Genomic DNA, 113,796 nt, shown 5'->3' on the forward strand with positions numbered 1-113,796 from the left:
TGTGGAGCCTCCCTTGAGATACCACCCTTGCTCTGCTTGATGTCTAACCGCGGCCCGTTATCCGGGTCCGGGACCCTGCGTGGTGGGTAGTTTGACTGGGGCGGTCGCCTCCTAAACAGTAACGGAGGCGCGCGAAGGTTGGCTCAGAGCGGTCGGAAATCGCTCGTTGAGTGCAATGGCAGAAGCCAGCCTGACTGCAAGACTGACAAGTCGAGCAGAGACGAAAGTCGGCCATAGTGATCCGGTGGTCCCGAGTGGAAGGGCCATCGCTCAACGGATAAAAGGTACGCTGGGGATAACAGGCTGATGATGCCCAAGAGTCCATATCGACGGCATCGTTTGGCACCTCGATGTCGGCTCATCTCATCCTGGGGCTGGAGCAGGTCCCAAGGGTATGGCTGTTCGCCATTTAAAGAGGTACGTGAGCTGGGTTTAGAACGTCGTGAGACAGTTCGGTCCCTATCTTCCGTGGGTGTAGGATACTTGAGAGGAGTTGCCCCTAGTACGAGAGGACCGGGGTGAACGATCCACTGGTGGACCAGTTGTCGTGCCAACGGCAGTGCTGGGTAGCTATGATCGGACAGGATAACCGCTGAAGGCATCTAAGCGGGAAGCCCCCCTCAAAACAAGGTATCCCTGAGGACCGTGGTAGACCACCACGTCGATAGGCCGGAGATGTAAGCGCAGTAATGCGTTCAGTTGACCGGTACTAATGGTCCGATAGGCTTGATTTGATCCAGTAAAAGCAACGCTGCAAATCAAAAGCCATACACCAACAATGTGTACATGACTTGGAATTCTTGGTTCTTTCTCGGTCTGGTGGCTATAGCACGAGCAAAACACCCGATCCCTTTCCGAACTCGGCCGTTAAGTGCCGTCGCGCTGATGGTACTGCGTCTTAAGACGTGGGAGAGTAAGTCACCGCCAGACCTAGTAAGAACCAAAATTCTCTCTAAACGATAGCAAATCCCATCACATAACCCAGATGGGAAACAACTTAGCGCCAAGCTAAAAATGGCGCGGGATGGAGCAGCCCGGTAGCTCGTCAGGCTCATAACCTGAAGGTCGTAGGTTCAAATCCTACTCCCGCAACCAAGTCTTAAAAAGCATAAAAAACTCAGGTCGTACGCAGTAAGCGCCCGTGGAATGTTTGCTTCCCTATTCGGAGAGGGCGTTTGAGTTCTTGCTGGCTCCGACTTAGTGACGTGCGGCGTCGCCTAATGATTGCTGTTTGCATAAACGGCGCAAGCGCGGGCGAGGGCGTAGGAGGCTCTGACCCCGTCGAGAAGGAGGCCTTGGGTTCTTCTTTGCAGATCATCGCGTAGATGCGCCATACCTGCACAGCCCAAGACGATCGTGTCGACCCCATCGGTGGCCATGGTCTTCTGAATCGCCGTTGCGAGTGTTTCGCGCGTCTCTGCGCTGCCTTCGTCGATCGTCAGAACGGGCAGATGGCTTGCCTGCACGCTTTGGCAAGACGCAGCGAAGTTCTGCTGAACAATGTTCTTTTCGATAACAGGGATCGAGACGGCGAGGGACGTTACGACCGAAAACCGTTTGCCGAGCAGGGTGGCCATGGTGAAAGCGGCTTGACCGATTCCGAGCACGGGCACGGTTGATTTCGCGCGGGCGGCTTCGAGCCCTGTGTCGTCGAAGCAGGCGATGACGATGGCATCCGCGCCTTCGGCTATCGCGGTCCCGACAAGCGCGAGGACGCCCTTGATCGCGGTTTCTCCGTCTTCGGGTCCTTGAATCGCGGCGGGGCCGTCGACATTCGTGTAGCCGATCACCTCATCGGTGCCGCTCAGGGTCTTGACCACCTCTGTCACCCGTTCGGTCATGGCCTCTGTGGCGTTCGGGTTGATATAGGCGATGCGCATCACACGCCCTTTCCTGCATCCGAGCCCGCGCGTGCGCGGCGGATGTTCATAGCGCAGACCAGCAAGAGGAAGGCGAGGATGATCAGCAAAGAGAAGCTCGTCGTCAAAGTGCCCAAGGCATAAATCACGGGGGTCGTGACGTTGGTCGTCATCCCGAACACCTCGAGCGGGAGGGTGTTGTAACTCCCTGCGGTCAGAAGCGTGCGGGCGAATTCGTCATAGGAGAGGGTAAAGCCGAAGAGGGCAACGCCGATGAGCGAAGGCGCGATGATGGGCAGCACCACAAAACGGATCGTTTGCCATGCCGTCGCGCCCTGATCGCGGGCGGCTTCTTCGAAGCTTTTGTCGAAGCGGTTGAAGACCGCAAACATGATCAGAAGACCGAAGGGTAGGGTCCATGTGAGCTGAGAGCCGAAGCCCGAGGTTGCCCAATGCACCTTGAATCCGAGTTGGTTGAAGATAAGCCCCACACCGAGCGAGATGAGGATCGACGGGATCACCAGCGAGGTGATCGCCGCATAAAAGAGGATCGCCGAGCCTTTGAAGTTTTTGCGAAAGGCCAATCCCGCCGACACAGAGACGACGACCGTCGTAACCATGACCATAAGACCGAGAACGAACGAGCGGCGGAATGCGCCCCAGATGTCGCCGACCGCCTGTTCGCGGAAGAGGTCGTGGAACCAAAAGGTAGAGACCCCGTTCATTGGAAAGGTTAGCCCGCCCTCGGGTCCCTGAAAGCTCAGGATGCCGATTGTGATGGTCGGCCCGTAGAGAAAGAGCACGAAGAGCGCGAAGAAGGCGGCGAGGACATAGAAGCTGAGCGGTCTTTGTTCCATGTCAGAGTTCCTTTCGGATGTTCACAAAGCGAAGCAGGATGCCGATCACCAGAAGGACGGTGCAGAGCAGAACGACGGCTGTTGCGGCGGCCGAGGGATATTGCAAAAGCCCGATGTCGTTCGAAATCAGCCGCCCCACATTCGCGCGCTGGCTTCCCGACATGAAACGGACGGTGATGAAGTCGCCCATGACAAGCGTCACGACAAAGATCGTTCCGATCATGATCCCCGGTTTGGTCAGGGGAATGATGACATTGACAAGCGTTTGGAAACCCGTCGCCCCTGCGTCCCGTGCGGCTTCGAGCAGCGAATGGTCGATGCGCATCATGGTGTTGAAGATCGGCACGACCATGAAGAGCGTATAGAGATGCACAAAGGCAAGAATGACCGAGAAGTCTGAATAGAGGAGCCATTCGAGCGGTTCGTCGATGACGCCCCAGCTGATGAGTGTCTGGTTGGCGATGCCGTTGCGTCCCAAAAAGGGAATCCATGAAATCATGCGGATGATGTTCGAGGTCCAGAACGGGATCGTGCAGAGCAGAAAGAGTGCGATCTGCCATGTGAGGCTCTTCACATGGAAGGCGAGGAAATAGGCGACGGTAAATCCGATGCCGAGCGTCAGAACCCAGACGATTGCCGCGTATTTGAACGTCGCGCCAAAGACCCGCCAAACCACGCTTGATCCGAAAAGATAGCTATAGTTGTCGAACTGGAAGGCAGGATAGATCGAATATTCGGTCGAGCCCCAGAAGCTCACGATCACGATCATGATGATCGGCGCGACGAGAAAGCCCGAGAGGACGAGCGCGAGGGGCGCGGCCTGTAGCCATCCGATCAGATTGCGGGTCATGGGGTGCTCCGGAACGTGAGGGGAGAGGGGCGCGCCGCGTGGCGCACCCCTTTGTGTTCGATCAAGCGGCGATGAATTCGTTCCACTTGCGAACCATATACTGGTTCTCGTCCATGACGGCGTTCCAGCAGGCCACTGCGCCCATGCGATCCTCGAAGGAGCCGCCGTCGCGGGTTTCGCCTGCTTGGGCCAGAACATCGCCGGTGGGCGAAGTGATGACGTCGGTTGCGGGTTTGCCTTCGAACCAATAGCCCCACTCGTTTTCGGACATGAAGGCCTTGGAGGTTTCGGGAACGGCCGAGTAATACCCCTGACGCATCAGATAGCCGCCGACCCAGCCCGACAGATACCAGTTGATGTATTCATAGGCCGCATCGAGCGCCATGCCCGAGAGGTTGGCCGACAGACCAAGGCCGCCGCCCCACGAACGATAGCCTTCTTTGAGCGGCTGATAGACACAAGGAATGCCGCGCGATTTCACCGCCGTGATGGCGGGCGACCACATGGATTGGATAACGACTTCGCCCGAGGCCATAAGGTTCACGGATTCATCAAAGGTTTTCCAGAAGGCGCGGAACTGGCCTGCGCGTTTTGCTTCGGTAAAGATCGCAAAGGTCGCGTCGATCTCTTCCTTGGTCATGTTGCCTTTGTCGCCATACTGGATTTCGCCCATGGATTCGCAGACCATCGCCATATCCATGATGCCGATCGACGAGATATCGAGGATCGAGGCTTTGCCCTTGAATTCTGGGTTCAAAAGCTCGGTCCAGCTTTCGATCGGACGACCGATCAGATCGGGGCGGATGCCGAGCGTGTCGGCGTTGTAGATGGTCGGAATGAGGGTCATCCAGCCCGTCTCTTCCGACGCGAAAGAGGTGCCGCCCGGACCTTCTACAAAGCCGACGGAATGCGGCGCGGTGCCTTGGGCGATTGTGCTTTCGGGGGTGAGTTTGCCGTTGCGGAAAATACCCACGATCTTGTCGTAGTTGGCGATTTTCGAGGTATCCATCGCCTGAAGGTTGCCCGTCGGCCAGACTTTTTTGCAGATCCAGTATTCGATATCGGCGATGTCGAAGCTGTCGGGCTGGGTGGCGGCGCGCTGGGTCACGCTGTCGGAATCAAGCGCCGTCATTTCAAGGGTGAAACCGAGGTCCTCTTTGACCTTGGCGGCGACATCGTTGAGGTTGGACACGCCTGTGCCGAACTGGCGCAGGGTGATGTCCTTGATCTCTTGGGCCCAGATCATCGGGGCGGGAAGAGCGGCACTTGCGGCGGCGGCGACACCGCCCTTGAGAATGGCACGACGGCTATAACGCATTTTGGACATTTCGTATTTCCCTATCGGTTGGAGGTGGGGGTCAGGATTGGAGGCGGTGCAGCCGCCCCTCGTTCCAGGCGAGCATCACGCTGTCGCCCGGATTTTTGGGAGATTGGAAAAAGAGGGACTCGGGCACGAGCGAGAGAACCTCTTCGCCGTTTTCGGTAAGCGCGGTCAGAGCGACATGGCCGCCTTGATATTCAACCGCAGTCACAACAGCCGAGAGGCCGCTATCCGAGAGAAGAACATCATCGGCCCGCAGGGCGAACTTTGTGCCATTGACCGCAATGACGTTGTGGCCGCCCATGAATTTTGCGACAAATTCGGTTTTCGGCGCCGACCAGACATCGCGGGCAGGGCCTGCCTGTTCGATGACCGAATTGTTCATCACCACCAGTTCGTCGCCGAGGGCGAGCGCTTCGTCCTGTCCGTGGGTCACATGGATAAAGGTGATGCCGAGTTCGCGTTGGAGCCGCTTGAGTTCGGATCGCATGCGGATGCGCAGGAACGGATCAAGCGCGGACAAGGGTTCATCTAGCAAAAGAACCTTGGGCTGGGTGACAAGGGCGCGGGCCAGCGCCACGCGCTGTTGCTGACCGCCCGAAAGCTGGGCAGGGAAGCGATCCGCATAGGCCGTCATATCGACCAGTTCGAGAAGCTCGCGGGCTTTGGCGTGGCGGGTGGCCTTGTCGATGCCTTTCATCCGCAAGGAAAAGGCGACGTTGTCGAGCACCGACAGATGCGGAAAGAGCGCATAGTTCTGGAACATCATCGCGGTGCCGCGTTTGGCGGGCGCGAGATAAGAGACGTCGAACCCGTCGAGAACGACCGAGCCATCGGACACGCTCTCGTGACCTGCAATCATGCGAAGGGTAGAGGATTTACCGCAGCCCGAAGGCCCTAGGATGCAGACGTAAGAGCCTGGTTTGAAATGGTAATTGATGCGGTCCACGGCCAGTGTCTCGCCGTATTTCTTCGTCAGATTGACGAGTTCGAGATCGTATCCAGCACCCATTTCCACCCCATCCAGACGTTTGCAGGTCTTGTGTCGATGAGGTCAGCACAAACGATTCCGCGGGGCGGTAGCCATCGAAACCAAGTGCCGCGACGTCCGAAAATCACCGTTGCCCAGAATTTGGGCGCTTTGGGTCGGGGATGTTTCAAATTGTGCGCACAAAATTGTATACAATTGCGAAAACAATCTCGAATCAGATTTGTCGATTGCCCTTTGGTGCGTGTCGTTCCAATTTGATCCCAGAGGAATGACCATGACCGATTTGCAAGACGCCCCCCTGACCACCGACCGCTTGTCCGAGCTTCTGGAGCTTGCCATCCATGAGCACAGGTTGGCGCCGGGCACCAAATTGGGTGAAGACGAGCTTGGCGAGATTTATGGCGTCAGCAGAACCATCGTTCGCGCCGCGCTCCAGTCTCTCGCGCATCAGCGTTTGGTGGAGTTGCGCCGCAACAAAGGTGCCTTTGTCGCCCAGCCCAAGATCAAGGAAGCGCGCGAGGTTTTTGAGGCGCGCGCCCTTCTTGAGCCGCGCACCGCGCATTCGGCGGCGCTTCGGATTACCGACGCCCAGATCGCCGCGCTTCAGGCCCATATCGATGCAGAGCATGAGGCGATCCACAAAGGCGACCACGGGCGTGCGCTCTATCTTTCGGGGCAATTCCACATCGAGATTGCGAAAATCGCCGATCAGGAAACCATCGCGGCCTTTATCCAACAACTGATTTCACGATCATCGCTGATCATTGCGCTCTATTGGCAGAGACGGTCGGCGCTTTGTGAAAGCAACGCGCATCACGCCTTGATGAAAGCGTTCATCGCACGCGACGGGGATCGGGCGCAGGAATTGATGAACAGTCATCTTGTAGACCTGATGACCTCGCTTGATCTGCGCAACATTACGGCCACGCCGACGACGTTGCGCGACGCGCTTGTGGGGTCATAGGGTCTTGGTCCCTGTTGCGCCAGTCTGATCAGGACCGGATTCCGTTCGCTTGTTGCGCTGTCGAAAGAAGCCACTCCACAAAGCCATCTGCTTCGGGATGGGTCGTGCCGCCTGCAGGAATGATGACGTGGAAGGCTTCGTCGATGGGAACCTCGATGTCGAAGGGGGCGACGAGACGCCCTGACTCCAAACTTTGCGCGGCCAGCGATTTGCGGCCCAAAGCCACGCCCGCCCCTTGGGCGGCCAGTTCCAACGCGGCCAGCGATGTATCGAGATGCAGACCCGAGCCCGCGTCGACGCCTGTGACCCCTGCGGACTTGAGCCAGATCCCCCAGCCTTCGTGATAGCCGAGCACATGGAGCAAGCGCTGCTCCGCGAGATCGGCAGGCGTATCGAGGCGGGTCTGCGGCGCACAGAGCGGCGTGATCGTCTCCCACGTCAGGCGGTGACTGTTGAAGCCGGGCCAATGCCCCGTGCCGTATTGGATGTCGAGATCGAAGTCCTGATCCTCGGAGGGTTCGTTCCAGACCGAGGAGAGAAGACGGATTGACCGCCCCGGATGCCGGTCAAGGTAATCGGGCAATCGCGGTGCCAGCCAGCTCACTGCAAAGGAAACGGCACAGCGCAGAGTGAGCGCGTTGTTGCGGCGCTGGCCGAACACCTCGCGCGTGCCGATGGCAAGACGCTGGAGCGCGTCCTGCACCTTTGGCAGATAGGCTGCACCCGATTTGGTAAGCTCCAATCCGCGCGGGTGGCGCAGAAACAGCGGTGCGCGAAGATGGTGCTCCAGTGACTTTACATGCTTCGAGACGGCCGCTTGCGTGATGTGCAATTCGGCGGCCGCATGGGTGAAACTGAGCGTGCGCGCCGAGGCCTCGAACGCGCGCAGCCAAGTCAGAGGGGGCAGATCGAGGTTCATCGGAAACTCCAAAACAGAGCCATAACTTTTCGTATGGGTGATGCCCATGAATACGTCGTTTGACCGCGCCCCGCCAGAGTGATCATTCAGGTGATAACCAAGGGAGGTCACATGTTCCAAGTATTCCCCACGGCGCGTCTGCGCCCTTCGCCGTTCTATGCCTCTGCCGTGGCAGAGGGTATGACTGCAGCCAGCATCTATAACCGTATGATTATGCCGACGTCCTATGGCGATCCCGAGGGCGAATATTGGCGGCTGATCAACGGCGTCTCGCAATGGGATGTCGGGGTCGAGCGTCAGGTGCAATTGAAAGGTCCCGACGCGGGCCGTCTTGCCCAGATTCTGAGCCCGCGCGATCTCTCCACCTGCAAGGTGGGGCAGGGCAAATATGTGCCCCTGTGCAACCATCGCGGCACCATCATCAACGATCCGATCCTGCTCAAGCTGGCCGACGATCTCTATTGGCTTTCGATCGCCGACAGCGACATCTGGTTCTGGGCGAGTGCGATCGCCGCCGAACGCGGTCTTGATGTCGAAGTGTCCGAGCCTGATGTCTCGCCCATGGCGCTTCAGGGCCCCAAGGCAGAAGACGTGGTCGCGCATGTGCTGGGCGATTGGGTGCGCGATCTCAAATACTTCTGGTTCAAGGAAACCGAGATCAACGGGATTCCTGTCGCGGTTCAGCGGTCGGGCTGGTCCAAACAGGGCGGCTTCGAGATTTATCTCAAGGACGGGACGCGCGGCACCGAGCTTTGGAACATCTTCAAGGAAGCAGGTCAGCCTTGGGGGATCGGGCCGGGTGCACCGGCAACGGCAGAGCGGACCGAAAGCGGTCTCGTTTCGGTGGGCGGTGATACCGATGATATGACCAACCCCTTCGAAGTGCGCTTGGGCAAATATGTCGATCTCGATGTCGATGATGATGTGGTGGGCATCGCCGCTCTGCGCCGGATCAAGGCTGAGGGCGTCAAGCGTCACCAACTGGGGCTGGTGCTCGAGGGCGATGTGCCCGCGCCTTTGGGGTTCCGCCGCGAGGACATCACCCGCAACGGCGTGCGCGTCGGTATGATGACCAACTGTGTCTGGTCGCCAAGGATGAAGGCCAACATCGGCTATGCTCTGATCGATGCGGGCGTTCCCGAAGGCGAAACGGTCCAAGTGCAACGCGACAAGGGCGCCGTCGATGCGCGGCTTGTCCCCTTGCCCTTCCTCTGAGGTCGTCATGCGGGCCCATTTCGAAAGTCCCTCGTGGCAGGATGCCAACCATGTGGCTCTTTCGCCGCTGTCCTTTCTCAAGCGGGCCGAGAGGGTTTACGCCGCTCGCCCCGCCACCACCTGCGGCGAGACCACGCGCAGTTGGAGCGAGGTCGGGCGTCGTTGCCGTGCGGTAGCGGCAGGGCTTGCGGCGCGCGGTGTCGGGATCGGGGATACGGTCGCGGTTCTTGCGCCCAATGGGCCCGAGCTCTTTGAATTGCACTACGCAGTGCCCTTGGCGGGCGCAGTGCTCAATGCCATCAACACGCGCCTCGACCCCGAGACCGTGGCCTATATCCTCGGGCATTCGGACGCGGTGATGGTCATCGTCGATCCGACGCTCCGCGCGTTGCTGAACGATGCTTTGGCGCATCTGGGGCGCGATTTGCCCGTTCTGGGGTTCGATGATTACGAGACGCTGGCCGCGCTTGAGCCGATGGACTGGACCCTTCCCAAGGACGAGGGACAGGCGCTTGCGCTCAATTATACCTCGGGCACATCGGGCAAGCCCAAGGGCGTGATTTATCATCACCGCGGGGCCTATCTTATGGCGATGGGATCGGTCGCGGGCTGGGCATTGCCGCCGCATCCGACCTATCTGTCGGTCGTGCCAATGTTCCATTGCAACGGCTGGAACCATCCTTGGGCGATGGCCATCGTCGGCGCGCATATGATCTTTGTGCGAGAGGCGACACCCGCGAACCTTCTGGCCGCCATAGCAATGCACAAGGTCACGCATTTCGGCGCCGCGCCGATCGTGTTGCAAATGCTGTGCGAGCAGGCGCAAGAGCGGTTCTCTCCTGTCGTCAAGGTTCTGACCGCAGGGGCTCCGCCGCCGCCTTCCGTTCTTGAAAAAGCGGCGCTCCTCGGCATGGAGGTGATGCAGGTCTATGGTCTGACCGAAACCTATGGGCATATCGCACAGTGTCTTTGGCAGGAGGAATGGGAGACGCTTTCCCCCGAGGCCCGCGCCGAGCGTCAGGCCCAGCAGGGCGTTGCCTTCCCGATGGTCGAGGATATCCGCGTGGTCGATCGCAGCAGCGGGCAGGATGTGCCGCAAGACGGGCTGACCCAAGGCGAGATCGCCATTCGCGGCAACACCGTCATGAAAGGCTATTACAAGGACGAGGCCGCCACGGCCCAAGCCTTTGACGGAGGCTGGTTCTGGTCGGGGGATGCGGCGGTCGTGCATCCCGACGGTTACATCCAGATCCGCGACCGTCTCAAGGACGTGATCATCTCGGGCGGCGAGAATATCTCGTCCGTCGAAGTGGAAGCGGTGCTTTATCGCCACCCCGCGGTTCAGGCCGCTGCGGTTGTCGCGCGCCCCCATGCGAGATGGGGCGAAAGCCCCTGCGCCTTTGTCGAACTGCGCGAGGGCGCTGCACCGACCGAGGCGGAAATCATCGGGTTCTGCCGCGAGCGGATCGCCCATTTCAAGGCGCCCAAGACCGTGGTCTTTGGTCCCCTGCCCAAAACCGCCACTGGCAAGATCCAGAAATTTGTGCTTCGTCAGGCGGCACGAGACATGGGAGAGCAAACGTGACCTTTGAAGCCCCTCTGGACGATCTTTTGTTCAACATCGCCGCCATCGCCGGCAGCGACGAAGATCCTGATGTCACCGCAGCCGTTCTTGGCGAATTCGGGCGTTTTTGCGCCGAAGAGATCGCCCCGCTCAACGCGTCCGGAGACCGCGAGAGTTCGCACTGCGAAGCGGGGCAGGTGAAGACGCCCAAAGGGTTCCGCGAGGCCTATGCCAAATTCATCGAGATGGAATGGCAGGGGCTGGTCCATCCGTCCGAATTCGGCGGACAGGGTTTGCCCAGAGCGGTCGGTGCGGCGGCGGGCGAAATTCTGAACGCCGCCAATATGAGCTTTGCGCTTTGTCCTTTGCTCACCGACGGGGCTATCGAGGCGTTGAACCACTTCGGCTCGGACGAGATCAAGGCGCGCTATCTTCCCGATCTGGTTTCGGGTCGCTGGACGGGGACGATGAACCTGACCGAACCGCAGGCGGGCAGCGATCTTGCGCTCTTGCGTGCCCGCGCCGAGGCACAGGCGGATGGGACCTATCGCATCACGGGCACCAAGATTTTCATCACCTATGGTGAGCATGATCTGTCCGACAACATCATTCATCTCGTTCTTGCGCGCACGCCCGATGCGCCCGAGGGCATCAAGGGGATCAGTCTTTTCGTGGTGCCCAAGGTTCTCTTGGACGGCACCCGTAACGCCATTCGCTGCCAAAGCATCGAGCACAAGCTCGGCGTCCGCGCGAGCCCGACCTGTGTTCTTGAATACGAGGGCGCGACGGGGTTTCTCATCGGCCGCGAAAACGCGGGTCTTGAGTATATGTTCACCATGATGAACGCCGCCCGTTTTGCGGTCGGTGTGCAAGGCAACGCGATTTCCGAACGCGCCTATCAACAGGCGCTTGCCTATGCCGAGACCCGTGTTCAAGGACGCCCCGTCGACGGGAGCGCCAATACCGCCGTCACCATCGCCCATCACCCCGATGTGCGCCGCATGCTGATGCAGATGCGGGCCTTGACCCAAGGCGGACGGTCCCTTGCGGCCTATACCGCTGGTCTTCAGGACAGGGGCGAAACCACGCTGGCCGAGTTTATGGTCCCGCTGGTCAAAGGCTTTTGCACCGAAAAGTCGCTCGAGGTCACATCGCTCGGGGTGCAGATCCATGGCGGCATGGGCTTTATCGAGGAAACGGGCGCCGCCCAGCATTATCGCGATGCGCGGATTTTGCCGATCTATGAAGGCACGACCGCTATTCAGGCCAACGATCTTCTGGGCCGCAAAACGCTCCGTGATCAAGGCGCCACTGCGACCCGTCTTGCGGGGATGATCGCCGCGACCGAAGCCGAGCTGCGCAATGGCGGGGCAGAGGCGCAAGCGATGGCCGACCGTCTGGCCGAAGCACGCGAGGATTTCCAAAGCACTGTTGCGCATCTTTTGCAGGCGGGACCCAATGAGGCCTTTGGCGCGGCTGTTCCCTATCTCATGCTGGCGGGCAATCTGGTTGCGGGCTGGCAGATGGCCCGCGCCTACCTTGCGGCCGGAGAGGCAAACAGCCCCTTCCTTATCGACAAGATCGCCACGGCGCGGTTTTACATCCATCACATTCTGCCGGAGACCGGATTGCTGCGCGCGCGTGCAACAGCCGGACTTTGACACTCTGACGAAAGGACCGATCCAATGACCGTTCAAATCGACCCCGCCCGCTTCCGGAACCTTGATCTCGTGGCGCATGACGACGGCGTCTGGGTGGTCACTCTGAACCGCCCCAACAAGCGCAACGCGCTCGATGCCCAATCGATCGAAGAGCTGGTCGAGTTTTTCTCGACCGCCCCGCGCGCGGGAATCCGTGCGGTCGTGCTTGCGGGGGCAGGGGATCATTTCTGTGCGGGTCTCGATCTTGTCGAGCATCATGATGCCGACCGCAGCCCCGCCGAGTTCATGCATCTGTGCCTGCGCTGGCATGAGGCTTTCAACAAGATGGAATACGGCGGCGTTCCCGTGATTGCCGCTCTCAAAGGGGCGGTCGTCGGCGGCGGGCTGGAGCTTGCCAGTGCGGCCCATGTCCGCGTGATGGACGAAAGCACCTATTTCGCGCTCCCCGAAGGACAGCGCGGTCTCTTTACAGGGGGCGGGGCCACGATCCGCGTTGCCGATCTCGTCGGTAAAGCACGGATGATCGACATGATGCTCACGGGGCGGGTCTATCAGGGGCAGGAGGCCGTCGATCTCGGCCTTGCGCAATACCGCGTCGAAGGGTCGAGCCTTGATAAGGCGATGGAGCTGGCGCGCAAGGCGGCGCAGAACCTACCGCTGACCAACTTTGCCATCTGCTCGGGTATCAGCCATATGCAGAACATGTCCGCTCTGGACGCCGCCTATGCCGAGGCAGTCCTTGCGGGTGTCGTCAACACCCAGCCCGATGCGCGTTCGCGTCTTGCGGCCTTTGCCGACAAATCCGCTGCGCGGGTGAGACCCAACAGCTAGGTCAGCACCAAAGGCGGCCCAAAGGCCGCCTTTGCCCTAGTCGGCGCATTTGACGGCATAGTCCTTGGTGTCAAAGCGGCCTTCTTTGTCCTGAAAATAGCCTTTGCTGCGCAAACAAGCCTTGAGCATTCCGCAGGAAGGAAGCGATTCCTCGCGATAGTTCACGCCCATGCGCGAGAGGCCCCCAACGGTGACGGGGCTGCTTGTGTCTTGGGCGCAGCTATAGAACACCTTGGCGAATTGCTGCTCGGTGGCCGTTGCAGGGCCGTCATATTTGTATTTATCGCCAAAGCCCATGCAGCTTGCCAAGACCGTCAAGCCGACGAATGCTATTGCAGATTTACGCATTTTGACCTCGTGAGATTCAGCGCTTTGCAGGAGTTGCGAATGTCATTTCATTCCTTGGGAAAGACGTCAATCGGTCAAGCGCTTTCCCTGTCAGGCCGATTTCGGAACGGCCCAGACCTCGGCGGGTTCAAGCGCACGAAAGCGCTCTTGCGCGATGTTTTCCGCATCGAGCGCGAGCCCCAGCGCGATTTTCGGATCATCGCGTCCTTCGTTGGTGAGTTGGATCGTGCCCCAATGGTGGCCGATGGCAAAGTCCGCCCCCATAAGCTTGAACCCCTCGACCGCTTCGGCGGGGTTCTGGTGCTGGTCGGCCATGAACCACTGCGGATCATAAGCCCCGATGGGGAGAAGCGCCATGCGGATGCGTCCGAAGTCGGAGGCCAGCGTTCGATAGGGGCGGCCCTTGTCGAAGCCCGTATCGCCGATGAAAAGCAAAGCGCCGTCAGGTCCCGTCAGAACGAAAGAGGCCCAGAGCGCCATCGAACGATCCGTCACGCCGCGCGCGCCCCAGTGGTGGCACGGCACGCAATGCACCTCGAACGGGCCGTTTCGGGTTTTCTGTCCCCAATCAAGGACTTCGGTCCTGAGCCCTGTGCTCTTGATGATCGTGTCGTTGCCGAGGGGGGTGATCACCAGAGGATCATGAACGGCCTTCAAGCGCTTGAGCGTGGCAAGGTCCATGTGATCATAATGGCAATGGGACAAGAGGATCACGTCGATCGGCGGCAGGTCTTCAAACGCGATGCCCGGTTTGATCACCCGCTTGGGGCCCGCAAAGGAAACGGGCGAAGCGCGCTCCGACCAGAAGGGATCGGTGAGGATGTTCATCCCTTGGCTCTGGATCAGCATCGTCGCGTGGCCCACCATCGTGATGGTAAGATCCGAAACCCGCGCCGCAGGCTTTGCGGTCTGGGCGAGGGGGATGGTCTCGGGCCAAACCTGCGGCTTGGGACCGTTGCGCCATTTCCAGAGGTCCGCCATGCCCTTGGGCGGTGCACCATCGGGATTGAAAAACCTCACGCCATCAAAGTGATCGGAAACGGGGCCGTTGTAATAGCGGTTATTGGTCATGCGCACGGTATATGTGGTGCCTCCTGCGAGGGTCGAAACGCCGCACAGAGCGGCAGCGGAACGTAAGAAAGCGCGGCGGTTCATGGGGAAAGGAATGCTTTTGGTTGGACTATCCCAAACAGATAGGGCCGATCGCAGCGATTGGAACAGAGCCGCGCCGAGAAAACGAAAAAGCCCGACCGAAGTCGGGCCTTTCCCTGAACTTTGCCTTTGGCCTTAGGCCTTGACGTATTCGCGGCGCCACGCAGCAGGACCCGTTTTGTGGATCGAGTTGCCTTGGGTATCGACGGCCACGGTGACGGGCATGTCTTCTACGCGAAGCTTGTAGATCGCTTCCATCCCGAGATCCTGGAAGGCAATCGGAGCCGCTTCCTTGATCGCTTTGGACACGAGATAGGCCGCGCCGCCCACCGCGATGAGATAGGCAGCCTTGTGCTTGGCAATGGCTTCAAGGCCCACTGCACCGCGCTCGGCTTTGCCGATCATCACCTTGAGACCCGTCTGGGCAAGGATCTGGTCGGTGAATTTGTCCATACGGGTCGAGGTGGTCGGACCTGCAGGCCCGATGACTTCGTCGCCGACGGCATCAACGGGACCGACGTAATAGATCGCCTTGCCCTTGAGATCGACAGGGAGCTCTTCGCCGCGGTTGAGCATATCGGTCATCCGCTTGTGCGCCGCGTCACGGCCCGTATAGAGCGTGCCCGACACAAGAAGCGTATCGCCCGGCTTGAGGCTGTCGAGCACGTCTTGGTTCAGATCGTCGAGGTCGAGCTTTTTCGCATGTGCGCTGGCCTGATCGAGAAGGATCTCGGGCCAATCGCTGAGGTCGGGCGGGGTAAAGGTCGCAGGACCCGAGCCGTCGAGCACGAAATGCGTGTGACGCGTGGCGGCACAGTTCGGGATAAGACCAACGGGGAGCGATGCCGCGTGGGTCGGGTAGGAGTGGATTTTCACGTCGAGAACGGTAGTGATACCGCCAAGACCCTGTGCCCCGATGCCAAGCGCGTTGACGCGATCCGCAATCTCGATCCGAAGCTCTTCGGTGCGGTTTTGCGGTCCACGGCGGCGGATTTCAGGAAGGTCGATGTCGTCGTTCAGCGACATCTTGGCCATCTTCATCGCCTTGTCCGCGCCGCCGCCGATGCCGATCCCGAGGATACCGGGCGGACACCAGCCGGCGCCCATCTTCTCGACTTCGGAGACAACCCAATCGGCAACCGAAGCCGAGGGGTTCAGAACGGTAAAGCGCGACTTGTTTTCCGAGCCGCCACCCTTGGCCGAGACGTGAACCTTGATCTTGTCGCCAGCGACCATATCGACGGTGAGCATGGCGGGGGTGTTGTCGCCCGAGTTCTTGCGGCTGTCGAAGGGATCGCGCACGACCGAGGCCCGAAGCGGGTTGGTGTCGAGCTTATAGGCCTTGCGGACCGCATCATCGACGATGTCCTGAAGCGGGCGGGTGCTGTCGATGCGGGCTTCCGCGCCGATCTCGATCGCCACATTCGCGGTGCCCGTATCCTGACAGATCGGACGGCGACCAAGCGCACACATGCGCGAGTTCACAAGGATCTGGGCCATGGCTGCTTTTGCACCGGGGTTTTCTTCGACTTCCCAAGCGGCCGCCATCGCGCGGATGAAATCCGGCGGATGATAATACGAGATATACTGGAAAGCTTCGGCGATCGAGTTGATCAGATCGTCTTCGCGGATGATGTTCATCGTTGGCTCTCTTCCTTGGTTCGGGGTCGCTGACGATAGTAACGACAACAAACCCCAGACGTAACAGCAATGTGGTCACAATCGTGGCACAAGATGTCGCGTAGAAAGCATGTTTCGACAGAGCCGACAATCTTTTACGGCATGCAAATGCATACCGAATGCAACTGTTAGGGCTAACTACTGTTTCTTCGAACCAGACAAGGCGTAATCAGGCGGTGTTCTGCCGTGGTGCGCCCGTCGATACGGCCCAGAAGCGTGCTCACCGCCGCCCGCGCAAGCGACTCGGTGTTCTGGTCGATACTGCTCAGGTTGATCATCTCGAGAGCGGCAAGCGTGTTGTTGTCATAACCGACCACCGCAATGTCTTCGGGCACCCTTAGCCCCAGCAACCGAACGTGTCCCTGTAACGGACGGACAACGCCTCATTGCCTATGCGTCCGAGTGGAAGGCAATGCTAAGGCAATAAAAGCAACGCTTTACTCGGCAAAGCTGCTGGCCCTAGTATCCACCCGTAACGGACAACGAGGATCATCGTGCTTATACGGGTGGGCCACGAGCGGTCGCTTCAGATGGATCTCATGCTTGCGGGATGGATGTCGTTCATCGCGGGCGCTCTCAACGCGGTCGGGTTCCTCATCGCGGGATCGTTCACGGCGAATATGACGGGCAATATCTCGATGTTCGTCGAGCATCTGGCCGACCGTGACACCATCCTTGCGCTGTCCTTTGCAGGGTTGGTGCTGACCTTTATCATCGGGGCGACCTTTGCCGCTTTGGTCATTCAAACGGGCGAAGCGCGCGGTGTGCGGAGCATCTACGGCTGGGTCACTGCGATGGAAGCTGCTATCCTGATCGCGCTCGGCGCGGCCTTTCTCATCGGTCCCGCTTGGGCAGAGGAAACCCATCTCGTCATCGTGCTCAGCTTTGTCATGGGGCTTCAGAACGCAATGACCACCATGATTTCCAAAGCCCGCGTGCGCACCACCCATGCCTCTGGCATGGCGACGGATCTGGGGATCGAGATTGCCGCGCTGATGGGGCGGGGACAGGATCGGTCCGACACGATGGCGAAATTCAAGCTCCACAGCCTTACGCTTTTCAGCTTTGCCCTCGGTGGCCTCGGCGGGGTGTTCGGCTATCTGTGGGTCTCGAACTGGCTCTTCGTGATTTCGGGGGCGATGCTCGTCTTCATCGCCCTTCCGACGCTACTTCTGCGGGATTAGAGCCGCATACGGTGTTTGCCCACCAGCATAGCGTGCGTCTTGGAAAGCTCTTCCTGCGTGCGGTCGGCAGACCATCCCAGCACCCGCGCCGCGATCTGCGCAATCTCGGTGAGCGCGGCATTGGTCAACTCACCCCGCACCGCAACAAGCGTGCGGCGGATGACGATGTCGGCCAGATGCACGACCCGCTCGTTGTCGCAAATCCACTCGATCTCGGCCCGCGAGGTCGAGGCAAGATCGGTGATCCTCTCGCCGCCCTCCGCTTCGACCTTGGCAATCTCGAGCCCCGTGGCGCCATAGCGCTCGACGAGTTCGCGGGCGCGGCCGGACGTTTGGGTGACCGCCTCTGAAAACCCGCGTCCGCCCCCGATGGGCAGCTCGGATGTCGAAACGCGGCGCGTCCGTTCAAGCCGCCCGAGCACATCATCGGCCACTTCTTCGGCAAACCCGCGAAAGGTCGTCCATTTCCCCCCGACAAGCGAAAGGATGTCAAAGGGCCGCTCGGCTGTGGCCGCGATCACGGGCACCGAGTGGTCGCGACTGATCAACCCGACGGCAAGCCCGTCCGAGGCGGGCAGGGGCCGTATCCCCGAATAGGCATAGACGATCTGGCTGCGATCCAAGGGAAGTTCGGGGAAAACATTGCGCAGCACATCGAAGAAATACTCGATCTCGTCGTCCTGACAGGCCACTTCGTCGGGGTTGTCCGCCCGAATGTCCGAGGTCCCGAGCATCACGCGCCCCTCGTATTCATAGGCCAGACAGATGCGCCCCTCGTTGGTTTCGAAATAGATCATGCGCCCATTCAGCATCTCGCGAAGCTGTGGATGATCGAGCACCACATGCGATCCTTTGGTGCCGCCGATGAACTTGCTTTCAGAGCCAAGAACGCCGTTCACGCGGTCGATCCAAGGGCCGGCGGCATTCACCACGATCTTGGGACGGAAGGATTGCACGCCCGCCGCGCTCTCGACCGTGACCACGCCGCCTTCCTGACCCGTGACGTTCGCATAATTGAGCGCAATGGCGTCCGAATGCGCCGCGCAGCCGTCCTTGACGAGTTCGAGCACAAGCCGCTCGGGGGCTGTGACCCGCGCGTCGAAATAGGACCCCATCGCAACGATCCGGTCGGTGATCAGCGGCAATTCCCGCTTGGCCCGCGCCTTAGTCCAAAAGCTGTGACGCGGCATGACCCGCGCGCGCGATCCGAAAAAGTCATAGATGAAGAGCCCCACCTCGATGAGCAGCGCCCCACGGCTCCGCGCCGCCGTTTTCGACCCGAAGAGGGTGCGCAGCGCGGCGGGTATCCCCTTGAGCCACGAAAACATCGGGATCATCGTTTCCAGCGGTTTGATCAGATGCGGCGCGTTCTTGAGCAACAGGTTCCGCTCATAGGTCGATTGCGCGACCAGCCCGAATTCCCCCGTTTCAAGGTATTTAAGCCCGCCGTGGATCATCCGCGATGGGGCGGCCGAAGTGCCCGAGCCGAAATCGCCCTTGTCCACGATGGCGGAGGACACACCTTGTTCGGCCAGATCACGGAACAGCCCCGCCCCGTTGATCCCCGCGCCGATGATCAGAACGTCGATATCTTTGGTCATGTCAAAGTCACTCTTTCCAACGTCACGCCCGAAGCGATCAGGAACTCTGCGGTCGCAGGATCAAGGGCGTCGTCCGTTATCACATGGTCAAAGGCGCTAAGCTCCGCAAAAGCGTGCAGCGCCCGTTTGTTGAATTTGTCCGAATGCACGAGCAGGATGCGCTTTTCGGCAGCGCGGAACATCGCCTGTTTGATCCGCGTCAGTCCTGCATCATGGATAAGTGCGACCCCGTCCTGAACCGCCGAGGCCGAACAGACAAAGCTATACACCCGAAGTGCATCGAGCGCCCGTTCACAGACATGGCCGATAAAGGCGTTATAGGTCGGATGATAATCCCCGCCCGTCGAGAGAAACGAAACGCCCTCGACCCCTGCAAGCATATTGGCAAGCCCGAGGCTGTTGCTCACCACGTGAATGGGTGCGCGTTCGGCCAGCATCGCTCCCAGCGGCTGACAGGTGGTGCTGTCGTCGATCATCAACGACTGCCCCGCCTCGATATGGGCAAGTGCGGCGCGGGTGAGGGCGGCCTTGGCCTCTGTCCCCTGTGCCTCTCGAAAGGCAAAGAGCGCCTCATAGACCGCAGAGGGCTGTGCGCTTACCGATCCGTGTAGCTTGCGGATCACCCCCTGCCGCGACAACTCGTCGATCACGCGGTGGATGGTCATCCGCGAGACGCCGAATTCCTCGGTCAGCGTGTCGATCCGCACCTCGCCATGGGCAAGGACGTAATCGGCAATGGCTTTGCGGCGCTCAAAGGGTGTCACGGTCGAATCCGATAAGTTATCACTCCAATATGTGATAACTTAACATCCAACTGTGTTACAAGTGGCGAAAGTGCCCTAGACGGTTACGGTGCCGCCTTTGTGAAAGCTTCAAGCATCACATGGGCCGACGCTGCACCGGGGTCCATATGCCCGATGGACCGCTGACCGAGCTTGGCCGACCGCCCCCGCTTGCTCTCGATGGTGGCGGTGTAATCACGGCCCTCTTTCGCGCCCGTCGTTGCGGCCTCAAGGCAGCCTTTGACGTCCGCGCCCTTGGCCAAGGCCTCTTTGGCCGCATTCACTGCAGGCACCCAAGCATCGATCATAGTCTTGTCCCCGACCGATGCGCCGCCGCGCGACAAAATCCCGTCACAGAGCCCCTCGACCCAAGCGACCATTGCGGCAGCATCAAGGTTGAGCCGATCCGAAACCGCTTTGCCTGCCGCGCGGAAGGCCGAGGCATAGAGCGGCCCCGAAGATGCGCCGACCGCATCAAGAAAGGCCTTGGCCATGCGCTCGCTGATCTCTGCAATCGTTGCATCCCCAAGGGCTGCAAGTTCTTTGCGCACAGCGGTCCAGCCGATATCCATCGTCACCCCGTGGTCGCCATCCCCGATGACCCCATCCAGCTCCGACAGCCAGTCACGGTTGGCGCGGATCGCATCGGCAGCGGCCAGCATCATCGCGGTAAAGCCCGCGGGCGTGACGCTGCCTTCGGTTTTCAGCGTTGCGCGATCCACGGCCGCGCTGGCGGCCTCGCCCGCATGATGCCGCGCGGAACGCGTGCCCTTGGGTTCCAGCGCCCCCGCAACGGTGAGCGCGGGCGTGCGGCACGGCGTATCGAGAAGCAGCTTGAGATCGTCATCAAGTCGTAGCAGCGTTACCGAAGCCCCCGCCATTTCAAGCGAGGTACAATATTCCCCGACCCACGAATGGTGGATTTTGACGCCGCGCTCCCCAAGGATCTGCGCCACACGGCGATGGATGATATAAAGCTCGAGCGGTCCCGTGGCCCCAAGCCCGTTGACCAGCACCGCAACCTCGTCCCCCGCGCCCAAGGGCATATCGGCCAGCATCGCGCCCATCAGCTCGTCTGTCACATTGTCGGCGGTTTCGAGCTTGCCGCGCCGCATCCCCGGCTCGCCATGCACACCCATGCCGATTTCCATTTCGTCATGGCCGATCTCGAAATTGAGCTTGCCCGTCTGCGGCATCGAACAGGCGGTCAACGCAACCCCCATCGAGCGGCAATTGTCGTTGGCATGGAGCGCAGCGGCATAACAGTCCTCAAGCGAACGACCATGTTCGGCCGCAGCCCCCGCGATCTTGAAAACGAAAAAGTCGCCCGCAATCCCGCGCCTCTCGTCCTCTCGCCCCTTGGGGGCCGAGGCGACATCGTCCGTCACTTGCACCGAGCGGGTGGGGATACCCATCCCCTCGCATTCCTCGGCGGCCATGTCGAAATTCATCACATCGCCCGTGTAATTCCCATAAAGGAACATGACGCCCGCGCCCCCATCCGCCGCGCGCGCCGCATCCATGATCTGCTCGGGAGAGGGCGAGGCAAAGACGTTCCCGACCGCTGCCGCATCCGCAAGACCGCGCCCGACATAACCCGCAAAGGCCGGCTCATGCCCCGAGCCGCCGCCGATGATGATCCCGACCTTGCCGTCGCGCGGGCCATCCTTGGCCACCACAGCGCGGCCCGTCGCCCCTTCGATGGTCAGCAAATCGGGGTGCGCCGAAATCATCCCCTCAAGCGCATGGGTGATGATGTCTTCGGGCGCGTTGATCAGCTTCTTGGTGCGGATATCTTCGGTCATTCAGCGTCCCTCCACAAAGCGTTTGGCGGCGGCGACAGTCTGGTCGAGCCACGGTTGTTCCTTGGCAATCGTGGCCGCCAGACCCTCCTGATCCAGCATAAGCCAATGCTCCAAAATCACGCTCATATCCTTGGGGCGGTGCTTGAGCTGATCCAGAATCCACGCAATCGGCGCGCGGCCCTGACCCAAGGGCACCCCGTGGATGCGGAACCCCACACCGTAAACATCTGGCGTGATCTCATAGTCCTTGAGATGCAGGTTGATCGTATAGGGCGCGAGCATGGTGATTGTTTCCTCGGGCCATTCATTCGCACAGATCGAATTCGCCACATCGAGACAAACGCCGAGATGATCGTCGTTCACGGCATCCAAAAGCTCGACCATACGCGGGCTGGGATAGTTGAAGTGGTTTTCGATGGCGATCTTCATCCCCGCTTCGCGCGCCCGCTCCACACGGGGGCGAAGCTGCTCCGCAAGCTCGGGCACAGGCACATGGCTGTCCGCCTCGTCCAATGCCACCCGCAGGATCTTGGAATGCAGCCGCTTGCCGATCTCGATATAATTGTCGACCTCTTCGGCATTGAAACACTGGGTCCCGAGTTCAAGGTAAAGCCCTTTGTCCTGCGCCACCTCATAGAGCCGATGATGATCCGCCTCGGAATACTTATGCAGCGGCATGTTATCCGCATATTGCACCATCGAAAGACCCATCGCCTCGGCACGATCCAAAAGGTCAAAGGCGGTCAACGGCTGTGCGGGCACCTGATCCTTGATCCCGATCGACCACCGATAGGCATAGCTTCCAAGTCCAAGCTGCATTTGACCTCCCTCGCGCTTTGCGCCTCTGAATTACCGAGCCTAAGTCCTAGTCAAACTGACTGTGCGGGAAAACCGAAACAAAGTGATCTTCACATTAGCTTGGCTTAATCCAGCTTTAAGCCAAGCCACCAGCGGTTAACTGATATACTAGCTTGAATTTTTCGATTTCCGACCTTGACGATAGCGCCAACATGACGCTCACTGCCGCCCGAGGAGAGGCGCTTTTCAGGCGCTCAAAGATTTCAGGGAGCATTGTGATGAAGTTGACGGGCGAATGGCGGCTGAGTTCTGCCGCGATCGAAGGAGAAGTGACCTTTGCGGTTCCGGGGGACGTGCATTCGGCGCTTCTCGCGGCGGGCAAGATCACCGATCCCTATTGGCGCGATACCGAGGTTTCGCTTGATTGGGTGCACGAGGCCGAGTGGGTCGCCACCCGTTCTTTTGCGCTCGAAAGCCTCGGGAACGGTCGCTATTTCATGACCTTCCAAAGCGTCGACACCATCGCAGAACTGCGCGTCAACGGCATCTATATCGGCAAATTCGAGAACCAGTTCATCCGCTATAGCTTTGACGTGACCGAAGCGTTGAGGGCGGGCGAAAACACCGTCTCGATCCATTTCGCATCGAACAGCCGCGAAGCCGTTGCGCGGGCCAATGCCTCTGAAATCGAAGTGCCCTATATCGCGCACAACTGCCGCATTCCCTACACCAACTTCCTGCGCAAGACCCAGTGTCATGCAGGCTGGGACTGGAACATCGCGATCCTCCCGCTCGGGATCTACGGCGATGTGACCTTGTCCGAGGTCGAGACCTTCCGCCTTGATGACGTCTCGGTCCGCCAGACCCACGAGCCGAACGCCGTAACGGTCGAAGTCACCGCCCATTTCGACGCCTTCGATCCGATGGAGGACACCCTCACGCTCGAGATCAACGGCCAGACCGAAACGGCCAAGGTCAAGGCCTGGCCTGGCACAGGCGCCGCAACGGTGGCCGTTACCATCGAGAACCCCGACCTCTGGTGGCCCGCAGGGCACGGGGCCCAGACCCTTTATGACGTCAAAGTCTCGCTTGGCTCCCAAAGCCGGAGCTTCAAACTCGGTCTGCGTCAGGTCGAACTGATCACCGACAAGGACGAGGTCGGCGCGCGCTTTGCTTTCCGCGTCAACGGCCGCGAGATTTTCATGCGCGGGGCCAACTGGATTCCGACCGACGCGCTCCCTTCGCGCGATACCATTGAGACGACCCGTGATCTTCTGACGTCGGCCCGCGAAGCCAATATGAACATGCTCCGCATCTGGGGCGGCGGCGAATACGAGGCCGATTGGTTCTATGCCATGTGCGACGAGATGGGCCTCATGGTCTGGCAGGACTTCATGTTCGCCTGCAACGCCTATCCCGGCCACGACCGCGACTGGCTCCGCCTTGTGAAAACCGAAGCCGAGCAACAGGTGCGCCGCCTGTCGAAATTCGCCTCCCTCGCGGTCTGGTGCGGCGACAACGAACTTGTCGGTGCGCTGAGCTGGTTCAAGGAAACCAAGGCCGACCGCGACCGCTATCTCGCCATGTATGACCGTCTCAATCACACGCTTGAAATGGTGGTCGATGACGAACGCCCCGATGTGCCCTTCTGGCCTTCTTCGCCCTCGATCGGGCGGCTCAACTTCGGCGACGGCTGGCACCTCGATACCTCGGGCGACATGCACTTCTGGTCGGTCTGGCACGAAGCCAAGGACTTCGAGCATTACCGCACCGTCCGTCCGCGCTTCTGCTCGGAATTCGGGTTCCAGTCCTTCCCTTCGAACCGCTTGATCGAGACCTTTACCCTCCCCGAGGATCGCAACGTCTCGTCCAAGGTGATGGACGTCCACCAGCGCAACATCGGTGGTAACGCCCGTATCGTGGAAACCATCACCCGCTATTTCCGCTTCCCCGACGGGTTCGAGGATATGGTCTATCTGAGCCAGCTGAGCCACGGCCTTGCGATGAAAACGGCCATCGAATTCTGGCGCGCAAACAAGCCGCACACCATGGGCACACTCTATTGGCAGATCAACGACACATGGCCTGTGGCAAGCTGGGCGAGCCTTGAATACGGCGGCGGCTGGAAAACCGTCCACTATATGGCCAAGGGTTATTTCGCCGATGTCCTCGTCACCGCGCAGCCCGATGCCGAAACGGGCGACACCGTGCTTTGGGCCATCAACGACACGCCGTCGGCCCAAGACATCTCGCTGCGCATTCGTGCCGTAACCGCAGGCAAAACCGCAATGCGCGACCTTGCCCCGATCACGGCGACGATCCCCACGGACCGCGCCATCGAAATCGGCCGCATCCCCCAAGGCACCCTCGGTGCTGAGGAATTCATCGTCTTCGAGTGGAAAGGGAACGGCCACGCGGGCGAGAATTACTATCTCCCGCTTCGTCCCAAGGCCTATGACTTCGGTATCCCCAAAGTGACCGCAACCGAAAACGCCGATGGCTCGGTGACGCTGACCTCCGATCTTCCTGCGCTCTATGTCACGTGGGATCATGGCGGCGACACCGTCTATAGCGACAACTGCGTCACCCTCCTTCCGGGCGAGCCGAAAACCCTCCTGCCGACGCGCCAGCGCACCTCGCATCTTCCAAAAAACGTCAAAGAGGTGAAATTCCTTGGCGCAAAATGACGCTAAATGAGTGAAACCCTCATTTAGGCGTTGCGGCTTTTCGGGCGGTGATCAAAACTGCGGTATGAGCAACAGACCGACAGTCAAAGACGTCGCCCGCGAAGCGGGGGTGAGCGTGACCACAGTGGACCGTGCCCTCAACGGCCGATCCACCGTGCGCGAGGATACGATGCGCCGCATTGCCGAGGCGGCGCATAAGGTCGGCTATCATGCGCGCGGCCTCATCAACCATCGTCTCAACACCGTCGCGCCCGAGATGAAATTCGGCTTTATCCTCCTCAAGGAAAAGCACGAGTTCTATCAGCAATTCGCCCGCGAGCTTGAAGCCGCCGTTGCTGCCCGCACCGATTTGCGGGGCCGCGTGATCATCCGCTATGCCACCTCGCAAACCCCTGAACATTTTGCCGAGCTTATCGAAACCCTCGGGGAAAAGGTGGACGCCATCGCAAGCGTTGCGGTGAACCACCAGAAACTGAGCAACGTGGTCGAGGACCTTCGCGGAAAAGGTGTGCTAACCTATTCTCTGCTCAACGATTTTGCCCAAGGCGTGCGCCGTAATTATCTGGGTCTCAACAATATGAAAGTGGGCCGTGTCGCGGCTTGGACCCTCACACGAGGGGTGTGCGAACCCGGTCCTCTGGCCATTTTCGTCGGTGGCAACCGCTGGCACGGCCACGACCTGAGAGAGGTCGGCTTCCGCAGCTTCGTGCGCGAGAATGCGCCCGAATTTCGCGTGCTCGACACCATCGTCAACCTCGAAGCGCGACAGATCACCTACGAGGCTGTGCGCGATCTCATTGATCGTTATCCCAAGCTGCGCGGCATCTATATGGCGGGTGGCGGGATGGAGGGCGCGATTGCCGCCGTTCGCGAAGCTTGTGCGCCGGGACAGCTCCAACTCGTGGTCAACGAATTGACGAGCGAGAGCCGCGCCGCGCTTCAGGACGGCTATGTCACCACCGTCATTTCGACACCGCTTCAACAGCTCTGCCACGATTTGGTGAATATGATGGTAAACGACCGTGGCAACCCGTCCGATCCCACCTTCGGCCAGCATTTCCTCGATCCGCGCCTGATCGTCCCCGACATGCTTTGATGAAGGTTTAACGTCATCTAAACGCACCGAACGTTTTCCCCGCGGGGAAGGTTAGACAGACTCGGGAAGGAAAATGCGCGGCTCCAGAATGCGCCGCCCCGTAGGAAGGGTCGTGTCCCCCTGACGCACACGGATCATTGCGTCGATCAGATCGCGGCAGAGTTCGCGCAGCGGCGTCGAAATCACCATCGTGACATAGCCATCAACCAGCGCCGCGCGCCGATCATCGGTCAATTCGTTGGCAATCAGAGTGACCTTGCCTGCGGGTCGCTTTTCCCTGAGCGCGGCAATCGCACCTTCGATCCCGCCGCCCGCGACATAAATCGCGCGAAGATCCCCGTGCCGTTCCAAAAGATCGAGCGTCGCCTCATAGGTCACTTGGCGCGTATCGAGGTTCACATAGGTATCAAGGAGCGTGAACTCGGGCGCATTCTCGCGCAGGAAGCTGACGAATCCCGTCTCGCGAAGCACATGCCCATGCCAGCGGCTCCCCCCGACAAAAACCGCGACCTTGCCCGCTTCGCGCACTTTGGTGGCGATCATCCACGCCGCAAGCCGTCCGACTTTGATATTATCCATCCCGAAATAGCTGTGCCGCGCGGGCTCGGCCACATCATTGAGAAGCGAGAAGAACGGGATACCCTTGGCGGCAAGTTCGGTGACGGTTTGCGTGACCAAAGGATGGTTCACAGCGGCACTGGCCAGCGCCGAACAACTCCCCCCCAAAGCGCGAAGCTCCTCGCTGAAATCCTCGGGGGTGGTGGATTTGACGAAACGGATCTTGGCGGTGCCTCTGATGTCATGCCGCTCCTCGACAGCCCTTTGAATTTCTTGGGAAAAGTTCTGGTAGAAGGGTTGCTTTACCTTGCTCAGGACAAAGCCGAAGGTCATCGCTGGAAGGCTTGCCTGCGCCCGCGTCCGCAACAGTCCCTGTGCATGGAAACCGAGCCGTTCGGCAGCCTCGGCCACGCGGAGCGCCGTCGCCTCTTTGACCTTGGCGCGCCCGTTGAGAACGCGGTCCACGGTGGCCACGCCGACCCCTGCTTCGCGGGCGATATCGGAAAGGGTGGGGCGTTTCATCAGGATGCGAACCTATCAAAATTTCGGATTATCATGATAGATTTTGATAGAATGATCCAGCCCCCGACTTAGCGTCCCGAACCGCCGAAGATATGGTCCCTCCAAAGTTCCGAGGAGGATCACATGGGGAAACGAGATTATTCGCTCTTGGGCGAGGACGCCCGCCGGGCCGTTGAAACGGGGCTTGCTGCTGCGCAGTGGTATCACACCGACATCCCGCGCAAGGAAATGAAGGAGCTGATGCAGCGCTCGGACGGGCCTGCCATCCGCGATGCGGTGATCCTCTTCGGGTCTATGATCGTCTTTGCCGCTCTCGGGATCATGCTCTGGCCGAGCGCGTGGTCCGCGCCGTTTTGGCTGGCTTACGGCGTCCTTTACGGGTCCGCGATGGACAGCCGCTGGCACGAATGCTCGCACGGCACCGCGTTCAAGACCCGCTGGATGAATGATGTGGTCTATCAGATCGCCTCGTTCTGTATGATCCGCAATCCGCACACATGGCGCTGGAGCCACGCGCGCCACCACACCGACACAGTGATCGTCGGCCGTGATCCCGAGATTGCGATCATGCGCCCGACCGAGTTTGTGAAGCTGGTTCTCAATGTCTTCGGTATCCTCGATAGCCTTAATGGCTGGGCGCGGATGCTCAAGAATGCCTCGGGTGTGGTCGACAAGGAAGAGGCCACCTTTATCCCCGAGACCGAGTATCCCAAGGTGATCCGCGTGGCCCGTATCTGGGTGCTGATCTATGCGGCGACTATCGCGCTTGCCATCTCCCTTGGGTCGATCCTTCCGCTCATGATTATCGGGCTGCCGCGTCTTTATGGTGCATGGCACCACATCATGACGGGGCTCTTGCAGCATGGCGGACTTGCCGACAACGTCATCGACCACCGTCTCAATTCGCGCACGGTCTATATGAATCCCGTCTCGCGTTTCGTCTATTGGAACATGAATTACCACGTCGAACACCACATGTTCCCGATGGTGCCCTATCACCGCTTGCCCGAGCTGCACGACAGGATCAAAGGTGATCTTCCTGCGCCGAACACCTCGATCCTTGATGGTCTGACCGAGATGGTGCCTGCGCTCTGGCGGCAGATGAAGAACGAGGACTACTTCCTCAAGCGCGCTCTGCCCGAGACGGCCAAGCCTTACAAAGAAGAGTTCCACGCCGCCGCCTTGGGCGCGGCCGAGTAAACAGCCGAAAGGGGAGAGACATATGGCTTGGGTAGATGCAGTCGCAACGAGCGACATCGAAGAAGAGGACCTGATCCGGTTCGATCACGGGGGCAAGACCTTTGCGATCTATCATTCGCCTGATGGGGCGTTCTTTTGCACCGACGGCAAATGCACCCACGAGGATGTGCACCTCGAAGACGGATTGGTTATGGAATACGAGATCGAATGCCCCAAGCATAATGCGGCCTTCGACTATCGCACGGGCGAGGCTCTGCGTGCGCCCGCTTGCATCAACCTCAACACCTATCCCGTGAAGGTCGAAGGCGACCGCGTGTTCATCGATATCTGATGCGTGAACACGCGGGGCGCTTGATCCTAGAGGCCGACAGTCGCGAGCCAAGCGACAAAGTCGTCCATCCATCGGTCGGACAGGGTGCCTTGGACCTTGCCGCCGAAGCCGTGGCGTCCGTTGCCGTAGAGGTGGAGCGTCACGGGGACTTTGGCGGCATGACAGGCCTCGGCCAGCCGTGTCGTCGAGCAGGGCGGCACAAGGTCGTCATCGGCAGCGGTCGCAAGGAACATCGGACAGGTATCCGCAGGAAGCGGCACCTTGCGGTAGGCGGGATAGATCGGGGCAGACGCCTTGGGGCGGCAGTCGGACGGGGCGTCTGTGGCAAGATGTGCGGCAAGACCGCCACCCGCCGAAAAGCCGACCACGCCGATGCGGTCCGCGTCGATGTTCAGAGCCGCTGCGTTCGCCTTGAGATACCGCATGGCTTGACGCGCGTCCTCTTCGGCAAAGACGCGGCCGCCTTCGATATGGGGATTGCGGGTCGGCGGTTCGGTGCCGCCATAGTCGACACCGCGCAGACCGCCGAAGAACTGCTCCATAAAGGCAGGGATTTCGGCGTCCTCCTCGGGGAGGATGTTGCAGCGATAGGTCAGGATAAAACAGTCGAAGCCTTCGCGGCTCATGCGGTTTGCGATGCGATAGCCTTCGTTGTCGATGGACACAAAGAGATAGCCGCCCCCCGGAATGATGAGCATGGCCTTGCCCGTCGGGTGTTCGGCGGGAATGTGGGTGAGGGTCGGGATATGGATATTGCGCACCCAGCGTTCGCTCGGGTCCGTCGGGTTGAAAAAGGTTTTCTCGGTTCGGCCTGCAGCAGGATCGGACGGCGGACCCTCGGGCCAGATTTCAAGTTTCGCAACGGCGTTATCGGGCAAAGGGTGAGACATCATAAGACCTTATTGCAAATCGGTATCGCCAACACATTAACGCAGCGCTCTCTCTTGGCGAGGGAAAAGCTGCGCTTGCGCCGCATGGAGGCGGCAGAAGGAGGAACAATGGGGCTCTATCATAAACGCCCGACCGTCGCGGATATTCGGGGCATGAAAGGCAAGCGGCAGCTGTCGATGCTTTATGTCGATACGGTCGAGGAAGCGGCGGCGGCTTCGGCGGCGGGTATCGATATGCTCTCGATCATCGATCCCGTTTGGACGCCCGAGATGCGAGAGGCGGCGGGGAATTGTTTTGTGCAGGTCGGGCTTCTTTATGGGGAGCTGGTCACGCAGGAGGATTACATGCGCGCCACGCACCGCGTGATGAAGATCGGCGGGGATTGTGTTTATTGCGCCTCGTCCTTGGGGACCATAAAGGCGCTGGCCGATGACGGAATCCCCGTGGTGAGCCACGTGGGGTTGATCCCATCCAAGGCGACATGGACGGGCGGGTTCAAAGCTGTGGGCAAGACCGCCGAGAGTGCGCTTGCTGTGTTCGAGCATGTGAAGGCGCTCGAAGACACCGGGGCATTCGGTGCCGAGCTCGAGGTCGTGCCCGACCGCGTTGCAGCCGAGATCGCCAAGCGGACAAATCTTGTGCTGCTTGGTATGGGGGCGGGGCCTCATGCGGATGCCCAGTATCTCTTTGCCGAGGACGTTTTGGGTTGCACGCGTGGGCACAAACCGCGCCATGCCAAGACCTATCGCGACTTTCGGACCGAGCTCGATCGGCTCCAGCAAGAGCGGATCGCGGCGTTCAGGGAGTTCAAGTCGGATGTGGAGTCGGCGGCCTATCCTGCGGCGGAACATGTGGTGCCGATCGCGGATGAGGAGCTCGAGAAATTCATTGCGTCATTACCATGTTGAGGGCGTGAAGGTTTAACGTCAAATTTGCTGACTTACTCCATCAGGATCTTCGCATCCTGATGGAGCTTTTGACGTTGTGCGGGATGAGGCGCGGCTACGGAAATGTGGCTGCGCCTTTGTTGTTTTGTAAGAAACCCCCTTTTATTCAATGTTTTGACTTGATTTTGCGGGACTGTTCATCGGGCGTGCGGATTTGTGGCAAATTGGATGATGCTTTTACGTCATCGCCAATCCTTCAGAAAACGTCATTTATGGCGTGAAATTCCGCCGACAGATTGACGGAATCGGCCGCAGTTCTCAGTCTAGCGCGAAGACCGGCGAAGGGAGTTTTCGCCGGATGGGGGATAGAATTGAAACGCGCATTGAACCACATGACGGCGCCCAGTCTCGGGTATGTCGAGTTTCTCGAACTGGCCAAATCTCTGGGCTGCTATGGCGTCGAAGTGCGCAATGACATCGCGCGTCCGCTGTTCGACGGGATGGCTCCGAACGCGGCAGGTGCGCTGGCGCGGGACATGGGGCTCGAGATCGTCGGGGTGAGTCAGGTCTATCCGTTCAACACCTGGACAGCAGAACGTGCCGACGAGGTGCTTGCGCTTATCAAGACTTCCAAGGCGGCGGGGGCGCATACGATGAGCCTCATTCCGCGCAACGACGGCACCCAGACGGGCGAGGGCGAACGCCGTGTCAATCTGCGCACCGCTCTGAGCGCGATCAAACCGATGCTCGAAGGTGAGGGCATGGTTGCCTTGGTCGAGCCGCTCGGGTTCTTGCGGTCCTCGCTCCGGTCCAAGACCGAGCTTGTCGAAGAGATCGAGGTGCTTGGTGCCAAGGGGCTGTTCAAGCTGGTGCACGACACGTTCCACCACACTCTTGCAGGTGGTGGCCCGATTTACCCCGAGCATACGGGGATCATCCATATTTCGGCGGTTGTCGATCCGTCCCTTGCCGTGAGCGAGATGGAGGACGAGCACCGTGTTCTGGTCGACGAAAACGACCGTCTGGGCAATGTCGAGCAAATCGCCGCGCTCTTGGCCGCGGGGTATGACGGTCCTGTGTCCTATGAATGCTTCTCGCCCGAGACGCATGCTCTGGCCGATCCGTTCACCGCGATCAAACGCTCATTCGAATTCATTTCATCGCAGATCAAAACGCCTGCGTGAATGGAAGGGATCCCCATAGGGAGGGGGTCAAAAATCCGGCTTATGAACGGTGCGCCGGACACCATATTGGGAGGAAACCAATGAAAAAGACACTTATCGCCGCTGGCCTCGCTTCGATGCTTTCGACCACTGCTATGGCAGAGAACGTCGGCGTTTCGATGGCTCTGTTCGACGACAACTTCCTGACCGTTCTTCGTAACGGCATGATCGCCACCGCCGACGGTATGGACGGCGTCGACCTTCAGGTCGAAGACGCGCAGAACGACGTGGCCAAGCAGCTTGACCAGATCAACAACTTCATCGCTTCGGGCGTCGATGCGATCATCGTGAACCCTGTCGACACTTCGGCTACTCAGGCGATGACCGATGCTGCTGCTGCCGCCGGTGTTCCGCTGGTTTATGTGAACCGCCAGCCAATCAACGTCGATACGCTCCCCGACAATCAGGCGTTCGTCGCTTCGAACGAGATCGAGTCGGGCACGCTTGAAACCTTTGAAATCTGTAAGAACCTGCGTGCGGCAGGCAAGGCCGGCGGCGCGCGCGCCTATGTGCTGATGGGCGAGCTGTCGAACCAAGCTGCTGTTCAGCGCACCAAGGACGTGCACGACATTCTCGGCACCGACATGTGCAACTTCATCGAGATCGTAGACGAGCAGACTGCAAACTGGTCGCGTGACGAAGCCCAAGACCTTATGACCAACTGGCTGTCCTCGGGCGAGCCGTTTGATGCAGTCATCGCCAACAACGACGAAATGGCCATCGGTGCGATTCAGGCGATGAAGGCCGCCGGTATCGACATGGCGTCGGTTCAGGTCGGCGGTGTTGACGCAACGGCGGATGCTCTTGCTGCAATGGCTGCCGGTGATCTTGACGTGACCGTGTTCCAGAACGCTGCAGGTCAGGGTTCGGGTGCTCTTGATGCCGCTCTCAAGCTGGCGCGTGGCGAAGCGGTCGACCAAAAGGTCTATATCCCGTTCGAGCTGGTTACGCCCGCAAACCTCGCGGATTACGCCGCCAAGAACTAATCGATCCGTAATGGGTCCAAGTGAGGCGGCGCCGATAAGGTGCCGCCTTGCACGCTGCATCACCACGCAGGATGCAGACAATGCTGGGAGCAAGACATGTCGCAAAATTCGCATGGCATCGGGGGGCTGACTTTCGACGAAAAGAAGAAAGTCCGTGCGCCCGAATGGAACGTATTCTTCGCCTTAATTCTTATCGTCGCTATTTTCGAAGCGCTCGGGTTCATGCTTCAGGGACAAAGCTTTTTGTTCGACAGCGCCGACCGTTTCGACAGTATTTTCAATGAAGCGCGTTTGAAGATCATCATTCTTCAGGTGGCCATCGTCGGGATCATCGCAATCGGTTCGACACAGGTTATCATCCTTGGGGGTATCGATCTTTCGCCCGGTTCGGTTGTGGGTCTGACGGCGATGGTCGCGATGTCCTTTGCGCAGGTTGCCGAGGTCAACGGGCTTGCCAATCCCAAGCTGATGTTCGAGGGGGTTGCCGATCTTCCCGTGATTGCGCCGCTTGTGGTCGGTATCTTGTGCGGGGTCTTGGCGGGTCTCGTGAACGGGGCGCTCATCGCCTATACCAAGATCCCGCCCTTTATCGCGACGCTCGGCATGATGGTTACCGCGCGCGGAGCGGCGAAATGGTGGTCCAAGGGTCAACCGATTTCATTCCCGACCGAGAGCTATGCGGCCATCGGGGAAGGCATGAACCCCGTGTTCATCTTTATCGCTCTGGCGATCCTCTTCCATCTCATCCTTACCTATACGGTCTATGGCAAGCATACTTACGCCATCGGCTCGAACGAGCAGGCCTCGCGTATGTCGGGGATCAATGTCGAGCGTCACAAGGTGCTTGTCTATACGATTGCAGCGACTTTGGCGGCGCTGGCGGCGGTTGTCCTGTCGTCCAAGAACCTCACTGCGCAGGCGGGGATGGGCGTTATGTATGAACTCGACGCCATCGCGATGACGGTCATCGGGGGCGTGTCGCTCTCGGGCGGGCGTGGGTCGATCATCGGCACCGTAATCGGGTCGCTGATCTTCGGGGTGATCATCTCGGGGTTCACCTTCCTCAAGCTCGATGCCTATTACCAGGAAATGGTCAAAGGCGCGATTATCGTCGGTGCGGTCGTTCTCGACCAATGGCGTCAAACCCGTGCTTCGGCGCGTTTGTAAGGAGGGATGATGATGAGCGATATTATCCTCGAAACCCGCGATCTGACCAAACATTACGGCGGTGTGCACGCTTTGGAGGGCGCGAATTTCCAAATCCACAAGGGCGAGCACGTCGCCATCATGGGTGACAACGGCGCAGGGAAGTCCACCTTTGTGCGGCAGATCACCGCCGTCGAGCAGCGCACCCGTGGGGAAGTGATTTTCGACGGCAAGCCCGTGCATTTCGCAGGACCCATCGAAGCGCGTGAAGCGGGGATCGAGACCGTGTTCCAGAACCTTGCTCTGGCCGATGATCTTGACGTTCCGTCGAACCTTTTCCTTGGGCGCGAGAAGGTCAAGTTCAACCTCGGGCCGTTCTCGATCCTTGATCGCAAAGCGATGCGCGAGGCGACGATGGCGGGGCTTGTGAAGACGGGGGTCAAGATCCCGAACATCATGAACCCGATCCGCAATATGTCGGGCGGTCAGCGTCAGTGCGTTGCCATTGCACGCACGGCGGCGTTCCACTCGAAGCTGACCATCATGGACGAGCCGACGGCGGCGCTCGGGGTGCAGGAGACCGCGCAGGTCGAGAACATCATCAAGACGCTCAAAGAGCAGGGCGAGAGCCTTATCCTTATCAGCCACAACATGCGGCAGGTGTTCGATCTTATGGACCGTATCGTCGTGTTCCGCCGTGGCCGCATCTGTGCGAACCTGAACGTGAGGGACACGGACCCGCAGGATGTGGTCGCCTATATCACGGGAGCCAAGACGGGGGCCGAGTTCGCGGACGCCGTTTGACCCCATCGGATCGGCGGTTTCGGCCGCCCTTCCACTTGTCCTTTGCGATCTTTGTATTTTGGCATCAAATGGCACTTGCCAGCTGTCGAAATGACATGGATTGAGACGAAACTTTCATTGCCGCGGACTCTGTGTTGACGAAAGGGGGCGCGGCCCCTCAAACCCCAAATAAGTCCGGCCGAGTCCGGAGCGGGAGGAAAATATGAGCTTACGTTTTGCGGTTCTGGGCGCGGGCCGAATTGGTCAGGTGCATGCCCGTGCAATCAGTTCGGTTGCAGGTGCCGAGCTCATTGCGATTGCCGAACCTTTTGAAGCGGCGGCCAAGGCAGCGCAGGAAAAATACGGCTGCGACATCCGCACCATCGACGAGGTTGCAGCCTCGGCCGATATCGACGCGGTCGTGATCTGCACGCCGACCGATACCCATGCCAATCTGATCGAGCTTTTTGCCAAAGCGGGTAAGGCCGTGTTCTGTGAAAAGCCTGTTGATCTCAGCGTCGAGCGCGTCAAGCAGGCTCTGGCCACGGTCGAGGCGGAAAAGGCCACTTTGATGGTCGGCTTCAACCGCCGTTTCGATCCCGACTTTATGGCCGTGAAGGCTGCGGTCGATAACGGCACCATCGGGGATGTCGAGATGGTGACGATCACCTCGCGCGATCCCGGCGCTCCGCCCGCGGAATACATCAAGGTTTCGGGCGGGATTTTCCGCGATATGACCATCCATGATTTCGACATAGCGCGCTGGCTTTTGGGCGAAGAGGTCGAGACGGTTGTCGCTCAGGCGTCGAACCTTGTCGATCCTGCCATCGGGGCGCTTGGTGATTATGACTCGGTCAACGTGATCCTGCGCACGGCGAGCGGCAAGCAGGCCGTAATCACCAACTCGCGCCGTGCGACCTATGGCTATGACCAGCGCATCGAAGTGCTTGGCTCCAAGGGCATGGTGTCGGCCAAGAACATGGCAGAGGCCAACATCCAAGTGGCGACAGCCGATGGTTTCAGCGAGCCGCCGCTCCTGAACTTTTTCATGACCCGCTATACTGCGGCTTATGCGAACGAGATTGCTGCGTTCGTCAAGGCCGTTGCCGAAGGCACCGCCACCCCGACCACGGGGCTCGACGGGCTCAAGGCGCTTGAACTTGCTGACGCAGCGCTCAAGTCGGCCCAAACGGGCCAAGCTGTAAAGCTCTGATCTCCTCCCTCGGGCTCTGGCGGTTTCGACCGTCAGGGCCCAAGTGATAAACGAACCCGAGAGGCATCCGAATATGAAACACCTTGATGTAATCACCATCGGCCGCGCAGGCGTTGACCTTTATGGCACGCAGGTCGGGGGGCGTCTGGAGGACATGGGGTCCTTTGACAAATACATCGGGGGATCGCCCACCAATATTGCATGCGGCACGGCGCGTCTTGGGCTCAAGTCTGCTTTGATCACTCGCGTGGGCGACGAGCACATGGGTCGTTTCATCCGCGAGCAGTTGGTGCGCGAGGGGGTGAATGTCGAGGGTGTGAAGACCGATCCCGAGCGGCTCACCGCTTTGGTGATCCTCGGTATTCGCGACGAAGAGCAGTTCCCGTTGATTTTCTATCGCGAGAATTGCGCGGATATGGCGCTTTGCGAGGATGATATCGACGAGGATTTCATCGCGTCTTCGCGGTCGGTTCTGGCGACGGGCACGCATTTGTCGAACGTCAAGACCGAAGCCGCTGTGATCAAGGCGCTCAAACTTGCCCGCAAGCATGGGGCGCAGACGGCTCTGGATATCGATTACCGTCCGAACCTTTGGGGCGTGGCGGGGCATGGCGACGGCGAAAGCCGTTTTGTCGAAAGCGCGAAGGTGACGGAAAAGCTCCTCTCGACGCTGCATTACTTTGACCTGATCGTCGGCACGGAAGAAGAGTTCCACATCGCGGGCGGCTCGACCAACACGATCGAGGCGCTGCGTGCGGTGCGCAAGGTGTCGGGTGCAACGCTTGTCTGCAAGCGCGGCGCGGCGGGGGCTGTGGCATTTGAGGGCGAGATTCCCGATAGCCTTGACGAGGGTCAAACCGGCCCCGGTTTCCCGATCGAGGTCTTCAACGTGCTTGGCGCGGGGGATGGGTTCTTCTCGGGTCTGATGAAGGGTTGGCTCGACGGTGAAGACTGGCCCACCGCTCTTAAATACGCGAATGCCTGCGGTGCCTTTGCCGTGTCGCGCCACGGCTGCACGCCTGCTTATCCGAGCCTGACGGAACTCGAGTTCTTTCTTGATCGCGGGGTGATCCGTCCTGATCTTCGCAATGATGCGCAGCTTGAGCAGATCCACTGGTCCACTAACCGTCACGGCGATTGGTCGACGATGCGGGTCTTTGCCTTTGACCACCGGATGCAGCTTGAGGCGATGGAGGGCTATTCGCTTGAAAAGGGCGGAGCGTTCAAAGAGCTGTGCCTTAGGGCTGCGCAGCAGGTGCAGAACGGGCAGAGTGGCTATGGCATCCTGTGTGACAACCGGATCGGCCGCGCGGCGCTTCATGCGGCGTCGGGGTCGGGGCTTTGGGTCGGGCGTCCGACCGAGTGGCCCGGATCGCGTCCGTTGACGCTGGAGCCTGAACTGGGGTCCGATTTCGGCGGGCTCAATCAATGGGCCAAGGAAAATGTGGTCAAGGTTCTGTGCTTCTGTCACCCCGAGGATGATGCCGAGATGCAGGCCAAGCAGGAAGATACGGTCAAGCGTCTCTTTGAAGCCTCGCGCCGCAATCGGCTCGAGTTTCTTCTTGAGGTGATCCCGTCCAAGGTGGCCCCTGTGGATGACGAGACCACGGCGAAACTGATCCGCCGCTTTTACGAGATCGGCGTCTATCCCGATTGGTGGAAGCTTGAGCCGATGACCTCGGACGCGGGCTGGCAGAATGCGATCAACGCAATCGAAGAGAACGACCCCTATACCCGCGGGATCGTGGTCCTGGGGCTGGATGCGCCAGAGGACGAGCTTCGCGCAAGTTTCGAGGTTGCGGCCTCTTACAAGTTGGTCAAAGGCTTTGCCGTGGGGCGCACCATTTTCGGGGATGCGGCGCGGGCTTGGATGAAGGGTGATATGGATGATGCCGCTGCGATTGCGCAGATGGCAGAGCGTTACACCCGACTTTGCAATATTTGGGATGCGGCCCGCGCAAAGGCCGATCTGAACTGAGAGGAACGAAAGATGACGAAGACACTCCGACTAACGTCCGCTCAGGCCATGGTGAAATGGTTGTCCGTTCAGATGAACGAGGACGGCGAGCGTTTTATCGATGGCGTTTGGGGAATTTTCGGGCACGGAAACGTTGCGGGACTTGGCGAGGCGCTTGAAAAGGCGAAGGCAGATCTTCCCACTTGGCGCGGCCAGAACGAACAGACGATGGCGCATACGGCGATTGCCTATGCCAAGACGCTCAAGCGCAAGCGGGCGCAGGCTGTGACCTCGTCCATTGGACCGGGCGCAACGAACATGGTGACGGCGGCGGCGCTCGCCCATGTGAACCGTATCCCCGTGCTCTTCATCCCCGGTGATGTGTTTGCGAACCGTCGCCCCGATCCAGTGCTCCAGCAGATCGAAGCCTTTGAGGACGGCACCGTTTCGGCCAACGATTGTTTCCGCCCCGTTGTGCGGTATTTTGATCGTATCAGCCGCCCCGAGCATATCCTTACCGCTTTGCCGCGAGCTTTGGCGACGATGACCGATCCTGCGACCTGTGGTCCTGTGTGTCTCTCGTTCTGTCAGGATACGCAGGCCGAGGCCTATGATTACCCCGAGGCGTTCTTTGAACCCAAGGTCTGGCGCGTGCGCCGTCCCGAACCTGATGCCCATGAGCTGGGGTCTGTGGCCGAGATGATCAAAGCGGCCAAGTCGCCTGTGATCGTTGCGGGCGGCGGCGTGATCTATTCCGAGGCCGAAGAGGTTTTGGCCGATTTCGCGACCAAGTTCGGCATTCCGATCGTCGAGACCCAAGCGGGCAAATCCGCCATCGCGCAGAGCCATCCGATGAACTATGGCGCATCGGGCGTGGATGGGTCGGAGGCTGCGAATATCGTCTCGAAAGAGGCCGATCTTGTGATCGGTGTCGGCACCCGTTTTCAGGACTTTACCACGGGGTCGTGGTCGCTCTTTGAAAACCCAGATCGCAAACTCGTGTCGATCAACGTCGCGGCCTATGACGCGGTGAAGCACGGGGCTTATCCGATTGTGGCCGATGCCAAGGTTGCGCTTGAAAAGCTCTCGGGTCTTTTGGGCGGATATAAAGCGGGGAATGCGAACCCCGAGGCCCGTGCCAAGTGGCTTGCGACGGTTGATGCGCATTGTGCGGACCGCAAGGGCGGTGAAGGGTATCTTCCCATGGATTGCGAAGTGATCGGCGCCGTGCAGCGCACGTCGTCGGACGCGACCGTTGCGATGTGTGCGGCAGGGACCATGCCCGGTGCGCTCAAGCTTTTGTGGCAGGCGTCGCAGGGCGGCTATCACATGGAATACGGCTTCTCTTGCATGGGCTATGAGGTGGCGGGGGCCATGGGGCTCAAGCTTGCTGCGCCGCACCGCGATGTCGTCTGCTTTGTCGGTGATGGCTCGTATATGATGGCGAACTCCGAGCTTGCCACGGCGGTCATGCGCAAGGTGCCCTTTACCGTCGTTCTGACCGACAACCGCGGCTATGGCTGTATCAACCGTCTCCAGCGGGGCACGGGCGGCGAGCCGTTCAACAATCTTTACAAGGATTGCAACATCGAGCAGGGGCCGCAGATCGACTTTGTCGCTCATGCGGCATCGATGGGGGCGCATGCGGTCAAGGCCAAGGATATTGCCGACCTCGAGGGGCATCTTGCCGCTGCCAAAGGGCGTGATATTCCGACTGTGATCGTGATCGACACCGATCCGATGCATGGTCCGGGTGAAGCCGGTGGCGGAAGCTGGTGGGACGTTGCCGTGCCCGAGGTTTCGACCAGCGACAAAGTCGCCAAGGCCCGCGCAAGCTATGTCGACGGCATGAAGCGCCAGAACCTTGTGAACTAGGGGCGGGGGCGTTCCCCCCGCTTTAACGATTGAACATATGACGGCAGGGGCCGTCTTTTCGGAGTAAGACTTAGATGATCCAGTTCGGCACCAACCCGATTGCTTGGGCAAATGACGATGATCAAACCATTGGTGCGAATATCCCGACGGATCGTATCCTGCATGAAGCGGGTCGTCTGATCGGATTCGACGGCATCGAAAACGGGCACCGCTGGCCCGATGATGGGGCCGAGATCAAGGCGCTTCTTGGCGGTTATGGGCTCAAGTTCATTTCGGGCTGGTATTCGACCGAACTCCTCGTGCGGTCGGTCGAGGACGAGATCGCGCATTGCCAGCACCACCTTGCCAAGCTCAAGGCGAATGACTGCAAGGTCATGATCGTTTGCGAAACGTCGAACGCCATTCACGGTGATGCCGAAAAGCCCGTCAATGAACGCCCGACGCTCTCGGATGCCGAGATGAAGGAATTCTGCGCCAAGATCGAGGCCTTTGCCGCCTATCTTGCGGGTGAGGGGATGACGCTTGTCTATCACCACCACATGGGCACCATCATCGAGAGCCCCGAGGAGATCGACGCTCTGATGGAGAACACAGGCCCGCATCTGCATCTTCTCTTTGATGCGGGGCACTGTGCCTTTGGGGGCGGCGATCCCGTCACAGTTCTGACCAAGCATGTCGGCCGTGTGCGTCACTTCCACGCCAAGAACATCCGCCCCGCGATCACAGCCAAGGTGCGCAGCGAGGGCTGGTCGTTTCTTCAGGGCGTTGTAGGCGGAGCTTTTACCGTTCCCGGTGATCAGGAGGGCGGCGTCGATTTCCAACCGCTGTTGCAGATTCTGGCGGATCATTCCTATGATGGGTGGATCGTCATCGAGGCCGAGCAAAACCCCGATGAACGCAACCCGCTTCTTTACCAGACGCTCGGCCTTCACACGCTCAAGCGGATTGCCAAGGAAACCGGCCTTATCTGATGTTTAAACTGAACGACTCTTTTTATCGCCCGCTCTGGATCCGTGTCACCATTGTGGTTGTCATCCTTTTGTGGACGCTGGTCGAATTGGCCACGGGGTCCATCGGCTGGGCGATGATCTGGGGGGCTTTGTTGGTCTATTCGGGCTATTCGTTCTTTTTCAATTTCAATCCCGAAGACGACGAGAAGGACAAGTAATGGCGGATTTGCTCAAGCGGCCTTTTGGAGCCCACGGCAAGGTGCACGAGATCACGCCCCAGTCGGCGGGTTGGCGTTATGTCGGGTTCTCGCTCTATCGTCTGCGTGCGGGTGAAACCGTGGGCGAGGCGACGGGGGACCGCGAGGTTATCCTTGTGGTGGTCGAGGGCAAAGCGACGTTCCAGGCCGCCGGCGAGAGCTGGGGCGAGCTTGGCGAGCGGATGAGCGTGTTCGAAAAAACGCCGCCGCACAGTCTCTATGTGCCGAACGGCGAGAGCTGGACCGCGACTGCGACGACCGAATGCACGATCGCGGTGTGTTCGGCCCCCGGTATGGGCGGGCACAAGGCGCGGCGCATCGGGCCCGAGGGGATCACGCTCACCGAGCGGGGCAAGGGCGTGAACACCCGCTATATCAACAACATCGCCATGGAGAACGAGGACTATTGCGATAGTCTTCTGGTGACCGAGGTCTTTACCCCTGCGGGCCATTGGTCGTCCTATCCGAGCCATCGCCACGACGAAGATGATTTTCCGCGGATCACCTATCTTGAGGAAACCTATTACCATCGCATCAATCCGTCCGACGGGTTCGGCATCCAGCGCGTCTATACAGATGATCTTCAGCTCAACGAGACGATGGCGGTGCATGACGGCGACGTGGTTCTTGTGCCGCGCGGGCATCATCCCTGTGGCGCGCCGCATGGCTTCGAGATGTATTATCTCAATGTGATGGCGGGGCCGCTTCGCAAATGGCGGTTCGTGCCTGCGCCGAATGTCGAATGGATCATGAAGCGCGACGCATAGGCGAGACGGGCGGCCCTTTGGCCGCCTTTTTCATGCTTTCACGAAATTCAGGATCATCTCGACGACTTGTCCGCGAAGTCGCTCTTGGGAGGTTTCGCTAAAGAGGGCGTCGCCGTAGATCGCTGAAAAGGTGCCTTTGTTAGAGACGTTGAAAAAGCTCAGGGCCGAGATGTGGCGGTGAAGCTCGACCGGATCGAGATCATCGCGGAATTCGCCCGAGGCGACGCCGCGCGTGATGATGTCGGTCAGTTTTGTGATTACAGGTCTGTTCACATCGCGGATGATGTCCGAGGTTTTCAGATAGTTCGCATCATGGATGTTCTCGATCATCACCATGCGGATGAAATCGGGATTGCGTCTTTGGTGGTCATAGGTAAAGGCGACGAGGCGCGCCAAGGCGTCCTTGGGCGCAAGATCGGCCAGATCAAGTGCGCTCTCACCGTCGCGGATGTCGGCATAGACCTTTTCAAGGCAGTGGGCATAAAGCCGTTCTTTGTCCCCGAAATAATAATAGATCATCCGTTTGGATGTCTTGGTTCTTGCGGCGATTTCTTCGACCCGCGTACCCGATAACCCGTTGGCCGCAAATAATGAAATGGCGACACGCAAGATATCACTTTTGACTGCGGCAGGGTCCTGTTTCCAGCCTGACTTGGTTTTTTCACGCATAGGTCCCTGCGTTTTTATCGTCTTTTGAAAAAAGAATTAGCACAATCGGATGCGATAGGATAGTTCTGCCGTAGATGTAAATTAACCAGAACGAACAAAGTGGCGGAGCGGTTGGATGCTTTGCCCAAGGAGTGCTCTGACGATGACCGCGCAAACCGCCCAGCCCGAGGTCCGAACGAAACCCGATTTCCGCGTCGGTCTTATCGGGCAGGGGATTCAGCAAAGCCGAACGCCGCTCATGCATATGAACGAAGGCGCGGCTTTGGGGTTTGTGCTCGATTATCAGCTTCTGGATACCGACAGGATGGACCCTGTTCCGAGCCTTGCCGCGTTGTTGGAACGGGCCGAGGCCGAAGGATATGCAGGGCTGAACATCACTTTTCCATACAAACAGGAAGTGATGCAGCATCTTGATGTCCTTTCGGATGCCGCGCGTCAGGTCGGGGCAGTCAATACGGTTGTGTTCAAGGATGGTAAGCGGTTCGGCCATAACACCGACTTTTGGGGCTTTGCGACGGGGCTCGACTGGGCCCTGCCCGAGGTCAAAAGGGACTGTGTTCTTTTGATGGGCGCGGGCGGTGCAGGCGGCGCGGTTGCCCACGCTCTGGTGAGTGTCGGGGTGACGCATCTCTTGATTGCCGATGTGCGGCCCGAGACGGCGCAGGCGCTGGCCGCCGCTATAGGCGACGCCCACGGCATCACGGCAGAGGCGGTCACGGATATGGCGGTTGCTGCGGTGCGAGCGGACGGGATTGTGAATGCGACACCGATGGGGATGGCCAAGCTCCCCGGTATGGCGATCGCACCAGAGCTGATCGAAGCGCGCCATTGGGTTTCGGATATCGTTTATTTTCCGCTCGAAACCGAGCTGTTGCGGGTGGCGCGTGCCAAGGGCTGCCAGACCGCAAGCGGGCAGGGCATGGCCACCTTCCAAGCGGTGCGGGCGTTCGAGCTTTTCACAGGGCGCAAGCCCGACCCCGAGCGGATGCGCGCCACTTTCGAAAGTTTCGATACGCAGAGCGCCTAGAACGGAGAGACGACGATGAAGACCTCTATCGCGACTGTTTCGATTTCAGGAAACCTTAGGGAAAAGCTTGAAGCGATTGCCGCCGCAGGGTTCGACGGCATCGAGATTTTCGAGCAAGATTTCATTGCCTATGACGGAAGCCCGCGTGACGTCGGCCAGATGATCCGCGATCATGGGCTCGATATTACGCTGTTCCAGCCGTTTCGGGATTTCGAGGGGCTGCCCGAGCCGCTTCGCTCCAAGGCTTTTGACCGTGCAGAACGGAAGTTCGACCTTATGCAGGAGTTGGGCACGGATCTCGTCCTTATTTGTTCGAGCGTGCATCCGCAGTCGCTTGGCGGGATCGACCGCGCGGCGGCGGATTTCCACGCGCTCGGTGAAAGGGCCAAGGCACGGGGGCTTCGGGTCGGATATGAGGCTTTGGCTTGGGGGCGCCACATCAACGATCACCGTGATGCATGGGAAATCGTGCGCCGCGCCGATCACGAGAATGTCGGTCTTATCCTCGACAGTTTCCACACGCTGGGGCGCAAGCTGTCGCCCGAGAGCATCCGCTCGATCCCCGGGGACAAGATATTCTTTGTGCAGCTTGCCGATGCGCCTCTGATCGAGATGGACCTTCTTTATTGGTCGCGGCACTTTCGCAATATGCCCGGTGAGGGCGATCTTGATGTCACCGGATTTATGCGGGCGGTGATGGCGGCGGGCTATAAGGGGCCGATCAGTCTCGAGATTTTCAACGACCAGTTCCGTGGCGCCAATACCAAACAGGTGGCGGAAGACGGGTATCGCTCGCTTGTGGCGTTGATGGACGATGTGCGCCGCGCCGAGCCGACGCTTGCGGTCGACCTCCCTGCGATCCCGAAGCGGGTTGCGGCCAAGGGCGTTTCTTTTGTCGAGTTTGCATCGCGCGGCGAAGAGGCGCGGTCGCTTGAAAAGGTTTTGACCACACTCGGTTTCAGCAAGCGGGCGAACCACCGCAACAAGACCCTTGCGCTTTGGCAGCAGGGGGACATCCGCATCGTGTTGAACGAGGAAACGGAAGGGCACGCGGGCCATGCCTTTAACGCACGCGGCACGACGGTTTGTGACGTGGGTCTGATGGTGGCGTCGGCGGATGATGTGATCGAGCGGGCGGTTGCCACGGGGGCCAAGCCCTTTGTCCAGCCTGTCGGCGCGGGTGAACTTGCGATCCCTGCGATCCGTGGGCTTTCGGGGTCCGTGCTCCATTTCATCGACGAGAGTTCCGCGCTTGCCAATGTCTGGGACGTCGAGTTCGAGCAGGTGGAGACCGAGACCGCACCTTCGGCAGGATTGACGCGGATCGACCATCTTGCCCAGACGATGAGCTATGAAGACATGCTCAGTTGGACGCTGTTCTACTCTGCAATTTTCGACGTGCGCAAATCGCCGATGGTGGATGTAATCGATCCTGACGGGCTTGTCCGTTCGCAGGTGATCGAAAGCCGCGATGGCCTTTTGCGCATCACCCTCAACGGCGCGGATACGCATCGCACGCTTGCGGGTCGGTTCCTGTCCGAGAGTTTCGGGGCCTCGGTCCAGCATATCGCGCTTGCGACCGATGATATTTTCGACACTGCAAAACGGCTTGAGGGGACGGGGTTCGAAGCGCTTCCGATTTCCGCGAATTACTATGACGATCTTGCGGCGCGCTTTGATTTCCCGCCCGGACTGTTGGAGCGGATGAAGGCAGCGAACGTGCTCTATGACCGTGACGAGCCGGGCGAATTCTTTCAGCTCTATTCAAGGACAATGTTCGGCGGGCTGTTCTTTGAGGTGCTGCAACGCCAGTCGGGATATGTCGGATATGGTGGTCCGAATGCGCCGTTCCGTATTGCCGCGCAAAAACGTGTGCTGAGGCCGAAGGGCGTCCCGCTGGACTAGGGTCGAGCGCGGTTTGTTCATATTGCGCACACCGCTGTTCGAAATAAGAACAAATATCATAATGCGCACAAACCTCCTGTGAGAGTGAGAGGGAACGGGCTAAAAGGCCCTGAACTCTTAGAGGAGACAGGTATGGACAAGACCATTCCCACGCTCGCCGAGGCTGTTGCCGACATTCATGACGGAGCGGTTCTCATGGTGGGCGGCTTTGGCGGATCGGGTGCGCCGATCGAGCTTATCCACGCATTGATCGACCGTTTCGTCGCGACGGGAAGCCCCAAGAACCTTACCGTGATCAACAACAATGCGGGCAACGGCCGTATCGGGATCGCCGCAATGATCGATATGGGCATGGTCAAGAAGATGGTCTGTTCGTTTCCGCGCTCTGCCGATCCGAGGGCCTTTACCGAGAAATATCTTGCCGGCGAGATCGAGCTTGAACTGGTGCCGCAGGGCACTTTGGCCGAGCGGATAAGGGCGGCGGGTGCGGGTATCCCCGCCTTTTATACGCCCACGAGCTTTGGCACCGAACTGGCCAAGGGCAAACCCGTCAAGGAATTCGACGGGCGGTCCTATGTCGAGGAGCGCTGGCTCAAGGCCGACTTTGCGATTGTGAAGGGTCAGCTTGGCGATCCCTATGGCAATGTCACCTATCGGATGGCGGGGCGTAACTTTAACCCGCTGATGTGCATGGCGGCGGACAAGAGCATTGTGCAGGTGTCCAAGATCGTGCCTGCGGGCGGGATCGAGCCCGAACAGGTGATCACGCCCGGTATCTTTGTGGACCGCGTCGTCGAGGTCGCGAACCCGAAACAGGAAGAAGACATGAACCTCGCAGGGGAGGTCTATGCATGACCGAAAAACTCAGCAATGCGCAGATCGCTTGGCGTGCGGCACAGGACATCGAAGACGGCGCCTATGTGAACCTCGGGATCGGATTTCCCGAGATGGTCGCCAAGTTCCAGCCAGAAGGCCGCGAGGCGATTTTCCACACGGAAAACGGGGTGTTGGGTTTCGGTGAAGCACCGCCCAAAGGACAAGAGGACTGGGACCTCATCAACGCGGGGAAAAAGGCGATCACGCTCAAGCCGGGGGCTGCGTTTTTCCATCACGCGGATAGTTTTGCGATGGTGCGGGGCGGGCATCTCGATGTTGCCATTCTCGGGGCCTATCAAGTGGCGCAGAACGGGGATCTTGCCAACTGGAGCGTCGGAGCCAAGGGCGTTCCCGCTGTCGGTGGGGCGATGGACCTTGTGCATGGAGCCAAGCGGGTCGCGGTCATCACCGACCACGTGACCAAAGACGGCAAGCCCAAGCTGCTTGAAGCCTGCACGCTTCCGCTGACGGGTGTGGGCTGTGTGACGCGTGTCTATACCTCGCTTTGCGTGGTAGACGTTGAAAACGGTCGATTTGTGCTGCGGGAAAAGCTGCCGTCAATCAGCCTTGAAGACCTTCAGGCCGTGACGGGTGCGACGCTTGTCATCGATGGACCTGTGATTGACCTTGTTGTGCCGGAGCTGGACTGATGCGTGACGTTTATATTTGCGACTATGTGAGAACGCCGATCGGCCGCTTTGGCGGATCGCTTTCCTCGGTGCGGGCCGATGATCTGGGCGCGATCCCGATCAAGGCGCTTATGGAGCGGAACACAGGTGTCGATTGGGCCGCTGTGGACGAGGTGATCTATGGCTGTGCCAACCAAGCGGGCGAAGACAACCGCAACGTCGCGCGGATGTCGTCGCTATTGGCGGGGATGCCTGTCGAGGTGCCGGGCACGACGATGAACCGTCTGTGCGGTTCGGGCATGGATGCGGTGATTGCCGCCGCGCGTGCGATCAAGGCTGGCGAAGCCGAGATCATCGTCGCGGGCGGTGTCGAGAGCATGAGCCGTGCCCCCTTTGTCATGCCCAAGGCCGAAAGCGCCTTTAGCCGTTCGAACGCGGTTTATGACACGACGATCGGCTGGCGGTTCATCAACCCTCTGATGGAAAAGCAATACGGCGTGGATTCGATGCCTGAGACGGCCGAGAACGTGGCCGAAGACTTTAACATCTCGCGCGAGGATCAGGACGCCTTTGCCGTGCGGTCCCAGAACAAAGCCGCCGCCGCTCAGGCGAACGGACGTCTGGCCAAGGAAATCGTTGCGGTCACGATCCCGCAGCGCAAGGGCGATCCGATTGTCGTCGATCAGGACGAGCATCCGCGGGCGACCACTGTTGAAACGCTTGCTAAACTGCGCGCGCCGTTCCGCGCGGGTGGTTCGGTGACGGCGGGTAACGCCTCGGGCGTGAACGATGGTGCGGCGGCGCTCATTGTGGCGAGCGAAGAGGCGGTGAAGAAGTATAACCTGACACCCATCGTCAAGGTTCTGGGCGGTGCGACCGCCGGTGTTGCGCCGCGCATCATGGGCTTTGGTCCTGCGCCCGCAGCTAAGAAGTTGATGGCGCGGCTGGGGCTTGGGCAATCGGACTTTGATGTCATCGAGCTTAATGAGGCTTTTGCATCGCAGGGTCTTGCAACCCTGCGCGATCTCGGGATTGCCGATGACGATGCCCGCGTAAACCCCAACGGCGGGGCGATTGCGCTTGGACACCCTCTTGGAATGTCGGGTGCGCGGATCACGGGGACGGCGGCGCTCGAGCTAAAGCTGGGTGGCGGCAAGCGGGCGCTTTCCATGATGTGTATCGGCGTCGGTCAAGGCATCGCGATTGCCATCGAAGCGGTCTGAACATCGCTCAAATCGGATTTCGGCGGCGTGCGGGGAACTGCGCGCCGTTTTTCGTCGGGATTTCACTATTCGGTTTTATGCCTTCGGGAGTTTGGCTATATAGGCCGCGACTTCGCGGTTCCACGCGGCGTGGGACCGACGCTTTATGGAGAGAGACCAATGGCAAGTGCACTCGACGCCCTTAGAGATATGACTGTTGTCGTCGCCGATACCGGCGATGTTGATGCAATTCGCGAGCTCAAGCCTGTTGATTGCACCACCAACCCGAGCATCATACTCAAGGCGCTCCAGAGCCCTGCTTTTGCCGATATGGTGTCGAGCGAGATCGAAAAGGGAAGCAAAGCGGGCAAGACGCCGCTTGCTATTGCTGACGCTCTGACCGTTGGTGTGGGCACCGAGCTTGCGGCCTTGGTCCCGGGCCGTGTTTCGACCGAGGTCGACGCGAACCTGTCGTTCAACACCGCTGCTTCTGTCGAGAAGGCTCGCGCTTTGATAGCGGCCTATGAGGCAAACGGCGTTGGCAAAGACCGCATTCTGATCAAGCTTGCCTCCACTTGGGAAGGTATCCGTGCCGCCGAGATCCTTGAAGCAGAAGGCATCCAGTGTAACCTCACCCTCCTCTTTGCACAGTGTCAGGCTGTGGCCTGTGCGGATGCCGGCGCGTTCCTGATCTCGCCGTTTGTCGGCCGTATCACCGACTGGTACTCCAAGGCCGAGGGCGGCAAGACCTTTGCTGCCGAAGAAGATCCGGGCGTTCTTTCGGTGCGCAAGATTTACGATTACTACAAGTCGAACGGGATCAAGACCGTTGTGATGGGGGCCTCGTTCCGCAACACGGGTCAGATTAAGGCGCTTGCGGGGTGTGACCGTCTCACGATTGCTCCGCAGCTTCTCAATGAGCTTGCTGCCGACAGCGCCGAGCTTCCGCGCGTTCTGTCCGAGGACAAGGCCTCGGGCGTTGCCAAGGTCGAGATGGACGAAGCCCGCTTCCGCTGGGAACTCAACGCCGACGCAATGGCGACCGAGAAGCTTGCCGAAGGTATCCGCAACTTTGACGCGGATCACCAGAAGCTTCTCAAGATGATTGCCGAACGTATGTAATCCCCCCCGTAACGGGTTTGGAAAGGGTCGCTTCGGCGGCCCTTTTTATTTGCGTTTGCATTTTTGGGAAGGCCTTATTACAAAGCAATGTATGCGCATACATACGTGGTGCGACTGCTTTGGGAACGAGCCATAGAATGACAAAAGCCGCCCGCATTTCCCCGGATCAACTTCGTAGTGCCCGCTGGTTTGCTCCCGATGATCTCCGAAGTTTTGGACATCGTTCACGGATGATGCAGCTTGGCTATTCCGAAGAGGAATACATGGGCCGCCCGATTATCGGGGTGCTCAATACATGGTCCGAGCTGAATGCCTGTCACGGGCATTTCCGCGAGCGTGCCCAAGACGTGAAACGCGGTGTGGCGCAAGCGGGCGGGTTCGCGGTCGAGCTTCCATCCTTGTCGGTGGATGAAACTTTTACCAAGCCGACCTCGATGCTTTATCGCAATATGCTTGCGATGGAGACCGAAGAGATGATCCGTTCGCACCCGCTTGACGGTGTGGTGCTGATGGGCGGCTGTGACAAGACGACCCCTGGTCTGGTGATGGGCGCGCTGACGGCGGGTGTGCCGCTGATTTACCTTCCTGCAGGGCCAATGCTGCGGGGACATTATGCGGGCAAGATCCTCGGCTCTGGGTCGGATGCGTGGAAATACTGGGACGAGAGACGCGCGGGCACTATCACCGACGAGGAATGGCTTGGCGTTCAGGGGGGGATCGCGCGGTCGGCGGGCACCTGTATGACGATGGGCACGGCCTCGACAATGACGGCGATTGCGGATGCTTTGGGGATTACGTTGCCTGGGGCGTCGTCCATCCCTGCGGTGGATAGCGGGCACCAGCGCATGTCTTCGGAATGCGGGCGGCGGATCGTCGAGATGGTCTGGGAGGACCTGACCCCGAACAAGATCGTGACCAAGGCGGCGGTGCGAAATGCGGCAATCGTCGCGATGGCGACGGGTTGTTCGACGAATGCGGTCGTCCATCTTATTGCGATGGCGCGGCGGGCGGGCGTCGATCTTTCGCTTGATGATCTGGACGCCTTAGGGCGCGAGACGCCCTTGATCGCGAATGTGCGGCCGTCCGGCAAAGAGTATCTGATGGAGGATTTCTTTTACGCGGGCGGGCTTCGCGCCTTGATGAAGCAGCTCGAGGATCGGCTTGATACCTCTTGCATGACCGTCACGGGCAAGACGATGGGCGAAAACCTTGAAGGGGCGGTTGTTTATAATGACGATGTGATCCGCCCGCTTTCGAACCCTGTCTACCACGAAGGATCGCTTGCCGTTCTGCGCGGCAATCTGTGCCCCGATGGGGCGGTGATCAAGCCTGCGGCCTGTGATCCCAAATACTACAACCACCAAGGCCCTGCGCTTGTCTTTGACAGCTATCCTGCGATGAAGGAGGCCATCAACGACGAGACGCTGGAGGTCACACCCGACACGGTTCTGGTGCTGCGAAATGCGGGGCCGCAGGGTGGACCCGGAATGCCGGAATGGGGGATGCTGCCGATCCCCAAAGCGCTCCTGAAACAGGGGCACCGCGATATGCTCCGGATTTCGGACGCGCGGATGTCGGGCACCTCCTATGGCGCTTGTGTGCTTCACGTCGCGCCCGAGTCCTTTGTCGGCGGACCGCTGGCGCTTTTGCGAACGGGGGATATCGTCAGGCTCGATCTGGAAAACCGCCGTCTCGATATGCTTGTGGATGAAGAGGAAATCGCGCGCCGCAAAGCCGCTTGGACGCCGCCCGAACCGCTCTTCGAGAGGGGCTATGGCTGGATGTTCTCCAAGCATGTGACCCAAGCCGACAAGGGCTGTGACTTTGACTATCTTGAACGGGACTTCGGCAAAGCCGCAGGCGAGCCCGATATTTTCTGAGGACAAATGATGGCATTCGATCTGGACAAGGCGCTTGCGGGGATTTCGGGCATTCTGGTGACGCCCTATGATGCGGCGGGCGAGATTGCACCGCACAGGCTTGGCCCGATCATCGACCGTGCGCTCGGGGCAGGTGTGCATATGCCTGTCGTCAACGGCAATACGGGCGAGTTCTACGCTCTGACCACCGATGAGGCCTGCACCATGGTTCGCGCGGTTGTCGATATGGTGGGCGGGCGCGCGCCTGTTCTTGCGGGGATCGGGCGCGGGGTGCGCGATGCCTGCCGTTTGGCCGAAGTCTCGGCAGAGGCGGGGGCGAGCGCTCTGATGATCCACCAGCCGCCAGATCCATTTGTCTCTCCTCGCGGGACGTGTGACTACATCAAGGCCGTGAGCGAGGCTTCGGGCGGTCTTCCCATGATGCTTTATCTGCGCAATGACGCGATCGGGACCAAGGCGATTGCCGAACTTTGTGCCATCGAGAATGTGAAAGGTGTGAAATGGGCGACGCCCAATCCTCTTAGACTTGCCGAAGCGATGGCGGCCTGTGATCCGTCGATCACTTGGGTCTGCGGGCTTGCCGAAGTTTGGGCGCCGCCGCTCTATGCCGTGGGCGCGCGGGGGTTCACGTCGGGTTTGATCAACGTATGGCCCGAACGCTCTGTGGCCATTCATGCCGCACTTGGGGCAGGGGACTTCGGGACGGCAAACCGTTTGATCGGCGAGATGCGCGTCTTTGAAGAGGTGCGGGCCGAAGAGATGAACGGCACCAATGTCACGGGCGTCAAAGCGGCTCTGATCGAGCAGGGGATCGATTGCGGTCCGACAAGGCCGCCTTCGGCTTGGCCGCTGCCCGAAGCGCAACTCGGGAAGTTGCGCGGGTTCATGACGGTGAACGGGCTTGTTTGAAGGAGTTTAGAGGCGCTCCATCGCGCCTTTGCCCGCGAAGATTTTGTCGCGGAACTTTTCAATGCGGCTGTAGCGGGTCGCGGGTGACTTGGCCTGATTGAGATTGAAGGCGTAGCTCTTTTGCCGTCCCGGCGTCAGCGCGGCAAAGGCTTCGGCCAGTTCGGGGTCGGCGTCGAGCACTTCGAGAAGCTCGTCGGGCATATCGACCTCGCGCACGACCTTTTCGGGAACGATGCCAGCGTCGGCATAGGACTTCGCCTCTTGGATATAGGCGCGGATGGTCGGTTCGAGCGCTTTGACCCCTGCGTTCTCGGTGAACTTGATCATATCGGGGTGTTGGGTGTTTTCACCCTGTCTGACCATGATACCCTCGGGATCTTTCATCAGCGCGGCCTTGAAAAATGTCAGGCGGAAGTTGTCGAGGAAAGTGCCCATGATCACGAGATTTCGGTCGGCGTGCATATAGCAGGGATGGCCCCATTTCACCGTTTCCACCAATCCTTCGTCGAGGCAGATGCGGCGCAGATCGGCGATCCCCTCGGCCCAGAGTTTGGTGGTGCAGTCGGGGGTGTCGAATTTGGCGCAGCGTCCGCAGCCTTTGGTGAAGAAATCTTCGATGTCGGTGATCATGTCCGCCCCCATTATTTCGCATCAGGCTAGCAAATGAGGCCTAGGCCGCGCCAGTGAATTTCTTCGAAGGGGCGGGAATGAACGTAATTTTCCGTAACTTCGACGTTTTCGCGCTCGGCCTCTTGTCACCGCGCATTTTTGTAAGAAACTGCGCCGCAATATTTCGGGGGAGAGAGATTTCATGAGTATTTACAAGGACCCATCGGCACCGATCGAGGCGCGTATCGAGGACCTTTTGGGTCAAATGACGATTGAGGAAAAGCTCGCGCAGCTTCACGCGATGTGGCTTTTTCTGTCCGAGGATGGCGAACATCGTCCGCGCGAGGACAAGTTCACGGGAGAAGGAAATGCAGCGGGTCTCAAGGAGCAGCTTCGGCTGGGTCTGGGCCAGATCACGCGGCCCTTGGGCACGGCGAGTAGGGACCCTCTTTCGGGGGTGCGGGCGCTCAATGCGCTCCAGAAATTCATGATGGAAGACACCCGGCTCGGGATTCCCGTTCTCTCGCATGAGGAATGTCTCTCGGGTCTTATGGCGCGGGGTGCGACCTTGTTTCCGTCGTCGCTCGGTTATGGGGCGACGTGGAACCCCGATCTTATCGAAAAGGTCGGTGCGGCCATCGGGCGCGAGATGATGAGCGTCGGCGGACGGCAGGGGCTTGCCCCCGTGCTTGACGTTGCGCGGGATGCGCGTTGGGGGCGGACCGAGGAGACCTTTGGCGAGGACCCCTATATCGCGGGGATTATGGCGACCAGATATGTGCAGGGGCTTCAGGGTCAGGACCGCCAGATCCTAGCCACGCTCAAGCATTACGTGGGCCATTCCTATAGCGAAGGGGCGCGGAACCATGCGCCTGTGCATCTGGGATGGCGCGAGCTGAATGATGATTTTATGCTCCCCTTTGAGATGGCGGTTAAGCTGGGGAATGCGGCTTCGGTCATGCCTGCCTATCATGACATCGACAACGAGCCTGTTCATGCCTCGCGGCATCTTTTGACCAAGGTGCTGCGCGAAGAGTGGGGTTTTGATGGGATCATCGTCGCCGATTATATCGGTGTCACGCTGCTCTATGCGCACCACGGGGTCGCGAGCGATGCGGCAGAGGCGGCGGCGCTTTCGTTCGGGGCGGGGCTTGATGTCGAGCTTCCGGGGGATGATTGCGCCCCCTCGCTCAAGGCTGCGCTCGAGCGCGGGTTGATCGACATGGCGACGATCGACGAGGCAGTGCGGCGCGGATTGCGCGAGAAATTCCGCCTTGGGCTTTTCGAGCGGCCCTATACCGACGAGGGCGGCATTGCGCTTCGCACGAAAGAGGCGGTGGAGCTTGCGCTCGAAGTCGCCGAGCAATCCGTCACCATCCTTGATAACAACGGTATCCTACCGCTCTCCAAGGACAAGCGCGTTGCGGTGATCGGGGCCACGGCGGATGATCCGCTTGCGCTCTTGGGGGATTATGCCTTCCCTGTGCATGTGATCAACAACGATCAGGTCGAAGATTCCTCGTCGGTTGTGACGCTGCTTGACGGGTTCAAAGAGGCTCTTGGCGCGGATCGCGTGAGGTTTGCCAAAGGGTGCTATATCCTTGAGACCCGCAGTTCCGGTGCACCCGTTTTCCCCGGAGATGTGGAGGACAACACAACACTCAAGCTTGAATCGCCCCTCTCCAAGCGGCTTGATCTGATCCCCGAAGCTGTCGCGGCGGCAAAGGCGGCGGATGTTGCAATCGTTTGTGTCGGGGACCTTTCGGGGATTTTCCAGACGGGCACAGTCGGCGAGGGTTCGGATGCGGAAACGCTCGAGCTTCCAGGTGTGCAGCAGAAATTGCTCGACGCGATTGTGGATACGGGCACGCCTGTGATCGTCGTGCTCACCAACGGGCGTCCCTATAACCTTGGTGGTCGGGAAAAAGATCTCGCTGCGCAGGTCATGGCCTATTTCCCCGGTGAACAGGGCGGGCGTGCGGTGGCGCGGGTGATGACGGGAGCGGTCGAGCCTTCGGGTCGTTCGACGCTCTCGATCCCGAGAAGTGCGGGGGCGGTGCCCTATTTCTACAACCACAAATTCAAGTCCCCCGGCACGCCCGTCGCGCGTCATTTCGGGTCGGATTATGCCTTTGGACATGGGCTGAGCTATACCGCCTTCGAGTTCAGTGATCTTCGGTTTGGCTCGGATGTTCTCGATATCGAGAGCGGCACCGTTTCGGCGCGGTTCACGGTCAAGAACATCGGCGGACGCAAGGGGATCGCCGTTCCACAGCTCTATGTGAGGGACAAGCTTGCTTCGCTCGTGCGGCCGATCAAAGAGCTCAAGGGGTTTGCACGGGTCGCGCTTGAAGCGGGTGCTTCTGCCGAGGTCACGATCGAAGTGCCTGTCGATATGCTCAACTTCACAGGCTATGAAGGCAAGCGAATCGTTGAACCCGGCGAGTTCGAGATCATGATCGGCCATTCAAGCGCGGATATTGCGCTTAAGGGAACGGTGACCGTGACGGGCAAACTGCGCACTTTGGGGCACCACTGGCGGATGGTCAGCGAGGCCAAGATACAGAAGCTCTAACGAAATCGGGCGCCCATTTGGGCGCCCGTTCTTCCATCAGGAATGTTTGCGGACTTTTTGGGTCTGTTCGCCAAGACCGTCGATGCCGAGGCGCATGGTCTCGCCGCCTTTGAGATACATCGGGGGCTTTTTCCCCATGCCGACGCCCGGAGGTGTGCCTGTGGAGATCACATCGCCCGGCTGGAGGCTCATGAACTGGCTGAGGTAGGACACGAGGAAAGGCACGCGGTAGACCATGGTTGCGGTCGAGCCGTCCTGCATCATCTCGCCGTCGATTTCGAGCCAGAGGCGGAGGTTGTCGAAATCGGCGACTTCGTCCTTTGTCACGAGATAGGGGCCTGTCGGGCCGAAGGTATCGCAGCCCTTGCCCTTGTCCCATGTGCCTGAACGCTCGATCTGGTATTCGCGCTCGGAAACGTCGTTCACAACGCAGAAGCCCGCGACGTGGTCCATGGCGTCCGCTTCGTCGATATAGCTGCCGCCCTTGCCGATGATCACGCCCAGTTCGACTTCCCAGTCTGTTTTGACCGAGCCGCGCGGAATGATCACATCGTCGTTGGGGCCTACAACTGCAGAGGTCCATTTGTTGAAGACGACAGGTTCGGGCGGCACGTCGAGGCCGGATTCGGCTGCGTGGTCGGCATAGTTGAGGCCGATGCAGATGAATTTGCCGATGTTGCCGACGCAAGCCCCGATGCGGGTGGAGGCATCGACAACGGGGAGCCTGGCAAGGTCGATGGATTGAAGACGCGCAATCCCTTCGGGGGTCAGCGCATCGCCTGCGATATCCGAGACATGTGCGCTCAGATCACGAATGTTGCCTTCGGTATCGAGGCAACCCGGTTTTTCCTGACCCTTGGGGCCGAAACGGAGAAGTTTCATGTGTGGTCCTTCAAAAAAGGCGGGGACCGCAAGAAGCGGCCCCCAGACCTTGGGAGAAAACTTGGGTTAGATGGTCACGCCGCCATCCACGAGAAGCGCTTGGCCAGAGACGAAGCGGCTTTCGTCGCTCAGAAGATAGACGATCATCGGGGTCATATCGTCGACGGTCGCAAGGCGGCCCATCGGTTGGCGGGCGATAAAGTCCTTTTCCGCCTGAACAGGGTCTGCAGCGGCGGCAATGCGGCCACGCAGCGACGGGGTGTCGACGGTGCCGGGATTGAGCGAGTTGCAGCGGATGCCTTTGGAGACGAAATCCGAAGCGATGCTTTTGGTAAGGCCGTTTACCGCGGCCTTGGTCGTGCCGTAGGCCGAGCGGAAGGGGAAACCTTTGATGTTCGAGCACATGGAGGCCATGTTGAGGATCGAGGCGGACCCCGTCGCTTCGGCGCGGCGGAGCATCCCAGGCAGGAACGCGCGGCACATCCGCACCATCGACGTGACGTTGAGCGTCATGCTGAACTCGAAGTCTTCGTCGCTCAGATCGAGGATGGTGCCGTGGTGCACAAAGCCCGCGCAATTGAAGAGCCCGTCAAGATCGGGAAGCTTTGCCGCAAGATCAAGGATCGCCTGAGGGTTGGTCACGTCGAGTACATGGGTCGTGATCGCGGGGTTCTCGGCGCCGAGGCTTGCGATTGTTTCTGCGTTGATATCCGCCGCGTGGACGATCGCGCCCTCGTTTGCACAGGCGATAGCGGCAGCGCGGCCGATGCCCTGACCTGCGGCGGTGATGAGAATGGTTTTGCCTTCGAGCCGCATGTGCGTCCCCTTTGTTCTTTGGATTACATCACGGCGCCGATTTGCCACGGCACGAATTCCGCACCGCCGAAACCGAGTTCTTCGCTCTTGGTTTGCTCGCCCGAGGCGACGCGGATCAGCAGCTCGAAAAGCTCTTTGCCCTTTTCCTCGATGCTCACGCCTTCGGTGACGATGTCGCCGCAGTTGAGGTCCATGTCTTCGGACATGCGTTCATACATTTCCGAGTTGGTGGCGAGCTTGATGCAGGGGGTCGGTTTGTAGCCCGAAACCGAGCCGCGACCCGTGGTGAAGATGATGAGGTTGGAGCCCGAAGCGATCTGGCCTGTCACAGAGGCGGGGTCGAAACCGGGGCTGTCCATGAAAACGAAGCCCTTTTTGTCGACGATCTCGCCAAAGAGGTAAACGTCGCGCATGGGGGCTGTGCCGCCCTTGGCAACCGCGCCGAGCGACTTTTCAAGGATCGTCGTCAGGCCGCCGCGCTTGTTGCCCGGAGAGGGGTTGTTGTCCATCTCGCCGCCGTTGCGGGCGGTGTAATCCTCCCACCATTCGATGCGGTCGATAAGCTTGCGACCGACTTCTTCGGTTTCGGCGCGGCGGGTGAGGAGATGTTCGGCGCCGTAGACTTCAGAGGTTTCCGACAGGATGGTTGTTCCGCCGTGGCGGACAAGAAGATCAGAGGCATAGCCCAGAGCGGGGTTCGCGGTGATGCCCGAATAGCCGTCCGAGCCGCCGCATTGCATGCCGATGGTGATCTCGGAAATGGGGCAGGGTTCGCGGACCGATTTGTTGGCGATCTCGAGGATGCCGCGAAGCTCTTGGAGGCCCAGTTCGATGGTTTTGCGGGTGCCGCCCGTGTTCTGGATGGTGAAGTAACGCACAGCGCCGTCTTTGCGGATCGGGCGGTTGCCGACAAGATCGGCGACCTGCATCACCTCGCAGCCCAGACCGACAAGGAGAATGCCCGCAAAGTTCGGATGCTGCGCATAGCCTTTGAGGGTGCGATAAAGCGTGGCATAGCCTTCGTCTTTGCCTGACATGCCGCAGCCTGTGCCGTGCACGATGGGCACAACCCCGTCGACATTCGGAAATTCGTCAAGCATGCCCGATTTCTCGGCGGCTTCGGCGATAAAGCGCGCGACGGAGCCCGAACAGTTCACCGATGTCACGATGCCCACATAGTTGCGGGTGCCGACGCGGCCATCGGCGCGCTTGAAGCCCATGAAGGTGCGGCCTTCGTCGATGGGCGGAAGCGGCGTGCTGGCGCTTGCGAAACCGTAATCCTGTTTATAGTCGCCCATGCCCAGATTGTGGACGTGGACATGTTCCCCGACCGCGATGTCGGCCTTGGCTTCGCCGATGATCTGGCCATAGCGATAGACATGCGCGCCCTTGGCCACCGCGCGAGTGGCGATCTTGTGGCCGCGGCTCACGCTTTGGGTCAATGTCACGGCGCCGTTTTCGATGAGGGTGCCTGCCTCAAGGTCGCGCAGTGCAATCACCACGTTGTCATCGGCATGCAAACGGATGGTCGAAGAAGTGGAAGCCATTTGGGAACTCTCGAAATTCTGGCAATCGCGCCTTTGTCGGTTCTAGCTTGTGGCGCGGCGATGTGTCAACTAACATGTTAGTATGTTTAGGTGGAAACCCTATGACCGAAGAGCTTGAAAAACTGCCCCTTGGGGACATCGAAACCCTGACAGGTTCGCTTGCGCATCGGGTCTATGTGGTGCTGCGCGAGGCGATCCTGCACATGAGGTGCCCGCCCGGGACGGTGCTTCGCAAGGGCCAGATCTGCGACCAACTCGGGGTGTCCCGTTCGCCCGTTGCCGAAGCGATTGCCAAGCTGTCTGCCGAAGGTCTTGTGGATGTGGTTCCGCAGTCTGCGACGCGGGTCTCGCGCTTTTCCATGTCGGTGATCCGCGAGGCCACTTTTTTGCGCGAGGCGCTCGAACTTGCCGCTGTCGAGCGGGTTGCACAGACGATCACCGAAGAGCAGCTTGTTGCGTTGACGCGTAACCTCAAGCTTCAACGGCTGCTGGTCGAAGATGGCGACCACGCCGGTTTTTTCGAGGCGGACGAAGATTTCCACAATATGATCATGGCCTTTACAGGTTATCAGGGTGTGACGCGCACTTTGGCAGGTGTTTCGCTTCAACTGTCGCGGGCCAGAATTCTGCTTCTGCCCTCGTCGGATCGGGCGCAGGAATCGCTTAGGGAACATGAAGAGGTGCTCGAGGCGCTGCGCAGGCGCGACGCCGAAACCGCGCGCAGCGCGATGCGTTTTCATCTTGGTCAGTTGATCAGCCGAATTGAACCGCTGGAGCAGGTTCATAGCGACTTCTTTGTGGCGCAATAAGGGGCTTTCAAGGATGAAAGTGACGGATCGTTCTTTGCTCAACAATCGGACCACCCGGCCTGTTTCCCTCACACGGATGGGATACGGCGGCGCCGCTTTGGGGAACCTCTATCGCAAGATCGAGGAGCATAACGCGCAGGCCTCGCTTGATGCGGCCTATGCGGCGGGTATCCGGTTTTTCGACACTGCGCCCCAATACGGGCTCGGCCGCTCGGAAGAGCGGATCGGCGCGGCAATCGGGCGGTTCGGACGCGAGAGCCTCCAACTTTCGACCAAGGTGGGGCGTCTCCTGTTCGATTGCGAACCGCAGGACGTCACACCCGAGGCCTTTGTCGATGTGCCGCAAAAGCGGATCGTTTTCGACTATACATATGACGGGGTGATGCGCAGTTACGAGGCGAGCCGTCAGCGCTTGGGCGTTGCGAATGCTGACATCCTCTTGGTGCATGACGTTTGCGCATTTTCGCAAGGCTCGCAAGAAAAGAGCGACGAAAAGGTGCGCGAGCTCTTTGATGGCGGCGGGTATCGCGCGCTGACCGAGCTTCGCGATGCGGGCGAGATTGCCGCCATCGGGGCGGGGGTCAACGAGTGGCAAGTCTGCGAGAGACTGCTTGCTCTTGGGGATTTCGACGGGTTCCTTCTTGCCGGTCGCTATACGCTTCTTGAGCAAGAGGCGCTCGAAAGCTTTCTGCCGCTTTGCGAGAAGCGCGATGTGGGGATCATCCTCGGCGGTCCTTATAATTCGGGTATTCTGGCCACGGGACCGAAAGAGGGGGCGATGTATAACTATGCCCCTGCAAGCGCGCCTGTGCTTGAAAAGGTGCGCAAGATCGAGGCGGTTTGCCGTTCGCATGACGTGCCGCTGATCGCTGCGGCTTTGCAATTCGTGTTCGGCCATCCGAATGTGAAAACGGTGATCCCCGGAATGGTGAGCCCCGCCGAAGTCGAGGCTAATGTGAGGGTGCTTGAAACGCCGATCCCCACGGGATTATGGTCTGATTTGAAAGGTGAAGGGCTGATACGGCCCGATGCACCACTTCCCCAAGAGGTATGATATGCTCCGCAATATTCCCAATATCCTTTCGCCTGATCTGCTCTACACGCTCGCCGCTATGGGGCATGGGGACGAGCTTGTCATTGCGGACGCCAATTTCCCCGGTGAAAGCAGCGGTCCCGAATGCATCCGGCTTGACGGTATCTCTGCAACTGCGGTTCTCGAGGCGGTTCTTGCGCTTATGCCCCTTGATACCTTTGTCGAGGACCCCGCGCTTGTCATGCAGGTGGTCGGCGATCCCGAGGCGGTGCCCGAGATTGTAGGCAACTTTCAGGAGATCATCGACAAAACGGCAGACAATCCCGCCAAGATCGGGAGCCTCGAGCGTTTTGCATTCTACGAGCGTGCAAGTTCCGCCTTTGCGATAGTGCAGACGGGCGAGACGCGTCTTTATGGCAATATCATCATCAAAAAGGGCGTGATCGGATCATGAAAATAGATGCACACCATCATCTTTGGGACCCGTCCCGTGGCGATTACGGGTGGCTGACGCCAGAGCTTGGTGTGCTCTATCAAACCTTTGGGCCAGAAGATGTGAAGCCTTTGCTCAAGGCGGCGGGCGTCGATGGAACCGTGCTCGTCCAAGCGGCACCAACGGTGGCTGAGACGGATTATATGCTCGCCATTGCGCGGGAAAACGATTTCATAAAAGGCGTTGTGGGGTGGGTGGACTTTGAAGCACCCGATGCGCCCGAGGTGATCGCCCGGCTTGCGCAGGAGCCGCTGCTCAAGGGGCTGCGCCCGATGATCCAGGACATCGCCGATCCCGATTGGATGCTAAAGGGGGAGCTTGCTCCTGCGTTCGAGGCGTTGATCGAAACGGGGCTGCGCTTCGATGCGCTGACCTTTCCCGTCCATCTGGGCAACCTGCGGGAGTTGATCCGACGTTATCCCGATCTTGCCGTGGTCATAGATCACGGCTCCAAACCCTATATCAAACGGCGTGAGATCGCTGGATGGGAGGCAGATATGCGGATGCTCGCCCGCGAAACGGACGCCCTGTGCAAGGTGTCGGGCTTGGTAACGGAGGCCGCCGAAGATTGGACGCCCTCGGACCTTCGGCCCTATGTCGATGTGCTTCTTGATGCTTTCGGACCTGATCGGCTCATGTGGGGGAGCGATTGGCCAGTGAGCCTTTTGGCTTCGGATTACGCGGAGTGGGAGGCGGTTGCGCAGTCGCTTCTCGATGTCTCGGACGAAGACCGCGCCAAGATTTTCGGTCTCAACGCGGTCAGGTTTTACGGCCTAGAGTAGGCCCCTCGCGGCAAGATTGCGCATCAGGCTGGTTGCGCCGAAGGTCCATGGCGCGCATTCGGTCGAAAGCCGCACGGTGTTGCGGAGCATGCCGAGCCGCGGCTCGGAGATTTCTACGATATCGCCAAGCTTGTGCGTGAAACCTTCGCCCTTGGCGCCGCGGTCTTGGGTCGGCGCAAAAAGCGTTCCAAGGAATAGGAAAAACCCGTCGGGATACTGGTGATGGGTGCCGGCAGCCTGTGCGACGAGGCTTTCGGGATCACGGCTGATCTGGTTCATGCTGCTTGCGCCGTTGAGGAGGAAGCCGTCTTCGCCTTTGACAGTGAGTGTCAATTCAGCATTCCGGACATCATCCAGAGAGTAGGTTTCGTCAAAAAGTCGCACCATCGGTCCGATCGCGCAGGAGGCATTGTTGTCCTTGGCTTTGCCGAGAAGGAGGGCCGAGCGGCCTTCGACGTCGCGTAGGTTGACGTCATTGCCCAATGTCGCGCCCTTGATCTCGCCGCGCGAATTGACGGCGAGCACGATTTCAGGCTCGGGATTGTTCCAGCGGCTGATCGGGTGAAGCCCCACCTCTGCACCGAAGCCGACTGCGGCCATCGGTTGGCATTTGGTGAAAATCTCGGCGTCGGGACCGATGCCCACTTCGAGATATTGGGACCAGAGGCCCTCTTTGATCAGAAGGGCTTTGACCTCGGCTGCTTTTTCCGACCCCGGAACGATGCCGCGCAGGTTGTCGCCGATCACATTGCCGACGCGTGCGCGAATGCCGGCCGCGCGGTCAGGATCGCCTGCGGCCTGTTCCTCGATGACGCGCTCGACCATTGAGGCGGCAAAGGTCACGCCGCTCGCTTTGATCGCCTGAAAATCGGAAGGGGCGAGAAGGGCGAGGCCGTCTTTGCCTGAGGCGACATCCTCGAATGTGCCGATTGTTTCGCCCGTTGCAGATTTGGCATAGGCAGCGGCATCCTCGCGTTCGAGCAAATCGCGCATGGTCGGAACCTCGCGCGAGGTGATGTCGACAAGTGCTCCGTCGCGCAGGACCACCAAAGACGGGCCGATACCGGGGCGTTCAACCCGACCTACAAAAAGACCATCACTGGGAAGTTGCGTCATGATATTACCTTTGGCTCAGGGCAAAAGTTTGCCCGGGTTGAGAATGTCGTGGGGATCAAGGGCGGTTTTGATCGCGCGCATGACCGAGAGCGCAGCATCGCCGTGCATTGCCCGCATATGCGAGATTTTACCCATGCCGATCCCGTGCTCGCCCGAAATGGTGCCACCAAGTTCGATGGCAAGGTCAGCGAGCATGGTGGTGAAGTCTTTGGCGGTCTTGATTTCGGTTGGGTCGTCGGGGTTGATCAAAAGACCACAGTGGAAATTACCGTCCCCGACGTGACCGACGATGGCACAAACGAGGCCGCGCTTGACGGATTCGATCTTCGCGGTTTCGACCGCTTGGGCAAGTGCAGAGATCGGAACGCAGACATCGGTGGAAATGCTTTTCGCACCCGGACGGAGGGACCGAAGGGCGAAATGGGCACCGTGCCGCATTTTCCACAAAGCGCTCCGCTCTTCTGCCAATGTCGACCATTTGAAGTCCGAACCGCCGTTGTCTGCTGCGATCTCGCCAAAGGTTTCGGCGGTTTCCTCAACAGAGGTGGGCGATCCGTGGAATTCGACAAAGAGATGGGGCTCCTCGGGGAGGCCCGCATTCGAATGAAGGTTGAACCCGCGCACCATCATATCGTCGACAAGCTCGATCCGCGCCATGGGAAGTCCCATCTGGATCGTCGTGATCACGGTCTCGACTGCCGCATTGATCGACGGAAAACGGCAAACGGCTGCGGACTGCGCTTCGGGCTGGCCGAAAAGTTTGAGCGTCAGCTCGGTGATGATGCCGAGCGTGCCTTCGGAGCCGACATAAAGATGGGTGAGATCGTAGCCCGCCGAAGATTTGCGCGCGCGCGTTCCTGTGCGAAGGATCGTGCCGTCAGGCTGCACCACTTCGAGCCCGAGGACCATATCCCGCATGGTGCCATAGCGCACCGCCGTGGTGCCCGAGGCCCGCGTTGCCGCCATCCCCCCCAAGGTCGCGTTTGCGCCCGGATCGACAGGAAACATGAGGCCGCTATCTCGCAAATGTGCATTGAGAGCTTCGCGGGTCACGCCAGGCTGGACGACGACATCAAGGTCTTCGGCATGCACTTTGATGATTTTGTCCATGCCGCTCAGATCGAGCGCGATACCGCCTTTTTTGGCAAGATGATGCCCTTCGAGAGACGACCGCGCGCCTTGGGCGACGACGGGGATCATATGCGCGTGGCAATAGGCGAGCAGCTCGCTGACCTCTTGGGTGGAGCGGGGGCGCACAACCGCATCGGGGAGCATTTCGGGAAACCACGCTTCGTTTTCGGCATGTTGTCGACGCACGGCATCAGAGGTGAGCAACCGATCGCCGAGCAGTGTCTTTAGGTCGTCGAGCATTGAATCCCCCAAATGGTATACCATTTCGATGCCACTCAAGCAGGAATGCGTAAGGCTCGTCAACCGCGAAACAATGGCTTTTTTGCACGGCGCCGCCGCTTTGCTTGATCCGTTGTGCGGCTAAGTCTTTCTTTCGGCTTTTCTAGGCAGCATGGATTGCATAGCATGTCAAACACTGCTCCCCCAATCGGGAACAGGAGGAGAGCAAATATGGCCGAACCAAATCTGGCTGAAGATATCGCTAATCATATGCGACGTCAGATCCTGCTTGGGGAATTGGCGCCCGGGCAGTCCATCAAGGAACGAGACAACGCCACCGAGCTAGGCGTTTCACGCACGCCGTTGCGAGAGGCCATAAGGATGCTGGCCAAAGAGGGGCTTGTCATCCTGCGCCCTGCGCGGAGTCCGATCGTTGCCGATCCCTCGCTCAAGGAGGTGTCGGACGCGCTTGAGGTGCTCGGCGCACTGGAGTTGTTCGGTTGCACTCTTGCCATCGAAAACGCCTCGGAAAGCCAGATCGCGCGGGTGATCGGCCACCATGAAAAACTTCTTTCGATGGCGGATACGCGCGACTCTCTCGATTTCTTTGAAGAAGACATGGCGTTTCACAAAAGCATCGTAGAGGCGACGGGGAACCTTCCTCTTATCGAGACGCATGGCGCCTATCTCGCGCGGCTCTGGCGGGCGCGCTATCTTTCGGCACAGAGGGCGTCCGATCGTGCGCGGGTCTTGCGTCAGCACGGGGTAATCGCCGAGGGTCTCAGCACCCGCGATATCCCTAAGATGACGAATGAAACCAAAGAGCACTTTGACTATCTCTTTGCAAACGTGTCTGTTTTCTACAAAGAGAGAGAAGACAGCTAACAGACCTTGGGGAGGGGATAATGGCAAAGTATGTTCTGGCCATAGATCAGGGCACAACATCATCGCGCGGCATCGTCTTTGACGCGGCAATGGATATTGTTGCTACAGGCCAAGAGGAATTTGCCCAGCATTTTCCCAAAAGCGGCTGGGTCGAGCACAACGTCGAGGACATTTGGTCCACTGTTTTGCGCACCTCCAAAGCTGCGATGGAAAAAGCAGGCATCTCGGGTGCCGATATCTCGGCAATCGGTATCACCAATCAACGCGAGACCACCTTGGTCTGGGACAAGGCCACAGGCGAGCCGGTTTACAATGCGATCGTATGGCAGGATCGCCGCACGTCCGAGCTGTGCAAATCTCTCATTGACGAAGGTCATGCCGAGATGATCCGCGCCCGCACGGGGCTTCTTGTCGATCCCTATTTTTCGTCGACCAAGCTGAAATGGATATTGGACAACGTCGAAGGGGCACGGAAACGGGCCGCGAAAGGCGAGCTACTTTTCGGGACCGTCGATTGCTATCTCGTCTGGAAGCTGACGGGCGGCAAGGTTCATGCGACGGATGCGACCAATGCCGCGCGGACCATGCTTTACGATATCCACAAGGGACGCTGGAGCACGACGATCTGTGCGCTCTTCGATATTCCTGCCGCGATGCTCCCCGAGGTCAAGGACTGTGCCGATGATTTCGGCGAAACCGACAGCGGGCTCTTTGGCGCGGCAATCCCCATTCGCGGCGTCGCAGGGGATCAGCAGGCGGCGACTGTCGGGCAGGCCTGCTTTGAACCCGGCATGATGAAGTCAACGTATGGCACGGGGTGCTTTGCGCTTCTCAACACGGGTGAGACTGCGGTCACATCGAAGAACCGGATGCTGACCACTATTGCTTATCAGCTTGACGGCAAGCCGACCTATGCACTCGAAGGATCGATCTTTATCGCGGGGGCCGTGGTGCAGTGGCTTCGCGATGGTCTGGGCATTATCGAAAGTGCAGCCGACACCCAGCCGATGGCCGAAGCTTCGGACGTGAACCAGAACGTCGTCCTTGTGCCTGCCTTTGTGGGGCTTGGTGCGCCCTATTGGAACGCGGATTGCCGTGGGGCGATGTTCGGGCTGACTCGGGGCACGACCCCCAAGGAAATCGCCAAGGCCGCGCTTGAAAGCGTGGGCTATCAGACCCGCGATCTTGTCGAAGCGATGAAATCCGACTGGCAGGGTGCGGCGGGTGGCACGCTCCGCGTGGATGGCGGTATGACCGCCAGCGATTGGGCGATGCAGTTCCTTTCGGATATCATCGGGGCGCCCGTGGATCGGCCGACGATCCTCGAGACGACGGCATTGGGTGCTGCTTGGCTCGCGGGGTCGCGGGTCGGGCTTTACCCCGAGCAAAAGGAATTCGCGGCGCGTTGGAAGCTCGAGCGGACCTTCTCGCCCAAGATGAGCGAGGACGACCGTTCCCGCAAATATGGGGCATGGAAACGCGCGGTAGAGGCAACCTTGGGGTTCTGACCTCTAAATTTGCGAGGTTCCGTTTAGAAGCTGGCAAGGTTCTTGCCCTATAGACTCGTTGGGCCAATCAACGAGGATAGGAATGTGCAAAGACGGGTCTTTCTGAACGGCTTGATCGCGGGTGTTTTTGCGGTCCCCGCAACGGCGCATGCGCTGGCGGGTGCGGTCGAGCAAAACGGTTTGTTTTCCTCGGCCAAACGTCCGCTGATCGACCTTGAGAACGGGACAAGTCTTTTCGATCCTTTCGAACCCGATGAGCCCGATCCCAATCTTGGCGATGTGGTGACGCGCGTTCCGAATGTTTCGGTCGATCTGAACGAAAACGAGCTTGCACTCTGGAATGCGAATACGGACGAGCACATTCGCCTCCGACCGATCACCTCCACGGGGATAGACCAACAGGAACTCGCCCGTGCCAACAGGTTCATGCGCGACTGGCGGCGCAACGAGGTAAAGACTGTCGATCCGACCCTGATCCTCGGGCTTCTGGAGCTACAACAAAGGGCACGCCGAAACGGGTTTAGGGACGAGATCCGCTTTCTCTCGGGGTATCGCAGCCCCCAAACCAACGAAATGCTGCGCAGGACAACGCGGGGCGTTGCGAAATACTCGATGCATCTCGATGCGCGGGCGATTGATTTCAGCCTCCCCGGGGTTTCTATCCGCGACACCATCAAAATGGCCAAGGATCTTGGGCTTGGTGGTGTCGGGGGATACCCGAGTTTTGTGCACATCGACAGCGGTCGCCGCCGCTATTGGGGCACGGCCTAGGATAGGGGTCATAATCAGCAAAGCATGCGGTATGGTCCTCCTCGTGCCCCATGATAGATGTAGTATGCGGACGATGGCGCGGCTGGAGATAGGTGACGAGCGATATGCGTGGGTGAACCGCACGCTGTTCATGGGAACAGGTGCGCGTCATGCCGATGCGGTGACAGCTTAGCCTTTTGCTGTGCTCTAGTTTTTGTGCGTGAGGGTCTCGACACAGAGGACGGTCGGCAAGTGTGACGCGATTTCGCTCCAGCTTTCACCTTGGTCGAAGGACGCAAACACCGATCCCGAGTTGGTGCCGAAATAGAGGCCAAAGTCCTCATGACCATCCGTCGCGAGCGATTGGCGCAATACAGTGTAACAACAATTCTCTTGCGGTAGGCCGTTGCGCTGGTCCGTCCATGTCTCGCCGCCGTCGCGGCTTATCCAGACTGCGGCTTTGAGGTCGACGGGGAGCCGTCCGTGTTCGACATGGGGCACGACCCAAAGTGTCTCGGGATCATGTGGATGGACCGCGACAGGAAAGCCGAAATTCGAAGGCAACCCGCGCGTCACCTCGTCCCAACTGCGTCCACCGTCCTTGCTTTTGAATACACCGTGGTGGTTTTGCTGATAGATCAGATCACCCGAGGTCGAAGCCCGCACCATGTTGTGCACGCAGTGGCCGATCTCGTGGCCGCATTCGCCATGATCGCTGTGGTCCGCGGCTTCTGCGTTCGAGCGGTTGTTGCGCCGCTCCCAGGTCTTGCCACCGTCTTCGGACGCGAAAATACCAGCCGCCGAAATACCGACCCAGAGTTTGTCGGAATTGTCGGGATCCTCAATGATCGTGTGCAGTGTGAGCCCTGCACCGCCGGGGCTCCATGTATCGCGCGAGGCGTGATCGTTAAGACCCGAAACAGGGGTCCAAGTTTCGCCGTCGTCGTCGCTTTGGTAGAGGTTGGCTGGCTTGGCCCCAGCATAGAGACGCGTGCCGACGCGGCGGATCGACCAAAGGTCGGCCACCTGACCTGTGAAAGGTGCGGGGCCTGTGTCGACATATCCGATCTGGGCGGCGAATTCCGGTTCTGCGCGCATCATTCTGTCGAAATCGCCTTCGGCGAGTTTACTTTCGGTCCAGATGTTCCCGCCATCGGTGGTCTTCATCACTGTCGCGCCGAAAAACGCTCCACCTCCCGCAGCCCAGATGGTTCCACTTTCAGGGTCGGCCGTCATGTGGTTGATGCCTTTCCCTATTGGGGCAGGGCCCTTGACGGTCCAGGCAGAGCGGTCATCGTTGCTTTGGATCAGAACGGCACCTTTGGTGGTGCCGACAAGCACAGTCGTACGCGCAGCCATTTTCACTCCCCCGAAACAGACTACCCACCCATGATAGCATCGCGCATTGGGTTCGTCGCGCTATAAGTTTGCGCGAACGGCGAAATTCCGGCTTTGTTTTACCTCGGGTTCTGTTGTGCAATTCGGTCTGGGCGTGCAGGAAAATTGCGGTTAATCTCGGATCAAATTTTACCACTTGGTCAGGATTATCCCGAATGGCCCATGAATTTCCACGTGTCGTCGGCACAGCCTTTACGCCTGAATGGTTTGAAACCAAACGGGTCAATCTCTCTGCTGCCGAACGAAGGGCAGAGCAGATCACCACTCGGCGTTCGGTCAAAAAGGACTATCAGGCCGCTTGGCTTCTCAAGGCGATTACCTGCATCGACCTGACCACGCTGGCGGGGGACGATACCGAAGGACGGGTCAAACGGCTCTGCGCAAAGGCGCGCAATCCCGTGCGGCCTGATCTTCTTGAGGCGCTCGGGATCGACGGCATCCAGACGGGCGCGGTTTGCGTTTATCCGACGATGGTGCCGCACGCGGTCAAGGCGCTTGAAGGCAGCGGGATTCCCGTGGCGTCTGTGGCAACGGGATTTCCTGCGGGGTTGACGCCTTTGCCGTTGCGATTGGCCGAGATTACCTATGCCGTCGAACATGGCGCGAAAGAAATCGACATCGTCATCACGCGCGAACATGTGCTGACCGGCAACTGGAAGGCGCTTTATGACGAGATCGCCCAGATGCGGGAGGCCTGCGGTGACGCTCATCTCAAGGCCATTCTTGCGACTGGGGATCTTCAGACCCTAAGCAACGTTTACAAGGCGTCGATGGTGGCCATGCAAGCGGGATCGGATTTTATCAAAACCTCGACCGGCAAAGAGAGCGTGAATGCGACCTTGCCCGTTTCGCTTACCATGATCCGTGCTTTGCGCGATTTCAAAGATCTCACGGGGCAGATGGTCGGCTTCAAACCGGCTGGTGGGTTATCACAGGCCAAACATGCGCTTGCGTGGCAAATCCTGATGAAGGAGGAGCTTGGCAATCGCTGGCTTGAAAACGATCTTTTCCGGATCGGTGCCTCGTCCCTATTGGGGGATATCGAGCGTCAGCTCGAACACCATGTCACGGGCCGTTATTCCGCCTCAAACCGCCACGCGCTCGCCTAAGGTCACACAGATGCCAAGTCTCAAGGATATTATGGAAACCATGGATTACGGTCCCGCTCCCGAAAGCAACTCGGATGTCGTCGCTTGGCTCAAGGGTCATGCGGGCGGTATCGGGCATTTCATCGATGGCGCATTTGTCGGGGCCGAGGGGGCCAGCACCGAGGTTGTGAACCCCGCAACGGATGAGGTGATCGCCAAAATCGCCCTCGCCGGTAAGACCGAGGTGGACGCAGCCGTCAAAGCGGCACGAAAAGCCTTTGCGAAGTGGTCGGCTCTTTCGGGTCACGAGCGGGCCAAATATCTCTATGCCATCGCGCGGCAGGTTCAAAAGCGGGAACGGTTTTTGGCTGTCCTTGAAACCATGGACAACGGCAAAACCATTCGTGAAACGCGCGATATCGACGTGCCGCTCGTTGCACGCCATTTTTATCATCATGCAGGCTGGGCCGAACTCGTCGAAACCGAATTTGACGGTTTCGCGCCTGTAGGCGTTTGCGGCCAAGTGATCCCGTGGAATTTTCCCTTGCTGATGCTGGCATGGAAAATCGCGCCTGCTTTGGCGGCGGGGAATACGGTCGTGCTCAAACCTGCCGATCTTACGCCGCTTACAGCGCAGGCTTTTGCCGAGATCTGTGTCGAGGTCGGGCTTCCGAACGGTGTGGTGAACATCGTCCAAGGTGGCGCCGACACGGGTGCTTTGCTCACAGGGCACCCCGATGTCGACAAGGTGGCCTTTACGGGGTCGACCGAAGTCGGGCGCAGCATCCGCAAGCAGATCGCAGGGTCGGGAAAGAAGCTTTCGCTGGAGCTGGGGGGCAAGTCACCCTTTATCGTCTTTGAGGACGCGGATATTGATGCGGCTGTCGAAGGGGTCGTGGACGCCATCTGGTTCAATCAGGGCGAGGTGTGCTGCGCGGGATCGCGGATATTGGTTCAGGAAGGCATCGCGCAGTCGTTCTTTGCGAAACTGGATGCGCGTTTGGCGAAGCTGCGCATCGGTGATCCACTGGACAAGACGATGGATATGGGCGCGGTCGTCTCGCACAAGCAACTCGGACGGATCAACGGTTTGATCGCCGAGGGGATCGCGCAGGGTGCAACGCTCCACCGTGCCGAGACGCAAGTGCCTTCGCGCGGGAGCTTTTGTGCGCCCGGCTTTTTCACGGGGACCGAGGCCGCGCATACCGTCTCGCAGGTCGAGATTTTCGGCCCTATCGCCACGACCGCAACCTTTCGCACGCCGTCCGAGGCGATCACCCTTGCCAATGACACGCGCTATGGTCTTGCCGCGTCGATCTGGAGCCAGACCATCGACCGCGCCATCGAAGTGGCGGCCAAGGTCAAGGCGGGCGTGGTCTGGATCAATGCGACCAATCTTTTTGATGCCGGTGCAGCCTTTGGCGGATATCGAGAGAGCGGGTTCGGACGGGAAGGGGCACGCGAAGGGCTTTTCGAATATCTCAAGCCCGTCCACAAAGCGGGCAAGGAACGCGTTGCGGCCGCCGCCGATATGAGCGTGGCGCCTTTCACGGGAAAATCCGATACCCCCGATATCGATGTGACGTCCAAGCTCTATATTGGCGGCAAGCAAACGCGGGCGGATGCGGGACAAAGCTATACGGTGATCGGCAAAAACGGTGCGACAGGTCAAGCCGCACTCGGCAGCCGCAAGGACATTCGCAACGCTGTTGAAGCGGCGGCCAAGGCAACGGGCTGGTCGAATGTGACGGGCCACAATCGGGCGCAGGTTCTCTATTTCTTTGCAGAGAACCTTGCTCAACGGCGTGACGAGTTCATCGAAGCACTCAAGGCGGCGGGATCGAAAGAAGCAAAGGCCGAAGTTGATACCGCAATCCGCCGCGCCTTCTGGTATGCGGCACAAGCCGACAAATTCGACGGTGCAGTGCATTCGACCAAGTCGCGGCATATCACGATGGCGATCCATGAACCTTGGGGCGTGCTCGGGATCGTTTGTCCAGATGAGGCCCCTTTGCTTGCTCTGGTGTCACTGATGCTGCCCGCGATTGCCATGGGGAACCGCGCGGTCGTGATCGCTTCGCAATCGCAGCCGCTCGTCGCGACCAAGCTGTATCAGGTTCTGGAAACATCCGATGTGCCCGCAGGTGTAGTGAACATCATCACGGGCGAGAGCCTCGGACTTGCCAAAACACTTGCCGAACACGACGAGGTTGCCGCGCTTTGGTATTGCGGAACGGCCGAGGGCGCCAAGACGGTCGAAGTTGCCTCCTGCGGTAATCTCAAGGCCGTTTGGTCGGATCAGGGGCGTTTGCGCGATTGGTTCGATCCGAAAGCGGGTCAGGGGTCGGAATATCTTCGCCGTGCGACACAGGTAAAGACAATCTGGCTTCCCTACGGCGAGTGACGGTTTCGCTTTGGTGCTTTGCAAAGGCTCACGGGTATTCGTGGGCCTTTTCTATGTCAAATTTTACTCCACACACCATATATAGAGTTTTCGCCCTCAATTTTGGAAAATTACACCATCTATAGAATAGATTGGTCATAAAAGGTTTACACCAAGAGCCTCGCGTGTTCCATTGTCGACATAAGGTGGTCGTAATTGAACTTCGGCCACGTGACCCTTCAGCAAGGGTCGCCAAGAAACCGAACGGGGAGAGACACGTGAAATTCCAAAAACTGAGCACCGTCGCTGTGATCGCTATGACATCTGTACTGGCTAGCAGCGCATTTGCGGCCGAGGATTGCGGGTCATTGAGCATGGCCGAAATGAATTGGGCGTCTGCCGAACTCATGGCCAATGTGGATGCGATCATTCTTGAGGAAGGCTATGGATGCGAGGTCGAACTCGTTCCGGGTGCAACGACGACGACCTTTGCTTCGATGAATGAAAAGGGCGAGCCTGATGTAGCGGGCGAACTCTGGATCAACGCCGTGCGTGAACCACTGGAAATTGCGATGAACGAAGGGCGGCTCCATTCCGCGCTGAGCGGGCCGATCACAGGTCTTGGCGAAGGGTGGTGGGTGACCCGCAAGTTTGCCGAAGAGCACCCCGAGTTGGATACCGTCGAAAAGCTGATCGCGCATCCCGAGTTGTTCCCCGACGCAGAGGATGCGTCGAAAGGGGCGTTCATGGGATGCCCTGCGGGGTGGGGTTGCCAGCTTACCAATGCCAATCTCTTCCGTGCTTTCGATATGGAGGAAAAGGGATGGACCCTTGTCGATCCCGGATCGGCGGCAGGGCTTGATGGCGCGATTGCGAAAGCATCCGAACGTGATGAGCCGTGGTTCGGCTATTACTGGGCGCCGACCGCATTGATCGGGAAATATGATCTGGAACTTCTCGAGTGGGAAACCGCATGGGGCGGGTCTGAGAACTGGGATGGCTGTATTGTGATGGCCGAGCAGGATTGTCTTGATCCGCAGCCCACATCCTACACCGAGTCAGAGGTCCATACCGTCATCACCGATCGCCTGATGAAGGAAGGCGGGATCGCGGTTGAATATTTCAAGACGCGCATTTTCCCAGGCGAGGTGATGAACACGATGCTCGTCTATATGAACGAAGAGCAAGCGACGGGTGCTGATGCGGCTTGGCATTTCCTCGAGAACTATGAGGATCTTTGGTCCGGTTGGGTCTCGCCCGAAGCGGCAGCCGCGATCAAAAAAGCCCTTTGATCGGGTCCAATTCCTTGAAGCGGGGGGCGCGACTGCGTCCCCTGTTTTTGCTTTGCCGATACAATTGCAGGATGACGAATGGAAGTTTTTGAGGAATTCCCTGCGCTCGGGCGGAAAACGCTGAGCACGATGAAAAAGGTTATCGATGAGGCTTTCAAAGGCTTTTCCCGTGAATACGGTCAGGCGCTTGAGGACTTTTTCGATCCGCTTCTGAGGTTTCTGGTCTGGTTCGAAAAGCTGCTTCTTGCGACGCCTTGGCCGATCATTCTGTTGATCGTGGGGGCGCTTGCATGGCTTGGGTCGCGGTCGTGGAAAATCAGCCTCGGCTCTGTACTTGCCTTTGTCGCCATCGGCGTCTTGGGCATGTGGGAAGACACAATGGCCACATTGGCGATCATCTCTGTATCCACCTTTCTCTGTATCCTCCTGGGCATCCCGATCGGCATTTTCATGGCGCGTTCGGATCGGGCCCAGTCGCTGATTACGCCCGTTCTCGACGTGATGCAGACCATCCCCTCGTTCGTTTATCTTATTCCGGTGGTCATGCTTCTGGGGATCGGCAAGGTTCCGGGTCTTCTTGCCGTGTGCATCTATGCGATCCCGCCGATTGTGCGGCTTACCAATCTTGGCATCCGTCTGGTTGATAAAGAGGTCCTTGAGGCTGCGGACGCCTTTGGCGCAAGTCCGAGACAAAAGCTTATCGGCGTTCAGGTGCCGCTCGCGCTCCCCAATATTTTTGCGGGGATCAATCAGACGATCATGATGGCGCTGTCGATGGTGGTCATTGCTTCGATGATCGGGGTGAAGGGGCTTGGCGTGCCTGTGCTTCGCGCCATTTCGAACCAGTATCTCGCACTCGGGCTGATGAATGGCCTCGCGATCGTGGCGCTGGCGATCATTTTCGACCGTGTGTCACAATCCTACGGCAAACGACTTCAGGCCTATCGCAAAGGACATGGACATGACTGACGCGAAAATCCGTATCAAGAACCTCTACAAGATTTTCGGCAAGTCTCCTGCAAGGATGCTGCCTTTGGTCAAAGAGGGGATGACCAAAACAGAGCTTTTGGAAAAGCATAACCATGTCTTGGGTATCCAGAACGTTTCGCTCGATATTCCCGAAAAACGAATTCAGGTGGTGATGGGACTTTCGGGGTCGGGCAAGTCGACGCTGATCCGTCATATCAACCGTTTGATCGAACCCACGGGGGGAGAAATCCTTATCGATGGGGATGATGTTCTGGCGATGGACGACAAGCGTTTGCGTCAATTGCGCCGGACCAAGACCGCAATGGTGTTCCAGAAGTTCGGCCTCTTGCCACACCGCAAGGTGAGAGAGAACGTTGCCTATGGGCTTGAAATCCAAGGCGTAGACCCCGCGAAATGTGCAGAGCGCGCACAGTATTGGATCGAGCGCGTGGGGCTTGGCGGATATGAAGACCACTATCCTGGGCAGCTTTCCGGCGGGATGCAGCAGCGTGTCGGGCTGGCCCGTGCGCTTGCCACCGATCCCGAAATTCTCTTGATGGACGAGGCCTTTAGTGCGCTCGATCCGCTGATCCGCTTTGATATGCAGTCGATCCTGCTCGAATTGCAGCACGAGCTTCACAAGACCATCGTGTTTATCACGCATGATCTCGATGAAGCACTTCGGCTTGGCGACAATATCGCGATTTTGCGGGATGGCGCGATGATCCAGCAGGGCGATGCCCAAGAGATCGTCCTTCGGCCTGCGGACGATTACATCGCCGATTTCACCAAGGACATCAACCGCGGCAAGGTCATCCAGCTGCGGTCTTTGGCGACACCGAATACGGGCTATCAGGGCGAGACGCTGAGTGCGGGCACCAAACTCGAGGACGCGTTGCCTATTCTGGCTCAAGCCCCCGAACAGACCATAGGCGTGACCCAAGCCAGTGTAACCTTGATCGGGACGGTCACACTCAGGGACGCGATTTCGGCGCTGCGCAGTTAGGTCTCGGTGACAGGCGCTTCCTAGAAATAGGGGGCGCCGCTCACGTTGAGATAGAGCGCATAGAGCGATTGGCTTGCCGCCATAAAGAGCCGCGTCCTTGCGCGCCCGCCAAAGCAGAGGTTCGCGCAGCGCTCGGGAAGGTGGATATGCCCGATCGCGGTGCCATCGGGTGCAAAAACCCGCACACCGTTTAGCCCCTCTCCTGTGCCCCAACCTGCCCAGAGGTTTCCGTGTTCGTCCACGCGGAACCCATCGGGGGCACCATTCGGGCCAGCTCTGACAAATTCGCGCAGATTGCGGACGGAGGTCCCATCCTCGGTGATATCGGCGACGAGAATGCGGCGCGGTTCGGCGCGGGATTCAACGATATAGACCAACCTCTCATCGGGTGAGAAACAAATGCCGTTGGGCTGGTCGATCCCTTCGATCACGCAGGTGAGTTCCCCCGTTTCACCATCGATGCGATACACATTCGGCGCGATTTCGGGCGTGACTTTGCCGCCTTCGTAATGGGCCGAAATGCCGAAAACCGGATCGGTGAACCAGATGCTGCCATCCGATTTTGCGACGACGTCATTGGGAGAATTCAGCCGTTTGCCTTCGAACCGATCCGCAAGAACAGTCATCGTCCCGTCAAGCTCGGTGCGCACAACGGCGCGGAGCCCGTGCATACAGGAAATCAGCCGCCCTTGACGGTCACGGGTATTGCCGTTGGCAAATCCGCCTCGGCGGAACTCGGTCACTTGACCCGAGGTTTCGTCGTAACGCAGGAGGCGATCGTTGGGAATGTCGCTCCAGACAAGAGCATTGTGGTCCCCAAACCAGACAGGACCCTCGCCCCAACGTGTGCCATGATAGAGCCGCTCGACCGCAGCGTTGAAAAGGATCAAATCCGCAAAGCGCGGATCGAGCACTTCGACAGCGGGATCGGGATAGGTTTCAGAGGGATGCCACATCCCGTTCTCCTTTTATCGATTGGGTTGATGCGCGCTCGATGAGTTCGAACCCGAGATCGTGCCGTTTGCCACCACCACTCTCTCCCTTCAGCCGCGCAAGAAGTTCTGTTGCCGCAAGACGGCCAAGGTGTTCGCGGTCGACGCGCACGGTTGTCAGCGCGGGGAACAAATCTTTGGCAAAGGCCTGATCCCCGAACCCGATCACGGAAAAGTCCTTTGGGATCGAGAGACCTTGGGCCTGTGCTTCGATCAGAACGCCATGAGCGAGAACGTCCGAGCTGCAAAAGACGACGCCCGATCCGAAGCCTTGGGCCAAAAGCTCAGCAAAAGCACTGCGCCCCCCTCCGATCGTTGCAGGTCCCGCAAGCACGATATCCGCCACAGGGGCCCCTGTGCCTTGGGTAAATCGCTTCGAAAAGGCGGCTTTGCGACGATGGGCGCGTTCATCGTCGGCATAGATGACGGCCGCGTTACGATGGCCCCGAGCAAGAGCATGCTCCGCGACAGCCTGTCCTGCGGCGGTATGGTCGAAGCCGACACAAAACCCGATCGGATCTTCCGATAAATCCCAAAGCTCGACAACTGGGATCGCGGCGCTCTCGAGCGATTTGCGGGCGCTTGGCGTGTGGTCGACCCCCGTCAGCATCACCGCATCAGGGCGGCGCGAGAGATGGGTCTTGATCAGGGCCTCTTCCTCTTCGGGCGTGTGCCCCGTTTCGGAAAGAAGGAGCTGATAGCCTTGATGCCTGAGTTGCTCGGCAAAAGCCTGCACCATAGCGGCATAAGTGGTGTTGTTGATCGACGGCACCAGAACGCTGATCAAGCGGCTTTTGTTGGAGGCCAAGGCCCCCGCAAGCGCATTGGGCACGAAACCCGTTTGCTCGATGGCTTTTTCGATGCGCTGCAATGTTTCGGGCGAGACCACAGAGGGATTGGACAAGGCACGCGAAACTGTGACCTGACTCACCCCCGCGAGTTTACCCACCGCCGCCATCGTGACGCGCTGTGTTTTGGACTGGGTGGAGACGGCTTTGGGCGCCATAGGGTCAAGAGCCTGATGTTATAAGTGCACAGGAAATTAGTAGCCCCCACTTGTGGAACCGACAAGCCTCGGCCATGGTTGATCAGCAAAGCCGATGTCATCTGAACCTCGCGTCTTAACGGGCAAACGGGAAATTTGATCAAAAAGTGGTTTGACAACCTCCCAGAAATGAGAACCCTTACGGCGAAACGGTTCGACCCGAGAGGGAGCGGCCTTGGTTTAGGTTAGTCGCAGCGATATCCAACAGATTGGAATGTAGCAGATGAAATATCACACTCCGTCTTCTTTCGAGGAAGCCGCAAAGATTGCGGCACAGGCAAGCGGAACCACACGGTTCTTGGCTGGTGGCACCGATGTTCTTGTCCAGATGCGCGCGGGAATCGTGCTTCCCGACGAGCTGATCGATCTCAAGAAGATTCCCGGTGTCTTCGACATGATCCGCAATGATGATGGGCGCTGGCGGATCGGTGCTGCCGTTCCGGGTGCCAAACTCGGAGCGAATGATGCACTGGTCGCCGATTGGCCCGGTGTGGTCGAAGGCATGGAGCTTGTCGGTTCGACACAAGTTCAGGGGCGTGCGACGCTCACAGGAAATCTGTGCAACGGTTCGCCTGCGGCAGATGGGGTGCCCGCGCTTGTCGCTGCCGGCGCATCGGTGGACATCACCGGCCCGAACGGAACCCGCACGATTGCGGTCGAAGACATTCCCGCAGGTCCGGGCAAGACGACCTTGACCAAAGGCGAAGTGATCTCTGCGATCAACCTTCCCGCGCGTGGAAAGAACGGCGGGGATGCATATCTTCGGTTCATTCCCCGCACCGAGATGGACATCGCTGTTGTCGGCTGTGCGGTGAACCTTTCGGTCGACGGTGACGTGATCGTTGCGGCCAAGGTTGCGCTCGGCGCGGTCGCTCCGACCGTCATCGTGGCCGATGAAGCAGCAAAAGCCATCCTTGGAACAACGCTCGATGATGCCGCGTTGGATAAGCTGGCCGCTGCGGCCTCTGCTGCCGCAAACCCCATTAGCGACAAGCGCGGATCGCGCGAATTCCGCATCGAAGTTGCCGGCGTCCTTGCCCGCCGCGCGGCCAAGATCGCCTATGCCCGAGCAAAGGGAGAATAACCCATGAGCAATATTCATGTGACCACCACCATCAATGGCGACAAAGTCGAATTCCTTGCCGATCCGCGAGAAACGCTTCTTGATTGTCTGCGCGACAAAGTCGGGCTTACCGGCTCGAAAGAAGGCTGTGGAACAGGGGATTGCGGCGCTTGCTCTGTGACTGTGGACGGCACTCTTGTCTGTTCCTGTCTGGTGCTTGGCGTCGAAGCGGAAGGCAAAGACATCCGCACCATCGAAGGCATGGCAGAGGGCGGCACGCTTCATCCGCTCCAGCGCAAATTCATCGAACATGCCGCGCTTCAGTGCGGGTTCTGCACGCCCGGTCTTCTTGTCGCCTCCAAGGCGCTGTTGGACAAGAACCCGAGCCCGACCGAGGAAGAGGTTCGTTTCTGGATTGCGGGCAACCTTTGCCGTTGCACCGGTTATGACAAAATCGTCCGCGCCATCATGGATGCCGCTGCGGAACTGCGTGGGGAGGCTGCGTAATGGCAAAAGACGAATATCGTGAATTCCGTTTGGTCGGCACACGTCCCGACCGCCCTGATGGTCTCGACAAGGTAACGGGCCGTGCGCGTTATGGCGCGGATATGACCGCGCCAGGAATGCTTTGGGGCGCGGTCGTGCGCAGCCCGCATGCGCATGCCCGTATCGTCAAGATTGATGCGACCAAAGCTTTGGCTCTGGATGGCGTCAAATCGGTCGTCACCCGCGCCGATTTTCCCGAGGGCCTCACGGGTGAGGATTGGAATCTTCAGGAAAACACCATCGCGGGCGAGCGCGCGCTTTATGATGGTCACGCGGTGGCAGCCGTTGCGGCGACGAGCCGCTTCCTCGCTGAAGAAGCTGCGCGGCTGATCGAAGTCGAATACGAAGTGCTGCCCCATGTGATCGATGTGGACGAGGCGATGAAGCCCGATGCCCCCGTCATTCGCAAAGGCGTTTCGGATGCTACGGTGCCCGAAGGCATGTCGCCGAACGTAGTGCGCAAAATCGAGTTCGGCAACGGCGATGTTGACGCGGCTTTTGCGGCTGCCGATCTCGTTATGGAAAAGAGCTTCAAAACCGAAGCCACGCACCAAGGCTATATCGAACCCCATGCCTGTGTCGGCCAGATGGGCGCAGACGGCAAGGGCGAGATGTGGGTTTGCACCCAAGGACAGTGGTATATCCGCAAGATGTGTTCCGCCGTTCTGGGAACCGAAGCCTCGCAACTGCGGGTCACTCCTTCGGAAATCGGCGGCGGTTTCGGAGGCAAGACAACCATCTTTATGGAGCCTCTGGCGCTTGCGCTCAGCCGCAAGGCAGGCGGCAAACCCGTCAAGATCGTCATGAGCCGTTCCGAAGTTCTTCGGGCGACAGGACCGACCGCCTCGGCGTCGATGGACGTCAAACTGGGCATGAAAAAGGACGGCACGCTTTCGGGCGTCAAGGTCGAGTTCCGCATGCAAGGCGGGGCTTTCCCCGGTGCGCCGACGGAATTTGCGCTCTATTGCGGTCTTGCCCCTTATAAGTTCGGCGCGGTTGAAGCGGTTGGCTACGATGTGATCGCGAACCGCCCGCGCTGCGCGGCCTATCGTGCTCCGGGTGCGCCGATGGGGTCTTTCGCGGTTGAAAGCCTGTTGGACGAAATGTGCATCGAGCTTGGGCTTGATGCGCTCGACGTGCGTTTCAAGAACGCCGTTGTGACCGGTGATCGCGCAGCCTATGGCCCGAAATTCGGATCGATCGGTTTTGTCGAAACGCTTGAAGCCGTGAAGAACCACCCGAACCTTCTGGCCGAGCTGGGGCCGAACCAAGGGCGCGGCATTGCTGCAGGATATTGGTTCAACCACAATGGCGAGACATCGGTTTCGATGGCCATATCCGAAGACGGGACTGTTCAGGTCTCGGTCGGCACCCCCGATATCGGCGGCAGCCGTGCGTCCATCGCTCTGATGGTCGCCGAGACGCTCGGCATCGCCTATGAGGACGTGCGCGTCAATATCGCCGAAACGGGGTCTTTGGGGGTCAATGAGCCGACCCACGGAAGCCGCGCGACCTTTGCCAGCGGCAAGGCTGCGGTTCTGGCAACGGAAGCCGCCATCAAGGAAATGTGCAAACGCGCGGCCAATGAATGGGGGATCGAACCCGAGGCGGTCGAATGGAAAGACGGCGCGGCCCGTCCCGCAGGTCCGAACGCAGGTCAGTTTCCCCCAATGACGATCAAGGAAATCGGCGCGGCGATGGGCTCGACAGGTGGACCGATCTCGGGGCACCACGAAAGCCTCCCCGACGGGGTCGGCGCGAGCTTTGGCGCGCATGTGGTGGACGTAGAGGTCGACCCCGAAACGGGGCGGACCACGATCCTGCGTTACCTTGTCGTGCAGGATGCGGGTCGCGCGATCCATCCCTCCTATGTCGAAGGACAGTATCAGGGCGGCGCGGCGCAAGGCATCGGCTGGGCGCTCAACGAAGAGTATGTCTATGACGACAAGGGGCGGCTCCAGAACTCTGTCTTCCTTGATTACCGCGTGCCTCTGGCATCGGATCTTCCCATGATCGACACTGTGATCGTCGAAGTGCCGAACCCCGGCCATCCCTATGGTGTGCGCGGTGTGGGAGAGACGGGGATCACGCCGCCGCTTCCTGCATTGGCAAACGCGGTGCGGGCGGCAACAGGCGTGCGGATGACGCATCTTCCGATGTCGCCGTCCAAGGTGCTGGCGGCGCTCAAGGCACGCTGATGGGGATGCTCAAGGTCCACCTCTGGTCCGGACTGCGCCGCTTTGCAGAGGGCGCTGAACAGGTCGAGGTCGAGGCGACAACGATCGGCACTATGCTCGATGGGCTCAAGGCAGCCTATCCGGGACTGGGGCCGATCATTGATGCTGGTGTTTCAGTTGCCGTTGATGATGAAATCGTCAACGGTAGCCGGCACCGCGCCCTTGCTCCAGAAAACGAGATTTTCATCCTGCAGAAGATCAAGGGTGGCTGAGGCTTAAACAGTCGGTTTCCAAGGTGACGCGTTGTCTATAGAGAGTGCGGCATCCAGACCCAATACATAGAGTCTTTGCCGTGACCCCGACCGAACGCCTCCACGCTATTTTCGAGCTTTTCTCCGAAGCTGAAGCCGATGCGCGGCCTCTGGATGCTGTGACCTCGGCATGGTTCCGTGCACAACGCGGGCTTGGTGATGCGGACCGTGGAGAGATCCTTGGGGCGATCTATGATATTTTGCGCCATCGGGGCCGATTGACATGGTGGTGCGAACGGCTTGGTCGCGAACCTTCGGCTCGCACACTTTTCATTGCTTGGCTTGCATTGGTTGAACGAAAGTCGGGGGATCAGATCACCGATCTTGTAGGCGATCCCGATCATCTTCATCCGCCGTTTCTCAGCTCGCTTTCGGGCGCATCGCTCGATCATCCAGAAATGCCCGAAGGCGTGCGGCTTGAATGCCCTGAATGGGCTCTTGAACCTCTCAAGGCGCGGTTTGGCGCTTCGTTCGCGATGGAAATGGAGGCGACGCTTTTGCCGCCCGCAGTCGATTTGCGGGTCAATCCGCTCAAGGCCGATGTCGCAAAGGTTTTGGCCGCGCTCAAGGCGATAGGGCTTGATGGCGAACCCATGCGGCTTGCCGAAAACGGTATCCGCGTGTCGCAAAGGTTTTCTTTTGCCAAACTTGATGCGCTGAAAACGGGCGGCGTGGAAATTCAGGACGAAGGATCCCAGCTTGTCGCCGCGCTTGTGGACGCAAAGCCAAGCGATCGGGTTGTCGATTTTTGTGCAGGGGCGGGGGGCAAAACGCTCGCCGTTGCGGCACAGATGAACAACAAGGGACGGATCATCGCCTGTGACGTCAGTGAAGGGCGGCTCAAACGCTGTGCTGAACGGCTCCGTAACGCGGGTATCCACAATGCGGAAACGCGGCTTTTGTCGAGCGAGAGCGACAAATGGATCAAGCGCCATAAACTTGGGTTCGACCGTGTTCTCATTGACGCGCCCTGTAGCGGAACGGGCACGTGGCGGCGCAATCCCGACACCCGTTGGAAGTCGCATGACGCGGGTGGGCTTGAAAGTCTTGTCGCATTGCAGGCCCGCATTCTTGCGAGTGCCGCGCGGCTTGTGAAGCCGGGTGGCCGTCTCGTTTATGCCACCTGCTCTATGCTGCCCGTAGAGAACGAAGACCAAGTGGCCAAGTTCCTCGCCGCTTTCCCGATGTTCAGGCTGGTGCCGCTCTCGGAGGTGTCACCCAAGTTGTCCCAAGCGGTGGGCGGCGCGTATCTGTCTCTAACCCCCGCGCAGCACGGGACGGACGGCTTTTTTGCCGCCGTCCTCGAGCGAATTGCCGTACCGATCAGCGCTTAGGCTTTTTCGGGAAGGGCACACCTTTGGTGGTGAATTTCTGCGGACGCGAATTCGGGCGGCCCGCATTCTTTTTGAGCGCGGTTTTCAAAGCGCCGACAGGCTGGTGCACGGGAACAAGCTGATCCGGACGCGGCCCGATAAGGTCGGCGCGCCCCATGGATTTGAGTGCCTCGCGCAGAAGCGGCCAGTTATCGGGATCATGATACCGAAGGAACGCTTTGTGGAGGCGGCGCTGGCGACCACCGCGCACCGTTTCAACGGCTTCGCTTCCGCCGCGGCGCACGCCTTTGAGCGTGTTGACGCCCGTGTGATACATCGCCGTCGCGGTTGCCATAGGAGAGGGCAGGAACGTCTGGACCTGATCGGCGCGGTAACGGTTCTTTTTCAGCCAGAGCGCGAGGTTGAGCATGTCCTCGTCGGTGGTTCCGGGGTGGGCCGCGATGAAATATGGGATCAGATAATATTTCTTGCCCGCCTTGGCGGCTGCAGCGTCGAACATTTCCTTGAAACGGTCATAGGTCCCGATCCCAGGTTTCATCATCACATCAAGCGGCCCGCGTTCCGTATGCTCGGGCGCGATCTTGAGATAGCCGCCCACGTGGTGCGTCACGAGCTCTTCGATGTATTCGGGGCTCTTGACGGCAAGGTCATAGCGCACGCCAGATGCGACCATCACGCGTTTGACGCCATCGACTTCACGCACTTTGCGATACAGACGAATGAGATCATCGTGCGAGGTGTTCAGGTTCGGGCAAATATCGGGAAAGACGCAAGAGGGAAGACGGCACGCCGCCTCGATTTTGGGGTCTTTGCAGGCCATGCGATACATGTTGGCGGTCGGACCGCCGACGTCCGAGATGACACCCGCAAAACCCGGTGTCTTGTCACGGATGTTTTCAATCTCGCGCAGGATCGAACCTTCGGAACGGTTCTGGATTACGCGGCCTTCGTGCTCGGTGATCGAGCAGAAGGTGCAGCCCCCGAAACAGCCGCGCATGATCGTGACCGAAGTCTTGATCATCTCGTAGGCTGGGATTTTCGCGTCCATATAAGAGGGATGCGGAACCCGTGCGTAAGGAAGATCATAGACCGCATCCATTTCGTCCGAAGACAGCGGGATCGGCGGCGGGTTCAGCCAGAGGTCACGATCACCATGCCGTTGCACCAGAGGACGCGCGTTTCCCGGATTGGCTTCTCGGTGTAGAACGCGCGACGCGCGGGCATAGGCCTCTTTGTCGACCTCGACCGTCTCGAAAGAAGGCAGGCGGATCACGGTTTTGCCTGCAACACGGCTCGCTGCTTCGTCGGAGGACTCGAGATCGTCGGCAGGAAGTTCGGTGTAATCCTCGGGGACGGGACGGAACAGCGCAACACCGCGGATATCATCAAGATCCTTAGGTGTTTCGCCAGAGGCAATGCGGTTCGCAACTTCGATTACGGCGCGCTCTGCGTTGCCGTAAAGCAAGAGATCGGCCTTGGCATCGGCGAGGATCGAACGACGCACCTTGTCCGACCAATAGTCATAATGCGCGATACGACGGAGCGAAGCTTCGATCCCGCCAAGGATCACGGGAACGCCCTTATAGGCCTCACGACAACGCTGTGTGTACACAATCGTGCAGCGGTCGGGTCGTTTGCCGCCTTCACCGCCTGCTGTATAGGCGTCATCCGAGCGGATTTTACGATCCGAGGTGTATCGGTTCACCATCGAGTCGAGATTGCCCCCCGTCACGCCGAAAAACAGTCTTGGCCGTCCAAGCGCTTTGAACGGCTCGGCCGAGTTCCAATCAGGCTGTGAAATGATCCCGACACGGAAGCCTTGAGCTTCGAGGAGTCGCCCGATGAGCGCCATTCCAAAGCTGGGGTGATCGACATAGGCGTCACCCGTCACAAGGACGATATCGCATTCTGCCCAGCCAAGGCGCGCCATTTCCTCCTGATTCATAGGTAGGAACGGGGCGGCACGGCCGCCGACATACTTTGGGGCAGTCATCTGGTTCATGATATTCGGGGAGTTCGCAGCTAGAAAAATCTGACCGCACAATAGCATAAGCGCCGATTGAACTCAACGGAGGCTCTTGAAGAGTGCCGTAGCGAAATCAGTTTCCTTTTGTGTGCCTGTCCGCAGCTAGAGCAAGGCCATGCGCCACGGCGGTAAAGACCTCTGACGTTTCACTTTTGGCATGGGGAAAGGCGGCGGCAATGTTGCCGCGAACGATGTTCATCATGCTGGAGCCGCCGACATAGACCACACGATCTATGGTTTGGGGTGAAACGCCCGCCATTCTGACGGTCTCCAGTGCACAGTCCGCAATTTCGGCCCCGAATGATCCAAGATCGCGCGTTATATCCTCGACGCCGAGTGCGACGGCGAGTGTCTTTTCGACGAAGCCGAGATTGATGCGACCCGTTTGGTCGGTATTCGCAGCGATTTTTCCGGCTTCAACGGCATAGGCGAGATCATGACCAAGATGGGCCTCCAGAACCTCGGCGAGACGCGCGAAAAGCTGTGGCTCTTCTGCGCGTCTTTCCCATTTCCGCACGTCTCGAAGAAGCTGGGGCCCGTAGACGAATGTGATCTTTTCCCAAGTCGCCAAATCCTGAAACAAGGACCGTGGAGCGGTATGACCGCCCGCGCCAATCTCGTTGCCGATGGTAGCCCCATATCCCAAAAGGGGCATGACGTGTGCAAGGCTAAGAGCACGGTCGAAATCGGTGCCTCCAAGGCGAATACCTTGGCTTGCGAGGACACGCATTCCGTTTTCATCCTTGTCGCAGACCGTAAAATCCGAAGTGCCGCCTCCGATGTCGACGATCAGAAGCCGTCCTTGGCCCCCGACCGCGAGAGCAGCGGCTTCGGGTTCGGCAAGAAAAGAGACGGATTTGAAACCCGCGAGGCGATAGGCCTCTTCGAGATCAATAAGCGCCTGTGCGTTACGCTCTTCGGACGCAGAGTGAAACCGAACAGGACGGCCCGAGACCACAAGGTCGTAAGTTTGATAGGTGGCGGCTTCGGCCCGTGATTTGATCTCTTTCAGAAAAAGCCCGATCACTTCGATCAAAGTCATTTTCTGATTGAGGAACTGACGCTTTTCTTGGGCGAGTGGGGTGCCGAGAATGGACTTCAGAGACCTCATGAAGCGCCCTTCGGTTCCGCTCGTCATCGCGCGCGCGGCCGTCTGTCCGAAGAGCATTTCACCGGAACCGAAGTCAAGAAACACAGCCGTTGGCAAAGTGCTTGCCCCATCCTCGAGCGGGATCACCCACGGTTTGCCGTTAACCGTCACTGCCGCCGCCGTGTTCGACGTTCCGAAATCAAGCCCCAGCGCCGCCATTTGGCCTCCCCATCATCAAAGTGTGCGGAGATAATTCGAAGGAGCTGGCTTTGCAACTCTCAGAAGCTGATCGGAGCGAGCGCCCAACAAAAAAGCCGCGCGAATGGATCGCGCGGCTTTTCCGAAATGGTGTCGGGATCAGTTGACGATCGTTGCTTCGGTCGCTGCGCAAAGCTCTTCTTCGGTAACCCCATCGGCCAGCTCAACGATCCTGAGGCCGCCTTCGACGACATCTAGAACACCGAGATTGGTGATGATGCGATTGACGACGCCTTTGCCTGTCAGCGGCAGGGTGCAGGACTTGAGAACTTTGGACTCCCCGTGCTTGTTGGCGTGGTCCATGACGACGACGACACGGCCGACGCCCGCAACAAGATCCATCGCGCCGCCCATCCCTTTGACAAGCTTGCCGGGGATCATCCAGTTGGCAAGATCGCCGTTTTCGGAAACTTCCATCGCGCCGAGGATCGCGGCAGCGATCTTGCCGCCACGGATCATACCGAAGGATGTCGCGCTATCGAAATAGGCGGTGTTGGGAAGCTCTGTGATGGTTTGCTTGCCCGCGTTGATCAGGTCGGGGTCCTCGTCTCCCTCATAGGGGAAGGGGCCCATGCCGAGCATGCCGTTTTCGGATTGAAGGGTCACCTCGACGCCTTCGGGGATGAAATTGGGAACCAGCGTCGGGATACCGATCCCGAGGTTCACATAGGTGCCGTCTTCAAGTTCCAGCGCCGCACGAGCGGCCATTTGATTGCGGTCCCAAGGCATTATGCGGACTCCTTCTTGCGCGTCGTGCGCTGTTCGATGCGCTTTTCGTGCTCGCCTTGGATAATGCGATGCACATAAACGCCGGGAAGGTGGATATGATCGGGATCGAGCGATCCGGTGGGGACGATTTCTTCGACTTCGACCACACAAACCTTGCCACACATGGCCGCAGGCGGATTGAAGTTGCGCGCGGTTTTGCGGAAAATCAGGTTGCCCGTTTCATCGGCCTTCCACGCTTTGACGATGGAGAGGTCGGCAAAGATGCCCTCTTCAAGGATGTAGTCCTGCCCGTTCCAGGTCTTGACCTCTTTGCCCTCGGCGATCACGGTCCCGACGCCCGTTTTCGTATAAAAGCCCGGAATACCTGCGCCACCGGCACGCATACGCTCGGCCAACGTGCCTTGGGGGTTGAATTCGAGTTCAAGCTCCCCCGAAAGATATTGGCGCATGAATTCAGCGTTTTCGCCCACATAGGACGACATCATCTTTTTGATCTGACGCGTGGCAAGCAGTTTGCCCAAACCGAAGTCGTCGACACCTGCATTGTTGGAAGCAACAGTGAGGTTTTTGGTGCCGCTCTTGACGATACCGTCGATCAAAAGCTCGGGAATCCCGCAGAGGCCGAAACCACCTGCAGCGATGAGCATTCCGTCGAACAAAAGACCCTCGAGGGCCTCGTCCGCTGATGAATAAATCTTCTTCATGGTTCTCCCTGACTGTTCTGGGCGCAAAGCAGACCAAAGCATGGTCATTTGATCGATCCGATCTTGCATGACTCGGGGGGAACCTTCTATTCGTGGAAATACGTATATCATTACGTATTGATAGGCCCAGTGATGTCGCAAACCCGAGACCTTGAAAAACTCGCGTTCTGGAACGCGCCCGATGCAACTCTTGTGCTTAAATCCCGTGTTATCGTCGCAGCGAACCTTCAGGCCGAAGCGGTTTTCGGCTGGTCACCCCAAGAGCTCATCGGTCAGTCGATCCGGATACTTTACCCGAATTTGACGGACTATACCGTCATCGGGGCGCGGGCGCGAAAAGCGATGACCAAGACCAGAATCTATCGTGATATGCGCTTCATGCGGCGCAAAAATGACCAGATCGTCTGGATGGAGGGATGCGGGACCGCTCTGGATCAGGAGAACCCCGAACATTGTTCGATATGGACCTATCGGCCGATCAGCGAAGAGCGACCCAATGAAGGCATCCTCACTCTCGCGGAGAAACGGGTTGCGCGGTATTTGATCAGCGGGCTGACGAGCAAGGAAATTGCCCAGCATATAGGTTGTTCACACCGCACGATCGAAGTGCACCGCGCAAACATGATCCGCAAGTTCAACGTGCGGAACAGTTTCGAACTTGTGCACCACCTTTTGACGGGTGAACTTTCCTTGCGGGGCTAGTCGTCGGTGGCGCGCCACACTTTGTAACGGATCACCATATTGCCCCGATCTCTTGAAAGGGATGCGGAGGGAGCAGCTTGGGACGGGCTTCGCGATCGAAGTAGTCCGTGATTTCACTCCGAAGCCCCATGGCCCGCTCTGCCGCAGCAATCCCTGTGAGGGTCCCGCGCGCAGTGCCCAATCCGTTCTGGACGCAGGCGGAAAACGCGCCATGGTCGAGTTCTTTTGCAACCGACACACTGTTGGTCGACAGGCAAAGATGTCCTGACCAAGCATGCTCCATCTTGATCCCGGCGAGTTTGGGAAATCTCTGCTCGAATTTCCGCTGCATCACCTTTGCGGCGCGGGCAACATGCCCGTCGGTGATCGCCATATTGGGTTTGAGCGTTGTGCAGGTCCGCGTGACGATGCGATTGCCGCCCTGACCCGTGTCGATGCGGCGCACAGTTGTTCCCATCGGGTCCGACGGTGTGACTCCCCAACGGCTATGACCACCAAGGGTTTTGATGTCCTGAGCGGAGAGCTCGGGGGTCATCACCGCATAGAGAAAATCTGCATCAAGCGACCGCGCTCGAACCCGAAGGATTCAAGGTGGGCGTTCACGCTCAGGATCAACTTTGGTGCTGTAACCATGCCTTTTGGGGTTCGGACGCACCAGTCGGCACCCTCTTTGGCAAAGGAAGTGACACTGCTGTTTTCGAAGAGGGCTACACCATCGCGAAGAAGTCCGGCGGCAAGCCCGCGCACATACCCTGCAGGTTGGAGCATCACCGTTCCCGGCGCATGGAGCCCGCCGATATAGTGACGCGATCCTGTAATCTCCTCCATCTGCCTTTGGTCGAGAAGTTCGCTTGGTTCGCCAAGCTGGGCGAGATGTTCCGAATAGGTTTTGTTGTGATCCGCTGCAGTCTGGCTCGCTGCTCCATTGATTTTGCCCATCGGCACAAAATAGTCGGGGCTAATTTCGTAGTCCTCGACGGCGGTGCGCCCGAAAGCAATGGCTTGACGGTTGAGGCGGATCACCTCACGGTCGTCACCCGCGCCCGCATAATCGTCGGACACGAGATCATGCAGCAGGTCGATCATGAAACCCGAGTTCCGTCCGCTCGACCCATTGGCGATACGCGTGGCATCGAGCACCGCAACGCGAAGGTTCGGGTCGATCTGGATCAGGCGGCGCGCGGCCGACAAGCCCGCAAACCCCGCACCGATGATAGCGACATCCGCAGTTTGGGCGCCCTCCAAAGTCGGAAGTGCCTGTTGCGGACCAAGGATCGCATTCCACGCCGCGGGCCCTTTGAGATCAGGCAAGCGTTTTGCGGTGTATCGGGTCAATCGAAGGCCTCTGCCTGATCGTCCGCAAGATCGACCCAGATCGTTTTGATCTGGGTATATTGGTCCCGCGCATGGATCCCGTTGTCGCGACCGCCGAAGCCGCTGGCCTTGAAACCGCCGAATGGGGTCGAGATGTCCCCTTCGCCAAAGCTGTTGACCGTGACGGTTCCCGCGCGCAGTGCCCGTGCCCCGCGGATCGCCCGTTTGACATTGGCGGTAAAGATCAACGCTGCAAGGCCGTATTAGGTGTCGTTTGCCAAAGCGATGGCTTCGTCGAATGTCTCGACGATGAGGACAGAAAGCACGGGTCCGAAAATTTCTTCGCGGACCTGTTCGGCGTTGCGGTCGGTAACGTCCAGAATGGTCGGCTCTACGAAGCCGTTTTCTGCTTTGCCGCCAAGGAGGATTTTTTGCCCTGAAAGATACGCGCTGACTTTATCGAAATGGGCGGGGGAGACGAGAGCACCCACGCGATTTTTCGGGTCTAGCGGATCACCTATCGGCCATTCGCGGGTATGGGCAATGATACGCTCGATCAGCGCGTCCTTGACACCCGACTGAACGATCAGACGCGATGCGGCCGAGCAGTTCTCGCCCATATTCCAGAATGCACCGTTCACAACATGGGCGGCAACGCGATCAAGGTTCTCGGCATCGTTAAGCACGATGCGGGATTCTTGCCGCCCATTTCAAGTGTGACTTCCTTTAGGTTGGACTCGGCTGCGTATCGAAGAAAACGGCGACCAGTTGCAGTCGAACCCGTAAAGGAGACCGCGTCTACATCCATATGACGCCCCAAAGGCTCTCCGACGTCTGCGCCGCCGCCGGTCACGACGTTGAAAACACCTGCGGGAATGCCCGCTTCATAGGCGAGTTCGGCAATGCGCAAAGCGGTGAGTGACGTTTCCTCGGCAGGTTTGACCATGATCGAACATCCCGCAGCAAGAGCAGGCCCGATTTTCCGCGCAAGCATCAAGAGGGGGAAGTTCCAAGGCAGAACAAGTCCCACAACCCAACGGGTTCGCGCACCACCATTGCAATGTGGTTGTCCGAGGCGGGTGCCACCTGATCATAGATTTTATCGATGAGTTCGGCGTGCCATTTGATGCAGTTCATTGTCTCGGGAAGGTCGACCGTTTCGCAGTCGTAAATCGTTTTGCCGCTGCCGAGGATTTCTCGACCGCGAAATCCACATCCTCCGCAGAACATGCCGCGAGCTCTGCGATCTTCTCGCCCGTGGCGGGGTTCACCGAGGCAAAGGTTTTGCCCGAAAGTGCAGGTCGAAAGCTCCCGTCGATAAAGGCTTGGGTCGGCGGGGTAAGAGTGGCAGCGATCTCTTTGTATTCTTCAGTGGTCGAAAGTCCGGCCATGCTCGGGCCTCTGCTTCGATCTGGGCAACGGTGCGCTTCAACACGCGCACGACCTGCTCCAATTGGCGCTTGCCGTCTTTGTTCAGGGCTCATCGGGGCGGACGGGGCGGGCCCGCATAATTGCCCACCATTTCGCATCCATATTTGATGCACTGGATGAACTTGCCACCCTGCTCCAGAACGCGGATCAGCGGCATCATTGCGGATATGATGCGGCGACCCTTGTCAAAGTTGCCCTCGACCGCGCAGGCCCGCCATAGTGCAAGATGCTCTTGGGGAGGGAAATTGGAGCCGCCACACACCCAGCTTTTGGCGCCCCATGCAAAGAACTCGAGCGCTTGGTCGTCCATGCCGCATGACATCTGGATATGCGGATAATCGCGCGCCAAGAGGTGCACACGGTTGATATCCCCCGAGCTTTCCTTGATCGCGCAAAAATTCTTGCTGCGCCCCACTCGGTCGAGAAACTCTTCCCCCATGTTGACGCCCATTCGTCCCGGATAGTTGTAAAGCATGATCGGCAAATCGGCCGCACGGTCGATGGCAAGCGCGTTGAGGGCATTTTCCTGCTCGGTCGGAACCGAGTAGGGGGGCGAGCCGACGAGAATGCTATCCGCACCGATTTTGGCGGCGTGTTCGGCCATAGTGATCGAGTCCTCGAGACGGATCGCCACTGTGCCGATCATGAGATGCACGCGGTCTCCTATGATCTCTTTTGCAAAGCTCGCCATCTCCAACCGCTCTTGCATGGATTGGGCATAGTATTCGCCCGTGGAGCCGCCATTGATGATCCCATGAACGCCCGAAGCGATCAGATACTCGAAATGTGCGGCAAAGGCCTCGCGGTCGATGCTCCCATCTTCCCGATGCGGGGTGATGGCAGGGGTATAGAAGGTCATCCCGGTCCGCGTGTGGTCGATCAAGAGCCGCCGCAGGCTTGGGGTCAGATACTCGTTGTCGGCCATTTCGCCGATGATTGCGTGGAAACGTTCATTCATCAAAGCCCGCTCTGCGGCGTCGCCGTCACGGATTGCTTTGCGAAAGAGGGTTTGCGTATCTTTGAGCCGCATGATCTGGGAAGGCTTTGCGTTTTCGGCCGCGAGGCGCGAAACAGCGGCATAGATCATAGGCGCTGCCACAAAAAAGTTGCGCAACGTCTTGTGCGTCATCGGTGCCGCCTGGGCGTCGCGGTTCTGGTGAAGAACGATGTAATCTTCACCCGCAAGCTGCCGCAGTGTCTCGCGCAGGGGAGGGCGGGACATGCCGTATTCCTCTGCCAACGGGACTTCATCAAGATAGGCGCCGGGCTCGAGATCTTAGGTCAGGATCCGTCGGCGCAAGTCGGAAAGACAATTCGTCTTTTTATTCATGGGTCGTTCCGACATGAGGCATCCCCGCTCTGTTAGGATCGAGTCACTCGGCTTCGATCCGTCCCAGCGGTGTAGGCTGCATGAACAAAAAAGTCCGCCACATGGTGCGCGGCGGGCTCTGTGACGATCTTATGATAATAAAACCAGTTTGTTACCCTGGATTATAGACACGGTTCGCCTCTGGGTCTTCGGTTTCGTAAGGCAGCGCATCGAGTTCATCCCAAAGAGCTTGCGGTATGTCCATGCTCGCCCATTCAAGGGTCTGGGCGATGCGCTCGGGCTTGGTCACGCCGAGCATGGTCGACGTCACGGAAGGCTGTCGCATCGAAAACTGGAGCGCAACCGCCCCAGGTGCCACGCCGTGTTGAGCGCAAAGCTCCTCGATGCGGCGCACAGGTTCGAGCGCCTTCTGATCCACATCCTGATATGTGACTTTCTGCGTAACCGCACTGCCCTTGGCGAGAACACCGCCTGCAAACGGGGCGGCGTTCAGAATGGCGATACCTTGTGCATGCGCATAGTCGAACATTTCGGCCGCAGATCGGTTAAGAACCGTCATACGGTTGTGGCTGATCAAAGCGTCGAAAGGATAGGCGCGAAGGATCGGGAACATGATGTCGACACGGCCCATGGCAAGCCCGACCGCATCGACAAGACCTTCTTCCTTGAGCTTGAACAACTCGTCCAAAGCGCCGCCCTCTTTGGTGATCTCGGTGAGGTCCCGCGCATGTTCGGGGTCGTGGAGGTGCAAAAGGGGAATGCGGTCAAGACCAAGACGGGCAGTGCTTTCCTCAAAGGACTGGCGCGCGCGCGCCGCATCGAACCGACGCGTTTCCATATCGCGGTCAAGCTTTGTCGAGAGCACGAAGCCATGGGGAAGGCCCCCGCGTTCGCGAATGACCTGACCGATCCGTTCTTCGCTTCGCCCGAAACCATAGTTGTTCGACGTATCGAGTAGGTTTGCAGGTCCATCGAAAACCGCCCTAACGGTTTCGCGTGCCCGCTCTTCGCTCACGGAATATCCATAAGTCTCGGGCATATCTCCAAGACCCGAACCGCCAAAACAGATGGGCGTAACGCTTAGACCCGTCGATCCGATAGGTTTCTTTTGCATCTAATGTCCTCCCTCGGGCATCGCGATCAAGGACGAAGCCGCTGTCGGGGATGCCCTTGATTACCTATTCAAGTTTGATCTTGGTCCAACTTGAAGACAAGCACAAAGCCGGAAATGCGCTAGGCTGCGTTCTTCCAATTCATGGGCGTGACGTAGACGACGTTATCGCCCGCCGCGACCATGACTTCACCATCCTGAACATTGATCTGGAGCTTCATCGTCCGATCCGCCAAGGCGGCAAGAGAGGTCATCTCCGGATCAGACAGGAAGAAAACAGCAAGATTGTCGAAACGCGTGGTCTGCCCCTGGATTTTGTCCCACCACACTTCTGCGGCTTTGCCACCATAAGCATAGACCAGCACCTGACGGGATTTGCTACAGGACTGGCGGATTACCTTTTCGCTCGGAAGGCCAAGCGAAACCCAAACCTCGAGCTCGCCGCTAAAGCTTTTCTGCCAGATGTCGGGTTCGTCATCGGTCGAGAGACCTTTGGTCATTTCCATCTGTTCATGTGCATTCAAGGCAAAGGCAACCAAACGCAGCATCATCCGCTCGTCGGTTTCCGAAGGGTGCTTGGCCACGGTGAGCTTGTGCGTTTCATAGTAGTGGCGGTCCATATCCGAGACGGACATCTCCACTTTGTAAATCGTCGCTTTCTGGGCCATCACGGTCTCCGTGTCTGAGGCGCTGTTCGGGGCCCTGTTACGCCTATTGCAAAGCGATTACCAATCTTTCAGGCAAAGAATGTTTCTGCGAACCATCACAAGGGACATCTACGTATCTTGTCGTTAAGGGGAAAACATTGCGAGAGTGATGCGCGAGACCCGCTTGTCCTGACCAAAATCTATGTCGATCATCCACTCGGAACGAACCCCTTGCTGATCGGAACAGGCGTCGATGGAGAAGCTGTCGGCGGTCGGATCGTATCCCAGCGGGACACGGCCCAAAAGTCGGATGACCTCGCCGCGTGTGAGACCGACTTTCAATCCCGAACGGGTGGCCCATGTCGGTAACTCCGAGGACATTGCAACGATCTCGTCTTCGAAAATATCGATCGTCATGTCGACCAACGTAAGCCGATCGATTGGTATGCCAGACCCTTGAACAGGCTCGGGCGAGCCGAGTTTTCCCAACATGCTCAAAGGATCACCCAAGCGTAGTCCGCCAAGACTGAATTCGGACGGCGACAGGCAAGTTTCGAGGTTGGTATCGCGAAGTGTCGATGATGACGTCGGCTGGACAAGATCAGACACCCAAGACAAGGAATATTGATCCCAAGACTGGTTTGCTGCGACTTTGAGGTCGTAAAGTCCGCCTCCAAAACCATAGGTCACTGTTTCGGGGCGGCACTCGAAATATGCTATCTGCTCGCCCAAGTGCATCACCTCGACCCAGCCGAAACGTCTTAGCTCCTGTTGCGCTTCTTCGTCGGAAAAAGGCCGTTCAAAGCCGCCGCCTACGGTGTAGGAATAGTCACCATTATAGAACGTGACTTCTTCGTAGATCGACCTTCCCAAACCGGGCCAAGGTTCAAAATCAACCCGCTCGACAGGGCTCGACAGCTCGAGCTCAGGGGGGCTCCCGATCGAACCGTAGGAATATGAGACATTGCGGTCGTCAAAACAGACCGCGACTTCGGTGTTACGACCCTCTATTTGGCAGGTGTTAAAAGCCTCGGTGCCTTGGGGACAACCAGCAAAAACTTGGGTCGCAGAGAAAACCCCGACATGCGCGATAGCGATAAGCCGCGTCCCGACCATTCTCATCGTCCTTTTCGGCAGAAATTCGGTCATGTGAATAGTGCGCGGCTCTGCTTCATACTCAAGACCGAAAATCTTCCGTTCATTGGATCTTCGCTAGCTTTCGTTCAAAATCCGCTTCAGGAGAGCTCCCGTCAAAGGCTTGATGAAAACGTCATTTGCACCCGCCGCAACGAAGCGGGCATGAACGCCCGGATCAAGCGAGGCCGTCAAACCTATGATATTCGCGTTGGGCAATCGCCCCCGAACCGAGCTCGCAAATTCGGCTCCGTCCCCATCCGGAAGGTTGCCATCAAGAAAAACGAGGTCAGGTTCATACTCTTGCAGTAGCTCTGCGGACTGTTCGAGCGTCGGCGCCCAGATCGCGCTCAGTCCGTTCGATCTGAAGAGCGCCATGGTTACTTCTGCCAACAAGTCACTGTCTTCTACAAGCAAGGCTGTCTTGAAGACGGGGGCGGGTTCCACGGCTGGCAAGACATGTTGATGGGCTCGCTCGAACTCGAATGTCAGACTGAAAGCCGTCCCGACCCCTATTTCTGTTTCGAATTCTATCCGGCTTCCCAAAGCACCTGCCAAAGTTTGCGCAATATAGAACCCCAAGCCTGATCCCGGCTCTTTGGAAAAAACACCGCAACCCTCTCTGTTGAACGGATCGAAAAGTTTCTCGCGAAGCGCCAGAGGGATTCCGCATCCATCATCTTCGATAACCGCGTGAACCTTTAATCTATCTTCCGATAGGTGTTCTGCGTCGACCCTGACCGTGATGTTGCTCGCCCCCGAATGGATGATTGAATTGCGCAAGATATTCGAAAAAATCTGGAGCAATAATCGTTTGTCGGTCCTGATCCATAACGCACCCGATTGCTTTGCTTGTATGTTTAGGGCAAGGTTCCTCTTGTGTGCATCCGGGAGGAACGCTTCGATCAAGTGTTCGACTTCAACAGCCAAATCAAACTCGTCACTTGCAAGAGAACGGCTTTCATCCTTTCCGAGGATCAAAGTCATATCGTCCATGATTTTCAACAGTTGATCCGCAAGTCCGTTCAGCCGTGAGAAAATTTTGTCAGGGCCATCCAGGCTTTGTAAACCCAACTCGATATTCTGTTTAAGTAGCGACGCAGGATGACGCATTTCATGCGAAATGACGGCAAGCATCAGATTTCGCTTTGTCTCGGCATTTTGCAACGCTTCGTTCGACTCTTTCAAAGCAAGCTGGATCTCGTGAAGCTCGGTCACATCAACGATCGTTCCAAAAAGGGCCAACTTGCCCGAGTATGTGTGATCGAGCTTGATAAAGAGCCGAAAAAGCTGACCCTTGCGTTGTGGATCAGATGACCCAAGAAACAACGATTTCTCAATCGAGGTGCCGACCCGTGCCTCCAGAATCGTGTTTTCGATCTCTCGTCTTTGATCTTTTTCCAGCCGATCAAATAGTGCTGCAAATCCTGTCGCATCGCTCACACCAAGCATTTTCTGCGCCGATGGGTCGAACTCTGCGACGTTGAGCTCGGGCGAGTAGAAAAAGAACCCGATCCTAGAAAGTTCCTGCGATTCAAAGAGTTTTTTCAGATTCTTGCGCCGCACCCTCAATTTCCAATTCCTCTCGACGAGGATCATATCGACAATTGCGATTGTCACGAGGCTAAGCGTGGTAGTGACCGATATTCCGACAAACTCGTCTGTCAGGGCGCTACTCGTAACCAGGTAGGAAATGCTTCCGGCAAGTGTCGCAATGAGCGCGGTGTTTAGAATGAATATGGCCCTGAACAGAAGTGCTCCGATCAAGAACGCCGTATCCGGGATCGGGATTTGCATCTCGAACTTGAGCACGGCCAGAAGAGCAAAGGCAGCCATTGATCCGGGCACCACGAAGAAAGATTGCCTCTTCAGCGGCAGGGTTACGACGATGGCGGAAACAGTGGTGACGAGAGAGGACCCTCGAACCGATTGGGTGAGACTTGAAAACAAAATCGGCAATGTACTCGAGTCGTTGGCCCCGTGGTCCAAGAGTTGGCCAATAGCATAGGTAATGACGACACCCCCGAACCCTCCGACACCGATGATCCCGAAGAGGACGATGATAAAACGCGTGTCATAATTCAGGCGCTCGAAGATTTTTGATTGGCTCTCGACCAACACAAGGCTGGCTTTGCCCAAACCCAACGCAATCAGTAGGCTGACTGTCATATCGAGGAAGGCGAAGAACCAAAATCGGTTTGGGATACTTTGGTGATCATAAAGTTGGATTGTTTTGGCAAAAATAAATCCCATCGCGAATAGGACGAGGCCGAACAAAAGGCGTTCTTTGGGAAAAAGATATATAAAAAGGACGAGAATAAGTGCAGACGCTTGCCCTACAGGTGCAAGTTCGAAGGACAACAAGTGTTCAAAGGGTCGCTCATAAGTGCCGGCATGGACAGACAACAAGAGCGCCAACCCCGCCAGTGCGAGATAAAAGCGCCAGAAATGGAGCGCGATAAATTTACGCAACTCGACCGCTCTTGGGACAGCGAGAAGAGAGAAAGCGACCGATAGCGACGGCGTTTGTGGAATATCCATGAATGTACCCCATTTTGGGGTAGTCACGTTCCACCGTCATAAAAGTTTCAGCGCGATCGCGATTTTATCAGAAAAATTTATTTAGGTCGGCTGATCCGTTCCTTTTTCAAAGTCTTAGTTGTCCAGGTTGAAAAGAAAATGCGCTGGCTGAGGGTATGCCCTCAGCCGTTCCAAGAACTAAATCACAGCATGCCAAAGCTCGATATAGACAGCGCTTTCATCATCGGCCGGAGCGAACGCGGTTCCGAAAAGGACCATGTCGCCCAACGTTTGGTGAGGGCCGAACGGAGCTTCGAATTCGGCTTTCGTGCGCCCGTGATAGCTTCCGTCGGGCTGGGGTGACATTCGCCCTGAGTTATGCACCATGACTATCGTTCCATCGTCAAGCTGCAGAAAATAGCGCGCTTCTATCTCATAGGTGCCATCAGCAAGCCTTCGGGCGAAATCCGCACCCCCGGGCAGGATCTTGGCCCGCCATGTTTCGGCAATGGCCTCGCCTCCCGTGATCGGGAAAAGCGCCCGTCCAGTCCCGCGTGTGGTTTCGAATTCGGTAGGCGCGGCAATATCCGCACGTATCGAGCAAAGACGCCTCAGGCGCGGCGCTCCGGGAGACGAGGCCGCGCCGAGGGTCGTGACATCAGGGCACTCAGTGCTCATATGTCACCCGACCGTCAAAGACTGTTAGATCAACATGCATCGCGCCGATCTGGTCGAAAGGCGTGCTTTCAATATCGCCGGAAAGAAGGGCAAGGTCTGCCTTGAGACCCTTGCGGATCATACCAGTGAGGTTTTCTGCATAGCCGACATAGGCCCCGTTGCGGGTATAGGCGGCTAGAACATCATGCAGATCGATCCTCTCGTCGGCTTGGCTTGCCGCCCAGGTTTTTCGGGTCATTGCTGCCTGAATCCCACTGAGTGGACAGATCGACACAATCGGCCAGTCTGAAGAAAACGCCAATGTCGCGCCGGTCTCGGCAATGCTGCGCCATGCATAGGCGAGACGCGCGCGCTCAGGGCCGATGCCTTGTGTTGTTTCATCCTCTTTGATCGGGGCATGGGGCGGTTGCATCGACGCGACGACCCCAAGTTCAGCAAAGCGACGAAGATCGTCGGGATGCAGCATTTCAACATGTTCGATGCGGTGACGCCTGTCCCTTGGGCCATTGGTCTTTGCCGCTGCTTCATAGCCGTCAAGGGCAAGCCGCACTGCAGCGTCACCGATCGCATGGATCGCGATTTGCATACCGCGACGGTCGATCTCGATCGCTGCGGCGATAAAGTTCTCGCGCGTAAAGAGCATATCCCCACAATGCCCCTCGCGGTTCGAATAGGGTTCGAGCATCGCCGCAGTGCCACTCGCGATAACGCCATCAAGAAAGATTTTCACAAAGCCGCAATTGAGCGTTTCGCCTTGGAAATCTCGGGTCATCGCCGAAGCTCGGTCAAGCTCGGACAAGTCCATCTCAGCGGTAAGGTGAAGCGGCACTCTGATGCGGGAAATAAGATCCCCCTCGGCCTCTATCTCGCGCAAAATTTCGAGCATGTAGCGGTTGCCGTCCATATTATGCATCGTCGTAATGCCATGACGCGCAGCGTGCCGTATTCCAACTTTGAGCGTTTCGCGATCCTCGCGCCGCTCGGCATCGGTCGGGGGCACGGGTGGCTCGATACCTGACATGCCGTGGGATTCCCGCCCGCCGACATTGCGTAGATCCATAACGGGGAGCATGGCGAGCTTTTCGTGTAATTCACCCGTCGCAAGACCGTCAGAACCCATGACGACCTCGTTACCGCGCGGAAGTTCGCGGCCATGTAGGAGACCGGCCGCTTCGAGCGCCGCTGTATTTGCCCAAGCGGTATGAAAGTCATAGGCCATGATCATCAAAGGGCGATCCGGGCAAATTTCATCGAGAATATGGCGCGTGAGAGGATGGTCCGGCGCAATTATTCCGTATCCCGCCCCCTGGCCCAGAAGAAGTGTCAAATGCGGGTGCTTGGCGGCGTAATCCCGAACGGCTTGGGTCAGCGCCGTTTTGCCACTCACACGATCTGCGCGGATAACTGTTTCATTATAGCCGCCCATAAACAGGTGCACGTGGGATTCGATAAACCCCGGTAAGAGCGTGCGACCGTTGCCATCGAGATGACGCGTCACGGGGCCCGAAAATGCGATGATTTCTGCGTCGGAACCGACTGCGATAATTCTATCATCTTTAACCGCAACCGCTGTGGCGCGGGGCGAATTCGGGTCCATCGTCAAGACGCTTGCATTGGTGACAATCAGGCTGGCGCTCATCCGAGCTCTCCTTGTTTGCGCAAATAAGCTGCGGCGAGTGTGGTTTCATCAAAAACAAGATTCAAAAGAGGCGTGACACGCTCGGCCAGCATCTTTTCGTGGTCCGCCAAAGTCATTTCGGGGTCCGTAATCAAGGTCAGATAGCAAGGCATCCAAAGGTCATGGAGAAGCGTGGCGAAGTGCCCGATATCGAGCGATGTGCCCGCGCGCGTGACAAGCTCATAAGGCCGAAGACGGTCTTCGATTGCACCAATGAGAAGGAGTGTCGTGCTCCGGAAACGCGTGGAAAGCTCGGTTTGGGGCCGACGGATGGCCGAAGCTTCTGCATATCGCCAGATGCGCCGCGTCGCGATGGCGAGCGTTTCCTGCGAAATCTCGGTAAGAAAATCCAGAATAATCTCGGACAGTGGAACACCTTCAAGGCGTGGACGTCGCGAGCCTTGGTCCCGTTTGGCCTGTGTGCCTTCTTCTACGATGGCGACCAGGATTCCATCCTTCGATCCAAAATAATTGAACACAGTCGGCGCCGAAACATCACAGGCTTCGGCGATATCCGAAATCGTCGTCGCGTCGACGCCCTTGGTCTCAAAGAGCTCGATTGCCGCTGCCATTATTTCCTCGCGGCGACGCGCCTTTTTTCGATCCCGAAGCCCGGGTTCTGCATCTTTGGGCATCTGTCTCTCTTCCGTAGGGAAAGTTTTTATCCTCTTAAAATTTTTATTGACTAAAAAATTTGTGTCAATAACTTTTGATCAAACTTCTAGGTAGGCGACCATGCTTGAAATCAAATCGCTGGCGAAAACATTCGGTTTTGGATCGAGTGCGTTTGACGCGCTCCGCTCCATCGACATCGCGATTGAAGAAGGAGAGTTTTTCACACTTCTGGGCCCATCAGGGTGTGGGAAAACAACTTTGCTGAGGATCATCGCGGGCTTTGAGCACCCGACTGGCGGCCAATTGATTTTGGACGGTTCCGATATTGCGACAACCCCGCCGAACCGACGCCCGGTGAATACCGTGTTTCAAAGTTACGCGCTCTTTCCGCATATGACTGTCGCGGAAAACGTGGCCTTCGGCCTTGAGGCGCGCGGGGAAAACCCTTCGGCAATCGCGCCTCGGGTAAAGGAAATGCTCGAAATCGTGCAGATGTCGCATCTCAGCGACCGCAAGAGCAACCAACTGTCGGGAGGCCAGCAGCAACGCGTGGCCTTGGCACGTGCTCTTGCCCCACGACCGCGTATTCTGCTTTTGGACGAGCCACTTTCAGCGCTCGATCTGAAACTTCGCAAACAGATGCAGGTCGAACTGAAACGGCTCCAGCGAGAACTGGGACTGACTTTCATCTTTGTCACACATGATCAGGACGAAGCTTTGACCATGTCGGACCGTATTGCGGTGATGGAAGGGGGCACACTCCAACAAGTTGCCGATCCGCGGACCCTTTATGATCGACCAGCGAACCGTTTCGTCGCCGAATTCATCGGGGATGCCAATTTCCTTGACGCAACACTGACGGACGGAACTGTGACGCTCTCCGGTGGCGCAAAGGCGGCGGCTCCTTCTGGAACAACAGCAAAGGGTCAAGTCACCGTTATGATACGTCCCGAGCAGATCGTTATCGGAGCAGGGCCTCCTGAGGCGATCGCACTTGAAGGGATCATCGAGACATTGGTGTTCTCGGGCACCGATACCCATGTCAGCATTCGTTTGCAGGACGGGGCGCGACTTGGCCTGAGGGCGCAGAACACCGCACACGCGGGGACGGAGTTGAAAGAGGGACAAAAGCTTCAAGTCGCCCTTCCGATGACCGCGATACGCATCTTGCCGAAAGGCCAAGCAGATGTCGGGTAAACTTTCCTCAAGAGACCAAGCCCTTTTCAAGGCAGAAACGCAACGTCGCTGGTCCCTTGCTCTCCCCGCGCTCGCAGTGATCGTTCTTCTGTCGATACTGCCTCTTTTTATCATGGTCGCCTATTCCTTCATGACTGCAGGGCAATATGGCGGCGTAACCTCTGGCTTTTCACTGGATGGCTGGATTGCGGTTTTCTTTGAACGCGACTTTTTCGATGACAGTCTGATCCCTGCGACGGCACATCTTGCGATCCTCGGGCGGTCGGTGGGCTTGGCTTTTGCGACAACGCTCTTGACGGCACTATTCGGAATTCCGACGGCTTGGTTCATTGCCACCCGACATCCCTCGGCCAGAGCGTTCTGGATGTTCCTCATCACGGTGCCGTTCTGGACCAACCTCCTCGTCCGCACCATTGCGATACAAGAGGTGATCCGCGCAGATGGGACGATCAACCGGGCATTGATGGGACTTGGGCTGATCGATGAACCTTTGCAAATGATGTTCACCAACGGCGCGGTGCTCTTGGGGATGACCTATGTCTTCCTGCCGCTCATGGTTTTGCCTGTTTATTCCGCTATCGAGCGCTTCGATTTCAGATTGGCCGAGGCGGCCTATGATCTCTATGCATCCCGTTTCCACTGCCTGCGCAAGGTCGTTCTTCCACTCATGTGGCCGGGGATCGTTGCCGGGTCGATCCTCGTTTTTATTCCCGCCCTAGGCGCCTATGTCACGCCGCGCCTCATGGGCGGCGGCCGCGCGATGATGTGGGGTAACCTGATCGATCTTCAATTCGGTCAGGGCAGAAACTGGCCACTCGGAGCGGCCTTGTCGATCACTCTTACGCTTGTCGTTCTGGTCGCACTCGTTTGGTATGCGCGGCGCGATGCAAGGGGGGAACGAGCCGATGGCTAAGCATCGTTTTGAAGTCTCTTTCTTTCCCGGCGTCACGATCATTGCGATGACCACCTTTCTTGCTCTCTATATCCCTGTCCTCATCCTTGTGATCAACGCGTTCAACGGCGGGGAAACTGCAAGCAGTTGGGAAGGCGCATCGCTGAGATGGTTCACTGCCGCCTTTGAAAATGAAGCGTTTCGCCGCGCTGCTTACAACTCGTTGCTCGTAGCCTCGATTGCGGCCATCCTCTCGACCACTTTTGCGACAATGGCAGCTATGGCTGTGACACGTGGACGCCCGTTCAAAGGGCAGGGCGGTATCTTTGTCATCATCAATCAACCGTTGCTAGTTCCCGAGATCGTCTTTGCCATTGCGCTGATGATTGTTCTTTCACAGATCAAGCAAGCCACAGGCTATCAGGGGCTTGGCTATATAATTGCGGCGCATACGACCTTTTGCATTCCATTCGCATTCTTGCCGATCCGGGCACGGCTTTCGGGAATGGATCTTACGTTGGAAACCGCGGCGATGGACCTCTATGCGAGCCGCTTTTACACCTTTCGGCGTGTGACACTGCCGCTATTGGCGCCCGGAATTCTTGCCGGCTTTATGTTGGCGTTCGTTGTGTCGCTCGACAACGTCGTGGTCAGCAGTCTTGTCAAATCACCAGGGCAGGAAACTCTGCCAACCTATTTGATGAGCGAGCTTCGCCGCAATCTCACATCGGAAATCTACGCAATTTCAGCCTTGTTGCTGTTTGCGAGCATCTCTGTCGTCGCGGCCTCTGGGCTCCTCACGCGCACTAGAAATTAACCAATAAGAAACTGCCAAACCCTATCCAACCTCGGAGGCTACAATGAAACTTTCCCCTTCTCGTACAGCTCTTCTTGCCGGGCTTGCGCTACTTGCACAGCCTGCATTCGCAGAAGGCAAATTGAACATTTACAACTTCGGGCTCTACACCCCTCCCGAGCTCTTGGAGAAATTCGTAGAGACCTATGATGTCGAAGTTTCTTTGACCGACTTCGCCGCGAACGAAGAAGCCATCGCGCGTATCCAAGCTGGCGGTCACGGCATGGACGTGGTTGTTGTAAGCGGCTACTTCATCCCCGCCTATGTGGAGCAAGGTCTTTTGATGGAGGTTAATGCTCCAGCGATGGAGAATTTTGCCAATGTTGCCGACGAATGGAAGTCGATCCCGACCGACCCCGAGCGCAAATATACTGTGCCTTGGGTTTGGGGAACGACAGGCGTCATGGTGAACACCAAGGTCTATGATGGCGACATCAATACGGCGGCTATTTTCCTCGAGCCGCCTGAAGAGCTCAAAGGCAGCATCAACCTTGTGCCTTCGATGAACGACACCATTGATATGACACTACGTTATATCGGGGCAGAACCCTGCACGACCGACCGCGAAAGTCTCAGCAAGGCACGTGATCTTTTGTTGGCCGCCAAAGAAAACTGGGCCTCCGTCGACTATCCTTCGTTCGAAAAATTCATCAACGAAGATCTGAATGCCTCTATCTTCTGGAGCGGCGCCGCCGCCCGTGTGCGTGGCCTGAACGAGGGTTTCGCCTATGGCTGGCCTGCAACGGGTTACATGCAGTGGATGGATCACGTCGCGGTTCTGTCAGACGCCTCCAATGCCGAAAATGCAAAGCTCTTCATGAATTTCATCATGGATCCAGAGAATGCGGCGATGATCTCGAACTATACGATGTACAATAACGGCATTGCAGGTTCCGAACCCTTTATGGACCCGGCTTTGGTGTCGGCGCCAGAACTTGCGGTTCCCGACGAACTCAAGTCGGCCGCAATCGAACAGACTCTTTGCGCTCCCGAAGCACAAGACCTTTACACACGGATCTGGACCGAGCTCACCCGATAAATTCAAGGGATGGCTGATTAGTCATCCCCGTCCAGATCACTGTCGGACGTAAGACCATAGCGCCGCATCTTGTCATTCAGGGTGCGGCGCGGAATACCGAGCGTTTCCGAAGCGCGAAGCGTGTTCCCATGGTGCGCGTCCAATGCGGCAGCAATTTCACGGGCCTCGAATTCGGCGACGCGGTCCGCAAGAGACTGCGGGCTCTCGCGGGCGACAGTCGTTCCCGAAATGTCGAAAAGCCCCAATGCAAAAGCCTCGGCGCTTGCTTTCAATTCACGCACATTCCCTGTCCATGCAAGGCGCTTGAGTTTTTGCTGAATTGTCCAAGGGATTTCAGGATCGGCTCGACCATATCTGCGCGCAGCCAAATGCGCATAATGCGAGAAAATAAGTGGGATGTCTTCTCCAGCTTCGCGCAAAGTCGGCGCCGCAAGCTCTGTTCCCGCCAGTCTGAAATAAAGATCGGGCCGAAAATCTTTGACCTGCCTCAATGGAGATTTCGTCGTCGCAATCACCCTGATGTCGAGAGGACGAGGCGTGGTTTCACCAATCCTTTCCACTGCCCGTTCCTGAAGCACCCGAAGCAGTTTGGGCTGAATTGAGGGAGGCATCGACTCGACCTCGTCCAAAAGGAGCGTCCCACCGTTTGCGGCTTCGAGTTTGCCTTCGCGCCCACTTGCATCATGGGCAAATACGCCCGACCCATGCCCGAAGAGCACCACCTCGGCCATCGTTTCAGAGAGCGCTGCGCAATTGAGCGCGACAAAGGGACCCTTGGAGCGCGCGCTCTCCGCGTGGATTGCTCGGGCTGCAAGCTCTTTACCTGTTCCCGTCTCTCCCAAGATAACCACGTCGAGATCAACGGAGGCCAGTTCCGAAATCCGTGCCCGAAAGGCCCGCATTGCGCGCGAACGTCCAAGGAGCCGAACATCTTCTCGCTCGCACAAGACCCCTTGGAGACGTGCCACTTCGCGCTTTGCTGCCTCGGCCTCGAGTGTGCGACGGATCACCGAGAGCAGGTGGGTCGAGTCATACGGTTTTTCAAGAAAGTCCTCGGCGCCCGCACGAATGGCTTCGACGGCATGAACGACATCGCCATGCCCGGTCAAAATTACGACCGGAACCCCGATTGATTTTTCGCGAAGTGCGCGGATCAGCGCGATCCCGTCCATTTCAGGCATACGCAAGTCGCTGACCACCATATCGGGCAGGGGCGAAATTTCTGCAAGAAGATCGCGCGCGGCGGAAAACGAACGGATCTCATATCCTGCCGCTTCGACAAGATCGGCCAAAGCCGAAAGGTGGTCGAGGTCGTCGTCAACGATATAGATCGTGCCCGTCATGCAGTTTCGTTCTCCTGCGTGGCAAGAGGGAGTGTCACCGTAACCTGAGTTCCCGATTGCTCTATGGAGTGAATATCAAGCTCTCCCGAGAAATCGGCAAGGATTACCCTGCAAATAGATAGCCCAAGACCGAGACCTTCGCCTGTCTGCTTTGTGGAAAAGAAAGGATCTGCGACCCGAGGCAAGTCGGCGTCTTTGATCCCTGTGCCGTTATCGGTGACTGTAAACACCGCCTTGGGTCCGATTTTTTCCAGATTGATCCTGATCTTTGGGTCGGGCGTCGTCTCCAGAGCATCAAGCGCATTGAGCAGAAGATTAGTGACCACCTGTTCGATGCGGACATTGCCCGCCATGACGTAAACCGCTTCGGTGGGCAGCTCGAGAAGAGGCTTTACCCCGACAGCGCGCGCCCTCGGGAGAACGAGTTCAATCGCGGACCTCAGGGGTGTGCGCAGGTCGATCAGGCTCAGCTCGACCGTGTCCTTGCGCGCAAAACTCTTGAGATGTTTCGTCGTTCTTTGCATGCGGCGGATCATATCGCGCGCCTTGACGATGCGCCCGCTGGTTTTCCGATCATCCTTGCCAAGGCCAATCTCGGCGGCGGACAACGAAGCCTCCATTGCGGCCAGAGGCTGGCTTATCTCATGCACGATTGCAGCGGACATGCGGCCCATCGCAGCCATCTTTTCAGTATGGATCATAACCTCTTGAGCGGTCCGAAGATCGGTCTCTGCCTGCTTTCGCGCCTCGACCTCTCTGGCAAGTTCTGCTGTGCGGGCGACCACCATCGCTTCGAGTTTTTCAGACTGAGACAGACGCATCGCAATAATCTGGCGGCGCTGCTCAAGGCTTTTGAGTGAAGCCGCGACCGCAAGACCTGCCATGGCCGCGAGCGCGGCCCAACCAAATGCGATAAGGTAAAGCCCTTGCATAGGACGGGCGGCAAAGACCTGTCCACGCGTTGCGGCAACTGGTCCAAGGCGCGCGATCCATGTGTCACCTTGCGCATTTTCACCCTCGGGTGGGCGGGTGAAAAGCGGCTCGACTTCGGCGATGTCCACACCCTCATAGGCGCGTGTCTCGAGCAAGAAGGACAAGGTATCCTTGGAGAGGGGAACCAGAGGGCGATACTGCCATTCGGGGCGTGCAGACAAAAACACCATCCCGAATTCATCGGCCAATCCGACATCGGCTTTGGCAACCCGCCAGGTTTGTTGGAGCGGACGCAAATCGAGTTTGACCACCATAACGCCCTCTTTGCCTTCGAACTCGACCCGAGAGGACAAAAAGTAACCCGGAATACCCGTCGTCACGCCGATGGCGTAAAGCTGGCCTTTGCCAAAGGCGAGCGCATCTTGGAAGTAGGGGCGGAAAGCGTAGTTTTGTCCAACAAAGCTCCCCGGTTCCTTCCAGTTCGATGCCGCAATGGTTTTGCCAGAGGCGTCGATCAGGAAAAGCTCATCGGCTCCCGCATGATCCGCGATCATTTCAAGATATTCATTTGCGGCATCAAGCGAGCCTGTGCCTGCCAATGCCTGACGGACGCGGGCGTCTTCTGCTGCAACGGCGGGGAGGGCGCGCAATCGGTCGATTTCCGCGCCGACCGCACGGGTCGTCAGAAGAAGGGTCTGGTCAAGTTCGGCACGCGCTGCTCGGAGCAGCGTGGAATAGGAAACGAACCAAGCCAGAGCAGCCGCAAAAAAGGCAAAGAGAAGCGCGCGCGCCATGTTCACCTCGGCAAAGAAGGGACGCGTGCAATGCACGCGTCCCCGATGTGGTTTAGTTTCATGCGGCGACCTCGGGGGTCCCGCTTCCTCTGGACTGATGCCAGTTCAGCGCGAGCAGAGCCACCACGAGCGCCGCCCCCACAAACTCGATCGTGAGCGAGGGCCAGAACAAGCCAATGATCCCCGGAAGCAAGAGTATACGCATCCAGATCTGCATGGGTCGGAACAGGAAGCCTTCGAGCACGCCCGCAAAGGCGACGAGCCCGAGGATTGCGATCGCTCCGCTCCAGAGCACCATCGGCAGCGGACCACCAAGGATGATTTCCTCGTTGAAAACCATAAACAGCGGAATGAGATAGAGACCCTTGGCGTATTTCCATGCCTGAACACTCGTCTCCATCGGTTTGGACCCCGCAATGGCCGCACCTGCAAAGCCTGCCAGTGCCACAGGCGGCGTCACGTTGCTGTCTTGCGAATACCAGAAGACCAGCAAATGCGCTATCAAAAGCGGCACGCCAAATTCTTCTGTCAGGGCAGGACCCACGAGGATTATCAACACGATATAAGCGGCGGTCACGGGCAGCCCCATGCCGAGGATCAGGCTCGCGATGACGACAAGGACAAGCGCAAGGACAAGGTTTCCGCCAGAAAACGCGATCATCATTGCCGAGAACTTCAGCCCTAGACCCGTCAAGCCGACCACGCCGACAATGATACCCGCAACTGCACAGGCCATTGAAACAGCTACAGCGTTACGTGCACCGAGTTCCAACGCCTCGAGCGAAAGGACGAAACCGCGACGGCACAGCGCAATAAAGCCGTTCATCGTGGGGCCAGAGCCTGCAAATGTCCAAAGGGCGCGAGCAGAAGCGGCGACGATGATCGACAAAATCGCGTAAAAGCCGACGCGCATCGGAGAATAGCCAGCGACAAGCATCGCAACCAAGGCCACAAGCGGAAGAAGGAAATGCCAGCCTTCCGCCAGAACCGTTTTGGTGCGCGGCAATTCGGACGCAGGGAGACCTGTCATGCCTTGTTTCACGGCTGCGATGTGGACCAGCAGATAGACAACTCCGAAGTAGAGGAAGGCAGGAAAAATAGAGACAAGAACGATGTCGACATACGGCACCCGCGTGAATTCCGACATCAAGAACGCCCCTGCACCCATCAGTGGGGGCATGATCTGGCCGCCTGTGCTCGCAGCCGCTTCAATACCGCCTGCCTGAGCAGGGCGGTAGCCGAGCTTTTTCATAAGCGGGATGGTAAACGCCCCAGTCGTCACCACGTTGGCAATGGCAGAACCCGAGATCGAACCCATGCCCGCAGAAGCGATAACAGCGGCCTTGGCGGGCCCACCACGGCTGCGACCCGTCGCAGCGTATGCAAGATCGATAAAGAACTTACCCGCGCCGGTGACTTCCAAAAACGCGCCAAAGAGCACGAAGATAAAGACAAAGGTCGCCGCAACCCCGAGCGGAATACCAAAGATACCTTCTGCACCGAGGGTCATCTGGCTTGCAACGCGCTCCAGCGAGTAGCCGCGGTGATTAAGGATACCGGGCATCCAGTCGGCGAGAAAGGTCAGTTCCCCACGAGAGCCCGCAAAGGCATAAGCGATGAAGAGCGCGCCTATGATTGTCATCCCGAGCCCGACCGCGCGGCGCGCACCTTCGAGGACGACGAGGACGCTCAAGATTCCCATCCAGACGTCAATCTGGCGTGGGAATACCTGATTGGCGATGGTGTCGATGTTGAGCGGCACCCACGCGCCCGCTGCAATCCCCGCAAGAATTAAAGGCCCATCGATGGCCCATCCGAGCGGACCGCGTGGTTTGTCGCGACCGAATGCCGGATAAATCAGGAAACACAACACCAGTATAAAACCGAGGTGTATGGGTCTTTGGAAAAAAAGGCCAAGTGGCTGAACGCCCGCTACCCATAGCTGAAAGAGCGATAGCGTGATCCCGATGACGACGATTGCACGCCGCACTAGGGGCGGTTGGGCTGGATGGTTGGGAGTCTGGACAGAGTCTGTTGTCATGGGACGTTCTTTCCAATCAGGGTGATGGTCACACGCTCATGCGCTGCGACCGCGGACAGGGACACGGTCCTGTCGCCGAATACGAGCCTGTGATCGACAAATCCTGCTCCGGGGCGGAGCACATAGGCATTGCCCGGGACAGGTTCGTTGATCTCTTTGATGATATAACCGCCTTGGCCGTCCGAAATCTGTTGCCCGCGACCAGGGATATGGTCGAGACCTGCGGCGAAATCGGGAAGGTGCGACCAAACTAGCACCATGTTTCCGTCGCGGTTCTGATAGCAGTCGGACACCTCAAACCCTTTGACCGAATGGTGCCACAATACGCACCATTCTTCCCCTTGAGACACGTCGAAACGAACGATCTCGTCGCCGTTTTCATGAAGTGCGACAAGCGTTTCCGCCCGAAGGGGAAGGGTAAGTGCGGCGAGGAGGAGGGCCGAAGCCACTCCTCCTACAACCGCTGAGGTCATGGGCGCAGGCGATCAGGCACGGTCGCGCCGATCTCTTCGAAGTAACGGATTGCGCCGGGGTGCAGCGGAACAGGTGTTGCGCTCAGAGTGAACTCGACCGTCGTCTGGTTCGCCGAAGGGTGCACGGCCTGCATTTCCGCGATGTTTTCGAACATTGCGCTGGTGATCGCATAGGCAAGATCATCAGACATCTCGGAGGATACGGTCAGAACGTTCGGAATACCCAAGACAGGGGTGTCCTGATCAACGCCGGTGTAAGTACCTCCGGGCAGGGTGGTCACGGCAAAGGTCGCGTCGGCTGCAGTCGCAGCTGCAAGCTCCGCTTCGCTCAGCGCAAGGATCACGATGTCTTGCGTGGTTGCGAGGTTGAGAATCGACGATGTCGGAGCGCCTACGGACCAGAAGCCCACGTCGATATCACCGTTGGCAAGAGCATCGGCGGTTTCATTGAAGTTCAAACGCTGCTCTTCGATATCGTCATAGGTGATACCGTTCGCGGCTAGAATGGCCGCCGAGTTGACTTCGGTGCCCGAACCGGGTGCACCGATGGACACGCGCTTGCCGCGCAGATCTTCGAGCGTTGTGATGCCGCTGTCCTTAAGCGCAACGATATGCACCATGTTGGCATAGAGCGATGCAATTCCGCGCACCATCGGCAATTGCTGGCCTTCGAAACGGCCCGTGCCGCTGTAGGCTTGATAGACGGTGTCGGCAAGACCGATGGCAAGGTCCGCGTCGCCTGTCGCGATGAGACCCATGTTTTCAACCGAAGCGCCTGTGACTTCTGCCGTCGCGGAATAGCCTTCGACATGGTTGTTGATAACCTCGGCCAAACCGCCGCCCATAGGGTAATAAACGCCACCCGTGCCGCCCGTGGCGATCGAGAGCTGTTCTTGCGCAAGAGTCGGTTGTGCAAATGAAGCTGCCATCAATGCGGCAGCGCCGATCAGGGCCTTGGGCCCGCGAATACCGGTGTAAAGCAATGTTTCCTCCCAGATTTCATGCTTGAACGTGTCGCCTCCGTTTTTCCTGCGACGCATTCAAAATATCAGGCAGCGCGCGAAACGCGGACTCGAATTTCCGCCCAAGGATGACTTCTGTCGCAATCCTTCGCCATGCCCGAAGCAGCATTTCGCCAACTTAGTGCTCTCAACCAAAACGCGACGGATGCAGTCGCACGATTTGGCCTACTGAAAGATCAGGCTGATTTCTGCTTCACTCAACAGTTTCCATTCGCCGGGACGCATACCCGCGGGCAGCGAAAGGCCGCCCAGACTTTCACGGTGCAGTTCTTCAACATGGTTACCAGTCGCCGCAAACATGCGCCGGACCTGATGATATCGCCCTTCAAAAACGCTGAGCAAGGCTTCGGTTTGCGAAAGGACTTCGAGCTCGGCAGGCGCCAGCGGCTTGTCCTCGCCCTCAAGCATCATTTGGCCAGAAGCAAACAGTTCGCCCTCGGTGCCGGTGAGAGGCCGCGCTAATTTCGCGCGATAGGTTTTTTTAACGTGCCGTTTGGGGCTTATGATGCGATGCAAAAGATCGCCATCATCCGTCAGCAGCAGAAGACCCGAGGTCTGTTTATCCAGACGACCGACACTCGAAATCATCGGCGTGCGCGACTTCCAACGACGGGGCAAAATATCATAGACCAACGCGCCGTCTTCCTTGTGGGAACACGTCATGCCCAACGGTTTGTTCAAAAGGAGGACCATACCCGCAACGGGATCAAGCGGTTCACCATCGATGGTCATACGGGTCGGCAAATCTTGGGTTACAGGGATGCGCTTGGTAACGTCCGAAAGCTCTCCACCATCAAGGATGATCCCACCGGCCTTGGCCAGTCGTGCCATCTCTTTACGTGAACCATATCCCATAGAGGACAACAGCTTGTCGACGCGCGAAGTTGTTATTCTGGACATTCTTTTGGTTCTTCAAAGTGCAGTTGAATGGCGAAGGGCGTCAACAATACGGAGCGTGATGTTCGTGCCGCTTGCATTGAAAGACCGCCGATAGACGAGCTACGCAGTTTATTAACTTTCCGACAGATTTAGAAGACACCGTTATTGTGATTGTCGGTCTTCGACGAAGGTCGCTTTGTCAACATCCATCGAGATTCACTGCATGTATTGGTGTTTGCAACTAAAGGCATCGCTAGTCCGAAGCGGCCAACCAAGTTGATCAAGCGCGGCAGTGATTGACGTATCAGGCAATAAAATCGCAAAACGCATAATCAATGTTATGTAAATTAAGAAAATTGAAGCAGTGGCCGAAGGATCTGCTTTTTCAAGCGTTTTAAGGGCGGGTTCCAGACCTTCTCTGCATGTGCGAAGATTTCACAAAAGCAATGAAGTAGTGGACCTTCCACCAGCATCATCCAGAGGAGTGTGAGCCTCGCCGCCCTTGAAAGATACAGTTGCTAGAGGATGACTTGGCTCATTGTCGAGTAGTGCTTAGCGTGCTCAACCATTCTCAGAGTCGCTTTTTCACCGAACCGCTTGGCAAGCGGGTATGACATTTCCGGCGGCGACCAAGTGTCGTTGGTCCCATGCCAGAGTTCTACCGGACATTGAACCAGGTCGATTGTCTCGCTCCAATCAGTGACATAGGCATTGATGAACGCGAGATATGCATCTGGTCGCCGCAGGAAGCACTCCTCAAGCGCCTGGTTCAGGCTGGCTTGGAATGCAGGATCTTCGAAAAGTGCTCTTTCTGCGGCACCACAGTTCCTGAAGAAAGCGCCAGCTGTCCGTTCTGGCGACCAACGGGTCATCAAACCTTGGAATACAGTCAACAGACGAAACAATTTCGGATGCGACATGGCGAGCTCAAACACAGGCTTACCAGCCATACCCTGAAGAAAATTCCCCATCGACAATCGCGCCGCGGGTGAAATGAGAACGAGCCGTGAGACAAAACCGGGACGTGTCGCGGCGATCTTGATCGCAGCCATACCGCCGATCGAAAACCCGACCAGAACTACCCCTCTATTGTGCGAAGCAATCACCTTGGAATGCAGCGCGTTGGAAAACGCTACATCAACGTCTTCTGGGGTATTGGCTAAAAGATCTACCGCAACAATATCTGCGTCGGGATTGACGTTAAGAAGCAAGGTGGCATCGGCTTTGCTTCCCGGCTTACCGTGACAAAAAATACTGGCTCCACCCGCGCGCTACCCACCTATTTATATAGAATTGCTTCAGGTTTTTGCATCTCAAAGATGCAACTAAAAGTCGATATAAGCCATCCCATTTAATTATTGGCGCCTGAATTGTCTGCACTCCAGGCCAAGGATGCAATTCAAATCGCAGCCACGCTGCTTGCTGTCCATGGCCAGATTGAAGAGCGCCAAATCACGATGCTGCATCGCATCGAATGTCGGCTTCGAGCCTATTGTGAAAGTTCCAGAAGATCGGAATACTATCTCTATGGACACATGCTCTCAGCCGAACTGTCAGTTTTGCCGCTCGAACGATTTGTTGATAGATCGACCCTAAGCAATCATGGAGCATTTCTTTATTCTGGGGTCAATTGAAGAACACAGACCCGATCAAGCGATTATAGTTCCACAT

Annotated in this window: 100 protein-coding genes, 1 tRNA gene, 2 rRNA genes and 3 pseudogenes (2 of these 106 cut by a window edge); 57 read left to right on the top strand and 49 right to left on the bottom strand. The window is 58.3% G+C overall.

The annotated features are described in order from the left end of the window. The 3 genes from QQG91_RS14720 to QQG91_RS14730 all read left to right on the top strand — a co-directional run. Nucleotides 1-734: ribosomal RNA gene (locus QQG91_RS14720) — 23S ribosomal RNA — on the top strand; it begins 2,094 nt to the left of the window's first position. Between the two features lie 81 nt (nucleotides 735-815). After that, nucleotides 816-930, top strand: a 5S ribosomal RNA gene (rrf, locus tag QQG91_RS14725). A gap of 88 nt (nucleotides 931-1,018) precedes the next feature. Continuing rightward, a tRNA-Met gene (locus QQG91_RS14730) sits at nucleotides 1,019-1,095 on the top strand. A gap of 122 nt (nucleotides 1,096-1,217) precedes the next feature. Here the strand turns inward: QQG91_RS14730 and QQG91_RS14735 are convergent. From QQG91_RS14735 to QQG91_RS14755, 5 genes are all read right to left on the bottom strand, one after another. Continuing rightward, nucleotides 1,218-1,880 carry an aspartate/glutamate racemase family protein gene (locus QQG91_RS14735; RefSeq protein WP_285772503.1) on the bottom strand — a complete coding sequence of 221 codons (663 nt, stop codon included), beginning with the start codon at nucleotides 1,878-1,880 and terminating at the stop codon, nucleotides 1,218-1,220. Continuing rightward, entirely contained in the window at nucleotides 1,880-2,716 is an 837-nt protein-coding gene (locus tag QQG91_RS14740) for an ABC transporter permease (protein WP_285772504.1), read from the bottom strand. The genes QQG91_RS14735 and QQG91_RS14740 overlap by 1 nt, the downstream gene beginning before the upstream one ends. A gap of 1 nt (nucleotide 2,717) precedes the next feature. Continuing rightward, nucleotides 2,718-3,566 carry an ABC transporter permease gene (locus tag QQG91_RS14745; protein WP_285772505.1) on the bottom strand — a complete coding sequence of 283 codons (849 nt, stop codon included), beginning with the start codon at nucleotides 3,564-3,566 and terminating at the stop codon, nucleotides 2,718-2,720. A gap of 61 nt (nucleotides 3,567-3,627) precedes the next feature. After that, complete coding sequence (locus tag QQG91_RS14750) at nucleotides 3,628-4,893, bottom strand: ABC transporter substrate-binding protein (protein WP_285772506.1); 1,266 nt, start codon at nucleotides 4,891-4,893, stop codon at nucleotides 3,628-3,630. Between the two features lie 31 nt (nucleotides 4,894-4,924). Beyond that, on the bottom strand, nucleotides 4,925-5,899 hold the full coding sequence (locus tag QQG91_RS14755; RefSeq protein ID WP_285772507.1) for an ABC transporter ATP-binding protein: 975 nt from the start codon (nucleotides 5,897-5,899) through the stop codon (nucleotides 4,925-4,927). A gap of 253 nt (nucleotides 5,900-6,152) precedes the next feature. Between QQG91_RS14755 and QQG91_RS14760 the strand changes: the two genes are divergently transcribed. Further along, the gene (locus tag QQG91_RS14760; protein ID WP_285772508.1) at nucleotides 6,153-6,842 is read left to right on the top strand and encodes a GntR family transcriptional regulator; all 690 of its coding nucleotides are present in this window, start codon (nucleotides 6,153-6,155) and stop codon (nucleotides 6,840-6,842) included. Nucleotides 6,843-6,870: 28 nt separating this feature from the next. On the opposite strand, the gene QQG91_RS14765 is transcribed toward QQG91_RS14760, so the two are convergent. Beyond that, nucleotides 6,871-7,761: a LysR substrate-binding domain-containing protein gene (locus QQG91_RS14765; RefSeq protein WP_285772509.1), complete on the bottom strand. Its 891-nt coding sequence runs from the start codon at nucleotides 7,759-7,761 to the stop codon at nucleotides 6,871-6,873. Nucleotides 7,762-7,872: 111 nt separating this feature from the next. On the opposite strand from QQG91_RS14765, the gene QQG91_RS14770 reads away from it, so the two are divergent. The 4 genes from QQG91_RS14770 to dmdD are packed head-to-tail and all read left to right on the top strand — an operon-like array spanning nucleotide 7,873 to nucleotide 13,032. After that, nucleotides 7,873-8,976: a glycine cleavage T C-terminal barrel domain-containing protein gene (locus tag QQG91_RS14770; protein WP_285772510.1), complete on the top strand. Its 1,104-nt coding sequence runs from the start codon at nucleotides 7,873-7,875 to the stop codon at nucleotides 8,974-8,976. Between the two features lie 7 nt (nucleotides 8,977-8,983). Then, the gene (locus tag QQG91_RS14775) at nucleotides 8,984-10,561 is read left to right on the top strand and encodes an AMP-binding protein (RefSeq protein ID WP_285772562.1); all 1,578 of its coding nucleotides are present in this window, start codon (nucleotides 8,984-8,986) and stop codon (nucleotides 10,559-10,561) included. Continuing rightward, nucleotides 10,558-12,201: an acyl-CoA dehydrogenase family protein gene (locus tag QQG91_RS14780; protein WP_285772511.1), complete on the top strand. Its 1,644-nt coding sequence runs from the start codon at nucleotides 10,558-10,560 to the stop codon at nucleotides 12,199-12,201. Before QQG91_RS14775 ends, QQG91_RS14780 begins: the two co-directional genes overlap by 4 nt. 24 nt (nucleotides 12,202-12,225) lie before the next feature. Beyond that, nucleotides 12,226-13,032: a methylthioacryloyl-CoA hydratase gene (dmdD, locus tag QQG91_RS14785; RefSeq protein ID WP_285772512.1), complete on the top strand. Its 807-nt coding sequence runs from the start codon at nucleotides 12,226-12,228 to the stop codon at nucleotides 13,030-13,032. A gap of 36 nt (nucleotides 13,033-13,068) precedes the next feature. Here the strand turns inward: dmdD and QQG91_RS14790 are convergent, their stop codons facing one another. The 4 genes from QQG91_RS14790 to QQG91_RS14805 all read right to left on the bottom strand — a co-directional run bounded on the left by QQG91_RS14790 (nucleotide 13,069) and on the right by QQG91_RS14805 (nucleotide 16,562). Next, nucleotides 13,069-13,380, bottom strand: coding sequence for a hypothetical protein (locus tag QQG91_RS14790; protein ID WP_285772513.1), 312 nt, complete (start codon nucleotides 13,378-13,380; stop codon nucleotides 13,069-13,071). 90 nt (nucleotides 13,381-13,470) lie between these two features. Further along, a complete protein-coding gene (locus tag QQG91_RS14795; protein WP_285772514.1) occupies nucleotides 13,471-14,535 on the bottom strand; it encodes an MBL fold metallo-hydrolase in 1,065 nt (354 codons plus the stop codon). A gap of 132 nt (nucleotides 14,536-14,667) precedes the next feature. After that, nucleotides 14,668-16,173: a fumarate hydratase gene (locus QQG91_RS14800; protein ID WP_285772515.1), complete on the bottom strand. Its 1,506-nt coding sequence runs from the start codon at nucleotides 16,171-16,173 to the stop codon at nucleotides 14,668-14,670. 173 nt (nucleotides 16,174-16,346) lie between these two features. Beyond that, entirely contained in the window at nucleotides 16,347-16,562 is a 216-nt protein-coding gene (locus tag QQG91_RS14805) for a substrate-binding domain-containing protein (protein ID WP_285772516.1), read from the bottom strand. 144 nt (nucleotides 16,563-16,706) lie between these two features. Here QQG91_RS14805 and QQG91_RS14810 point away from each other — a divergent pair, with 144 nt between their 5' ends. Further along, entirely contained in the window at nucleotides 16,707-17,396 is a 690-nt protein-coding gene (locus QQG91_RS14810; RefSeq protein WP_285772517.1) for a YoaK family protein, read from the top strand. Here QQG91_RS14810 and QQG91_RS14815 read toward each other — a convergent pair. The 4 genes from QQG91_RS14815 to QQG91_RS14830 all read right to left on the bottom strand — a co-directional run bounded on the left by QQG91_RS14815 (nucleotide 17,393) and on the right by QQG91_RS14830 (nucleotide 22,403). Next, nucleotides 17,393-18,997, bottom strand: coding sequence for a glycerol-3-phosphate dehydrogenase/oxidase (locus QQG91_RS14815; protein ID WP_285772518.1), 1,605 nt, complete (start codon nucleotides 18,995-18,997; stop codon nucleotides 17,393-17,395). The genes QQG91_RS14810 and QQG91_RS14815 overlap by 4 nt on opposite strands. Beyond that, the gene (locus QQG91_RS14820) at nucleotides 18,994-19,761 is read right to left on the bottom strand and encodes a DeoR/GlpR family DNA-binding transcription regulator (RefSeq protein WP_285772519.1); all 768 of its coding nucleotides are present in this window, start codon (nucleotides 19,759-19,761) and stop codon (nucleotides 18,994-18,996) included. Before QQG91_RS14820 ends, QQG91_RS14815 begins: the two co-directional genes overlap by 4 nt. A gap of 83 nt (nucleotides 19,762-19,844) precedes the next feature. Next, a complete protein-coding gene (gene dhaL, locus QQG91_RS14825; RefSeq protein ID WP_285772520.1) occupies nucleotides 19,845-21,584 on the bottom strand; it encodes a dihydroxyacetone kinase subunit DhaL in 1,740 nt (579 codons plus the stop codon). Beyond that, entirely contained in the window at nucleotides 21,585-22,403 is an 819-nt protein-coding gene (locus QQG91_RS14830; protein WP_285772521.1) for a sugar phosphate isomerase/epimerase family protein, read from the bottom strand. A gap of 191 nt (nucleotides 22,404-22,594) precedes the next feature. On the opposite strand from QQG91_RS14830, the gene QQG91_RS14835 reads away from it, so the two are divergent. Next, nucleotides 22,595-25,069, top strand: a complete 2,475-nt coding sequence (locus QQG91_RS14835; RefSeq protein ID WP_285772522.1) for a glycoside hydrolase family 2 protein — start codon at nucleotides 22,595-22,597, stop codon at nucleotides 25,067-25,069. Between the two features lie 64 nt (nucleotides 25,070-25,133). Continuing rightward, nucleotides 25,134-26,165, top strand: a complete 1,032-nt coding sequence (locus QQG91_RS14840) for a LacI family DNA-binding transcriptional regulator (protein WP_285772523.1) — start codon at nucleotides 25,134-25,136, stop codon at nucleotides 26,163-26,165. A 51-nt stretch (nucleotides 26,166-26,216) separates the two neighbouring features. Here the strand turns inward: QQG91_RS14840 and QQG91_RS14845 are convergent, their stop codons facing one another. Further along, nucleotides 26,217-27,245 carry a LacI family DNA-binding transcriptional regulator gene (locus QQG91_RS14845; RefSeq protein ID WP_285772524.1) on the bottom strand — a complete coding sequence of 343 codons (1,029 nt, stop codon included), beginning with the start codon at nucleotides 27,243-27,245 and terminating at the stop codon, nucleotides 26,217-26,219. Between the two features lie 123 nt (nucleotides 27,246-27,368). Here QQG91_RS14845 and QQG91_RS14850 point away from each other — a divergent pair, with 123 nt between their 5' ends. Beyond that, entirely contained in the window at nucleotides 27,369-28,445 is a 1,077-nt protein-coding gene (locus tag QQG91_RS14850) for a fatty acid desaturase family protein (RefSeq protein ID WP_285772525.1), read from the top strand. Between the two features lie 22 nt (nucleotides 28,446-28,467). After that, nucleotides 28,468-28,776 carry a MocE family 2Fe-2S type ferredoxin gene (locus QQG91_RS14855; protein WP_285772526.1) on the top strand — a complete coding sequence of 103 codons (309 nt, stop codon included), beginning with the start codon at nucleotides 28,468-28,470 and terminating at the stop codon, nucleotides 28,774-28,776. Nucleotides 28,777-28,802: 26 nt separating this feature from the next. On the opposite strand, the gene QQG91_RS14860 is transcribed toward QQG91_RS14855, so the two are convergent. Next, nucleotides 28,803-29,666, bottom strand: a complete 864-nt coding sequence (locus tag QQG91_RS14860; RefSeq protein ID WP_285772527.1) for an alpha/beta hydrolase — start codon at nucleotides 29,664-29,666, stop codon at nucleotides 28,803-28,805. Nucleotides 29,667-29,774: 108 nt separating this feature from the next. Between QQG91_RS14860 and QQG91_RS14865 the strand changes: the two genes are divergently transcribed. The 11 genes from QQG91_RS14865 to iolB all read left to right on the top strand — a co-directional run bounded on the left by QQG91_RS14865 (nucleotide 29,775) and on the right by iolB (nucleotide 41,711). Further along, nucleotides 29,775-30,575, top strand: a complete 801-nt coding sequence (locus QQG91_RS14865) for a 3-methyl-2-oxobutanoate hydroxymethyltransferase (protein WP_285772528.1) — start codon at nucleotides 29,775-29,777, stop codon at nucleotides 30,573-30,575. A 371-nt stretch (nucleotides 30,576-30,946) separates the two neighbouring features. After that, nucleotides 30,947-31,738, top strand: a complete 792-nt coding sequence (locus QQG91_RS14870) for a TIM barrel protein (RefSeq protein WP_285772529.1) — start codon at nucleotides 30,947-30,949, stop codon at nucleotides 31,736-31,738. Nucleotides 31,739-31,818: 80 nt separating this feature from the next. Then, nucleotides 31,819-32,763 carry a substrate-binding domain-containing protein gene (locus tag QQG91_RS14875; RefSeq protein ID WP_285772530.1) on the top strand — a complete coding sequence of 315 codons (945 nt, stop codon included), beginning with the start codon at nucleotides 31,819-31,821 and terminating at the stop codon, nucleotides 32,761-32,763. A gap of 96 nt (nucleotides 32,764-32,859) precedes the next feature. Beyond that, entirely contained in the window at nucleotides 32,860-33,930 is a 1,071-nt protein-coding gene (locus QQG91_RS14880; RefSeq protein ID WP_285772531.1) for an ABC transporter permease, read from the top strand. Nucleotides 33,931-33,942: 12 nt separating this feature from the next. Continuing rightward, complete coding sequence (locus QQG91_RS14885; protein WP_285772532.1) at nucleotides 33,943-34,713, top strand: ATP-binding cassette domain-containing protein; 771 nt, start codon at nucleotides 33,943-33,945, stop codon at nucleotides 34,711-34,713. A 202-nt stretch (nucleotides 34,714-34,915) separates the two neighbouring features. Continuing rightward, the gene (gene iolG / locus QQG91_RS14890; RefSeq protein WP_285772533.1) at nucleotides 34,916-35,905 is read left to right on the top strand and encodes an inositol 2-dehydrogenase; all 990 of its coding nucleotides are present in this window, start codon (nucleotides 34,916-34,918) and stop codon (nucleotides 35,903-35,905) included. Nucleotides 35,906-35,978: 73 nt separating this feature from the next. Beyond that, nucleotides 35,979-37,883 (top strand): bifunctional 5-dehydro-2-deoxygluconokinase/5-dehydro-2-deoxyphosphogluconate aldolase, encoded by a 1,905-nt coding sequence (locus QQG91_RS14895; protein ID WP_285772534.1) that lies wholly within the window; start codon nucleotides 35,979-35,981, stop codon nucleotides 37,881-37,883. Between the two features lie 12 nt (nucleotides 37,884-37,895). Next, on the top strand, nucleotides 37,896-39,737 hold the full coding sequence (gene iolD, locus QQG91_RS14900; RefSeq protein WP_285772535.1) for a 3D-(3,5/4)-trihydroxycyclohexane-1,2-dione acylhydrolase (decyclizing): 1,842 nt from the start codon (nucleotides 37,896-37,898) through the stop codon (nucleotides 39,735-39,737). Nucleotides 39,738-39,811: 74 nt separating this feature from the next. After that, the gene (gene iolE / locus QQG91_RS14905) at nucleotides 39,812-40,708 is read left to right on the top strand and encodes a myo-inosose-2 dehydratase (protein ID WP_285772536.1); all 897 of its coding nucleotides are present in this window, start codon (nucleotides 39,812-39,814) and stop codon (nucleotides 40,706-40,708) included. Further along, a complete protein-coding gene (locus QQG91_RS14910) occupies nucleotides 40,708-40,905 on the top strand; it encodes a DUF3329 domain-containing protein (RefSeq protein ID WP_285772537.1) in 198 nt (65 codons plus the stop codon). The genes iolE and QQG91_RS14910 overlap by 1 nt, the downstream gene beginning before the upstream one ends. After that, nucleotides 40,905-41,711, top strand: a complete 807-nt coding sequence (gene iolB, locus QQG91_RS14915) for a 5-deoxy-glucuronate isomerase (RefSeq protein ID WP_285772538.1) — start codon at nucleotides 40,905-40,907, stop codon at nucleotides 41,709-41,711. Before QQG91_RS14910 ends, iolB begins: the two co-directional genes overlap by 1 nt. A gap of 30 nt (nucleotides 41,712-41,741) precedes the next feature. Here the strand turns inward: iolB and QQG91_RS14920 are convergent, their stop codons facing one another. Beyond that, nucleotides 41,742-42,380: a TetR/AcrR family transcriptional regulator gene (locus QQG91_RS14920; RefSeq protein ID WP_285772539.1), complete on the bottom strand. Its 639-nt coding sequence runs from the start codon at nucleotides 42,378-42,380 to the stop codon at nucleotides 41,742-41,744. A 142-nt stretch (nucleotides 42,381-42,522) separates the two neighbouring features. On the opposite strand from QQG91_RS14920, the gene QQG91_RS14925 reads away from it, so the two are divergent. From QQG91_RS14925 to QQG91_RS14960, 8 genes are all read left to right on the top strand, one after another. Beyond that, complete coding sequence (locus tag QQG91_RS14925; RefSeq protein ID WP_285772540.1) at nucleotides 42,523-43,407, top strand: shikimate dehydrogenase; 885 nt, start codon at nucleotides 42,523-42,525, stop codon at nucleotides 43,405-43,407. A 15-nt stretch (nucleotides 43,408-43,422) separates the two neighbouring features. Beyond that, on the top strand, nucleotides 43,423-45,312 hold the full coding sequence (locus QQG91_RS14930; RefSeq protein ID WP_285772541.1) for a bifunctional sugar phosphate isomerase/epimerase/4-hydroxyphenylpyruvate dioxygenase family protein: 1,890 nt from the start codon (nucleotides 43,423-43,425) through the stop codon (nucleotides 45,310-45,312). A 132-nt stretch (nucleotides 45,313-45,444) separates the two neighbouring features. Beyond that, nucleotides 45,445-46,167, top strand: a complete 723-nt coding sequence (locus tag QQG91_RS14935; RefSeq protein WP_285772542.1) for a 3-oxoacid CoA-transferase subunit A — start codon at nucleotides 45,445-45,447, stop codon at nucleotides 46,165-46,167. After that, nucleotides 46,164-46,838, top strand: coding sequence for a CoA transferase subunit B (locus QQG91_RS14940; protein ID WP_285772543.1), 675 nt, complete (start codon nucleotides 46,164-46,166; stop codon nucleotides 46,836-46,838). Before QQG91_RS14935 ends, QQG91_RS14940 begins: the two co-directional genes overlap by 4 nt. Continuing rightward, a complete protein-coding gene (gene pcaF, locus QQG91_RS14945) occupies nucleotides 46,838-48,040 on the top strand; it encodes a 3-oxoadipyl-CoA thiolase (RefSeq protein WP_285772544.1) in 1,203 nt (400 codons plus the stop codon). The genes QQG91_RS14940 and pcaF overlap by 1 nt, the downstream gene beginning before the upstream one ends. Before the next feature lie 159 nt (nucleotides 48,041-48,199). Further along, nucleotides 48,200-49,141: a transaldolase gene (gene tal, locus QQG91_RS14950; RefSeq protein WP_285772545.1), complete on the top strand. Its 942-nt coding sequence runs from the start codon at nucleotides 48,200-48,202 to the stop codon at nucleotides 49,139-49,141. Nucleotides 49,142-49,278: 137 nt separating this feature from the next. After that, the gene (gene araD, locus QQG91_RS14955; RefSeq protein ID WP_285772546.1) at nucleotides 49,279-51,021 is read left to right on the top strand and encodes an L-arabinonate dehydratase; all 1,743 of its coding nucleotides are present in this window, start codon (nucleotides 49,279-49,281) and stop codon (nucleotides 51,019-51,021) included. Between the two features lie 9 nt (nucleotides 51,022-51,030). Further along, nucleotides 51,031-51,930 (top strand): dihydrodipicolinate synthase family protein, encoded by a 900-nt coding sequence (locus QQG91_RS14960; RefSeq protein ID WP_285772547.1) that lies wholly within the window; start codon nucleotides 51,031-51,033, stop codon nucleotides 51,928-51,930. Between the two features lie 6 nt (nucleotides 51,931-51,936). Here the strand turns inward: QQG91_RS14960 and QQG91_RS14965 are convergent, their stop codons facing one another. Next, on the bottom strand, nucleotides 51,937-52,560 hold the full coding sequence (locus QQG91_RS14965; RefSeq protein WP_285772548.1) for a YdeI/OmpD-associated family protein: 624 nt from the start codon (nucleotides 52,558-52,560) through the stop codon (nucleotides 51,937-51,939). 181 nt (nucleotides 52,561-52,741) lie between these two features. On the opposite strand from QQG91_RS14965, the gene QQG91_RS14970 reads away from it, so the two are divergent. Continuing rightward, on the top strand, nucleotides 52,742-55,114 hold the full coding sequence (locus QQG91_RS14970) for a glycoside hydrolase family 3 N-terminal domain-containing protein (RefSeq protein WP_285772549.1): 2,373 nt from the start codon (nucleotides 52,742-52,744) through the stop codon (nucleotides 55,112-55,114). A gap of 36 nt (nucleotides 55,115-55,150) precedes the next feature. Here QQG91_RS14970 and QQG91_RS14975 read toward each other — a convergent pair whose 3' ends face one another. The 3 genes from QQG91_RS14975 to QQG91_RS14985 form a co-directional block, all read right to left on the bottom strand. Continuing rightward, complete coding sequence (locus QQG91_RS14975) at nucleotides 55,151-55,996, bottom strand: fumarylacetoacetate hydrolase family protein (protein WP_285772550.1); 846 nt, start codon at nucleotides 55,994-55,996, stop codon at nucleotides 55,151-55,153. Nucleotides 55,997-56,062: 66 nt separating this feature from the next. Then, nucleotides 56,063-56,812, bottom strand: coding sequence for an SDR family oxidoreductase (locus tag QQG91_RS14980; RefSeq protein WP_285772551.1), 750 nt, complete (start codon nucleotides 56,810-56,812; stop codon nucleotides 56,063-56,065). 23 nt (nucleotides 56,813-56,835) lie between these two features. After that, the gene (locus QQG91_RS14985) at nucleotides 56,836-58,359 is read right to left on the bottom strand and encodes a UxaA family hydrolase (RefSeq protein WP_285772552.1); all 1,524 of its coding nucleotides are present in this window, start codon (nucleotides 58,357-58,359) and stop codon (nucleotides 56,836-56,838) included. Nucleotides 58,360-58,460: 101 nt separating this feature from the next. On the opposite strand from QQG91_RS14985, the gene QQG91_RS14990 reads away from it, so the two are divergent. Genes QQG91_RS14990 through QQG91_RS15005 form a run of 4 tightly spaced genes read left to right on the top strand, consistent with a single transcriptional unit; the run spans nucleotide 58,461 to nucleotide 61,476 of the window. Further along, entirely contained in the window at nucleotides 58,461-59,168 is a 708-nt protein-coding gene (locus QQG91_RS14990) for a GntR family transcriptional regulator (RefSeq protein WP_285772553.1), read from the top strand. Between the two features lie 13 nt (nucleotides 59,169-59,181). After that, nucleotides 59,182-60,222 carry an aldo/keto reductase gene (locus QQG91_RS14995; protein WP_502881607.1) on the top strand — a complete coding sequence of 347 codons (1,041 nt, stop codon included), beginning with the start codon at nucleotides 59,182-59,184 and terminating at the stop codon, nucleotides 60,220-60,222. A 1-nt stretch (nucleotide 60,223) separates the two neighbouring features. After that, entirely contained in the window at nucleotides 60,224-60,655 is a 432-nt protein-coding gene (locus QQG91_RS15000) for an RbsD/FucU family protein (protein ID WP_285772554.1), read from the top strand. Then, the gene (locus tag QQG91_RS15005; RefSeq protein ID WP_285772555.1) at nucleotides 60,652-61,476 is read left to right on the top strand and encodes an amidohydrolase family protein; all 825 of its coding nucleotides are present in this window, start codon (nucleotides 60,652-60,654) and stop codon (nucleotides 61,474-61,476) included. Before QQG91_RS15000 ends, QQG91_RS15005 begins: the two co-directional genes overlap by 4 nt. Here QQG91_RS15005 and QQG91_RS15010 read toward each other — a convergent pair. Both QQG91_RS15010 and QQG91_RS15015 read right to left on the bottom strand, forming a co-directional pair. Further along, nucleotides 61,468-62,592, bottom strand: coding sequence for a fumarylacetoacetate hydrolase family protein (locus QQG91_RS15010; protein WP_285772556.1), 1,125 nt, complete (start codon nucleotides 62,590-62,592; stop codon nucleotides 61,468-61,470). The two genes, QQG91_RS15005 and QQG91_RS15010, sit on opposite strands and share 9 nt — an antisense overlap. Nucleotides 62,593-62,607: 15 nt before the next feature. After that, nucleotides 62,608-63,963 (bottom strand): FAD-binding oxidoreductase, encoded by a 1,356-nt coding sequence (locus QQG91_RS15015; protein WP_285772557.1) that lies wholly within the window; start codon nucleotides 63,961-63,963, stop codon nucleotides 62,608-62,610. 210 nt (nucleotides 63,964-64,173) lie between these two features. On the opposite strand from QQG91_RS15015, the gene QQG91_RS15020 reads away from it, so the two are divergent. From QQG91_RS15020 to QQG91_RS15035, 4 genes are all read left to right on the top strand, one after another. Next, complete coding sequence (locus QQG91_RS15020; RefSeq protein WP_285772558.1) at nucleotides 64,174-64,827, top strand: GntR family transcriptional regulator; 654 nt, start codon at nucleotides 64,174-64,176, stop codon at nucleotides 64,825-64,827. A 20-nt stretch (nucleotides 64,828-64,847) separates the two neighbouring features. Then, nucleotides 64,848-66,335: a glycerol kinase GlpK gene (gene glpK, locus QQG91_RS15025; RefSeq protein ID WP_285772559.1), complete on the top strand. Its 1,488-nt coding sequence runs from the start codon at nucleotides 64,848-64,850 to the stop codon at nucleotides 66,333-66,335. Nucleotides 66,336-66,419: 84 nt separating this feature from the next. Next, entirely contained in the window at nucleotides 66,420-67,106 is a 687-nt protein-coding gene (locus QQG91_RS15030) for a YcbK family protein (RefSeq protein ID WP_285772560.1), read from the top strand. A gap of 64 nt (nucleotides 67,107-67,170) precedes the next feature. Further along, nucleotides 67,171-67,278 carry a DUF3237 family protein gene (locus QQG91_RS15035; RefSeq protein ID WP_502881608.1) on the top strand — a complete coding sequence of 36 codons (108 nt, stop codon included), beginning with the start codon at nucleotides 67,171-67,173 and terminating at the stop codon, nucleotides 67,276-67,278. Between the two features lie 14 nt (nucleotides 67,279-67,292). Here the strand turns inward: QQG91_RS15035 and QQG91_RS15040 are convergent, their stop codons facing one another. Beyond that, a complete protein-coding gene (locus tag QQG91_RS15040) occupies nucleotides 67,293-68,444 on the bottom strand; it encodes a WD40/YVTN/BNR-like repeat-containing protein (RefSeq protein ID WP_285772561.1) in 1,152 nt (383 codons plus the stop codon). Nucleotides 68,445-68,638: 194 nt separating this feature from the next. Between QQG91_RS15040 and deoC the strand changes: the two genes are divergently transcribed. From deoC to QQG91_RS15065, 5 genes are all read left to right on the top strand, one after another. Beyond that, nucleotides 68,639-69,592, top strand: coding sequence for a deoxyribose-phosphate aldolase (gene deoC / locus QQG91_RS15045; protein ID WP_285772371.1), 954 nt, complete (start codon nucleotides 68,639-68,641; stop codon nucleotides 69,590-69,592). Between the two features lie 10 nt (nucleotides 69,593-69,602). Next, nucleotides 69,603-71,975: an aldehyde dehydrogenase family protein gene (locus QQG91_RS15050; protein WP_285772372.1), complete on the top strand. Its 2,373-nt coding sequence runs from the start codon at nucleotides 69,603-69,605 to the stop codon at nucleotides 71,973-71,975. 296 nt (nucleotides 71,976-72,271) lie between these two features. Continuing rightward, a complete protein-coding gene (locus QQG91_RS15055) occupies nucleotides 72,272-73,246 on the top strand; it encodes a glycine betaine ABC transporter substrate-binding protein (protein WP_502881609.1) in 975 nt (324 codons plus the stop codon). 78 nt (nucleotides 73,247-73,324) lie between these two features. After that, nucleotides 73,325-74,215 carry an ABC transporter permease gene (locus QQG91_RS15060; protein WP_285772374.1) on the top strand — a complete coding sequence of 297 codons (891 nt, stop codon included), beginning with the start codon at nucleotides 73,325-73,327 and terminating at the stop codon, nucleotides 74,213-74,215. Continuing rightward, nucleotides 74,208-75,221 (top strand): quaternary amine ABC transporter ATP-binding protein, encoded by a 1,014-nt coding sequence (locus QQG91_RS15065; RefSeq protein WP_285772375.1) that lies wholly within the window; start codon nucleotides 74,208-74,210, stop codon nucleotides 75,219-75,221. Before QQG91_RS15060 ends, QQG91_RS15065 begins: the two co-directional genes overlap by 8 nt. 20 nt (nucleotides 75,222-75,241) lie before the next feature. On the opposite strand, the gene QQG91_RS15070 is transcribed toward QQG91_RS15065, so the two are convergent. Together QQG91_RS15070 and QQG91_RS15075 are read right to left on the bottom strand one after the other, a co-directional pair. Further along, a complete protein-coding gene (locus tag QQG91_RS15070) occupies nucleotides 75,242-76,177 on the bottom strand; it encodes an SMP-30/gluconolactonase/LRE family protein (RefSeq protein WP_285772376.1) in 936 nt (311 codons plus the stop codon). Beyond that, nucleotides 76,161-77,219: a LacI family DNA-binding transcriptional regulator gene (locus QQG91_RS15075; RefSeq protein WP_285772377.1), complete on the bottom strand. Its 1,059-nt coding sequence runs from the start codon at nucleotides 77,217-77,219 to the stop codon at nucleotides 76,161-76,163. Before QQG91_RS15075 ends, QQG91_RS15070 begins: the two co-directional genes overlap by 17 nt. Before the next feature lie 262 nt (nucleotides 77,220-77,481). Here QQG91_RS15075 and QQG91_RS15080 point away from each other — a divergent pair, with 262 nt between their 5' ends. The 5 genes from QQG91_RS15080 (at nucleotide 77,482) to QQG91_RS15100 (ending at nucleotide 82,689) form a co-directional block, all read left to right on the top strand. After that, nucleotides 77,482-78,342 (top strand): FAD binding domain-containing protein, encoded by an 861-nt coding sequence (locus QQG91_RS15080; RefSeq protein WP_285772378.1) that lies wholly within the window; start codon nucleotides 77,482-77,484, stop codon nucleotides 78,340-78,342. A gap of 3 nt (nucleotides 78,343-78,345) precedes the next feature. Further along, nucleotides 78,346-78,828, top strand: a complete 483-nt coding sequence (locus QQG91_RS15085; protein WP_285772379.1) for a (2Fe-2S)-binding protein — start codon at nucleotides 78,346-78,348, stop codon at nucleotides 78,826-78,828. Then, a complete protein-coding gene (locus QQG91_RS15090) occupies nucleotides 78,828-81,065 on the top strand; it encodes a xanthine dehydrogenase family protein molybdopterin-binding subunit (protein ID WP_285772380.1) in 2,238 nt (745 codons plus the stop codon). The genes QQG91_RS15085 and QQG91_RS15090 overlap by 1 nt, the downstream gene beginning before the upstream one ends. Beyond that, entirely contained in the window at nucleotides 81,065-81,316 is a 252-nt protein-coding gene (locus QQG91_RS15095; RefSeq protein ID WP_285772381.1) for a MoaD/ThiS family protein, read from the top strand. The genes QQG91_RS15090 and QQG91_RS15095 overlap by 1 nt, the downstream gene beginning before the upstream one ends. Before the next feature lie 80 nt (nucleotides 81,317-81,396). Further along, nucleotides 81,397-82,689 (top strand): RsmB/NOP family class I SAM-dependent RNA methyltransferase, encoded by a 1,293-nt coding sequence (locus QQG91_RS15100; protein ID WP_285772382.1) that lies wholly within the window; start codon nucleotides 81,397-81,399, stop codon nucleotides 82,687-82,689. Here QQG91_RS15100 and QQG91_RS15105 read toward each other — a convergent pair. The 4 genes from QQG91_RS15105 to QQG91_RS15120 form a co-directional block, all read right to left on the bottom strand. After that, the gene (locus QQG91_RS15105) at nucleotides 82,679-84,691 is read right to left on the bottom strand and encodes a YgiQ family radical SAM protein (protein WP_285772383.1); all 2,013 of its coding nucleotides are present in this window, start codon (nucleotides 84,689-84,691) and stop codon (nucleotides 82,679-82,681) included. The genes QQG91_RS15100 and QQG91_RS15105 overlap by 11 nt on opposite strands. 97 nt (nucleotides 84,692-84,788) lie before the next feature. Next, on the bottom strand, nucleotides 84,789-86,024 hold the full coding sequence (locus QQG91_RS15110; protein ID WP_285772384.1) for an Hsp70 family protein: 1,236 nt from the start codon (nucleotides 86,022-86,024) through the stop codon (nucleotides 84,789-84,791). Nucleotides 86,025-86,162: 138 nt separating this feature from the next. Beyond that, nucleotides 86,163-86,792 (bottom strand): 3-oxoacid CoA-transferase subunit B, encoded by a 630-nt coding sequence (locus QQG91_RS15115; protein ID WP_285772385.1) that lies wholly within the window; start codon nucleotides 86,790-86,792, stop codon nucleotides 86,163-86,165. After that, on the bottom strand, nucleotides 86,792-87,496 hold the full coding sequence (locus QQG91_RS15120) for a CoA transferase subunit A (RefSeq protein WP_285772386.1): 705 nt from the start codon (nucleotides 87,494-87,496) through the stop codon (nucleotides 86,792-86,794). The genes QQG91_RS15115 and QQG91_RS15120 overlap by 1 nt, the downstream gene beginning before the upstream one ends. 132 nt (nucleotides 87,497-87,628) lie before the next feature. On the opposite strand from QQG91_RS15120, the gene QQG91_RS15125 reads away from it, so the two are divergent. Beyond that, the gene (locus QQG91_RS15125) at nucleotides 87,629-88,198 is read left to right on the top strand and encodes a LuxR family transcriptional regulator (RefSeq protein WP_285772387.1); all 570 of its coding nucleotides are present in this window, start codon (nucleotides 87,629-87,631) and stop codon (nucleotides 88,196-88,198) included. A 31-nt stretch (nucleotides 88,199-88,229) separates the two neighbouring features. On the opposite strand, the gene QQG91_RS15585 is transcribed toward QQG91_RS15125, so the two are convergent. The 12 genes and pseudogenes from QQG91_RS15585 to QQG91_RS15180 all read right to left on the bottom strand — a co-directional run bounded on the left by QQG91_RS15585 (nucleotide 88,230) and on the right by QQG91_RS15180 (nucleotide 100,676). Continuing rightward, nucleotides 88,230-88,733 (bottom strand): FAD-binding oxidoreductase/lyase, encoded by a 504-nt coding sequence (locus tag QQG91_RS15585; protein WP_352232132.1) that lies wholly within the window; start codon nucleotides 88,731-88,733, stop codon nucleotides 88,230-88,232. Then, complete coding sequence (locus QQG91_RS15590; RefSeq protein WP_352232133.1) at nucleotides 88,733-89,509, bottom strand: NAD(P)/FAD-dependent oxidoreductase; 777 nt, start codon at nucleotides 89,507-89,509, stop codon at nucleotides 88,733-88,735. Before QQG91_RS15590 ends, QQG91_RS15585 begins: the two co-directional genes overlap by 1 nt. Nucleotides 89,510-89,529: 20 nt before the next feature. Beyond that, nucleotides 89,530-90,903: pseudogene (locus QQG91_RS15135) on the bottom strand (aldehyde dehydrogenase family protein). 5 nt (nucleotides 90,904-90,908) lie between these two features. Next, nucleotides 90,909-92,072, bottom strand: a pseudogene (locus QQG91_RS15140) (dihydrodipicolinate synthase family protein); the annotation flags it as partial. Nucleotides 92,073-92,102: 30 nt separating this feature from the next. Next, nucleotides 92,103-92,204 (bottom strand): annotated as a pseudogene (locus QQG91_RS15600) (GntR family transcriptional regulator); the annotation flags it as partial. A 220-nt stretch (nucleotides 92,205-92,424) separates the two neighbouring features. Further along, nucleotides 92,425-93,387 carry an aldo/keto reductase gene (locus QQG91_RS15150; RefSeq protein ID WP_285772388.1) on the bottom strand — a complete coding sequence of 321 codons (963 nt, stop codon included), beginning with the start codon at nucleotides 93,385-93,387 and terminating at the stop codon, nucleotides 92,425-92,427. Nucleotides 93,388-93,506: 119 nt separating this feature from the next. Beyond that, nucleotides 93,507-94,052, bottom strand: a complete 546-nt coding sequence (locus tag QQG91_RS15155; protein ID WP_285772389.1) for a YaeQ family protein — start codon at nucleotides 94,050-94,052, stop codon at nucleotides 93,507-93,509. A gap of 123 nt (nucleotides 94,053-94,175) precedes the next feature. Continuing rightward, a complete protein-coding gene (locus QQG91_RS15160; RefSeq protein WP_285772390.1) occupies nucleotides 94,176-95,147 on the bottom strand; it encodes a hypothetical protein in 972 nt (323 codons plus the stop codon). A gap of 96 nt (nucleotides 95,148-95,243) precedes the next feature. Further along, the gene (locus QQG91_RS15165) at nucleotides 95,244-97,706 is read right to left on the bottom strand and encodes an ATP-binding response regulator (RefSeq protein ID WP_285772391.1); all 2,463 of its coding nucleotides are present in this window, start codon (nucleotides 97,704-97,706) and stop codon (nucleotides 95,244-95,246) included. Nucleotides 97,707-97,883: 177 nt separating this feature from the next. After that, nucleotides 97,884-98,363: a DUF3237 domain-containing protein gene (locus QQG91_RS15170; RefSeq protein ID WP_285772392.1), complete on the bottom strand. Its 480-nt coding sequence runs from the start codon at nucleotides 98,361-98,363 to the stop codon at nucleotides 97,884-97,886. Next, nucleotides 98,353-100,002: an amidohydrolase gene (locus tag QQG91_RS15175; RefSeq protein ID WP_285772393.1), complete on the bottom strand. Its 1,650-nt coding sequence runs from the start codon at nucleotides 100,000-100,002 to the stop codon at nucleotides 98,353-98,355. The genes QQG91_RS15170 and QQG91_RS15175 overlap by 11 nt, the downstream gene beginning before the upstream one ends. Continuing rightward, nucleotides 99,999-100,676, bottom strand: a complete 678-nt coding sequence (locus QQG91_RS15180; protein ID WP_285772394.1) for a TetR/AcrR family transcriptional regulator — start codon at nucleotides 100,674-100,676, stop codon at nucleotides 99,999-100,001. The genes QQG91_RS15175 and QQG91_RS15180 overlap by 4 nt, the downstream gene beginning before the upstream one ends. Before the next feature lie 100 nt (nucleotides 100,677-100,776). Here QQG91_RS15180 and QQG91_RS15185 point away from each other — a divergent pair, with 100 nt between their 5' ends. From QQG91_RS15185 to QQG91_RS15200, 4 genes are read left to right on the top strand one after another with little or no spacing between them, the layout of a single operon-like run. After that, nucleotides 100,777-101,853 (top strand): ABC transporter ATP-binding protein, encoded by a 1,077-nt coding sequence (locus QQG91_RS15185; RefSeq protein ID WP_285772395.1) that lies wholly within the window; start codon nucleotides 100,777-100,779, stop codon nucleotides 101,851-101,853. Further along, entirely contained in the window at nucleotides 101,843-102,766 is a 924-nt protein-coding gene (locus QQG91_RS15190; protein WP_285772396.1) for an ABC transporter permease, read from the top strand. Before QQG91_RS15185 ends, QQG91_RS15190 begins: the two co-directional genes overlap by 11 nt. After that, complete coding sequence (locus tag QQG91_RS15195; protein WP_285772397.1) at nucleotides 102,759-103,562, top strand: ABC transporter permease; 804 nt, start codon at nucleotides 102,759-102,761, stop codon at nucleotides 103,560-103,562. The genes QQG91_RS15190 and QQG91_RS15195 overlap by 8 nt, the downstream gene beginning before the upstream one ends. Before the next feature lie 43 nt (nucleotides 103,563-103,605). Then, nucleotides 103,606-104,640 (top strand): extracellular solute-binding protein, encoded by a 1,035-nt coding sequence (locus QQG91_RS15200; protein ID WP_285772398.1) that lies wholly within the window; start codon nucleotides 103,606-103,608, stop codon nucleotides 104,638-104,640. A 17-nt stretch (nucleotides 104,641-104,657) separates the two neighbouring features. Here QQG91_RS15200 and QQG91_RS15205 read toward each other — a convergent pair whose 3' ends face one another. From QQG91_RS15205 to QQG91_RS15235, 7 genes are all read right to left on the bottom strand, one after another. Beyond that, nucleotides 104,658-105,983 (bottom strand): sigma-54-dependent transcriptional regulator, encoded by a 1,326-nt coding sequence (locus tag QQG91_RS15205; RefSeq protein ID WP_285772399.1) that lies wholly within the window; start codon nucleotides 105,981-105,983, stop codon nucleotides 104,658-104,660. Further along, nucleotides 105,980-107,746 carry a sensor histidine kinase gene (locus tag QQG91_RS15210; protein ID WP_285772400.1) on the bottom strand — a complete coding sequence of 589 codons (1,767 nt, stop codon included), beginning with the start codon at nucleotides 107,744-107,746 and terminating at the stop codon, nucleotides 105,980-105,982. The genes QQG91_RS15205 and QQG91_RS15210 overlap by 4 nt, the downstream gene beginning before the upstream one ends. 22 nt (nucleotides 107,747-107,768) lie before the next feature. After that, nucleotides 107,769-109,751 (bottom strand): TRAP transporter permease, encoded by a 1,983-nt coding sequence (locus QQG91_RS15215; RefSeq protein WP_285772401.1) that lies wholly within the window; start codon nucleotides 109,749-109,751, stop codon nucleotides 107,769-107,771. After that, nucleotides 109,748-110,200 (bottom strand): DUF1850 domain-containing protein, encoded by a 453-nt coding sequence (locus QQG91_RS15220; protein ID WP_285772402.1) that lies wholly within the window; start codon nucleotides 110,198-110,200, stop codon nucleotides 109,748-109,750. The genes QQG91_RS15215 and QQG91_RS15220 overlap by 4 nt, the downstream gene beginning before the upstream one ends. A 20-nt stretch (nucleotides 110,201-110,220) precedes the next feature. Further along, nucleotides 110,221-111,264 (bottom strand): TAXI family TRAP transporter solute-binding subunit, encoded by a 1,044-nt coding sequence (locus tag QQG91_RS15225; protein WP_285772403.1) that lies wholly within the window; start codon nucleotides 111,262-111,264, stop codon nucleotides 110,221-110,223. 147 nt (nucleotides 111,265-111,411) lie between these two features. Beyond that, nucleotides 111,412-112,146: a pseudouridine synthase gene (locus QQG91_RS15230; RefSeq protein ID WP_285772404.1), complete on the bottom strand. Its 735-nt coding sequence runs from the start codon at nucleotides 112,144-112,146 to the stop codon at nucleotides 111,412-111,414. A 497-nt stretch (nucleotides 112,147-112,643) separates the two neighbouring features. Then, entirely contained in the window at nucleotides 112,644-113,378 is a 735-nt protein-coding gene (locus tag QQG91_RS15235; protein WP_352232135.1) for an alpha/beta fold hydrolase, read from the bottom strand. A 349-nt stretch (nucleotides 113,379-113,727) separates the two neighbouring features. Here QQG91_RS15235 and QQG91_RS15240 point away from each other — a divergent pair, with 349 nt between their 5' ends. Continuing rightward, a protein-coding gene (locus tag QQG91_RS15240) for an HIT family protein (protein ID WP_285772406.1) crosses the window boundary here: on the top strand, nucleotides 113,728-113,796 show its 5' end (the start). Its footprint extends 240 nt past the window's final position; 69 of the gene's 309 nt are visible here — the first part of the coding sequence; the start codon lies at nucleotides 113,728-113,730; its stop codon lies beyond the right edge, outside the window.

Source organism: Marivivens sp. LCG002, assembly GCF_030264275.1.
In the GTDB taxonomy this organism is placed as follows: Bacteria; Pseudomonadota; Alphaproteobacteria; order Rhodobacterales; family Rhodobacteraceae; genus Marivivens.

What these genes read in the sequence shown, in the direction of transcription:
- QQG91_RS15050 (WP_285772372.1), top strand. Translation starts at nt 69,603, where the DNA reads ATGCCAAGTCTCAAGGATATTATGGAAACCATGGATTACGGTCCCGCT.
- QQG91_RS15060 (WP_285772374.1), top strand. Translation starts at nt 73,325, where the DNA reads ATGGAAGTTTTTGAGGAATTCCCTGCGCTCGGGCGGAAAACGCTGAGC.
- QQG91_RS14735 (WP_285772503.1), bottom strand. Translation starts at nt 1,880, where the DNA reads ATGCGCATCGCCTATATCAACCCGAACGCCACAGAGGCCATGACCGAA.
- QQG91_RS15080 (WP_285772378.1), top strand. Translation starts at nt 77,482, where the DNA reads ATGAAATATCACACTCCGTCTTCTTTCGAGGAAGCCGCAAAGATTGCG.
- QQG91_RS14830 (WP_285772521.1), bottom strand. Translation starts at nt 22,403, where the DNA reads ATGCAGCTTGGACTTGGAAGCTATGCCTATCGGTGGTCGATCGGGATC.
- QQG91_RS15230 (WP_285772404.1), bottom strand. Translation starts at nt 112,146, where the DNA reads ATGTCCAGAATAACAACTTCGCGCGTCGACAAGCTGTTGTCCTCTATG.
- QQG91_RS14835 (WP_285772522.1), top strand. Translation starts at nt 22,595, where the DNA reads ATGACGCTCACTGCCGCCCGAGGAGAGGCGCTTTTCAGGCGCTCAAAG.
- QQG91_RS14970 (WP_285772549.1), top strand. Translation starts at nt 52,742, where the DNA reads ATGAGTATTTACAAGGACCCATCGGCACCGATCGAGGCGCGTATCGAG.
- QQG91_RS15215 (WP_285772401.1), bottom strand. Translation starts at nt 109,751, where the DNA reads ATGACAACAGACTCTGTCCAGACTCCCAACCATCCAGCCCAACCGCCC.
- QQG91_RS14885 (WP_285772532.1), top strand. Translation starts at nt 33,943, where the DNA reads ATGAGCGATATTATCCTCGAAACCCGCGATCTGACCAAACATTACGGC.
- QQG91_RS15155 (WP_285772389.1), bottom strand. Translation starts at nt 94,052, where the DNA reads ATGGCCCAGAAAGCGACGATTTACAAAGTGGAGATGTCCGTCTCGGAT.
- QQG91_RS14765 (WP_285772509.1), bottom strand. Translation starts at nt 7,761, where the DNA reads ATGAACCTCGATCTGCCCCCTCTGACTTGGCTGCGCGCGTTCGAGGCC.
- QQG91_RS14995 (WP_502881607.1), top strand. Translation starts at nt 59,182, where the DNA reads ATGAAAGTGACGGATCGTTCTTTGCTCAACAATCGGACCACCCGGCCT.
- iolE (WP_285772536.1), top strand. Translation starts at nt 39,812, where the DNA reads ATGATCCAGTTCGGCACCAACCCGATTGCTTGGGCAAATGACGATGAT.
- QQG91_RS14800 (WP_285772515.1), bottom strand. Translation starts at nt 16,173, where the DNA reads ATGAACATCATCCGCGAAGACGATCTGATCAACTCGATCGCCGAAGCT.
- QQG91_RS14790 (WP_285772513.1), bottom strand. Translation starts at nt 13,380, where the DNA reads ATGCGTAAATCTGCAATAGCATTCGTCGGCTTGACGGTCTTGGCAAGC.
- QQG91_RS14795 (WP_285772514.1), bottom strand. Translation starts at nt 14,535, where the DNA reads ATGAACCGCCGCGCTTTCTTACGTTCCGCTGCCGCTCTGTGCGGCGTT.
- QQG91_RS15165 (WP_285772391.1), bottom strand. Translation starts at nt 97,706, where the DNA reads ATGGATATTCCACAAACGCCGTCGCTATCGGTCGCTTTCTCTCTTCTC.
- glpK (WP_285772559.1), top strand. Translation starts at nt 64,848, where the DNA reads ATGGCAAAGTATGTTCTGGCCATAGATCAGGGCACAACATCATCGCGC.
- QQG91_RS14990 (WP_285772553.1), top strand. Translation starts at nt 58,461, where the DNA reads ATGACCGAAGAGCTTGAAAAACTGCCCCTTGGGGACATCGAAACCCTG.
- tal (WP_285772545.1), top strand. Translation starts at nt 48,200, where the DNA reads ATGGCAAGTGCACTCGACGCCCTTAGAGATATGACTGTTGTCGTCGCC.
- QQG91_RS14980 (WP_285772551.1), bottom strand. Translation starts at nt 56,812, where the DNA reads ATGCGGCTCGAAGGCAAAACCATTCTCATCACCGCCGCAGGTCAGGGC.
- QQG91_RS14910 (WP_285772537.1), top strand. Translation starts at nt 40,708, where the DNA reads ATGTTTAAACTGAACGACTCTTTTTATCGCCCGCTCTGGATCCGTGTC.
- QQG91_RS15150 (WP_285772388.1), bottom strand. Translation starts at nt 93,387, where the DNA reads ATGCAAAAGAAACCTATCGGATCGACGGGTCTAAGCGTTACGCCCATC.
- QQG91_RS14870 (WP_285772529.1), top strand. Translation starts at nt 30,947, where the DNA reads ATGACGGCGCCCAGTCTCGGGTATGTCGAGTTTCTCGAACTGGCCAAA.
- QQG91_RS15205 (WP_285772399.1), bottom strand. Translation starts at nt 105,983, where the DNA reads ATGACGGGCACGATCTATATCGTTGACGACGACCTCGACCACCTTTCG.
- QQG91_RS14775 (WP_285772562.1), top strand. Translation starts at nt 8,984, where the DNA reads ATGCGGGCCCATTTCGAAAGTCCCTCGTGGCAGGATGCCAACCATGTG.
- dhaL (WP_285772520.1), bottom strand. Translation starts at nt 21,584, where the DNA reads ATGACCGAAGATATCCGCACCAAGAAGCTGATCAACGCGCCCGAAGAC.
- QQG91_RS14750 (WP_285772506.1), bottom strand. Translation starts at nt 4,893, where the DNA reads ATGTCCAAAATGCGTTATAGCCGTCGTGCCATTCTCAAGGGCGGTGTC.
- QQG91_RS15010 (WP_285772556.1), bottom strand. Translation starts at nt 62,592, where the DNA reads ATGACGCAACTTCCCAGTGATGGTCTTTTTGTAGGTCGGGTTGAACGC.
- QQG91_RS14960 (WP_285772547.1), top strand. Translation starts at nt 51,031, where the DNA reads ATGGCATTCGATCTGGACAAGGCGCTTGCGGGGATTTCGGGCATTCTG.
- QQG91_RS14920 (WP_285772539.1), bottom strand. Translation starts at nt 42,380, where the DNA reads ATGCGTGAAAAAACCAAGTCAGGCTGGAAACAGGACCCTGCCGCAGTC.
- QQG91_RS14880 (WP_285772531.1), top strand. Translation starts at nt 32,860, where the DNA reads ATGTCGCAAAATTCGCATGGCATCGGGGGGCTGACTTTCGACGAAAAG.
- QQG91_RS14760 (WP_285772508.1), top strand. Translation starts at nt 6,153, where the DNA reads ATGACCGATTTGCAAGACGCCCCCCTGACCACCGACCGCTTGTCCGAG.
- QQG91_RS15115 (WP_285772385.1), bottom strand. Translation starts at nt 86,792, where the DNA reads ATGCCTTGGGACCGCAATCAAATGGCCGCTCGTGCGGCGCTGGAACTT.
- QQG91_RS15085 (WP_285772379.1), top strand. Translation starts at nt 78,346, where the DNA reads ATGAGCAATATTCATGTGACCACCACCATCAATGGCGACAAAGTCGAA.
- QQG91_RS14815 (WP_285772518.1), bottom strand. Translation starts at nt 18,997, where the DNA reads ATGACCAAAGATATCGACGTTCTGATCATCGGCGCGGGGATCAACGGG.
- QQG91_RS14845 (WP_285772524.1), bottom strand. Translation starts at nt 27,245, where the DNA reads ATGAAACGCCCCACCCTTTCCGATATCGCCCGCGAAGCAGGGGTCGGC.
- iolB (WP_285772538.1), top strand. Translation starts at nt 40,905, where the DNA reads ATGGCGGATTTGCTCAAGCGGCCTTTTGGAGCCCACGGCAAGGTGCAC.
- QQG91_RS15095 (WP_285772381.1), top strand. Translation starts at nt 81,065, where the DNA reads ATGGGGATGCTCAAGGTCCACCTCTGGTCCGGACTGCGCCGCTTTGCA.
- QQG91_RS15055 (WP_502881609.1), top strand. Translation starts at nt 72,272, where the DNA reads ATGACATCTGTACTGGCTAGCAGCGCATTTGCGGCCGAGGATTGCGGG.
- QQG91_RS15225 (WP_285772403.1), bottom strand. Translation starts at nt 111,264, where the DNA reads ATGCGTCGCAGGAAAAACGGAGGCGACACGTTCAAGCATGAAATCTGG.
- QQG91_RS14985 (WP_285772552.1), bottom strand. Translation starts at nt 58,359, where the DNA reads ATGGCTTCCACTTCTTCGACCATCCGTTTGCATGCCGATGACAACGTG.
- QQG91_RS14770 (WP_285772510.1), top strand. Translation starts at nt 7,873, where the DNA reads ATGTTCCAAGTATTCCCCACGGCGCGTCTGCGCCCTTCGCCGTTCTAT.
- QQG91_RS15000 (WP_285772554.1), top strand. Translation starts at nt 60,224, where the DNA reads ATGCTCCGCAATATTCCCAATATCCTTTCGCCTGATCTGCTCTACACG.
- QQG91_RS14925 (WP_285772540.1), top strand. Translation starts at nt 42,523, where the DNA reads ATGACCGCGCAAACCGCCCAGCCCGAGGTCCGAACGAAACCCGATTTC.
- QQG91_RS15005 (WP_285772555.1), top strand. Translation starts at nt 60,652, where the DNA reads ATGAAAATAGATGCACACCATCATCTTTGGGACCCGTCCCGTGGCGAT.
- QQG91_RS15040 (WP_285772561.1), bottom strand. Translation starts at nt 68,444, where the DNA reads ATGGCTGCGCGTACGACTGTGCTTGTCGGCACCACCAAAGGTGCCGTT.
- QQG91_RS14875 (WP_285772530.1), top strand. Translation starts at nt 31,819, where the DNA reads ATGAAAAAGACACTTATCGCCGCTGGCCTCGCTTCGATGCTTTCGACC.
- QQG91_RS15160 (WP_285772390.1), bottom strand. Translation starts at nt 95,147, where the DNA reads ATGGTCGGGACGCGGCTTATCGCTATCGCGCATGTCGGGGTTTTCTCT.
- QQG91_RS14740 (WP_285772504.1), bottom strand. Translation starts at nt 2,716, where the DNA reads ATGGAACAAAGACCGCTCAGCTTCTATGTCCTCGCCGCCTTCTTCGCG.
- QQG91_RS15125 (WP_285772387.1), top strand. Translation starts at nt 87,629, where the DNA reads ATGTCGCAAACCCGAGACCTTGAAAAACTCGCGTTCTGGAACGCGCCC.
- QQG91_RS15110 (WP_285772384.1), bottom strand. Translation starts at nt 86,024, where the DNA reads ATGGCGGCGCTGGGGCTTGATTTCGGAACGTCGAACACGGCGGCGGCA.
- QQG91_RS15035 (WP_502881608.1), top strand. Translation starts at nt 67,171, where the DNA reads ATGCGGACGATGGCGCGGCTGGAGATAGGTGACGAGCGATATGCGTGG.
- QQG91_RS15090 (WP_285772380.1), top strand. Translation starts at nt 78,828, where the DNA reads ATGGCAAAAGACGAATATCGTGAATTCCGTTTGGTCGGCACACGTCCC.
- QQG91_RS14860 (WP_285772527.1), bottom strand. Translation starts at nt 29,666, where the DNA reads ATGTCTCACCCTTTGCCCGATAACGCCGTTGCGAAACTTGAAATCTGG.
- QQG91_RS15195 (WP_285772397.1), top strand. Translation starts at nt 102,759, where the DNA reads ATGGCTAAGCATCGTTTTGAAGTCTCTTTCTTTCCCGGCGTCACGATC.
- QQG91_RS15075 (WP_285772377.1), bottom strand. Translation starts at nt 77,219, where the DNA reads ATGGCGCCCAAAGCCGTCTCCACCCAGTCCAAAACACAGCGCGTCACG.
- QQG91_RS14935 (WP_285772542.1), top strand. Translation starts at nt 45,445, where the DNA reads ATGGACAAGACCATTCCCACGCTCGCCGAGGCTGTTGCCGACATTCAT.
- QQG91_RS15065 (WP_285772375.1), top strand. Translation starts at nt 74,208, where the DNA reads ATGACTGACGCGAAAATCCGTATCAAGAACCTCTACAAGATTTTCGGC.
- QQG91_RS15105 (WP_285772383.1), bottom strand. Translation starts at nt 84,691, where the DNA reads ATGAACCAGATGACTGCCCCAAAGTATGTCGGCGGCCGTGCCGCCCCG.
- QQG91_RS15185 (WP_285772395.1), top strand. Translation starts at nt 100,777, where the DNA reads ATGCTTGAAATCAAATCGCTGGCGAAAACATTCGGTTTTGGATCGAGT.
- QQG91_RS15120 (WP_285772386.1), bottom strand. Translation starts at nt 87,496, where the DNA reads ATGAAGAAGATTTATTCATCAGCGGACGAGGCCCTCGAGGGTCTTTTG.
- QQG91_RS15190 (WP_285772396.1), top strand. Translation starts at nt 101,843, where the DNA reads ATGTCGGGTAAACTTTCCTCAAGAGACCAAGCCCTTTTCAAGGCAGAA.
- dmdD (WP_285772512.1), top strand. Translation starts at nt 12,226, where the DNA reads ATGACCGTTCAAATCGACCCCGCCCGCTTCCGGAACCTTGATCTCGTG.
- QQG91_RS15175 (WP_285772393.1), bottom strand. Translation starts at nt 100,002, where the DNA reads ATGAGCGCCAGCCTGATTGTCACCAATGCAAGCGTCTTGACGATGGAC.
- QQG91_RS15180 (WP_285772394.1), bottom strand. Translation starts at nt 100,676, where the DNA reads ATGCCCAAAGATGCAGAACCCGGGCTTCGGGATCGAAAAAAGGCGCGT.
- QQG91_RS14975 (WP_285772550.1), bottom strand. Translation starts at nt 55,996, where the DNA reads ATGAAACTTCTCCGTTTCGGCCCCAAGGGTCAGGAAAAACCGGGTTGC.
- QQG91_RS14965 (WP_285772548.1), bottom strand. Translation starts at nt 52,560, where the DNA reads ATGATCACCGACATCGAAGATTTCTTCACCAAAGGCTGCGGACGCTGC.
- QQG91_RS15020 (WP_285772558.1), top strand. Translation starts at nt 64,174, where the DNA reads ATGGCCGAACCAAATCTGGCTGAAGATATCGCTAATCATATGCGACGT.
- QQG91_RS14940 (WP_285772543.1), top strand. Translation starts at nt 46,164, where the DNA reads ATGACCGAAAAACTCAGCAATGCGCAGATCGCTTGGCGTGCGGCACAG.
- QQG91_RS14840 (WP_285772523.1), top strand. Translation starts at nt 25,134, where the DNA reads ATGAGCAACAGACCGACAGTCAAAGACGTCGCCCGCGAAGCGGGGGTG.
- QQG91_RS14755 (WP_285772507.1), bottom strand. Translation starts at nt 5,899, where the DNA reads ATGGGTGCTGGATACGATCTCGAACTCGTCAATCTGACGAAGAAATAC.
- QQG91_RS14850 (WP_285772525.1), top strand. Translation starts at nt 27,369, where the DNA reads ATGGGGAAACGAGATTATTCGCTCTTGGGCGAGGACGCCCGCCGGGCC.
- araD (WP_285772546.1), top strand. Translation starts at nt 49,279, where the DNA reads ATGACAAAAGCCGCCCGCATTTCCCCGGATCAACTTCGTAGTGCCCGC.
- iolG (WP_285772533.1), top strand. Translation starts at nt 34,916, where the DNA reads ATGAGCTTACGTTTTGCGGTTCTGGGCGCGGGCCGAATTGGTCAGGTG.
- QQG91_RS14745 (WP_285772505.1), bottom strand. Translation starts at nt 3,566, where the DNA reads ATGACCCGCAATCTGATCGGATGGCTACAGGCCGCGCCCCTCGCGCTC.
- QQG91_RS14930 (WP_285772541.1), top strand. Translation starts at nt 43,423, where the DNA reads ATGAAGACCTCTATCGCGACTGTTTCGATTTCAGGAAACCTTAGGGAA.
- pcaF (WP_285772544.1), top strand. Translation starts at nt 46,838, where the DNA reads ATGCGTGACGTTTATATTTGCGACTATGTGAGAACGCCGATCGGCCGC.
- QQG91_RS15015 (WP_285772557.1), bottom strand. Translation starts at nt 63,963, where the DNA reads ATGCTCGACGACCTAAAGACACTGCTCGGCGATCGGTTGCTCACCTCT.
- iolD (WP_285772535.1), top strand. Translation starts at nt 37,896, where the DNA reads ATGACGAAGACACTCCGACTAACGTCCGCTCAGGCCATGGTGAAATGG.
- QQG91_RS15200 (WP_285772398.1), top strand. Translation starts at nt 103,606, where the DNA reads ATGAAACTTTCCCCTTCTCGTACAGCTCTTCTTGCCGGGCTTGCGCTA.
- QQG91_RS15070 (WP_285772376.1), bottom strand. Translation starts at nt 76,177, where the DNA reads ATGTGGCATCCCTCTGAAACCTATCCCGATCCCGCTGTCGAAGTGCTC.
- QQG91_RS14855 (WP_285772526.1), top strand. Translation starts at nt 28,468, where the DNA reads ATGGCTTGGGTAGATGCAGTCGCAACGAGCGACATCGAAGAAGAGGAC.
- deoC (WP_285772371.1), top strand. Translation starts at nt 68,639, where the DNA reads ATGGCCCATGAATTTCCACGTGTCGTCGGCACAGCCTTTACGCCTGAA.
- QQG91_RS15170 (WP_285772392.1), bottom strand. Translation starts at nt 98,363, where the DNA reads ATGAGCACTGAGTGCCCTGATGTCACGACCCTCGGCGCGGCCTCGTCT.
- QQG91_RS14895 (WP_285772534.1), top strand. Translation starts at nt 35,979, where the DNA reads ATGAAACACCTTGATGTAATCACCATCGGCCGCGCAGGCGTTGACCTT.
- QQG91_RS14865 (WP_285772528.1), top strand. Translation starts at nt 29,775, where the DNA reads ATGGGGCTCTATCATAAACGCCCGACCGTCGCGGATATTCGGGGCATG.
- QQG91_RS15585 (WP_352232132.1), bottom strand. Translation starts at nt 88,733, where the DNA reads ATGACCCCCGAGCTCTCCGCTCAGGACATCAAAACCCTTGGTGGTCAT.